A 111,169-nucleotide genomic window follows, 5' to 3' on the forward strand; every position below is an offset into this window, starting at 1 on the left:
GTCCCATAATGGGAGGGCCACACAGGCCGAGCCCGGAGAGAAGCGCGATACTGCGAAGACATCAATCACCATAGCTACGGACAGTCAGAAGGTGCTTGACCTCACCACGCCGAATAGAGAAGACAACCCGCCGAAAATATCGACGGGTTTGTCAGCGGTCTGAGCCGGGCTTCAGCCCGGCTTTTTTGTTTCTGCAATGGGCCGTGTAGCGGCCTATTTGGGGAAGTCGGTCGAGACGGCGAGCTCACGCCATGCGCCCAGTTCCTTCGCGACATGCGCATTCTTTGCCTCGATGACCGCCACGGTGTCGCTCCCGAACGGCATGCGTAGCGGCGGATTTTCTGAATGCGCCAGAGTGACCATCGCCTTCGCAAGGCGGGCAGGGTCGCCAGGCTGCTGGTGGTTATGGCCTGCGGCAAACTCGCGCATCGCGCCGACAGGTGTTTCCCGATAGTCGGCAATCGAACTCGGGCTGACAGCGAGCGAGCTCTCGTCCAGAAAGTCGGTGCGGAAGAAGCCGGGCTCGACGACCGTGACCTTGATACCGAGCGGAGCCACTTCGGCCGCGAGAGCTTCGGAGATGCCTTCGACCGCAAATTTGGTCGAGCAATAGATGCCCCAGCCGGCATGTGACGCGTAGCCGCCGATGGACGAGATATTGAGAACGTGCCCCGATCGCTGGCGGCGCATATGCGGCAGCACAGCACGGGCGACCTTCAGCAGGCCGAAGACGTTTGTTGAATAGAGCTTCTCGATCTCTTCGGTGGTCGCTTCCTCTACGGCGCCGAGCAAACCGAAGCCGGCATTGTTCAGCAGAACGTCGATCCTGCCGAAGCGCTTGACGGCTGCTTCCGCTGCCTTGTGCGCAGAGGCTTCGTCGGTCACGTCAAGCGACACAGCGAGCAGGTTGGGATGATTGCCGAACTTCTCCTCAAGGCCCTTCGGGTTACGTGCGGTCGCGACGACGGCATCGCCGGCATTGAGGGCTTCCTGAGTAATGAGGGCACCGAAACCACGCGAAGCCCCTGTGATGAACCAAACACGCATGACGATCTCCTTTGTCCGTTGCGCTGCGATTTGCTTACGGAGTGAAGGTAGCGTATTGGCATAGCTGAGAGAATTTCCGCTGTGTTTCATAGCTTGCTGAGAAAAATTCATCAATGAAGCGTGTGCGCTCGACCGATCTCGCGATCTTTCTGGCGATCGCCACACACCGAAGCTTCCGGAAGGCGTCGGTCGAACTGGGCGTCACGGCGTCTGCCCTCAGCCACGCACTGCGGGCGCTCGAGGAGCGGCTAGCGGTCCGCCTGGTCAACCGGACGACCCGCGGTGTGGCCTTGACCGAGGCCGGCGAGCGACTCTTCGATCGCATCCGCCCCGCATTTCTCGATATCGATGCAGCACTCGACGATCTCAACAGCTTCCGCGGCCAGCCCCACGGCAAGCTGCGCATCAATGCAGCGCGGGCCTCCACCAAGCTTGTTTTGTTGCCGATCGTCTCTCGTTTCCTGAAAGCCTATCCCTCAGTCGAGGTCGAGCTCGTCGTCGATGATGCGCTGGTCGACATGGTGTCATCCGGCTTCGATGCCGGCGTGCGGTTCGGCGAGAGCATCGCGGCCGACATGATCGCGGTGCCGATCGGCCCGCGCCACCGTTTTGCGGTGGTTGCTGCGCCGAGCTATTTCGAGGGCAGGAGCCGCCCGGTGACGCCGCATGATCTGCGCAACCACGAAAGTGTGCGCTACCGCTTTGCCGGCGGCTCCTTCTATCGATGGGAGTTCGAGCGCGGCGGCATAGAACTGGAGATCGATGTCGGCGGCCCCCTGACCTTGGGCGATCAGGACATCATTCTAGATGCCGTGATGCACGGCTGCGGTCTCGGGTATCTCTTCGAAGAGCAGGTGCAGATGGCGATCGCAGAGGGCAGGCTGGTCCGCGTGCTGGAAGACTGGTGCCCCTTCTATCCGGGCTTCTTCCTCTACTATCCGAGCCGTCGGCAATTGCCGACGGCGCTGCGAGCCTTCATCGATTTCGTCAAGACCGACAAAGTTCAGCCTCAGGCCTGAGGCTTCAATTCGCTATAGGCAGCAAACTTCTTCTCGAATTCACGAGCCCAGCCGATGAGTTCGGAATGGTCGGCTTCCCACTGTCCCTTGAAGCGCAGGTCGAGGTAGCCGAGCGTGGCGGCAAGCGCGAAGTGGCCGCCGTGCAGCCGTTTGCCGATCTTCGGCAGGTGCACACTGAGATGGTTCAAGCCGCTGACGGCCTTCTTCCACTGCCGGTCGATCCACGGCTGGTGGACCTTTTCCTCGTCGCGGAAGCGCCGTTCGTAGACGATCGCCAGCAGGCAATCGCAGATGCCGTCGCATAGCGCTTCGAGAATTTCGGCCTCCGTCCGCTTGCCGTTCTTGGCTGGGTAAAGCTTCTTGCCTTTCAGCCGGTCGAAATAGTGCATGATTGCGACACTGTCGAAAATCGAGTGGCCGTCATCCGTCAGCAAGGTCGGGATTTTGCCAAGCGGATTGTTGTCGACGAGAACAGCCGGGCCGGCATTGGTGTCCACGCGGATCTCGATCGCATCGAGTTCCAGATAGCGTGCGGCCATGCGAACCTTGCTGGAGTAGGGTGATGTCGGCGCGCAAAGGATCTTCATGGTCGCCTTTCAAATAGTCGTGTTGCCGCGCGACTATTTCGCGCCGGCAAGAGTCGGTCAACTGTCCTTCGTCACCTTGTTCTCACCGCGCAACCAAAACGCGCGATGCGACGCATAGCGATCCTGCGCAAGGTGATCCTTGAGTGCGGGCAGCAAAGCGTGCAGCTCGTCCTTCAGCGTGAAGGGCGGGTTGACGATGATCAGACCGGAGCCGGTCAATCCGGTGATTCCCCGGTCGCTACGCACGCTGAGTTCCGCGCAGAGCATCTTCGGAATGTCGAGGTCCTGCAGCGCCTCATGGAATTCCTTGATCGGCGCTCCCTTCTTCAGTGGGTACCACAGACAGTAGGTGCCGCCGGGAAAGCGGCGATAGGCTCTTGCCAAACCGTCCACCAGGCGCTCGTATTCGCCATCCTCTTCGAACGGCGGATCGACGAGCACGATGCCACGCTTCTCCTTCGGCGGCAGGTGTGCGCCGAGCGAAAGCCAGCCGTTGAGTTCGGTGATCCGCACATGATGGTCGCCCTCGAACAGCCGATGGAGCCGCGCAAAATCCTCTGGATGCAATTCCATCGCGGAAAGCCTGTCCTGCGGACGAAACAGCATGCGTGCGAGCTTTGGAGAGCCAGGATAAAAGCGGATGCCGCCCTCCGGGTTCAACTCACGCACAGCGGAAAGGTAGGGCTCCAGCAACTCGGCGACCTGTGGACCGAGCTCCGTGTCCAGAAGTCTACCGATGCCTTCGCTCCATTCACCGGTCTTTTGCGCCTCTTCGGAGGAAAGGTCATAGAGCCCGATGCCGGCATGCGTGTCGAGCACGCGAAAAGCTGCATCCTTCTTCTGCATGTAGCGGATCAGTCGCGCCAGAACGGCGTGCTTGAGCACATCGGCAAAATTGCCCGCGTGGTAGATGTGGCGGTAGTTCATTTTCGCTGATGCCCGTGATGAATTCGGCTGATCGACGTCGTTTGTGACTTTTGGCTGGTTTCCGGTTCGAATATAGAAAAGCCATGAATATTGCGACCCCCATTCACGCCAAATCCGCCAAGTCGAATGTCAGGCTCGGTCATACCGCCTGTCCCCACGACTGCCCCTCCACCTGTGCGCTGGAGGTGGAGATCGGCGACGATGGCCGCATCGGCCGTGTCCGCGGCGCAAACGATCATAGCTACACCTCGGGCGTCATCTGCGCGAAGGTCGCGCGCTACGCCGAGCGGCTCTACCATCCGGACCGGCTGATGCACCCGCTGCGCCGAACAGGCGCGAAGGGGGCAGTGCAGTGGCAACAGATTTCCTGGGAAGAGGCACTGGATGAAATCGCCGAAGCTTTCGTCAAAGCGGAAGCGAGGGACGGCAGCGAAGCGATCTGGCCCTATTTCTACGCCGGCACCATGGGTTGGGTTCAGCGCGACTCGATCGAGCGCCTGCGCCACGCCAAGCGCTATTCCGGCTTCTTCTCGTCGATCTGCACCAATCCGGCCTGGACCGGCTTCACCATGGCGACCGGCACGTTGCGCGGACCCGATCCGCGCGAGATGGGACGCACCGATTGCGTGGTGATCTGGGGCACGAACGCGGTGTCCACGCAAGTCAACGTGATGACCCACGCGATCAAGTCTCGCAAGGAACGCGGCGCCAAGATCGTCGTGGTCGACATCTACGACAATCCGACCATGAAGCAGGCGGATATGGCGCTGATCGTCAAGCCGGGCACAGACGCGGCTCTCGCCTGCGCCGTCATGCACATCGCCTTCCGCGACGGCTATGCCGATCGCGACTATATGGCAAAGTATGCCGACGATCCCGCCGGCCTTGAAGCGCATCTGAAGACGAAGACGCCCGAGTGGGCGTCCGCTATCACCGGCCTTTCTGCCGACGAGATCGAAGCCTTCGCGCGCCTCGTCGGCACGACGAAGAAGACCTACTTCCGCCTCGGCTACGGCTTTACCCGCCAGCGCAACGGCGCGGTTGCCATGCATGCGGCCGCCTCCATCGCGACAGTGCTCGGCTCCTGGCAATACGAAGGCGGCGGTGCCTTCCACTCGAACAGCGATATCTTCCGCATGAACAATGGTGAACTGACCGGCAAGTCGATGAAGGATGCGGATATCCGCATGATCGACCAGTCGCAGATCGGCCGCGCGCTGACTGGCGATGCGGTGGCGCTCCGCCATCGCGGCCCCGTGACGGCCATGCTCATCCAGAACACCAACCCGGTGAACATCGCCCCCGAACAGCGGTTGGTGAAGCGCGGCTTTGCCCGCGACGACCTCTTTGTCGCCGTGCATGAGCAGTTCATGACGGAAACGGCCGAGATGGCCGACATCGTCATTCCGGCGACGATGTTCATTGAGCATGACGACATCTATCGCGCCGGCGGCCAGAACCACATTCTGCTCGGCCCCAAGCTGGTCGAACCGCCGGCGACCGTGCGGACGAACTTGTTCGTCATCGAAGAACTGGCCAAGCGCCTCGGTGTTGCCGATCGTCCTGGCTTCGGCTTCACGGCGCGCGAAATGATCGATCGGGTTCTCGAGGCCAGCGACCTGCCGGGATATGATTATTTCCTCGAACACAAATGGTTCGATCGCCAGCCGGATTTTGATGATGCGCATTTCCTCAAGGGTTTCGCGCATCCTGATGGCAAGTTCCATTTCCGGCCGGACTGGGTTGACGGTCCCGCGCCGAACAAGCCGCCGGCAGCCATCGGGGCTCTCGGCCCACACGAGCAGCTACCCGCGTTCCCGGATCAGGTCGATGTCATCGAGCTTGCCGATACCGAACATCCATTCCGCCTGGCAACGTCGCCGGCCCGCAACTTCCTGAATTCGAGCTTCTCGGAAACGAAGACCTCACGCCAGAAAGAAGGACGGCCGGAGCTGATGATGAACCTGGTCGATGCCGTTGCTGATGGCATCGAACATGGCGACCTCGTGCGGATCGGAAACGACCGTGGCGACCTGCGGATCCATGTCCGAGTCACAGAAGAGGTCAAGCCGGGCGTGTTGATTGCCGAAGGCCTCTGGCCGAACAAGGCGCATGTCGACGGCGAAGGGATCAACGTGCTGACCGGCGCCGATCCGGTCGCGCCCTATGGCGGTGCGGCGGTTCACGACAACAAGGTCTGGCTGCGCAAGGATGTTGAATGACGAAGTTTGACAGGGCAAAAGCCGAGATCGTCGATGAAAAGACGCTGTCGAACGGCTGGACGCGCCTCAGCGGCTTCCAGATCGACTATACGGATTCCGACGGCGAGACGCATCGGCTGCGGCGCGAGGTCTACCATCGCACGCCAGCCGCGACGATCCTGCTTTATGATCCCGAGCGCGACACCGTTGTCCTCGTGCGGCAATTCCGGCTGCCGGTTTTCCTTCATGGCGAGCCGGCCTGGATCATCGAGGCACCGGCAGGACTGCTCGATGGCGATGCCCCGGAAGCGGCCATCCGCCGCGAAGCCGAGGAAGAAACCGGCTTTCGCGTCCGCGACGTTCGCTTCCTCTTCAAGGCGTACAGTTCGCCGGGCTCAAGCATGGAACTGTTGCACTTCTTCGCCGCCTCGATCGACACGACCGACCGCGTCTCTGATGGCGGCGGCCTTGCTCACGAGCATGAGGATATCGAGGTTCTGGAGGTCGCGCTGGACAAGGCGGTGGCGATGATCGAGCACGGCGAGATCATCGACTTGAAGACAATTACGCTTCTGCAATGGGCGGCAATGAACCGCGGCGCGTTGCGCTAGGGCACCGGCCAATTTGCGAGGCCGTCGTTCACACCGATGTCATGAATCAGCGCTATGCGCTCCGCCTTGTCATAAATACCTGTCTGGAGAAGACCGATGTGGCTCAGCAATTTTACGCTTGTCCTTCCAGATGAGGTTGTGAGTCACGGCTCGGTGCGTGTCGAGGACGGCGTCATCGCTGAAATCAGGCCCGAGCCGGTCGCCAACGCTGCGATCGATGGCGGCGGGCGCCTGCTGATGCCGGGCTTCGTGGACCTTCACGGCGACATGGTGGAGCGCGAGATCGCGCCACGCCCGAATGCGCCGATGCCGATCGATTTCAGCATCCACGAACTGGACAAGAAGCTGGCTGCCGCAGGCGTCACGACCGCATTCGCCGCCGTCTCCTTCGCGACGGAAAGCGTCTACGGTCATGTCCGCTCACTCGAGACGACGTCGGCCGTGATCGAAAGCATCAACCGGCTGAAGAATAACCTGCTGATCGATCACCGCGTTCACGCGCGCTACGAGATCACCAATCTCGGTGCTGCGCCGGCACTGGAAAAGCTGCTCGATGCCGGCCATGTCGACATGGTCTCGCTGACGGATCACACACCGGGGCAGGGGCAGTACAACAACATCGAGAGCTACATCCTGAGCATTGCCGAGCGCCGCGCCATTTCCGAGGAGATGGCCGCCGAGATGGTCGCCAAGCGTATCGAGATGCGCAACAATCCGGAGATCGAGATCAAGCTGAAGCAGGTCGTCGATCTTGCCCTGAAGCACAAGCTGTCGCTCGCCTCCCACGATGACGACAGCGCCGAGAAAGTCGCGCAAATGCACGATCTCGGTGTCACGATCAGCGAATTTCCAGTGACGCTTCCGGCAGCGGAAGAAGCGCGGTGTCGCGGTCTCTGGACGCTGATGGGCGCTCCGAACGCGCTGCGCGGCCAGTCGATGTCCGGAAATCTCAGCGCACTGGATGCCGCTGCCGCCGGCCTTCTGACCGTCATCGCTGCCGACTATCATCCCGCGGCCTTCGTGCCCGGCATCTTCAAGATCGCCGACCGGACGAGCCTGCCTTACGCTGTCGCCATGGCGACCCGCAATGCGGCGCGCTCGGCTGGCCTGCTGGATCGTGGTGAAATTGCCGTTGGGCAGCAGGCCGATCTGGTTGTCATCGAAGCCGGCGACGTGCACCGAATCCGAGCCACGTTCCGCAAGGGCCTTTTCGTCTACAGCGACGGCACGCTGCATCAGCCTCGGGCGCTTGCCGCCTGAGGCCAAGAGCATGTCCCCGAAAGCGGGAGCCGGTTTCGGGACAAGGACATGCGTGAAAACAAAGAACTAGAGCAGGGCGGAATCCGAAAGATCGCGCCGTGCTTTAGGCGCCTTCGCCGATCAGCGAGATAACGCTGCTACGTTCGGCCGGCGCCGCTGCAGCGTCCGTGCTGACAGCCTTGCCGCCCTCCATTTTCACCTTGCCTTGGGCAAAGAGCCGCAGCGCTTGCGGGTAAAGCTGATGCTCGACGGTAAGCACACGTGCGGCGAGGCTGTCAGCATTGTCGCTGGAAAGGACCGGAACGGCGGCCTGGCCGATAACCGGTCCCTCGTCCATGCCTTCGGTGACGAAGTGCACGGTGCAGCCGGCGATCCGCATCCCGGCGTCGATCGCGCGCTGATGGGTGTGCAGGCCGGGAAAGAGCGGCAGCAGGGAGGGATGGATGTTGATCATCCTGCCTTCGAAGCGCTGGATGAAGGTGCTGCTCAGCAGCCGCATGTAGCCTGCAAGGCAAAGAATGTCGGGAGAAAGCTCATCGAGTGCGGCAAAGATTGCTTCCTCGTGCGCTTCCTTGCTCGCATAGTCCTTGCGCACGAAGGCAAATGTCGGGATGCCTTCCGCCGCCGCTTTGGCGAGCCCGCCGGCGTCGGCCTTGTCCGAGATGACGCCGACGATCTCCGCCGGATAGTCGCCAGCCTTGGCCGCGGCGACCAACGCCATCATGTTGGAACCGCCGCCGGAGATAAAGACGACGGCGCGTTTGCGCGGCGACGTCATATGGCGAGTGTACCCTTGTAGAGCGTGCCGGCTGCGCCCTCGGTGCGGGCGATCATCCGACCGAGCGTTACGACCGTCTCGCCTTCAGCTTCGAGCGCCGCGATGACGGTCGCGACATTCTCAGCCGAAACGACTGCGATCATGCCGATGCCGCAGTTGAAGGTGCGCAGCATTTCGTTGGCTTCAACGCCGCCCGTCTTGGAAAGCCAGGAGAAGACCGAGGGAACCTTGACGGCTGCAAGATCGATCTCGGCTGCGAGGTGCTTCGGCAGAACACGGGGAATGTTCTCCGGGAAGCCGCCGCCTGTGATGTGCGCCAGTGCCTTGATGGCCTTCGTTTCACGGATGGCCTTGAGGAGCGGCTTTACATAAATGCGCGTCGGCGTCAGCAGGGCTTCGCCGAGGCTCTTGCCTTCCTCGAACGGAGCCGGAGCATCCCAGGCGAAGCCGGAAATGCCGACGATCTTGCGCACCAGCGAAAAGCCGTTGGAGTGAACACCCGAGGAGGCAAGGCCAAGGATCACGTCGCCCTCGGCAATGTCGCCTGACGGCAGCAGTTGGCCGCGCTCGGCAGCGCCGACGGCAAAGCCGGCAAGGTCGTAGTCGCCGGAGGAGTACATGCCAGGCATCTCGGCGGTCTCACCGCCGATCAGTGCGCAGCCCGCGTCGCGGCAGCCGGCGGCAATGCCCTCGACGATCGCCGCGCCCTGGTCGGGATCGAGCTTGCCGGTAGCGAAGTAGTCGAGGAAGAACAGCGGCTCCGCGCCCTGGACGACCAGATCGTTGACGCACATGGCAACGAGATCGATGCCAACCGTGTCGTGATAATCGGCGTCGATGGCGATCTTCAGCTTGGTGCCGACGCCGTCATTGGCGGCAACGAGAACCGGGTCGGTGAAGCCTGCGGCCTTCAGGTCGAACAGGCCGCCGAAGCCACCGATCTCGCCGTCCGCTCCCGGGCGGCGCGTCGAGCGCACAGCGGGCTTGATCTTCTCCACCAGAAGGTTTCCTGCGTCGATGTCGACGCCTGCGTCGCTATAGGTCAGGCCGTTTTTTCCAGACTGGCTCATGCTGCTCTCCGATGGCTGTGCAGGGGCGGGAAATGTCACCGCCTCAATATGCGGGTCGCCATTGCATGACACGGGCCTACATGCAAGGGATTGCATGGAAAAAGCCCCAATTTCCCGCTCTTTTGACGCAGGTCCTCGGGATTTTTAGCGGCGGGGTTGACCATTCTCTCGGCCACATCCTATGTGCTCGAAAGGTTGCATCGCGGCGATGCAGAAAATCAAGACGGTCGATCAGCGGGGAATGTGATGCCGCAGCAGGTTAGCGGGGCAGGTCTGAAGCGCCAGGTCATCTTCTGGCTGATCGTGCTCGCCTTCTTTATTGGCTTCCTTTTCATCTTCAGCTCGATCTTGCTGCCGTTCCTTGCAGGTATGGCGCTGGCCTATTTCCTCGATCCGGTCGCGGACCGGCTGGAGCGTCTTGGGCTGACCCGCCTCATGGCCACGATCGTCATTCTGATCGCCTTCATCGTCGTGATCGTACTGGCCTTGATGATCCTGATACCTGTCTTGGCAAGCCAGTTCAGCGATTTTGCCGGTCGCCTGCCCGGCTACATCGATCAGTTGCAGACGTTCATTACAAAGTCGCAGAATTCCCTCCTGCCAGACTGGGTGAGGAACCAATTCGGGACGATCAAGAACAACTTCTCCGAGATCCTATCACAAGGATTCGGGCTGCTAACCGGGCTTTTCGGTCAGGTCTGGAGTTCCGGTCTTGCCGTCGTCAACCTGATCTCGCTGATGATCGTCACGCCCGTTGTGGCCTTCTACATGCTGCTTGATTGGGATCGCATGATCGCAAAGGTCGATCAGTACATTCCGCGCGACTATGTAGCCAATGTCCACCAGATCATGCGGGAAATCGATCAGGCGATCGCCGGTTTCATCCGCGGGCAGGGCTCGCTCTGCCTCATCCTGGGCATCTGGTATGCCGTTGGCCTGTCGCTGGTTGGCTTGAATTTCGGCCTGCTGATCGGTCTGTTCGCCGGCATGATCAGCTTCATTCCCTATGTGGGTTCGCTGGTGGGGCTCGTCCTCGCCGTCGGCGTTGCCATCGTCCAGTTCTGGCCCGATTACATCTGGGTCGGCGCGGTGCTCGCGGTATTCTTCAGTGGCCAGTTTATGGAAGGCAACATCCTGCAGCCGAAGCTGGTGGGCCATAGTGTCGGGCTGCATCCTGTTTGGTTGATGTTCGCGCTCTTTGCTTTCGGCGCGTTGTTCGGCTTTGTTGGCCTGCTGGTTGCCGTGCCGGCGGCTGCCGCCGTCGGCGTGCTTGTCCGTTTTGCGCTTTCACGCTACCTTCAGAGCGATCTTTATGCTGGCGGGTCGAAGAATGACCGGGTCGGCAAGACAAAAGCTGATCCCAAATGACTGATGTGAAAAACGCTGGTCCAAGGCGCAATGCCGTCGAACAGCTTCCCTTGGCCTTTTCGCATGATGCGGCAACCGGGCGCGATGATCTGTTGATCTCCGAGCGGCTGGCAGCGGCGGTCTCGATCGTCGATGCCTGGCCGCACTGGCCCTCGCCCGTCGTGATCCTCGCCGGTCCGGTAGGCTCGGGAAAATCGCATCTGGCCAATATCTGGAAAGATCACAGCGGCGCCGTCGATATCCATCCGAGGGCCGGCGCCAACGCGGCGGTGGATGCGGCCAACGGTCCGGTGCTGTTTGAGGACGTCGACCGGCTTGGCTTCGACGACAACGAGCTTTTCCATGTCATCAACAGCGTGCGGGAAAACGGTCACAGTCTACTGATGACCAGCCGCCTTTGGCCGATGTCCTGGCCCGTGGAACTGCCGGATTTGCGCTCGCGCCTGAAGGCGGCGACAGTCGTCGAGATCGGCGAACCGGACGAGGAATTGCTGTCACAGGTCATTGTCAAGCTGTTTGCCGACCGCCAGCTTTATATTGATGACAAACTGGTCCTCTATATCGTCAACCGGATGGAGCGGTCGCTCAACGCCGCCCAGACGATTGTGGACAGGCTCGATCGACTTGCCCTCTCTCGGGGAACGAAGATTACTCGAACTCTCGCCGCTGAAGTGTTGAATGAATTGGGCAATTCGGAGCCGGCGGATTGACTGTCACAGTTCTGTCGTGAAACTGATATAATTCGCTGGGCGAATGAAACGGGACAATCAGACCATGGATAGCGCAGTCGCGGAGCATCACGAATCTACTCCGGAAACCAACGAGACTGTGCCATCGCTGGAAGAACTGCTCGCCAGTCCCGAGCGTTTCATCAACCGCGAATTTTCATGGCTGCAGTTCAATCGCCGTGTTCTAGAGGAAACGCTGAACACCGAACATCCGCTGCTTGAGCGCGTTCGCTTCCTGTCGATCTCGGCCGCAAACCTCGACGAATTCTTCATGGTCCGCGTCGCCGGTCTTGAGGGGCAGGTGCGCCAGAATATCGTTGTGCGCGCTCCCGACGGCAAGACGCCTGCCGAACAACTCGACGCAATCCTTCAGGAAATCGACAATCTGCAGATGGAGCAGCAGGCGTCGCTTGCCGTGCTCCAGCAGTATCTCGCCAAGGAAGACATTCTAATTGTGCGCCCGGGCGCGCTCAGCGAGTCCGATCGGGCCTGGCTGGCGACTGAGTTTGAGCAGGCGATCTTCCCGGTTCTGACGCCGCTGTCTATCGATCCGGCGCATCCGTTCCCCTTCATTCCGAACCTCGGATTCTCGATCGGCCTGCAACTCGTCAACAAGAACGGTCGCGAGCCGATGACGGCGCTGCTGCGCCTGCCGCCGGCGCTTGATCGCTTCGTGCGCCTGCCGGACGATCGCAATACGATCCGCTACATCACGCTTGAGGACGTCGCGAATATCTTCATCCACCGGCTCTATCCAGGCTACGAGGTGCAGGGCTCGGGTACGTTCCGGATCATTCGCGACAGCGATATCGAAGTCGAGGAAGAAGCCGAAGACCTCGTGCGCTTTTTTGAAACGGCGCTGAAGCGACGGCGCCGTGGATCGGTGATCCGTATCGAGACCGATTCGGAGATGCCGGCTTCGCTGCGCCAGTTCGTCGTGCAGGCACTGAGCGTGCCGGAGAACCGCGTTGCGATCTTGCCAGGTTTGCTCGCCCTGAACACGCTGTCGGAGATCACGAAAGCGCCGCGCGAAGATCTCCGGTTTCCTCCTTACAATGCGCGATTTCCCGAGCGAGTCCGAGAGCATGCCGGGGACTGCCTTGCGGCAATCCGCGAAAAGGACATGGTGGTCCACCATCCTTACGAATCTTTCGACGTGGTGGTCCAGTTTCTGCTCCAGGCTGCGCGTGATCCTGACGTCTTGGCGATAAAGCAGACGCTCTATCGCACCTCGAACGACAGCCCGATCGTCCGCGCATTGATCGACGCGGCCGAGTCCGGAAAATCCGTCACGGCGCTGGTGGAGCTGAAGGCCCGTTTCGATGAAGAAGCGAATATCCGCTGGGCGCGCGATCTTGAACGCGCTGGCGTGCAGGTGGTCTTCGGTTTCATCGAACTGAAGACGCATTCGAAGATGTCGATGGTCGTGCGCCGCGAGGAAGGCAAGCTGCGCACCTATTGCCATCTCGGCACCGGCAACTACCATCCGATCACCGCCAAGATATACACCGACTTGTCGTTCTTCACCTGCAATCCGGTGATCGCTCACGACATGGCGAACATCTTCAATTTCATCACTGGCTACGGCGAGCCGGAGGAGAGCATGAAGCTCGCCGTGTCGCCCTACACGCTGCGTTCACGCATCCTTCGTCACATCGATGAAGAGATCAGGCATGCCAAGAACGGCGCGCCGGCCGCAATCTGGATGAAGATGAATTCGCTGGTCGATCCAGAGATCATCGACGCGCTCTATACGGCGAGCCACGCTGGTGTTGAGATCGATCTCGTGATCCGGGGTATCTGCTGCCTGCGCCCGCAGGTGCCAGGCCTGTCCGACAATATCCGTGTGAAGTCGATCGTCGGTCGCTTCCTGGAGCACAGCCGCATCTTCTGCTTCGGCAATGGTCACGGGCTGCCATCAGACAAGGCGTTGGTTTATATCGGTTCGGCCGATATGATGCCGCGCAACCTCGATCGCCGTGTGGAAACGTTGGTCCCACTGACCAATCCGACGGTCCACGAGCAGGTCCTCTCGCAGATTATGCTCGGCAATATCATTGACAATCAGCAAAGCTACGAGATATTGCCCGACGGTACGTCCAGGCGCATGGAGGTGCGCAAGGGCGAGGAGCCGTTCAACGCGCAACAGTATTTCATGACCAACCCCAGCCTGTCCGGCCGTGGTGAAGCTCTGAAATCCAGTGCGCCCAAGCTGATCGCCGGCCTGCTTTCCGGCCGAAACAACAAGTAATAATGGACCTGCATGGTTGAATCAGAAGCCCAGGGGCGCCTTCCAGGGATTGCCCCGGTCTCCGTTGTCGATATCGGGTCGAACTCGATCCGTGTGGTCATCTATGAAGGCATGTCCCGTTCGCCGACGATCCTTTTCAACGAAAAGGTGTTGTGCGGGTTGGGCAAGGGCATCGCGCTGACCGGCAAGATGGATGAGGCGAGCGTCGAGCGTGCTCTGGCCGCCTTGCATCGGTTCAAGGCGTTGTCCGATCAGGCGCGCGCCGCCACCATGTATGTTCTGGCGACGGCAGCCGCCCGCGAGGCATCCAACGGCCCCGACTTCATCCACCAGGCGGAGACCATTCTTCAGCGCAAGATTCGCGTTCTCTCCGGTGAGGAAGAGGCGAAGTTCTCCGCCCTCGGCATTGTCAGCGGTTTCTATGAGCCGGACGGTATCGCGGGCGATCTGGGCGGTGGCTCGCTTGAATTGATTGACATCAAGGGCAAGGAAATCGGCAACGGTGTAACCTTGCCGCTGGGGGGGCTTCGCCTGTCCGAATATGCAGGCGGCTCGATGGAGAAGGCCCGAACCTTCGCCCGCAAGCATGTGAAAACAAGTTCCAAGCTTCTGGCGAAGGGCGCGGGGCGTACCTTCTACGCCGTTGGCGGCACCTGGCGAAACATCGCCAAGCTGCACATGGAATTGACGCAGTATCCGCTGCACATGATGCAGGGTTACGAGGTTTCGCTCGAGGCGATGATGCAGTTCCTCGACCAGGTGGAGATCGCCAGGGACTCGAGAGATCCTGCATGGTTGGCCGTCTCGAAGCATCGCCGCGCGTTGCTTCCCTTCGGCGCGGTTGCCATGAAGGAAGTCCTGAGTGCGATGAGCCCCTCTGTAATCTCGTTTTCGGGGCAGGGCGTGCGCGAAGGCTATCTCTATTCATTGCTTTCCGACAGCGAGCGCCGCAGCGATCCGCTTTTGGCCGCGGCGGGCGAGCTTGCCATTCTCCGCGCTCGTTCGCCGGAGCATGCCAGAGAACTTGCGGAGTGGACCGGTCGGATGATGCCTTATTTCGGCGTCGCCGAGACGAAGGAAGAGGCGCGCTATCGTCAGGCTGCATGCCTGCTCGCCGACATCAGTTGGCGCGCGCATCCGGACTATCGTGGCTTGCAGGCGCTGAACATCATTGCTCATTCGTCCTTCGTCGGCATCAGCCATCCCGGCCGCGCATTCATCGCGCTCACCAACTACTACCGGTTCGAAGGGCCTCACGATGACGGCGCGACGGGGCCGTTGGCTACGATCGCTACGCCGCAATATGTCGAGCGCGCCAAACTCCTCGGCGGAATGCTGCGGGTCGTCTACCTCTTCTCGGCGTCCATGCCGGGCGTGGTCCGCAACCTGAGTTTCCAGAAGTCGTCCAATCCCGATCTGGACCTGGAGTTCGTGGTTCCGGCGGAGTATCACGATTTTGCCGGCGAGCGTCTTGAGGGCCGTTTGCAACAGCTGTCCAGGCTAACCAACAAGCGCTTGGCGTTTCGCTTCGAGTAGCGCCTCGCGGTTGATCGAGGCACACCACCGAACAGTCCGACGACTTTGTTGATCGCTTACGGTGAGTTTCCACAGATTTCGGCCCTAAGTTGACGTATTGGCTTGGTATATTTGCCAGCCAACATCACGAGCGAAATTTGGGCGAGAGACATGATCACGGATATTGAAGACTTTTTCACGAAAGGATGCGGACGCTGCGAGCGGTTTGCCACACCGGACTGTTCGACGCGGCGATGGATTGACGGCCTAAACGAACTTCGCCGCATCTGTCGCGATGTGGGCCTCGTCGAGACGGTGAAGTGGGCGCATCCCTGTTACATGCATGGGAGCCGCAATATCGTGATAATCGGCGCCTTCCGCGGCGACTTTCGTCTGAGTTTCTTTAACGCCGCACTGTTGAAGGATCCCGAAGGCGTGCTTGAGAAGCAGGGGGCGAACACCCAACATCCCGACATGCTTCGCTTTGTGGAGAACGCACAGGTCGTAAAGATGGAGCCCGTTATCCGTTCCTACTTGAAGGAAGCGATGGGCTATGCAGAGGCTGGCATCAAGCCGCCGAAGGGGCAAGGCCAAGTAGACTTGCCTGACGAGTTGATCGAAGCCTTGGATTCCGACCCTGAACTCGCCGAGGCTTTTCATGATCTGACACCTGGCCGGCAGAAAAGCTACGTGATCAATCTCAACGGGGTGAAGAAGTCAGAAACGCGAACCACGCGGATCGCTAAATTCCGGGATCACATTCTCGCCGGAAAGGGCGCAACGGAGCGGTAGTTCGCGGTTTCGAACCCGTGGCCGGGCACTTCGACCAATTCTAGCGTGCGCCGCTCGTTTCTGGAAAGCCCCGCTCACTTCGAGCGGGACCTTCCCTGTGGGAGCGTAGCTCATTTCGCGTTCAGGAGTTCGCCGACTTCGAGCAGGCTGAACTCGTTGTTGTCGGCCTTGTCGACGGCACGGCCCGCCGAGAAGGGCAGGTTGTTGTCGTTGCCGACGACGATTTGGGTGGCGTCGACGCGGTCGACGTTCTCAATCGTCACGAACGGCATATCGTAGACGCCGTCCTTGCTGCCGGCCTTCTTCTTGTTGTCCGGGTCCTTGATGTTCAGGAGGTCGATGTAGCCGATCTTGCGGACAGCTTTGCCGACGTTGGCGTCGTTGAACTCGATCTTGTAGATGCGCTTGAGTTCAGCCGGAGCCTCGAAGCAATCGGGCTTCGGCTGCTTGGGATCGGCGCAGGCCTTGCCCTTCGTGCCGGCGCCGTTGTCGCGTTCGATGACGAGCGCGGTCGAGTCGTCGAGCATGTTGAAATCACCGATTGAAACGCCCTTGTCCTCGAAGGGGTAGAACCAGGTCCGACCGGTCCAGCTCTTGGAAGCGGTGTCAAACTCGATGACGCGGATGGCGGTATGACCGTCGACCGATTCCATCTTGCCGTCGTCCTGATAGAGCGCTCCTTCCAGCAGGCCATAGAGCTTACTGCCGTCCTTCGACATCGCGAGACCCTCGAAGCCGCCTGAGCGCTTCAGGTTGAAGACCGGCATCTTGGCGGTTGGATTTGCAGGAACGGAAAGCGTCGGATTGTCGGGTGACATAACCGGCTTGCCGTCGACCTTGGTTGAGATCACGTCGGTCAGGCGACCCTCGGTGTCGAACTTGAGCAGGTAGGGTCCAAATTCCTCGCCGAGCCAGAAGCCATCAGCGACAGGCTGCACGGATTCGATGTCGAAGTCCGCACCCGTCAGATAGCGTTTCTCTGCGCCCTCGAGCACGATCGGGAACGGAGCCTTCTTGTCGGGGTCGGAAAGGAAGAGGTTCTTGATGACCTCGAGCTTGCCCGTCTGCCAGTCGAACTTCACCTGATGCAGGAAGAGCATCGCGTCGCTGGAATTTGCCTTGGAACCAAAGCCGTTATCGGAGAGCGTCCAGAATGTGCCGTCCGGCATGGTCTTGATGCCGGAGAAGCCCTGGACAGCCTGGCCATCGAAGGGAAGCTTCAGGTCGGTGACGCGTGCACCGTCCTTGCCGGGAACACTGCCGAGTGCTTCGGTGCGCTTGCGGTCAGCCGTGGTGAATTTGCCGGAATGCTTGAGGAATTCAGGCGCATCGGCCGGAGCCGCGACCACCGTGTTGGCCGGCAGAATGGCCTGGCCTGCGAGTTTAGCTGGAAATTCCTGCTGGTCGGCGACCGCCGAACCAGCGATCAAAAGAAGAAATGAAACAGAAGCGAGAAGAGTATTTTTCATCGAAACCCCCGAGGATTGGAATGCGGGTCTCGATTAGCAAGGCTTTCATGTCGGCGCGTTGACGCTTGCATGAAGCTTTGGTGACGCCTTGCGGTTGTCCGCCTTGACGAGAGCAATGACGCCAAGGCTCTGACCACGACCCTTAACGGCGTGGTTTCCAAGATCCTCTGCCGAGACCCTCTCGGGCATCTTGATCCGCTGGGCGAGGTCGCTTGAAATGAGCACCGATCGATTCAGCGTCTTGCAGAGCGATTCAAGCCGGGATGCCGTGTTCACGGTGTCGCCGAAGTAGGTGATCTTGTGGTGGTCGACGCCGATTTCGGCCGTGATAACCGTACCCCCGTGCAATGCGGCGCGCAGGCGAGGGACCTGACCGTATGTTTTCAACCAGCTCTCGGCATCTGCCTCAATCCCGCTGATAATGTCGAAGATGCAGTTCACACATCGCGCGAACTTGATCCCGCGCTCCAATGGCCAGCTGATAATCGCGGCGTCGCCCACGTAGTCATCGATGGTACCCTTGTATTTCCTGACGGGCTCGGCGAACGAGGCAAACAAGGAACTCAGCATCTGTTGCGCCCGGAGATCGCCGTGCTTCTCAGCAAAAGCGGTCGAATCCACCAGATCGATGAAGAGGAAGACGCGCTCCTCGCTGATCGGCTTCCGGTAGCGACTGAAAAGCATGCTCGCGAAGATGTCACGACCCAGTAGTTCTCGGATGCGCAGCACGAAGATGATAAGCGCACACACGGCGAGCGCGTAGAGAAAGGCATCGAAGGGCAGGATAACGGCATTGACCCACGATGCCGGACTGAAGAGGCCGAGCCACCACATCGAGAGACCGGCAACTGCAAATCCAACACTCATCAGGATTTCGTAGACGAAGATCTCAGCGAGGAAGAAGGTCACCGTCGGTAGCGCCTGCATGCGTCGGTAGAGACCCCGCAGGATCACCTTGCGTTCGAAAGCGATGATCGGCATGCCGATGAACAATGCAAAGGTTGCGCCAACGAAGGGATGGCCGCCGTAGAAGCGCATGTCATAGAGAACGCCGCTCGCGGCTATGACAAGCGCGATCAACAGCCAGTTCTGGACTGGAGATATTTCCCTCATGTAGTCCTTTTCGCGGTGGCGCGTTGTCCGCATACCTACGGCATATAGGAAGCGTCGAGCGTTTCCGAAAGGCGCGCTAAGTCGGTTTTTCCCTAGATCGAAGCGATCTGGATATGACTTTGCGCGCAAAAAGGTCAGCTTGATGGCGCTTAGAGCGCCACCGTCTCGACCTTCTTGCCGACGAAGCGGAGAGCAACCTGGCCTTGAATGAGCTGCAGTGCCGGCTCGCCGAAGAGTTCCCGCCGCCAGCCATGCAGCGCTGCGACTTCTGCCTTCTCGCCCTCCGACGCGATCTTGTCGAGATCTTCGCTGTTGGCGATCACCTTCGGTGCAACGCCATGCTTTTCCGAGATCAGCTTCAACAAGACCTTCAGCAGCTCGGCGGCAGCGGCAGCACCTTCCGGCGGCTGCGTCTGCCGTGGAGCGTGCGGCATCTCGGCCTTCGGCAAGGCGAGTGCGGCATTGACCGCTTCGACGACGGCGATACCGGCTGCCGATCGCTCCCACCCCTTGGGGATCGTTCTCAGGCGGCCGAGCGCTTCGGCGTCCTTGGGCTGCTGCTGGGCGATCTCATAGATCGCGTCGTCCTTGAGCACGCGCGAGCGCGGCACGTTGCGGGAGCGGGCCTCGCGCTCGCGCCAGGCAGCCACATATTTGAGAATGGCGAGTTCCTGCGGCTTGCGCAGGCGCATTTTCAGCCGCTGCCAGGCATCGTCGGGATGCATATCGTAGGTCTCGCGGGCCTCGAGGATATCCATCTCTTCCCGAAGCCAGGACGAGCGGCCTTCACGCTCGAGTTCGGCCTTGAGGTAGAGGTATACGTCCCGCAGATGCGTCACGTCGGCGAGCGCGTAATCCAGCTGTTTTTCCGAAAGCGGCCGGCGGCTCCAGTCGGTGAAGCGCGAGGACTTGTCGATCTGGACGCCCTTGGTGCGGCTGACGAGCTGATCGTAGGAGACGGAGTCGCCGAAGCCGCAGACCATCGCGGCGACCTGCGTGTCGAAGATCGGATGCGGGATGAGGCCGCCGCGGTTGTAGATGATCTCGATATCCTGGCGCGCGGCATGAAAGACTTTGAGGACGGCAGAATTGGCCATCAGTTCGAAGAATGGCTTGAGGTCGAGACCCTTCGCCAACGGATCGACCAGCACGTCCGTCGTCGGACTTGCCATCTGGATCAAGCAAAGTTCCGGCCAGAAGGTTGTCTCTCGGAGAAACTCGGTGTCGATGGTAATGAATTCTGACTTGGCCAGCTCTTTGCAGGCCGCCTCCAAATCGGCGGTTGTTTCGATCATCTCAATTCATTCGCAGGATAAACATAGTTGAACCTTCCTTCTCCTTTCGGCCGGATATGTCAACTAGAACCCGTAAATAGCCGTCAAACAACTCTGACATAACTGGTCATGCCAGTCTTTTGATGCTCGATGATGTGGCAATGCAGCACCCAGTCGCCGGGATTGTCGGCCACGAAGGCGAGTTGCACCTTTTCGTCGGGTTGGACGAGATAGGTGTCGCTGACGAGTGGCATGACCTCCCGCGTCGATGACGAGATTACAGTGAAGCTCATCCCGTGCAGATGGATAGGGTGCGTGTGCGGTGTCACGTTTTCGAGTTGCAGGATGTAGCTCTTGCCGAGCTTCAACTCGGCCAGCGGCGCGGTCGGGTCCGGCGTGTCGCCCGGCCACGGCACCTTGTTGATGGCCCAAAAGCTATAGCCGAGGGTGCCACAGATACTGTCGACAGACGCGCTTTCGGCCGTCGCGCTGAGAATGAGCGGGATCTTCTGTGCCGAAGAAAGATCGGCCTTGGCGACCGGGTTTTCGCCAAGCGCGGCGAGGTCGCCGACATTGCGCTTCAACGACGCTCCGACCGCTTTGAGCCTGGCGATTGTCTTCGGTGTCGTGCCCCTGATGTCTTCGAGCGTGGCAACAGCGCCTTCGCTGTCCGGCATCCGCACGGCAAGATCGAGGCGCTGACCGGGGCCGATCAGCAGCAGATCGAGCGGAAAGCGTTTCGCTACGGGATTGCCGTCGATCGCAATGACCGTCGCGTCGGCCCCTTCGATCTTCAGCGAGAAGATGCGGGTGACGTCGGTCACCACGATCCGCAGCCGGATGAGACCGCCAGCCGGCGCATCATATTGTGGCTCTTGATGCCAGTTGGCCGTCCTGACGGTTCCATAGGTGCCCGTCTTCGCCGCGTCGCGCGGCCGGAAAGGCGCAATGAACTGGCCGTCGGCGCCGAGGCGCCAGTCGCGCAGATTGAGCACCACCTCGGCGTCGAATGTCGGATCATCAGGATCCTCGACCACGAGTACGCCTGTCATACCATGACCCATCTGCGTCAGCGTGTTGCAATGCGGGTGATACCAGAAGGTGCCGGCGTCCGGTGGCGTGAAGGCATAATCGAAGCTGTCGCCGGTATAGACGTAAGGCTGCGTTATGAACGGCACGCCGTCCATCTTGTTGGCGATTCTCAAGCCGTGCCAGTGGATCGTCGTCGGCTCGTCGAGCGTGTTTGTCAGTCGAGCCGCGTAGGGTTTGCCCTTGGTCATCCGTAGCACTGGCGGCATGCCACCATCGCCCCAAGTCATGATGTCTTTGGTGACGCCGGCATCGGTAAGACTGGCCGTGGTCTTCACCGCTTTCAGCACCTGCGCCTCTGGCGCCGCTTCAGCTAGCCCGAACTTTCCAGCGATCCCGATCCCGACGCCATAAGCGCCTGCTACAGCCGAGGCTTTCAGGAGATTGCGGCGAGTAAAAAGAGGCATGGCGAGACTCCGCGCGAACGATATGGCTTCTCTTTAAAGTTGACCGCAGGCTTCAGCAATACGGTACGAGGTTGCCAAACTGCCGCATGGCTTTTTCCGATGACACGGTTGCATGCTTGCCATAAAGCCTTCTCAACGTGCGTACCCTATGCGCCAACCCTTGACAAATCAGACCGTCCATGCGCTTTTCCGCCCGATTTTCTTGTCGGTACGGGAGAGCCATCAGAGCCCCTTGCTGCCGTCTTAAGCCAAATACCGGGAATTGAGATTATGCATCGCTATCGCAGCCACACATGTGCAGCCCTCCGCAAGTCGGATGTAGGCGCCAATGTCCGGATTTCCGGCTGGGTCCACCGCGTTCGTGACCATGGTGGCGTTCTGTTCATCGACCTGCGCGACCACTACGGCATCACCCAGGTCGTTGCCGATCCGGATTCTCCCGCCTTCAAGCAAGCCGAACTGGTTCGTGGCGAGTGGGTCATCCGCATCGATGGCCTCGTCAAGGCGCGCACGGAAGACACCGTCAACAAGAACATGGCGACCGGCGAGATCGAACTCTACGCGCAGGAGATCGAAGTGCTCTCCGCCGCCAAGGAGCTGCCGTTGCCCGTCTTCGGCGAGCCTGATTATCCGGAAGACGTTCGCCTGAAGTACCGCTTCCTCGATCTGCGCCGCGAAACGCTGCATAAGAATATCGTCAAGCGCACGCAGGTCATCTCCTCGATGCGCCGCGAGATGACGAATGTGGGCTTCACCGAATACACGACGCCGATCCTGACGGCCTCCTCGCCCGAAGGTGCGCGCGACTTCCTCGTGCCGTCACGTATCCATCCCGGCACCTTCTACGCGCTGCCGCAGGCGCCGCAGCAGTACAAGCAATTGCTGATGGTCGCCGGCTTCGATCGCTACTTCCAGATCGCTCCGTGCTTCCGCGACGAAGACCCGCGCGCCGATCGCTTGCCGGGCGAGTTCTACCAGCTCGACCTCGAAATGAGCTTCGTCACCCAGGAAGACATCTGGAACACCACGGGCCCTATGATGACGTCGATCTTCGAGGAATTCGCCGAGGGCAAGCCGGTCACCAAGGAATGGCCGCGTATCCCCTACGACGAGGCGATCCGCAAGTACGGTTCCGACAAGCCCGACCTGCGCAACCCGATCGTCATGGAAGCCGTCACCGATCACTTCGCCGGCTCCGGCTTCAAGGTCTTCGCAGGCATGATCGCCTCGAACCCGAAGGTCGAGATTTGGGCGATCCCGGCCAAGACCGGCGGTTCGCGCGCATTCTGCGACCGCATGAACGCCTGGGCTCAGAGCCAGGGCCAGCCGGGCCTCGGCTACATCTTCTGGAAGGAAGAAGAAGGCAAGATCGGCGGCTCCGGCCCGCTCGCGAAGAACATCGGCGAGGAGCGCACCGAGGCGATCCGCACGCAGCTCGGCCTTGATGTGGGCGATGCCTGCTTCTTCGTCGCCGGCGAGCCGTCCAAGTTCTACAAGTTCGCGGGCGAAGCCCGTAACCGCGCCGCCGACGAACTCAACCTCATCGACCGCGATCGCTTCGAGCTGTGCTGGATCGTCGACTTCCCGTTCTTCGAATACAACGAAGAAGAAAAGAAGATCGACTTCGCCCACAACCCGTTCTCGATGCCGCAGGGCGGCCTCGACGCGCTGACGAACCAGGATCCGCTAACGATCAAGGCTTACCAGTACGACGCGGTCTGCAACGGCTTCGAAATTGCTTCCGGCTCGATCCGTAACCAGTCGCCGGAAACCATGGTTGCTGCCTTCGAAAAGGTCGGCCTCAGCCAGCAGGACGTGGAAGATCGCTTCGGCGGCCTCTACCGCGCCTTTCAGTACGGCGCGCCTCCGCACGGCGGCGCGGCCTTCGGTATTGACCGCATTATCATGCTGCTCGTAGGCGCCAAGAACCTGCGCGAGATCTCGCTGTTCCCGATGAACCAGCAGGCGCAGGATCTGCTCATGGGTGCACCGACCCCGGCAACGCCGACGCAGTTGCGCGAACTGGCGATCCGCCCGATCCCGCCGGTCAAGAAGGACTGAGGCGGAGTACACGATTGAAAAAAAAAGCCCGGCTCCTGCCGGGCTTTTTTGTTTCTGGCTTCAAACCGCCGCATAGATCGTGTCGCGCAGATCCAACGTGAACTGCCCCCACATCCCCTCCAGTGCAGTATTCGTCAGCGCCACGACACTCAGTTTTTTTGTAGGATCGACAAACCAGCTGTGGCCGTAGGCGCCGCCCCAGCGGATCGTCCCCTTCGACCACGGCACCTGTGCGGCGACCGGATCGGTCACCACCGCCCAGCCGAAGCCGAATCCGACGCCGGGATCGAGAGGCTGGCGCACGCCGTTCGCCTGATCCGCCATCATGGTCTTGACCGTCTCGGGCGAGAGAAGCGGTGCGCCGCCCTTGCGGATCGTCTCCAGAACCGCCAGCACCTCGCCTGACGTTCCAGCCATGCCGGCGCCGCCGGAATGATAGGAGTTCGGATCGAAGATGCGTTCCGGCGCGAAACGCACGAAGCCGGTCAGCGCCCGAACGGAGGCTTCCTTGCCCATCCGCTCCGGCTCCGGCGAGGCACTCATATAGGCGGCGGCCAGCCGATCCCGGTCGCGCACCGCAAAGGCGGTGTCAGCCAGGCCGAGCGGCTCGGTCACCAGTCTTGCCACCGCGTCGCCGAGCGAACTGCCAGTCTCCTTTTCGATGACGCCCCCGATGACATCGATGGCGAGCGAATATTGCCAACTCGAACCGGGCGCGAAGAGAAGAGGGGCGCTCGCAAGCCGCTTCAGGTTTTCGGCAATGGGCAAGCCGGGCTGATCGAGGCCGTCGGAAATGCCGGCCCGGGCGTAGGGGCCGTCTTCCTCGGTGAAGCCATAGCCAAGACCGGATGTATGGGTGAGCAGATGCCGGATGGCGATGACCGGTTCCGTGCCGTCTGCAAGACGCGGGCGGAAATCCGGCAGCCATTTCGTCACGGGATCGTCGAGGCCGATGCGGCCTTCCTCGACAAGCCGCATGGCGGCGATCGTGGCGATCGGCTTGGTGATCGAGGCGAGCCGGAAGATCGTGTCCTCGGCCATGGCCTGTCCCTTTTCGCGGTCGGCGAGGCCGGCGGTGCGGCTATAGACGAGATCGCCGTCTTGGGCGATCAGGACGACTGCACCGACGAGGCGCTTTGCGGCGATGGTGCGGTCGATCACCGCATCGAGCGCGTTCGCGAAGCCGGCTGTCTGCTGTGCATCCTGGGGTTCAAGGGGAAGACTCATCGGATCAAACCTCCTATAATCACAATGATCGTTCCTGAATAAACCGGTTCGGGAAATATTTCTAGAGTGACCATTGTGAAAAATAGTGACGACACGCAAGATAGTGGACAAAGAAAGCGCGGCCGCCCGCCGGCCTTCGATCGCGAGACGGTTCTTTCCGCCGCGCGCGACGTCTTCTGGGAGCATGGCTACGACGGCAGCTCTATCGCCGACCTGACCGCTTCGATGGGGATCACGCCGCAAAGCCTCTACGCGGCTTTCCGCTCAAAGGCGGAGCTTTATCGCGAGGCGTTGAACCAGTACCGCCGCATGCCGCGGCCCAATCCCGGCAACCCGTTCGAGGAGAAGATCGATACGGTGTCTGCGTTTACGCGCTTTCTCGAGACGTCGGCTGCCCTATTCACCGCCCAGGAACATCCCAAGGGTTGCATGATCTCCACTGCGGTCCTGAATTGTGCTTCCGAGAACGAGGACATTGCGCACCACGTCTCGTCGCTGCGATTGCAGACGCTTGGGCTGTTTACCGCTCGCATCGAGCGCGGCATGAGAGAAGGAGATATCAGGCAGGATGCGAACGCCGGATCGCTTGCTCGCTTCCTCGGTGCGATCGTCCAGGGCATGTCGGTACAGGCGCGTGACGGTGCCACCACCGCGGAACTGCTTGAGATGGTCGAGCACGCAATGAGCGAGCTGCGCCGCTACGCCGCGTGATCACTTGCTCCAAATACAAAGAAACCCGGCGGGCAACTGCGCGCCGGGTTTCATATACTCAAGCTTGGCACATCAATCGTTGGCCGAAACCTTCACGCCAAGCACCTGCGGCAGCGTGTTCGGTGCACCCATCGCCGCGCCCATGATCATCGGGAACGGAACCGGTTTTGCCGGCGCGGCGGCAAGCGTCAGGCTCTTTGGGTTGTCGAGGAAGGTGTTGACGGCTGCCGATATGGCGTTCTGCAACTCCGGAATGTTGAGCTGAGCCAACATGATCGGTGTCATCGCCTTCAGTGAATCCGCCATCTGCTGGCCGGAAATGTTCTGCTGGCTGCCGGCGTAATCGAGCGCGCGTTTGGTGATGGAAGCGTCGTCGAAGCGGATCTGGGCGCTTTCGAACGACAACTGCTGCATCAGTCCGAGCATCGACAGGCCAAGAGCCTGCTGGGCCTCTTCCTTGTTCTGGTTTGCTTCAGCCTGCTTGGCGGCCTCCTGCAGCGACTTTATGAAGGGCATCGTGTAGCCGGAGATTTTGAAGGCAAGATTGAGCTTACCGATATTATTGAAGTCGAACGCAAATTCGGACACGTCGATCGTGCCCGGCGTCAAGTCCCAGGCGCCCTTCATCGTGATGTCGCCCTGGATGTGCTGGAGTGCGAGCTTGTCGATCGCTTCCTTGCTCTGTGCGTCGGTTGCCTTGCTGAGGTCGGCCTTGAGGCCCTTGAAAGCGCCATCGAAATCGAAGCCGGACTCATCTTCGCGAAGCGTCAGGTTCATGTCGCTTCCAGCGAGCGAGAACAGTTCGGCACCGTTCTGGACGACCCTCACCGGGCCGCTGTGGGCGCTTTCGTAGAGCAGCATGGAGTCGAGGCCCTCACCTTTTGGATCAGCCGGGATCGAGATGCCGCTGAGCGTCAGGTCGGTGGCCGTAAAAGTGGCGCCCTCGTTGGTGGCGCTGATGTTGGGGAAGGATGCCTCCTCGACATAGTAGCCGCCGTCGTCGTCTTCCTCGACGCCCGTCATGGTGATGTCGCCAATCGACACTGCTTCACCGCCGTTGGCCTTAAAGCTCGCTTTCTTCAGCGTTACCGTCGTGCCGTTGACATCGACGCCATCGGCGACGATCGTGCCGCCCTGCTGGCTATAGGCGGCATTGATCTTCTTAAGCAGATCCTGGCCGTCGAGCGCGAAGGCCGAGCCGGCGAGAGAAAGAAAGGTAGCGCCCGAAAGCATCAGCCCTGTCGTCCGGTAAAAAGTCATTTGGGGTCCCCTGGTGGCGGTACTGAGCGGCGAATGAGAATTCGGCGCCGGTCTACTGTGGTTCGATCGCGGTTTATATTTGCGGATTTCTAAATTTGTGTTGAAGGGAAAACGAAAGAACGACCAAATTCAGGCAAAGTGTCTCAGGTCATTCTTTTCGTGTGTTCACAAGACTTCGTCCACAGCCGGAACGCCCGGAATCCTTGCCCAAAAGGGTCATCTCGGCTAGTCAGGACATATGGGACAAGAGATTTTGCCGCCCTCTGGCGGAGACGACGATAGTATCCTTCCGGTCGATCTGAAGGCGGCGCTCGAAGAGCGCTATCTTGCCTACGCGCTATCGACCATCATGCATCGCGCGCTTCCGGATGTGCGCGACGGCCTGAAGCCGGTCCACCGCCGCATTATTCACGCCATGAGCGAAATGGGCATTCGGCCGAATTCGGCCTTCAAGAAATGCGCCCGTATCGTCGGCGATGTCATCGGTAAGTTCCATCCGCATGGCGACCAGTCGGTCTATGACGCGCTCGTGCGTCTCGCCCAGGATTTCTCGCAGCGCTATCCCGTCGTCGACGGGCAGGGCAATTTCGGCAATATCGATGGCGACAGTGCCGCCGCCTACCGATACACAGAAGCGCGCATGACCGAGGTCGCGGGTCTCCTGCTCGATGGCATCGAACAGGATGCGGTCGATTTCCGGCCGACCTACAACGAGGAAGACGAAGAGCCGGTCGTCCTGCCGGGCGCTTTCCCGAACCTGCTTGCAAACGGTTCGTCCGGTATTGCAGTCGGCATGGCGACGTCCATTCCATCGCACAATGTCCACGAACTCTGCGACGCGGCGCTTCACCTCATCAAGCATCCCGATGCCTCCGTCGAAAAGTTGGTTGAATTCATTCCCGGCCCGGATTTCCCGACCGGCGGCATCATCATCGACAGCCGCGAGAGCATCATCGAGGCCTACAAGACCGGCCGCGGCGGCTTCCGGACTCGCGCCAAGTGGGAGACAGAGGATCTCGGCCGCGGCGGCTATCAGATCGTCGTTACCGAAATCCCGTTCCAGGTCCAGAAGTCCCGCCTGATCGAAAAGATCGCCGAGCTCCTGCTGGCACGCAAGCTGCCCTTGCTGGAGGATATTCGCGACGAGTCCGCCGAAGACGTCCGCGTCGTGCTGGTGCCGAAGAACCGGACGGTCGATCCGACGATCCTCATGGAATCCATGTTCAAGCTGACGGAGCTGGAAAGCCGCTTCCCGCTGAACATGAACGTTCTCTCCATGGGCCGCATCCCGCGCGTCATGGCGTTGAACGAGGTTCTGAAGGAGTGGCTCGACCACCGCCGCGAAGTTCTGCAGCGCCGTTCGCGCTTCCGTCTCGCCGCAATCGACCGCCGCTTGGAAATCCTCGGCGGCTTGCTGATCGCCTACCTCAATATCGATGAGGTCATTCGTATCATTCGCGAAGAGGATGAGCCGAAGCCGGTGATGATCGCGCGCTGGTCGCTGACCGACAACCAGGTCGAAGCGATCCTCAACATGCGCCTGCGGTCGTTGCGCAAACTCGAGGAGTTCGAGATCCGCACCGAGTTCGACGAACTCACCAAGGAGAAGGGCGAGATCGAGGCCCTGCTGGCATCCGAAGAAAAGCAGTGGCAGACCGTCGCCTGGGAAATCGGCGAGGTGAAGAAGAAGTTCGCGAAAGCGACCGAGCTCGGCCGCCGCCGCACCCAGTTCGCCGATGCACCCGAGGCCGACGAACAGGCCATCCAACAGGCGATGATCGAAAAGGAACCCATCACCGTCGTCGTCTCAGAAAAGGGCTGGATCCGTGCGCTGAAGGGCCACATCTCCGACACCGCATCCCTGACCTTCAAGGAAGGCGATGCACTGAAGGTGGCCTTCCCGGCGCAGACGACCGACAAGATCCTTATCATAACGACAGGCGGCAAGGCCTTCACCCTCGGGGGCGACAAGCTGCCCGGCGGCCGAGGTCACGGCGAACCGTTGCGCATCATGATTGACATGGAGAATGATCAGGACGTCTTGACCGCCTTCGTGCACGATCCGGCCCGCAAGCAGATGATCGTATCGACAGCTGGAAACGGCTTCGTCGTTGCCGAGGCCGACATGGTGGCCAATACCCGCAAGGGCAAGCAGATCATGAACGTCTCCATGCCTGACGAGACCAAACTGATCGTTCCCGTCAGCGGCGACCATGTGGCTGTCGTCGGCGAGAACCGCAAGCTGCTTGTCTTCCCGTTGATGCAGGTGTCGGAAATGGCGCGCGGCAAAGGTGTCCGCCTGCAGCGCTACAAGGATGGCGGCATTTCCGACGTACGCTGCTTCGCGATTGCCGACGGCCTCGTTTGGGAGGACAGTGCAGGCCGCACCTTTACCAAAAACAAGGATGAGCTTGCCGAATGGCTTGCCGATCGCGCCACGGCCGGTCGCACCGTTCCGAAGGGCTTCCCACGCAGCGGCAAGTTTGCCGGCTAAGCGAAAATAAATCCGGGCCTCGCTCTTGGCGGGCGAGGCAACTCCTCTATCTCTGTCCGGTAATCATAACATGGACAGGCATCATTCCGCGGGCGGACGGAATGACCGTGTATGGCGCTTTTTAAGAGCATCATGTCCGATCACGGAGGAATGTTGATGAGTGCTTGCAATACCATCACCCTGAACGTTGCGCATATATTCAATGCCTCGCCCTGCGCCGTTTATGACGCATGGCTGAACCCTCAGATTGCAAAACGCTTCCTTTTCACAAGCGACGAAGGCCGCGTTGTCCGCGCTGATATCGATCCGAAGGTTGGCGGGCATTTTCTCGTCATCGACCGGCGTCCAACAGGTGATGCAGTGCATTACGGCGTGTTTCTAGAGTTGCGTCGGCCGCGGCGGATGGTCTTCTGCTTCTCCGCCGCTGAGCATGATCACAATGCGGATCGAATCCAGATTGACATCGAATCGCTGGCCGAAGGCACGCGGCTGACGCTCTCGCATGAAATGTGCGCCGAATGGGGCCAGTTCGAAGAACAGACGCGACAGGGCTGGGTTCACGTGATGCAAGGCCTTGAACGCGAGCTTGAGGCGATGCAGGTCGTCAGTGTGCCAGAGATTGTTGCGCAGGCTTCGTCCGAACCATCCAAAGCGAGTGCCCCATAATCGCGCAGACCAGGATCGCGCCGCCGATGAGCGTCATCGTCGGTGGGGCTTCCGCGAAAATCAGCCATATCCAGATCGGAGCCAGGATGGTTTCGAGCAGATAGAACATGCCGACTTCCGGCGCTGACAGGTAGCGTGGCCCAGTTGCCAGGCACCAGAAGGCGATTGGCATCAGGATTGCCCCATTGAGGATGATCCAGGCTGGATGCTCGATAGTCAGTCCGGCGGGAAATGCCTTGGCAAAGCCAAGGATGGCGGGCAGGGTCGCGGCAAACAGCGGCACGAAGCCCATGTCGCGGCGTGATGCCCGCCCAACCGTGATAGCCGATGCGAGGATAAGGGCGCTGAGAAGCGCCATGGCATCGCCGAAGACATGGCCCCCGGCCAATCCATCATGCACGATCAAACCAACGCCGAATACCATCACGGCCATGGTCACGAACGTCGATAGCGAAGGCCGCTCACTGAGGAATATCCACGAGAGAAGCGCGCCGAACATCGGATTGAACGCGACGATGAAAACCACGTTGGCCGTTGCCGTGTTGAAGACGGCAAGCAGGAAGGTCAGCGTCGAGCAGCCGTAGAGCAGTCCTGTCGCAAGGCCATGCCTGCCGGGCACCGGCACCGGCCATTGTCCCCCTTGATGCTTCTGATGAGGCAAATCACCAGCAGTGCGACGGTGACCGTGGTAATGCTGCGCATACCAAGGATCGACCACATGTCTCCGTGCGCAAGGCGAACCAACGGAATGTCCATGGAAAGAGCCAGACCGCCGATCGCCGTCAGCAGCAGGCCTTTCCGATGATCGGAAAGAGAGGGAAGGGGCATTTAGTAGCGCGTGCTTTCGGGCAGTGCGGAGGGATCGAAACGTTCCCAGCCGCGCGAAGTCAGGTGCTCCTGCGGCTGGAAGCGAGTCTTGTAGTCCATTTTCCGCGACCCTTGAACCCAGTAGCCAAGGTAAACGTGCGGAAGGCCCAACGCCTTTGTCCGCCTGATATGGTCGAGGATCATGAATGTCCCAAGGGAGCGCCGATCCATGTCAGGATTGAAGTAAGAATAGACCATGGATAGGCCGTCGCTCATGGTATCGGTGAGAGCGGCTGCCACAAGTTCGCCCGTCGGACGCTCTTCCAGGCCCGCTCCTTCCTCCCGAAGCCGGTACTCGATGATCTTGGTGTTCACATGCGTATCCTCGACCATGATGGCATAGTCGAGCACCGTCATGTCGGACATTCCGCCCTGCTGGTGGCGAAAGTCGAGATACCGTCGGAATAGCGAATATTGCTCGCTGGAAGGTTGAGCGGGGAATTCCGTGGAGATGAGATCGTCGTTCGCCGCCAGCACGCGTTTCATGGATTTCGTGGGCAGGAATTCTTGCGCGAGGATACGCACCGAAATGCAGGCGCGGCAGGCTTCGCATGCCGGCCGATAGGCAATGTTCTGCGATCGGCGAAAGCCGCCTTGCGTCAGAATATCGTTCATCTCCGCTGCGCGCGGCCCGACGAGATGAGTGAAGACTTTCCGTTCCATCTCATGGGCCAGATAAGGGCACGCAGCCGGAGCAGTCAGGTAGAACTGCGGTGATGGCGTCGTCTGCGTATTCATCTGTTGCGGAGATTTCCTTTGGTTCGCTGCCTATATGACAGGATGACTTAAGAATGAAAAACGTCAACAGCGGGGCTGTTTTCGAACCCGATGTCGTGCGTCATACTTTGGGATATGGTGCCGGGAGACTCCCGGCAAAGATCAGAAGCAGCGTTTATTTTGGCTCGCCACGGCTCAAATCAGGCCGTGCGGACTGTGACGGTGCCGACGAGAAAATCGTGGATAAGCCGGCTGCGCTCGGTGAACAGGCCGACCAGCAGAATCAGCGGCGTCAGAACGGAGTTCAGGATCCAGAAAAGCGCGAGGTGAACGATGGCCGTCAAAAAATCCATTCGCTGCCCGTCGACTCGCATGATTGCAATCCCCATTGCCCGCATGCCGAGCGAGGCTTGATTGAAGCCGCCAACGGTGAAGCCAAAATAGAGGCCGGCGACGATCACGAACAATGCCGGATAAAGGAAGAATCCGAGCCCAAGCGTGACGATCGACAGGAAGAAGAGAATGACCGCTGCCGGAATGCAGAGCAGCAGAATGATCACGTAGTCGAGAATGAACGCGAAGACACGACGGCTCAGCGTGCCGCTATAGGCGCGCCAGTCGTCCGGTGCGGCATAAAGCGGGTTGGGAGTGAGCGTCATTGTTACGGTCTCCTTTCGAGAAGCGATGCCGCTGATATGGTATCGCTTCCCGCAAATGCAATATTCGCGCAGGGTCAGCGCTTGGCGAGAATTCTGGCCACTTCGACGGCAAAATAGGTGAGGACGCCATCGCAGCCAGCCCGCTTGAAGGAGAGCAGGGTTTCCAGCATGGCCCGTTCGCCGTCGATCCAGCCGTTCATCGCGGCAGCCTTGATCTGCGTGTATTCGCCTGACACCTGGTAGGCGAAGGTCGGTAGGCCGAAGGCCTCCTTCATGCGCCAGCATATATCGAGGTAGGGGAGCCCCGGCTTGACCATCAGCATGTCCGCGCCTTCCTCGACATCGAGCGCGGCGTCGCGGATCGCCTCGGTGCCGTTTGCTGGGTCGATGTAGTAGGTCTTCTTGTCACCCTTGAGCAGTCCACCCGTTGAGATCGCCTCGCGATAGGGGCCGTAGAAAGCCGAAGCGAACTTCGTCGCGTAGCTCATGATACCGACGTTCTGGTGCCCGGCGGCATCAAGCGCGCGACGGATGGCGCCAATTCGGCCATCCATCATTTCCGAAGGTGAAATGATATCCGAACCGGCGTCTGCCTGCATGACGGCTGCGCGGGCAACCTGATCAACGGTCTCGTCGTTGACGATCTCGCCTTGTCGCAGGATTCCATCGTGCCCGTGGCTCGTGAACGGATCCAGCGCGACATCGGTGATAACGCCGATATTCGGCACTGCCTTCTTGATTGCGATCGTCGCCTGATTGATCAGGTTGTTGGCCTCGAGACTGTTCGAGCCGGTTTCGTCGCGCAGTTCCATTTCGATGTTCGGAAAGGTCGCGATCGCAGGGATGCCAAGATCAGCCGCTTCTTTGGTGGCTTCGACGAGCTTATCCACACTCATGCGGTTGACGCCGGGCATTGCCGGTATCGGTTCGACGATGCCGGATCCGGGCACGACGAAAACCGGCCAGATGAGATCGTCGACCGTCAGGCGGTTTTCCTGGACGAGGCGCCGTGTCCAGTCGGCCTTCCGATTGCGGCGCATGCGCCGATGGCCAGTTATTTCGTCGACGAGATGGGTCTTATCCTGCATGGTCGTTCCAGCTTTCTGCCATTCCAATTATCGAAGCGCTCATTATCATGGCACGGACCAAATCCAAACCGGACGATTGGCCGCAATTGATGAGGCGCTGGCGAAGTCGCAACCGCAACCCTATTGTTCGAGACATGGACGCTGATTCCCCGACGATACCAAAACGGACGCTAACCAGCGTTCTCTTCATTCTGTTCCTGCGGCTTGTCGCCATTTCCTGCTTCTGGTTCGGATTGCAGTATTGGGCGATGCTCGTCGGCTATTCGCTGGTGGGGGCAGGGCGCTTCGATTTGCTCAGCCTTCCCTGGAAGGTCGCAAGCACCAGCCTTGCCGTTCTCTTCCCTGTCGCGTCTCTAGGCCTTTGGCTCGCCGTCTCCTGGGGGCCGGTTATCTGGGTGCTCGCGGCAGGCGGACAGATTATCATGCACGGCTTCGTGCCAGAGGTCTTTGGGGCCAATCGACTGATCGTTTTGCTGCATGTTGCGGTGGCCCTGGTCTATATGGGATTCCGCGCAGCCCTCTGGTACGAGAAGCGCAAGCGGCGCCAGCAGGTAAGCGTTGATTTACCCTGATACAACGCGGGGTTTCCGGTAAGGCACTGTTAAGCCTGCGGTTTAAGTAGAATTTTATTTGTATTCGATAGGGTCTGTCTCAAGGCGGGAAGAAAACCAACACCGCCAAACAAACAGTGAGGCAGTCATCATGAACACGAAAATCAAGCCGCAGACGGTATCGAACTTCCGTGACCAGCAGGAACAGGGCATCCGTGATCTTTACATGGAATCCCTTCATCTTGTTGAACGTCTTCACCGCCGTCTCCTCGACGTCATCAAGGATGAGTTCGACCGTCAGGGTCGCAGCGACGTCAACGCCGTCCAGGCGCTTCTTCTCTTCAACATCGGCAACTCCGAGCTGACCGCCGGCGAACTTCGCTCCCGCGGCTACTATCTCGGCTCCAACGTTTCCTACAACGTCAAGAAGCTAGTCGATCTCGGCTTCATCAACCATCAGCGCTCGCGCATCGACCGTCGCTCGGTCCGCATCAGCCTGACGGAAACCGGCCAGGACATCGCCGAAACCGTCGCCAAGCTCTATGAGCGCCACATTGGCTCGATCGACAAGGTTGGCGGCATCGGCACCGACGAATTCACGCAGATGAACAAGCTGCTGACCCGTCTGGACCGCTTCTGGAACGACAGCATCATGTATCGCCTGTAATCTCTTAAGCCAACTTCCCTGCTGGCTTATCGGACCTCCAAGGCATGAAAGGGCGCAACGGTATCCGTAGCGCCCTTTTCGCCGTTTGCTGCACTATGCGGGGGCTACATATTCGGCTGCCAACTTGATAATGACATTCGCACGGACCTTGGGGTTCTCGCGTGAAGTGAATCAGGAGTTGCAGGTTATGACGTCAGCTGTGTTGGCTGCGAGCGGTGGGGTGAAGCAGGTCATCTGCATCAGCTGGGGAACGAAGTACGGGGCTCCCTTCATCAACCGGCTGTACGCGATGGTGAAACGCAACATCACGCCGCCCTTCACCTTCACGTGCTTCACCGACAGCCGCGCCAACCTGAATCCGGAAATTCTCTGCGAGGACCTGCCGCCGCTGGATGTCGAAAACATGCCAGTCCGGACGAAGGGCATCTGGCCCAAAGCACGGCTTTGGGGGCCGAAGCTTGGCAATTTGAGTGGTCCGGTTCTGTTTCTCGACCTCGATCTGGTTATTGTCGGTTCACTCGATGCCTTCTTCGAGGTCGGCGGGCCTGATGATGTTGTCCTCTCGCGCAACCAGACGACGCCCTTCGAGCGCCTCGGGCAGACCTCGCTCTTTCGGTTCCCTGTCGGCAAGCTCGTTCCGTTGCAGGAGAAGTTTCGCGCCGACCCGCAAGGCGTTGCCGACAAGTACGAGTTCGAACAGCGGTTCGTGACGCGAAATGCGCCCGGTGGCGCGAATTTCTTTCCACGCCGATGGGTGCTGCATTTCAAGCAAGACTGCTGTTGGCCTTTCCCTCTGCATTATTTCCTGACGCCGCGCCTCCCTGCTGACGCGCGGGTGATCCTTTTTCCTCGCGATTTCCATCCTCAGTTCGCGGTTGAAGGGCGGTTCGGGCTGAAAGGCCGTGCCGCGCCGCCGCTCGATCACATCCGTCATATGTTCGATCCGGAGTGGAGACGAAACAAATCGCTGTTTCGTTATCTGCGCCATTACATCCGCCCGACGCCGTGGGTGGCAGACCACTGGCGCGAGTAATCCGCACCCCCCCGGCGATTTCGTGACATCTTTGCAACGCATGGCAGGCAAGCATAATCGCCTGTATTCAAGCCGTTTTTTAGCCGCTATTAACCGCCACATTCTGTGGATTGGTATGGTTTTTGCGTATCATCCCGCCACCGACGGTTGAGCGCGGTGCAGGACGACACGAATTGGCCATATTAGCATGTCAGCGGAAATGCACGGCAAATGGCGCTTCTCAATTGAGGTCCGGTAACCTCGCCCTCCCTGCTCGCAATCATGTGATCGCCGGCAGGGACATTGTGTGATGCGCCTTAGGGACGGGTTGGTAGAGATTTGCGTTTTCGCAGGGATAGCGAAGGTCGCCGGTCTCGCAAGCAGCGGCAATTTAGTGGTTGGGATGAATGTCGAAGAAAATCGGAACTGAAGCTTTTTCTCGCCGGGCGTTTCTGACGTCTGCGGCAATGGTTGGTGCGGGCGCCTTGGCTGCCCCCGCATTCGCGCAGTCGGCGATCGATTCGCTCATCAATGCCCCGCAGCGCGGCGATTGGGATGACCAGTTCGATGCAAAGGCGGCATCCCGTACAGCGACGGCCGTCGTTTCCAACACGCCGATTCTCGGACCACAGTCAGTGCCGAGCATCCAGCAGGCAATCGCCCAGTATCAGCAGATCGCGTCCGCTGGCGGTTGGCCGGAAGTGAGCCCAAGCCAGCAGCGTCTGCAGATCGGCGTAACTGATCCCGCCGTCCAGAGCCTTCGTCAGCGCCTGATCATCACCGGCGACCTTCCGCGCGAAGCAGGCATTTCCAGTGCTTTCGACTCCTACGTCGACGGCGCGGTCAAGCGCTTCCAGGCACGGCATGGTCTCCCGGCTGACGGTGTTATCGGCGAGTTCACCCTGAAGGCGATGAACATTCCGGCTGATGTTCGTCTGCAGCAGCTGAACACCAACCTCATCCGCATTCAGACCTTCCCGGAAGAACTGGGGCGCCGCCATGTGATGGTGAACATTCCGGCCGCTTATGTTGAGGCGGTAGAGGATGGCAGCGTTGCCACGCGCCATGCAGCCGTTGTCGGTCGCCTCAGCCGTCCGACGCATCTCGTCAACTCGAAGATTTACGAGGTCATCCTCAATCCGTATTGGACCGCACCGCGCTCGATCGTCGAAAAGGACATCGTGCCGCTGATGCGCAAGGATCCGACCTACCTGGAGAAGAATGCCATTCGCCTGATCGACGGCAAGGGCAACGAGGTGGCTCCTGAGACGGTCGATTGGAATGCCGAGAAGGCACCGAACCTGATGTTCCGTCAGGACCCAGGCAAGATCAATGCTATGGCCTCCACGAAGATCAATTTCTACAACAAGAACGGCGAGTACATGCACGACACGCCGCAGCAGGGCCTTTTCAACAAGCTGATGCGCTTTGAATCTTCCGGCTGTGTTCGCGTTCAGAACGTTCGCGACCTGACGACGTGGCTGCTGCGCGAGACCCCGCCGTGGTCGCGTCAGCAAATGGAGCAGGTCATCACGACCCGCGTCAACACGCCGATCAAGCTTGCTGAAGAAGTGCCGGTTTACTTCGTTTACATTTCCGCGTGGGGTATGCCCGATGGCGTCGTACAGTTCCGCGACGATATCTACCAGCTCGACGGCAATGCAGAACTCGCGCTCGACACGACGGCGGGCACGGAGCAGCCGGTTCAGTGAGGCTTCAGCCTCTTGTTCACTTTCAAGACCGCGTCTTTCGAGGCGCGGTTTTTTGTTGCGCGTAGATTGCCTAGCAAATGTCGTTCTCCGTATTGCCCTTGGCAGGGCGGGGCGCTAATACCTTCGCGCATTCCAGTTGAGGAGCCCGCCCATGACAAATGCTTCCACCCAGACCTTCTTCAATCGTTCGCTTGCCGATACCGATCCGGAAATCTTCAGCGCGATTGGCAAGGAACTCGGCCGTCAGCGGCATGAGATCGAACTCATCGCTTCGGAAAACATCGTTTCCCGTGCGGTGCTGGAAGCCCAAGGCTCCATCATGACGAACAAGTATGCCGAAGGCTACCCGGGCAAGCGCTACTACGGCGGCTGCCAGTTCGTCGATATCGCTGAAGAACTCGCGATCGAACGCGCCAAGAAGCTCTTCGGCGTCAACTTCGCCAACGTTCAGCCGAACTCCGGTTCGCAGATGAACCAGGCAGTCTTCCTGGCGCTGCTGCAGCCAGGCGATACCTTCATGGGCCTCGACCTCAACTCGGGCGGTCACCTGACGCACGGCTCGCCGGTCAACATGTCTGGCAAGTGGTTCAACGTCGTGTCTTACGGCGTGCGCGAAGGCGACAACCTCCTCGACATGGATGACGTCGCTGAGAAGGCACGTACCCACAAGCCGAAGCTGATCATTGCCGGTGGCACGGCCTATTCCCGCATCTGGGATTGGAAGCGCTTCCGAGAGATCGCCGATGAAGTCGGCGCATACCTGATGGTTGACATGGCTCACATCGCTGGTCTCGTCGCCGGTGGCCAGCATCCGTCGCCGTTCCCGTATTGCCACGTCGCAACCACCACGACCCACAAGTCGCTGCGTGGCCCGCGCGGTGGCGTGATCCTGACGAACGACGAGGATCTGGCAAAGAAGTTCAACTCGGCCGTCTTCCCGGGTCTGCAGGGTGGTCCGCTGATGCACATCATCGCCGCCAAGGCCGTCGCCTTCGGTGAAGCGCTGCAGCCGGAGTTCAAGGACTACGCCGCGCAGATCGTCAAGAACGCCAAGGCACTTGCCGAAACACTGATCGCCGGCGGCCTCGATGTCGTCTCCGGCGGCACCGACAACCACCTGATGCTCGTCGATCTTCGCAAAAAGAACGCGACCGGCAAGCGCGCGGAAGCGGCGCTCGGCCGCGCCTACATCACCTGCAACAAGAACGGCATCCCGTTCGACCCCGAGAAGCCTTTCGTCACCTCGGGCGTCCGCCTCGGCGCGCCGGCCGGCACGACGCGCGGCTTCAAGGAAGCGGAATTCAAGGAAATCGGCAACCTCATCGTTGAGGTTCTCGACGGCCTGAAGGTCGCCAATTCCGACGAGGGGAATGCAGCCGTGGAAGCCGCCGTCCGCGGCAAGGTGGTCGAGCTGACCAACCGCTTCCCAATGTACGACTACATCGGCTAAGAGTAGCGCATGCGCTGCCCATTCTGCGGATCGGAAGACACACAGGTCAAGGATTCACGCCCGGCGGAGGACAACACGTCCATCCGCCGCAGGCGTATTTGTCCTGATTGCGGCGGTCGCTTCACCACCTTCGAGCGCGTGCAGCTGCGCGAGCTGATGGTGTCGAAGAAGACTGGCCGCAAGGTGCCGTTCGATCGCGACAAGCTGGTGCGCTCCTTCGAGATCGCATTGCGCAAGCGTCCCGTCGACCGCGACCGCATCGAGCGTGCGGTCTCCGGCATCGTCCGGCGCCTGGAAAGCTCCGGCGAAGTCGAGATTAGCTCCGAGCAGATCGGGCTTCAGGTGTTGGAAGCTTTAAAGAGCCTAGATGATGTGGGCTTTGTTCGCTACGCCTCGGTCTATCGGGATTTCTCGCACGCCGAGGATTTCGAGAAGGTCATTTCCGAGATCAACGCCAAGATCGCCCGCGATCCTCTGGACAACTAACTCATGAGCGCTTCGGAAGACGACGCGCGTTTTATGCAAGAGGCGATCCGCCTGGGTCTCCTGCATCTCGGCCAGACATCCACCAATCCTTCGGTCGGCTGCGTCATCGTGCGTGACGGGCAGATCGTCGGTCGTGGTGTGACGGCAGTCGGCGGGCGCCCGCATGCCGAGCCGCAAGCTCTGGCGGAGGCCGGCGAACTGGCACGAGGCGCCACGGCCTATGTGACGCTCGAACCCTGCTCGCACCACGGCAAGACGCCGCCCTGCGCGGAGGCATTGATTGCCTATGGCGTCGGTCGCGTCGTCATAAGCGTCATGGACCCGGACCCGCGTGTCTCGGGCAGGGGCATTGCCATGCTGCGCGATGCCGGAATCGAGGTCGAGGCCGGTGTTCTCGAAGACGAAGGCAAGCGTTCGCTCGCGGCCTACCTCACCCGGCAGACGAAGAACCGGCCGTATGTGACTCTCAAGCTTGCGGTTTCCGCCGACGGCATGATCGGGAAAAAGGGCGAGGGGCAGATTGCGATTACTGGGCCTGCCGCACGCGCCGACGTGCAGAAACTGCGGGCGGAAACTGATGCGATTCTGGTTGGGATTGGTACTGCGATTGCCGACGATCCCTTGCTGACGGTTCGCACCCCTGGACTAGAGACCCGCTCGCCGATCCGTATCGTGCTCGATGAAGAACTCTCCTTGCCGTTGGGCAGCAAGCTGGTTGCGACTGCCAAGCAGGTGCCGCTAATCGTCGTTGCGACCGAGCCGCCCCGCTTTGATGAAAGCGAGGACAAAGCCTTTCTCGCGCGCCGTGACGCTCTGGATCAGGCGGGCGTCGAGGTGGTCCAATGCAATCCCAACCGCCCGGACGAGCTGCTGCCTGCGCTCGCTTCGCGCGGCATTTCCTCGCTTGTCGTCGAAGGCGGTGCGCGGACGGCGAGACTCTTCCTTGATGCCGGGTACGTCGATCGCATCCTGCTTTATCAAGGCCCGGCGGTGATCGGTCAGGACGGTATTGAATCGCCGGTGACGAAGACCGATATGCCATCGGGTTTCCTGCATAGGGGCACCTTCACGCTTGGCGACGACCGCCTGGACGAATACGAAAGAGAGCTTTGATGTTTACCGGAATTGTCACCGACGTCGGCACGATCGAATCCGTTTCCTCGCTCAAGGAAGGCATCAAGCTGCGTGTCGCCACTGCCTACGATCCGGCGACCATCGACATGGGCGCTTCGATCTCACACTCCGGCATCTGCCTGACCGTGACTGGTCTGCCGAGCGACGGCAGCAATGGTCGCTGGTTCGAGGTCGAAGCCTGGGAAGAGGCCCTGCGTCTGACGACGATCGGGACGTGGAAGGAAGGCAGCCGCATCAATCTCGAGCGCTCGCTGAAGATCGGTGACGAACTTGGCGGTCACATCGTTTCCGGTCATGTCGACGGCAAGGCCGAGGTTCTCTCCGTCACCGAAGAGGGCGACGCGACACGCTTCCGCCTGCGTGCGCCCGAGCATCTGGCCAAGTTCGTCGCTCCCAAGGGCTCGATCGCCCTGGACGGCACGTCGCTTACCGTCAATGCGGTCAACGGCACGGACTTCGACGTCCTGCTGATCCGTCACACGCTTGAAGTTACGACCTGGGGTGATCGCAAGGCAGGCGACTTCGTCAATTTCGAAGTCGATACAATGGCCCGCTATGCCGCTAGGCTGGCAGAGTTCCCGACCGCGAAAGCAGAATAACGTCTCCGTTATAGTTGCATCGCTGCACCTCGCGGAAGCCGAGCTTGCGCGCAAGCCGCAGCGAGGGGCCATTCTCTGGGTCGATGATGCAGGTCATTGGCTTGGAGGGGAACCGTTCTTCCGCCCAGGCGATCAGCGCCGTGAGTGCTTCGCTGGCGTAGCCGTGCCCCTGCGCGAAGGGCATCAGTCCCCAACCGGTTTCCAAAGTGCCTTCCGTGGAGACGGGATGCATGTCCCGCTTCATGTCGAGGAAGCCGGCTTCCCCGATAATGCGCCCTGACTGCTTTTCTTCGATCGCCAGGAAGCCGAAGCCCATGTGATGCCACATGCCTGCGACGCGCAGCATGCGTGCCCAGGCTTGCTCGCGGGTTGAGGGCACACCCCCGATGAAGCGCACCACCTCTTCGTCGCTCCACATCGTCACGTAGTCTGAAAAATCGTCGACAGTGTGCGGGCGCAGCAGTAGCCGCGCTGTCTCGATGGTCGGAATGTTGGTCATTTCGAAGTGTTCTCTCGGATGGAAGTCATGCGCCGGGCTCGCCATCCCAGTAGTCTAACTTGTCACGCTCGCAGCCGATAAAGCGAAAGCGGTTCGCTTGTTCCCCGTCGCGATTGGTCTTGGCGAGAAACTTGCCGGAATCGGGGTATTCGACGATTTCGGTTTTCGCCTTGGTGGAGATGCCGAGATAGATCAGCGGAGTCGAACCCGTGTTCATGATCTGATGGGCGGTCTCTTGTCCTCCTGCTGGAGCGCCAAGGGCGTCGCCCTTCCGGATGGGGTAGCGGTCCGGGCCGAAGCGATATTCACCCGTGCCTTCAATAACGAAAAACAGCTCGTCCTCCACGTGATGGTTGTGGAATGGGCAACTGGATTTGCCGGGTGGAACTTCGTTGTAGCTTATGCCGAGACCGGCGAGGCCGAGGAGCGAGCCGAACGAGGCGTCCGCGCCTTCGTACAGGTCTCCTTGCTTCCAATGCTCAAGCTTCAAATCGGCGATGTTAATGACGGGCTTCGATACGCCGGACATTTTTCTCTCTCCTGTTTCGGGAGAGGAGGCACCATCCCGCGAGAAAATACAACCACAAAGCATCATGCTGGCGACATCCTTTCGCTGTCGCCCTTGCTTTCATCGATAGTAGACGGTGATGCCGCCATCCGCGGCCTGGTCAGCGTTGACGATGTTTCCCAGCAGTACGCCTCTGGCGTTGCGTTGATGCACGAGAGGCTTGTTCACCGCAATGGCAGCGCGGATCATTTGGATATCGCTCACGCTGCGTGCGGTATGGGACTTCGGTTCTCTTATATTTCCCGAACCGCCGTGATCGTACACCTGCCGAACGTCGAGATTTCCGCCGCTGAAGCTTCGGAGCGTTCGTTCGATTCCCCAGGGGGCGTTCGTGTCTAAGCTCTCCGCACGACTGGCATCTGCGAAGGCAAGGGTAGCGACTGCGGAGGCGATGGCGGCAACGCGATTCATGGGAATATCCTTTCATCTGCTCTAGCGATCGGCCGTTGGTGGTGGATCGCCAGCGTTACACAGCTCAAATAGGTGTCCGGATCATCCGCCTTCAACCAACAAGTATCTGGAATTTAGTCACAAATTGTTCATGACAATCGCCCTTCATTTGCCATCTTCGAGGCGCGGGGCCGTCGCCGGCACAAGGTGATGCGAGGATCGTCCACCATGTCCTTGCCGTGATTCCGGATTTGCATCCAAAACAAGTTCGGAATTTGCTTGCCATTCCGGTCGCGGCATGTTTTGACCGCGGCCTGCCGAATGGCGAAGTCCTCTAGCTGCGAAGGTGAAGCATGGCGCGAGAAACCGCTCCCCACATTTTGATCGTCGAAGCACGCTTCTACGACGACATGGCCGATGCCTTGCTTGAAGGCGCGACCTTCGCCTTGAAGGAGGCCGGCGCCACCTATGAGGTCGTCACCGTTCCCGGCGCTCTCGAAATTCCGGCGGCGATTGCCATGGCGCTCGACGGAGCAGATAATGATGGTACGCAGTATGACGGATATGTCGCCCTTGGCATGGTTATCCGCGGCGAGACCTACCATTTCGATATTGTGTCGAATGAATCCTCGCGCGCTCTGATGGATCTCGCTGTGAGCGAATCCCTTGCCATTGGCAACGGCATTCTGACTGTTGAGAATGACGATCAGGCATGGGCTCGCGCCCGCCGTTCGGACAAGGACAAGGGCGGATTTGCCGCCCGTGCAGCTCTCACAATGATCGAGCTGAAGAAGAAGTTGGGTGCATAACGAATGAACAACGAGAACTCGGAGCGTCCGGTCAAGACTGCAAATCAGCGAGGTGCTGCGCGCTTGGCTGCTGTTCAGGCGCTCTACCAGATGGATATTGGTGGCACCGGCGTGCTGGAGATCGTGGCCGAATACGAGGCGCATCGCCTCGGCCAGGAACTCGATGGCGAGACCTATCTCAAGGCCGACCCCTCCTGGTTCCGCTCCATCGTCTCCGGCGTCGTGCGAGAGCAGCGTCGCCTCGATCCGATGATTGCGTCCGCTCTACAGGACGACTGGGCATTGTCGCGCCTCGATAGCACCGTCCGCGCGATCCTGCGTGCCGGTGTCTTTGAAATCCTGGATCGCAAGGATGTTCCCGTCGCGGTCATCGTGACGGAATACGTCGAAATCGCTCAGGCCTTCTTCAGCGACGATGAGCCCAAGCTCGTCAACGCCGTGCTTGACCGCATCGCAAAGCAGGTCCGCGGCGAAGCCAAGAAGTAGCGTTCTGCCGGGCCGGCAGGCTCGACCTCCCCAAATTCTCCGTTCCCATTGTGCTGCAAGGGCTTTTGGCCCTTGCGGGCTTGACGCGCCGTTTTCCTCCACGCAATCTCCGGCCGACGTTGCAGCATTTCTGTGGGAGGAAATCGAGTCGGCGTGTTCGCAGCCGGAGAGGGAGTGAGCTCCGGCTCTTTTGGAGGAAAGAGCGAAATGAGCATTCTTTTATGGGTAATAGCGTGCGGTCTGCTCTCGGTGGTCTATGCCATCTGGGCAACCCGGTCGGTGCTTGCCGCCGATCAGGGCAACAAACGCATGCAGGAAATTGCAGGCTATATTCGTGAAGGTGCGCAGGCCTACCTGACGCGCCAATACAAGACAATCGCAATCGTCGGCATCGTTGTTTTCATTGCAGCCTGGCTGCTGCTCTCCGGCACGGCTGCAATCGGTTTCCTCATCGGCGCGGTTCTGTCCGGCGCCGCAGGCTTCATCGGCATGCACGTCTCGGTGCGCGCCAACGTTCGCACGGCTCAGGCCGCGTCCCAGAGCCTGTCTGCTGGACTTGAGATCGCATTCAAGTCGGGTGCCATCACCGGGCTTCTGGTAGCCGGCCTCGCCCTTCTGGGCGTGTCCATCTACTACTATGTTCTGACTGTCGTGCTTGGGCACGAAGGCAGCTCTCGCGAAGTCATCGATTCATTGGTCGCGCTTGGTTTCGGTGCGTCGCTGATTTCGATCTTTGCCCGTCTCGGCGGTGGTATCTTCACCAAGGGCGCAGACGTCGGCGGTGACCTTGTCGGCAAGGTGGAAGCAGGCATTCCCGAAGATGATCCGCGCAACCCCGCTACGATTGCCGATAACGTCGGTGACAACGTCGGCGATTGCGCCGGCATGGCGGCCGACCTTTTCGAAACCTATGCCGTATCCGTCGTCGCGACGATGGTTCTCGCTGCGATCTTTTTCGCCGGCGCGCCCCTTCTTCAATCGGCGATGCTGTATCCGCTCGCAATCTGCGGCGCGTGCATCATCACCTCGATCATCGGCACCTTCTTCGTCAAGCTCGGCAGCAATGGCTCGATCATGGGCGCTCTCTACAAGGGCCTCATCGTCACCGGCCTGCTGTCGATCATCGGTCTCGGTGCTGCAACGTCGCTGACGATCGGCTGGGGCCCTGTCGGCACCGTCGGCGGCGCAGAGATCACGGGGACCAATCTGTTCGCGTGCGGACTGGTTGGTCTTGTCGTCACGGCTTTGATCGTCGTCATCACCGAGTACTACACCGGCACCAACAAGCGTCCGGTCAATTCGATTGCTCAGGCATCGGTGACGGGCCACGGCACGAACGTCATCCAGGGCCTTGCGGTCTCGCTGGAATCGACGGCGCTGCCCGCGATCGTCATTGTGGGCGGTATTCTGGCGACCTATCAGCTCGGCGGTCTCTTCGGAACCGGCATCGCGGTAACCGCAATGCTCGGTCTCGCAGGCATGATCGTCGCCCTCGACGCCTTTGGACCGGTCACGGACAACGCCGGCGGTATCGCCGAGATGTCGCATCTGCCGCCTGAGGTGCGCAAGTCGACCGACGCGCTTGATGCGGTCGGCAACACGACGAAGGCAGTAACCAAGGGCTATGCGATCGGTTCCGCCGGTCTCGGCGCGCTGGTGCTGTTTGCCGCCTATTCGAATGACCTGCAGTACTTTGCAGCGCATGGCGACCAGTATCCGTACTTCGCCAATATCGGCACGATCTCGTTCGAGCTGTCGAATCCGTACGTCGTCGCCGGCCTGCTGTTCGGTGGATTGATCCCGTATCTCTTCGGCGGTATCGCGATGACCGCTGTAGGGCGCGCGGCCGGATCGATCGTCGAGGAAGTGCGCCGGCAGTTCCGCGAAAAGCCGGGCATCATGGCTGGGACGGAGCGTCCTGACTACGGCCGGGCCGTAGACCTGCTGACGAAGGCTGCCATCCGCGAGATGGTCATTCCATCGCTCCTGCCGGTGCTGGCGCCGATCGTCGTCTACTTCGGCGTTTTGATCATATCCGGCTCGAAAGCCTCTGCCTTTGCGGCATTGGGCGCATCGCTGCTCGGCGTAATCATCAACGGCCTGTTCGTTGCGATCTCGATGACCTCGGGCGGTGGTGCGTGGGATAACGCCAAGAAATCCTTTGAGGACGGCTTCGTCGACAAGGACGGTGTTCGCCACATGAAGGGATCCGACGCTCACAAGGCCTCGGTCACCGGCGACACGGTCGGCGACCCCTACAAGGATACAGCCGGTCCGGCCGTCAACCCGGCGATCAAGATCACCAATATCGTGGCACTTCTGCTTCTTGCGGTTCTGGCCTGAGGCTAACCACGAACACTAAAAAACCCGCCGGAGCGATCCGGCGGGTTTTTCTTTGAGAGTTCTGACGCCGCTAGCGCAAGCTGGCCGGGTTCTGCGGCGAGGCCGGCTGCGAGGTGCCGCCACCGAAGAGGCCCTTGGCAGCGTTCGCGGCACTGCCGCCCGACAGGAGTTGCTGCAGGAAGGTGAAGTCCTTGCCGCCCGTCGGGGTAACGCGGTTAATCGTATCGAATACCTTGCCATCCTTGAGCGTGTAGTTCGCGCGGCGTGTAACGATGCCGTCCTTGTCGAAATAGATCGCCAGAACGCTCTGGTCGACGACTTTCAGCTTCTGGAAGGCCATGGATCGTTCGCGACGCTGCGAAATGTAGTAGAAGACCTCGGTGTCGAACGTCGCCGTTGTGGACGGTGTGCCGAGGGATAGGAGAACCTGCTCGCGGCTCGATCCTTCCGGTACGAGATTGAGGGACTGCTCGTCGGCAACATATCCACCGTTCAGGACGGTCTGCGTCTGGCAGCCTGAGAGTCCGGCGGAGGCGATCATGATGGCAATGGCGGCATTGCTGAGGAATTTTTTGTCAGACTTGAAATACCGTTTCGTCAACGACATCTACTCCCTAAAATTATGAATGGCAGCCACCGGCCTCAGATCGCTGATGCAAAACCATTGTGGCCATTCCGGGGTGAGATGTCCCGTTGGCTCATGCGGACAGATGGGGTGCTGTCCCGAAAGTGGCCACCTTCGGCATTGCAATTCGCGCCTGCTTCGGTAAACCAGCTTTCGAAATCATGCAACAAGGCCGGACGCCGCTTGGCGCCAAGAATGAGGCCTTTCCGGAAAAAACGATGATCTTCGGGCTCTTTGGCAAGAAAAACAACAACCAGGCAATCGTAGATCGGCAATATCAAGCATTGACGTCGGCCGCGCGGATGCCGGCACTCTATGAGCGCTTGAACGTCCCGGATACGGTCATGGGGCGTTTCGAAATGCTCTCGGCGGTGATGATCCTCTTCTTCCGGCGCACGCGAACGTCCGGGACCAGTGGTCAGGAGATCGCGCAGGAAATCGTCGACGCTTTCTTCGAGGATATCGATTACTCCATCCGTGAGCTCGGGATTGGTGACAACAGCGTGCCGAAACGCATGAAGAAGCTGGCCGGCATGTTCTATGGCCGCCTGGAGGCCTACTCCAAGGCGATGGACATCAGGGACACCGAAGGGCTTGCTGCAGCACTTGTCCGGAACATTCACCCCCAGGCGGATGAGCCAGTTGATATGCGCGGCCTCGCAGACTGGATGTTTGCTGCCGAGGACAATCTTTCGTCTCAGTCGGAAGACGTCATCGCGACAGGCTCCGCGACGCTCCCGAAGGTTGCCTGAGGAAAAGACGATGAAGAACAAGAGAGATGATGTGCCGTTCTCCTATCTGGTAAACGTCGGTCATATATCGGCCAATCCTGTCGAGGTGCGCCTGGAGGCAGACAAACGGGAGTTGGAGGATCTTGCCAAGAGCTGGAATGTCCTTTCCGTGGACAGCCTCAAGGCAGAGCTCCAGATCGCGCGGTGGAAGCGCGACGGTATCCGCATGAAAGGCAGGGTTCAGGCGAATATTGTTCAATCCTGCATCGTCACCCTTGATCCTGTCCCTTCTGCAATCGACGAGACTTTCGAGCAGATCTTCGTGCCCGAGAATTCGAAGCTCGCGCGTCGACCGGCCAACGATGCAGGTGAAATGGTACTCGACCCTGATGGTCCGGACCTTCCCGAGAGTTTTACCGGCGATACGATCGATGTAGGTGAGGTGGTGACGGAATTTGCGGCTCTTGCGATCGATCCTTATCCGCGCAAGCCAGGCGTTGAGTTCGCTGGTCACACAGAAGACACCGGAGAAAGCGATAAAAAGCCGTCCGCCTTCGCCGTGCTGAAGGATTGGAAAAAGGACTGAACCCCGTTGGGGATTTGACACAATTCAGTTGTAAGCGACGGGAAAACCGGTATTTTGGCCGAAATTTCGCCCGCCGGAGGCGAAAAATAAGGATCAGGGACGCGTGATCAGAATTTCTATCGACCTCATGGGTGGCGACTATGGTCCCCAGGTTGTCATCCCCGGCGCCGCTAAGGCACTGGAAAGACATCCCGATATTTCATTCGTGATGTATGGTTTGAAGGAACAATGCGAGCCGGTTCTCGACAGGTTTCCGAAGCTTAAGGAAAAGACCGTTTTCCACGATTGCGAACTGGCCGTCCGAATGGACGAGAAGCCGAGCCAGGCGCTTCGCCGTGGTCGCTATGTTTCCACCATGTGGCGGACGATCGAGGCGGTGAAGACGAAGGAAGCCGACGTTGCCGTGTCTGCCGGTAATACCGGCGCCTTGATGGCGATGGCCAAGTTCTGTTTGCGTACGATGGCCAACATCGAGCGCCCGGCGATCGCTGCGATCTGGCCGACGCTGAAGGGCGAGAGCATCGTGCTTGATGTCGGCGCGACGATCGGCGCGGATTCACAGCAGCTGTTGGATTTTGCCCTCATGGGTGGGGCAATGGCCCGTGCGCTGTTCGAGATCGAACGTCCGACGATCGGCTTGCTGAACGTCGGTGTCGAAGAGATCAAGGGCCAGGAAGAAGTGAAGGAAGCAGGTCGCCTGCTCCGCGAGGCAAACGTCGACTCGCTCGAGTACTATGGCTTCGTTGAAGGAAACGATCTTGGCAAGGGGACCGTCGACGTTGTCGTTACCGAAGGCTTCTCCGGCAATATCGCTTTGAAGGCGGCCGAAGGCACGGCGCGCCAGATCGGCGAATATCTGCGCGCCGCAATGTCGCGCACGCTGCTTGCCAAGATCGGCTACTTCTTCGCCAAGGGCGCATTCGACATGTTGCGCGAAAAGATGGATCCGAGCCGTGTGAACGGCGGCGTCTTCCTTGGCCTCAACGGTGTCGTCATCAAGAGCCATGGTGGCGCCAACGCCGAAGGCATCGCTGCTGCCATCGAGGTCGGCTACGACATGGCCAAGAATGGCCTCAATCAGAAAATAGAAAACGATCTTCAAAAGTATCATGCCAAGCGGCTGCCCCCGATCGGGCCGGAAGCCGCATGAGCGACGGGGTTTAAGCAATATGATCCGTTCAGTTGTTCGCGGGTTCGGAGCCGCACTTCCGAGACGCGTTATGACCAATCGCGACATGGAAGATGTCGTGGACACATCAGACGAATGGATTGTCCAGCGTACGGGCATCCGCCAGCGCTACATCGCCGGCGAGGGGGAGACGACGTCGTCGCTCGGTGAGGCTGCGGCGCGCGCGGCGCTCGACAGAGCCGGTCTGACGGCAGCCGACATCGATGTCATCATCTGTGCCACCTCGACGCCGGATAACACGTTCCCGGCGACCGCCGTCAACATTCAGAACCGCCTGGACATGCACCATGGCTTTGCGTTCGACGTCCAGGCCGTTTGCACGGGTTTCGTCTATGCCGTGACGACGGCCGATGCCTATATCCGCGGTGGCCTCGCCAAGCGCGTGCTGGTGATCGGTGCCGAGACCTTCTCGCGCATTCTCGACTGGAACGATCGGACGACCTGCGTCCTCTTTGGTGACGGCGCCGGCGCGATCGTGCTCGAGGCAGCGGAAGGCGAGGGCACGACTGCGGATCGTGGAGTGCTGACGGCGCATCTCCGCTCCGACGGCTCCCACAAGGAAAAGCTCTACGTGGATGGCGGGCCCTCGACGACAGGTACTGTGGGCAAGCTGCGCATGGAAGGCCGCGAAGTCTTCAAATATGCGGTCGGCATGATCACCGACGTCATTCAGGCCGCCTTCGATGCGACCGGGACGACGGCTGACGATCTCGACTGGCTCGTACCGCACCAGGCCAATCGCCGTATCATCGACGGCTCCGCCAAGAAGTTGCATATCGCGCCCGAGAAAGTAGTCATTACGGTTGATCTTCACGGCAACACGTCTGCGGCCTCGATTCCGCTCGCGCTGGCCACGGCCGCCGGCGATGGCCGGATCAAGGAAGGCGATCTGGTGATGCTTGAAGCGATGGGCGGCGGCTTCACCTGGGGCGCAGCGCTCCTGCGCTGGTAACGCGAAAATCCAAAAAACTACCGACGAACAAGAGCTTGACCGTGAGGCGCAAGACAAATACTCTTTGTTCGCTTTCATAATATAATTGGCAAATGGGCGGGGAAACCATGACCGGAAAGACAGTGACGCGAGCAGACCTGGCGGAATCGGTTTTTCGCAAGGTCGGTCTTTCGAGAACCGAATCTGCCGAGCTCGTAGAAACTGTCATCGACGAGATTTGTAACGCGATTGTTCGCGGCGAAACCGTCAAGCTCTCGTCTTTTGCGACCTTCCAGGTGCGCGACAAGAATGAGCGGATTGGTCGCAATCCTAAGACCGGCGAGGAAGTGCCGATTTCTCCCCGCCGCGTCATGACTTTCAAGGCGTCCAATGTCTTGAAGACGCGGATTCTCAAGGCGCATACTCTGCGCAAAACCAAGCAGAAGGCCGCGAATCCGGCTTCCTGATCGGGCTGAAGAGAGGGAATCTCCTCTCGCTCGGCGACAACAATCTGCAATCCTCCCTGAACGATCTGTGCGGTATTCAAGACGTGACTTGAATTCGCGGCGTCAAACCGTTGAAATATGATGAGTCGCGGCTCGGTTCTGACGTTCGTGAGACACAGCTGCGCCTCACCAGCCGAACAGACGCGCGGCGCACCCCGAGACCGCGTAGGGAGTAAGGATGTTGGATAAGAGCCCCGATGCGTTCCGCACCATCAGTGAGGTGGCGGACGACCTAGACCTTCCACAGCATGTCTTGCGCTTCTGGGAAACGCGGTTTCCTCAGATCAAACCGATGAAGCGCGGCGGCGGTCGCCGCTATTACAGGCCCGAGGATATCGATCTCCTGAAGGGCATTCGCCACCTGCTCTATGACCACGGCTACACGATCAAGGGCGTGCAGAAGCTTCTGAAGACCAATGGCAACAAGTTCGTCATCTCGATCGGACATGGCGATCTCGCCAGCGTGCAGGCGCTGACAGGCGGTCAGCAGGATGGCGCCGATTCTGCCGAACCGCGGGTCGGAATATCCGACGAGGACCAGGTCGTCGGCCGCGCCAAGCCGCCGATCACACGGCGCTTTTTCAATTTCGGGGGTAGTGATGAAGAGTCCCCCGAGATCTCGATCGGCAAGTCGAGCGTCGGCAAGGAGGATCGGGCTCTGCTACAGGAAGCGCTCTACGATCTCCTCGAATGCAAGCGCTTATTGGATCAGGTTCGTTGACCCTGTTTGCCGGCGCGGCGCAGCAACGGCTCAGTGAGTGAAGCGTCGCCAGCTCGGCGGATGCGCACGCGCCGTAGGGTGTCTATACGTTGGCACCGAGTTCGATTTCAGTCAGTACCAAGGAAACCTTCGTGATCGCGTCTCATTTCGTTCCGGGCAAATTCTACGACGCCTTCCTGTTCGACATGGACGGTACGCTGTTGAACTCGATTGCGGTGGTCGAACGCGTCTGGAGCGAATGGGCAATACGGCATGGATTCGAACCGGAGGTTTTTCTCAAGACGATCCACGGCATTCGCGCATCCGACGTCATTCGCCAGCTGGCGCTGCCGGGCGTCGATCCGGAGTACGAGGCAAGGCAATTGCTGAAGGAGGAGATGGAGGACGTTGGAGGCATCATCGAGATTCCCGGCGCGATCGATTTCCTGAACAGCATTCCGCTGGAAAAATGGGCGATCGTCACCTCGGCTCCGATCGAACTCGCCCGACGCCGCATGGCGGTGGCGGGCATTCCGATGCCGGTGGCGATGGTGAGCGGTGAAGAAGTGGCGGCCGGCAAACCGAGCCCGGAGTGCTACCTGCTGGGCGCAACGCGCCTCGGCGTCGATCCGACGAAATGTCTGGTATTCGAGGATGCCGTTGCCGGAATTCTCGCTGGCGAAGCGGCGGGCGCCGATGTGACGGTGATTACCGAAACGCATACGACGCCGTTCGTAACGCCGCATTTTTCAATCCCCGACTACCGGGGCTGGCGTGTCGACACCGGCCCCGACGGCCGCGTTGCGTTGGTCAAATAGCGGCTGCTAGTGCTTGCGCTGTTGCCGCGCCTGCTTCTTCATGCGCTCAAAAGCGGCAAGCATCTTTGCCTTGACCGAACCCAGTGTCCCGAGTTCATGCCCGCAGGTGAAGCAGACAAGGATATCGGTGTCGACGGGCTCCGGCCGCTCGAATTTCATTCGGGTGTTCCTGCATTTCGGGCAGGGGATCTCGATCTGCATGCTCTTATCCCTCGTGTTTCGCAGGTTTCTTATTCGGGGAGGGCTGGGCGAGCAAGCGTTTTCGATCCGGATGCCGGCGGCTGCAGGTTCCCGCGGTCCGCAGGTTCAGTCAAAATCTATGGGACACTATCTGCAAGCGAAGAAAGTCGAGTAGCCTCCGACTACGGATACTCCTGCATACCGCAGGTTGGGTCGAAGCAGGTTCGTGTTGTGACCTGGGGAGTTCCTCCATCCGGAAAAGAGCTGCTGCGGCGTCATATATCCAACACCGACGTTTTCCGAGCACACCACACTGAGGCCTGCAGCCCTTGCCTGAGCCGATCTTTGGCGGAAGCCATCGTGGCTGATGGCTCTTCGGACTGCTTGATATTGGCTATGTTGTCGGGCCAATGCTTTCAAAGTGCCATTTGCGGCCAGCGGAGACAGGCCGCGGCTCGCCCTGTAAGCATTGATGAGCGCCAACGTCTGGGCGCCAAAATCGCCGGTCGTCGTTGGCGGCTGCGCTGCACCTATACATGCCGAACTCAGAACCATAATTGCTATTGCTTGCAGGGTTTTCATGGTCAGCTTTCCCCATCTTGGCAACGATTCGCCTTTGATTGGTCTGCAATGAGCAGACACAAAGCAAGCGGCCTTGGCAACTGACGCGCGCCACGGGACTGCTATATCGCACAGAATACGTCGGCTCGGTCATCCTAGGTTTGCCCGAAAAGCCGAGCCCACATTGTGCTGCTGACGGCCTGTTCGCCATGGCGCTCTTAGAAGATGCCGAGGTCGTTCGCAACAATCCCCGGGGAGGCTGGGGCGGGACGGGCTTCGGCGCATGGATCAGTTTCGCATGCCCTGTGGACTGCTGCGTCGATCCCCTCCAAATTGCCGGATACCCACTTGAGGCGCGCGTAGATCGCGAAGTGTCCACATTTTTTGTCGTTTAAGGTGAGTTTTGTTGTTTACATTTGTTATTCACATTTGCTCAAATTGGACTTGAGCTCAGAGGAGCGTTTCTCACGCTCGACCGTAAAAAGCAGTAGGGGCATTCAATGCGCCCAAGGGCATCATCGTTTCGATGCGCGGCTAGCAGCAATCGGCGCTGACAAGAACAGCGCCGAGTGTTCCATCGGCCGCTGATTACTGAAGAAAAGGGGAGTGCGCATGGCAGAACTTTCGGTCTATATCGGTTGGGATTCACGCGAAGATATCGCCTATGAAGTCGCGAAGAAATCGCTGCTTGAACATGCCTCGATCGAGGTTGATGTGCATCCGATCAAGCTACAAGACTTGATCGATCGTGGCGTCTACACTCGCGCGGTCGATCCATTGGCGTCGACGGAATTCACCTATTCCCGGTTCTTTACGCCATGGCTTGCCGATTACAAAGGCTGGGCCTTGTTTTGCGATTGCGACTTCCTGTTCTTTGGCGACGTCGCTGACCTACTGCAGTATCGCAATGAAGACCATGCCGTTGCCTGCGTCCATCATGATTACACGCCGAAGGAAAGCGTGAAGATGGATGGAAAGGTCCAGACAACCTATCCGCGGAAGAACTGGTCCTCGTTCATGCTCTTCAATTGCGGCCATCCCTCCACCCGCAAATTGACGCCGGAACGCGTCAATGCGGAAACCGGTGCGTTTCTTCACCGCCTTCAATGGGCAGATGACAGCGAGATCGGGGAGATTCCGGAAGAGTGGAACTGGCTGGAAGGCTGGAGCTCGAAGCCGTCCGCCGGCTATCCCAAGGGTGTTCACTACACCAACGGCGGCCCTTGGTTCAAGAACTGGCAGGATGTCGAGTATGCCCAGAAGTGGCTCGACAAGGCGCTCGCGATCGATCCTCAGTTCGCGCCGGTGTGATGCTTGAATGTCGGCGTTTTCGTCAAGCTAAGTTCGTTGGATCGGCACGAGTAGCCTGCTTGTGGGCTTCCGTATCGCCCGAGGCACCGTTATAGGGACGAGCGGTGTAGAGAAACGGTGCCTTTTGGCGTCTTTGTTGGATGCCGGTGCGGCTGGTGAAAACCAGGACAGGCGAAGAAGTGGGAACGGCGATCGCGCAACTGTCGTGCACGCATTCCTTTAGTGCGACAACATAAACACGGTTTGGACGATGAGCAGATCTGATACCAGCGATCTAGAAGCGATGAACGCCACTCCTGCAGCGGCAATCAACTCGGAGGACTGGAGATCATTTTTTCTCGGCTACAGCGATATCGTCTTGGTCGCAAACAGCGACGAGGTCGATATTGATGAGCTGACGTCGCGCTTTCCTGAGACCACGCTCTTTGTCTTCTTCAACAAGGTCTACAAGGTCCTGAGCGAACCCTTTACGCGCGCTGCCGTTCTGGTGTCGCGAAGCGGAGCACAGGGAGCCAACCTTGTCAAAAGCGGCAAGGTGTCCAAGGTTCTCCCGTATTTTGATAAAGGCAGCTTCCTTGGGATCATCAATCTGACTATCGGTGGCAGCGAAAGGCCTAGCCCAGCTTCCGCATTTGGTGATGTGAAGGTCAGGCATCTGGATCTGACGGATGTGTTCGCTCCGTTTTATCCACCCACAAGTCTGCCAACCAGCGGATTTGCGTTGTGCTTTTGGCTCGCCAACCTCCAATTGGGAGTAAGGGTCACCCTGGCGGGCTTCTCGTCCAAGCGAAGCGAGCGCTATCAGGTTTTTGACGTTCATGACTGGACGTTCGAACAAGTGGTCCTGCGACTAATGTATCGCCGCGGGAAGATCGACATTCTTGGCCGCGAGCGGACCAATCCTTATGCCGAGCTTTCCGCACACTTTCCGGAATACTCTCCGACCGAGATTGCTTTCACGGCAAACGAGGTGTTGGGGGAGCGTCTCGTGAATTTGAGCTCAATCGTTGACAGGCTGATGCATGTGACGAGGTTCCTTCGTTTTGTCGATAGGACCTACAAGAAGCTGAAGCCAAAGACGCGGAAGGAAAAACGATGGGAGGCGATGGAGGGCAAGTAGGATCCATCGCACAGCGATAGCGAGCCGTTCACGCTGAAACGAATTCATCAGGCGATCCCAAGCCGGGTGCACTAGAACCTCTGCGTCCGTCGGCGCGTAGAGTTTCGCTTGACCGGGCGGCTCAGTGCCTGCCACGTTACGACCGGCCCAGTCGGCCCTGTTGACTTTCGATGAGAACGCAAGCGAACCGCCCGTCGTGGTCCCCTAGGACTTTCTATGTCGCAGCACGCTTCTCCTCGCGCTTCATTCCTTTTTATTCACCGCCGGCGATTTTCCTCTTGCGTGTGGAATCCCAAAAGACTAACAGGATCAGGCCGTTTCGGCAGGTCGGGGCGTAGCGCAGCCCGGTAGCGCACTTGACTGGGGGTCAAGGGGTCGCTGGTTCGAGTCCAGTCGCCCCGACCATTTACAAATCAACCTTCGGCACCCCCAGAAGCCCGGAGGTCATCATCGTGACATTGTCGAAAACCAATGTGTTGCGGTGCGAGCGCGCGCTCGTTCTCGAGTATTTCCGCTGCTCGTGGTGGAGCTCTTCAAAGCTTGCCTCGATAACTCGAATAATTATTAGAAGTGTGTAATATACGCCATGCAATTGTTGGTGGACGACGCATGGCGGACGGGAAGACCAGTGAAACATGTCGGGAATCTTTATCTGAGCCCTTTGGAGCTCTGATCGAGAAGGCGATATCATTGGGGTGGCCCGAGCACGAAGTTGCGCTGGCGCTGACCGAGCTGGCCGAGGCCTACGTTGTGAAGGTTAGTGCAAGGATCATCATTGAGGGCTCGCTCCAATCGCAGCGCGTCTCCGAGCGCTTGAAAAACTGAGGCCGGATTTGCGCGTCAAGCGGGCTCGGCAGGTGCGTTCACATAAATGTTTCTGCGGGAAATGTTGAGTTGATAAATGGCCGGCTCGGGAGCATAGTGACCGCGATCCCGGCTCTGGATGGGCGGCCGGCGATGATGTCTTCCGGTGTTTGTAGCCCCGATGGGTCCTTTGACATCATGCTCAAATCCCCAGTTCTTCCACGTGACCTACCGCTTTTCTCCGACGATCTCGATCTTCTGTCGGAGGTACTTGATGATGTCTGCACGGACCGTGGTCTTGCACGAAACACCTCGGCCGCCGAAACCATAGGCGCGCTCCTGATACAGCTCTACCGACAGGGCGTCAGAGATCAGGGCAAGCTCGCGGCACTCGCAAAGGCCTATTTGTAATCTCGAGTCTCTAAGAGGGGCCGGATCAATCGTCGTTCGCTGCATTGAGGTTTTCCGGGCGGATGCCTTCATCGACCCCTGTGCGGGCCCGCAATCTCACCCCTGGCCCGCCCTCATCGTGATTGCCGCTTGCGATGAAGATGATGCCCGCCGCTTCAAGCGCTTGCTTGACCGCGAGCAACGCGTGCGGCTCGCCGTCCTGCTCGTCGCGCTCCATTGTTTCGATGGTGGCAGCGGGCAGCCCGGATGCGGCTGCCAGTTGCTCTATGCTCATTCCGGTCATGGCGCGGGCGCCGCGCATTTGTGTGGCTGTGATCATGAATCAAAGACTAGCGCGCCGGCGCTCGTTCGCAAGTCCGACACGCCGTAAGGCCGCGTCTATAGCGCTGTTCGAGCGCAGCGCAGCCCCAGACGACCCCGAAAAGCAGGTAGACATGCCGCCAGTGGTCGATGTCGATGACGTTGCCGATCGCGGCATGCCCTAGCACCCCGATCCATGCAATCATCAGATAGGGCTGCCACGGGCGATCCTTGAGGAGATTCCTGAACCCGAGATAGATCGTCCAGCAAAGCATTGTGACATAGCTCAGAAAGCCGAGCCAACCGTAGCTCGTCAGCGATTTCAGCCAGACATTGTGCTCGTCCTCGGGGAACATCGTGCCAAAGACCAGCGGACCGATTCCAAGCGGTCGCTCCATCATCATCGTGAAGCCAATGCGGTGCCGATCGAAGCGACCGAGGTGTTCGCCATCATACTGCTGCACAAGCTGGGCGCGGGCCGAAAAGAGCGCACTGACCTTCGGGAACTGCAATGCAACGACGAGTGACCCGACCAACAGCATGATCGCGGCAAGCGACAGGATAAGGATCCGCAGGCGAAACGCGCCGGTGCGTTCCTTGAGCAACATGCAGAAGACCAGAAGGACAATGCCGAGAAGAAAGAGACCCCAGGCCGCACGCGAGAAAGACAGGAATACGCCAAGTGCCAGGATCAACAACGCAAAGGCTTTGATCGGAGACGTCCTCAAATTGCCGACAAGAATGCCATGGACGAGGTAGAGGGATGGAGGGACCAGGAATGGGCCGAATACGTTGGGATCCTGGAACGCACCCTTGGCGCGATCGTAGAGCGTGAAGACCTCAGCGCCGGGGAAGGCCTGAAAGTAGCCGAGGATTCCGAGCAGAGACGTTATAACGGCGGCGAACGCCCAGGCATTGAAAATGAGCGGGAGGCGCCGATGGCTGTCCTCGATAATCGCTGCGTAGAAGATCGCCGTGAGCGTGAGGAAGGTCGAGACCGCGACATACATCGGCCCAGTCCCGAGATCCTTCATTTGCGTCAGCGAAAGCATCCCGCCAACGTTAAAGGCAAGCAGCAATACGAGAAGCGGCGCCGTGAAGCGCGAAATCCTAAGACCCAGGATGAACCAGATGGCGAGAAGGGCGGCCATCCACAACTCGTAGGGTGCGGGTTCGTCGATGACGAAGCCGGAGAGGAAGACGCCAAAGGCGACCATCGCCGAACCAAGGAGCCGCAACGTTGCTCGTTGCGGCTGGGCAACGCGCAGAGGTGTTGCCTCGATCGCGCTCAATAGGCGTTTTCCGTATTGAACAACCGGAAGGGCGTGAGGAACAAGATTTTCAGATCGAACCAGAGCGACCAGTTCTCGATGTAATAGAGGTCGTAGGCCGTCCGGAACTTGATCTTGTCGTCGTGATCGACCTCTCCGCGCCAGCCATTGATCTGTGCCCAGCCGGTCACTCCGGGCTTCACGCGATGGCGCGCGAAATAGCCTTCAACGACATCGCCGAAGAGGCGGTCTCGCGCCTGGGCGAGAATGGCGTGCGGGCGTGGCCCAACCAAGGAGATGTCGCCCTTCAGCACGTTGAACAACTGCGGCAACTCGTCGATCGAACTCTTGCGAATGAAGCGTCCGACAGGTGTGACGCGCGGATCACCCTTAGTGACGGCGGCACGACCGGTGGGATCGCCCTTGTCGGCATACATCGAACGGAACTTGAAGATCCGGATGATCTCGTTGTTGAAGCCATGCCGGTTCTGCATGAAGAAGATCGGACCCTTCGAGGTCAGCTTGATGGCGATCGCTGTTGCCAGCATGATCGGCCACAAAAGCGCGAGTGCAAGAAGCGTAAAGAAGATGTCAAAGCAGCGCTTGGCGACCGAGTCCCAATCCCGGATCGGCTTGTTGAAGATATCGAGCATCGGGACCGCCCCAATGCGCGAATAGGCGCGCGGACGAAAGCGCAGGCGATTTGCGTGAGCGGCAAGGCGAATGTCGACCGGCAGGACCCAGAGCTTCTTCAGCAGCTGCAAAATGCGCGCCTCGGCGCTGAGCGGAAGCGATATGATCAGCATGTCGATGCGCGTGATGCGGACAAACTCGACCAGTTCGGCGACCGTTCCGAGCTTCGGATAGCCCGCGACCATGATCGGCGAGCGCTTCTCGCCGCGATCGTCGAAGATGCCGCAGATCCGGATATCGTTGTCGGGTTGCTGTTCGAGGACTCGGATCAGCTCCTTGGCCGGAGCTCCGCCGCCCACGATCACTGCGCGGCGCTCCATGATACCGTTACGCGACCAGTTGCGGATGCCATAAGCCATCAGGAAGCGAGAGGCGAGGAGGAAGATCGCGCCGATAACGAACCAGATAAAGTAGGCCGGCACCTCTGGCGAACTGACATTGCCGGCGAGTACGTTTGCACCAGTGACGATCACGAAGACCGAACCCCACACGGCAAAGACGCGTGGCAGCAGGCGTAGACGCGTGCGCAAGGCGGGGATCGAGTAGGTGTCGGCGATCTGGAGTCCACATACGAGGAGAGCTGCAACAATCGCGGCCGCGATAGAGCGGCCTAAAAGTGTCTCCGCCTCATTGCCCTGCCAGAGAAGGAATACAAGCAGCCCGATCAGAAACTGCGAAGCAAATTCGAACAGGCGGAATTGACCGATGATGATGGCAGGCGAACGGTTTCCAGCGCTGAATTGCTCGGCGATCTGACGGGCATAGCTATTGATCGGCTCCGACTGGGCCTCTTCATTCGCGTCTTCGCTGGGTCGGTTGATGTCTGAAATCTGCTTGCGCAGCGCTTCCAGGTCAAATTGATCGCTTTTCTCTGCCTTATTCATGAGGCTACCGCCGCTGGTTATCGGAACGGCAATAGCAGAAAGCCCCTAAGAAACTTTTACGAAGCAACCACAAGAGCTTGCCTGGACTTGGGCTCCAGGAGGTCGTGGTACAATTTCAAGACATCATTGGCCATCACGGACGCCGAGAAAACCGACTTCACTTGCTCCATCGACGGCATCGCGGCCTCATGCCAATCGGGGATGCGGATCGCATCCGCCATTGCGCGCGCGAGATCGTCGGAATCGTCAGGGTTTACGAGGGCAGGACTATTTCTGCCCAATGCCTCGGGAATGCCGCCGACGCGGGTCGCTATGATGGTCTTGCCGGCGCCGAGACCCTCGAGCACGATGTAAGGCATGGCTTCGGCGCGCGACGGCACGACGAGATTCTGTGACATTGCGAAGGCCTGCTGAACACGCATTGCCGGCAGCATGCTGATCCGCTTGGCCAAACCACGCTCGATCATCATGTCCCGGTATTTCTCGCGTTCTGGCCCGTCGCCGATCATTACAGCCGAAAGTGGTCGTCCAAGAATGCGCTCGGCTTTCGCGAAGGCCTCTACAAAGAGATCGGGACCCTTAAGGTCCCGAAGCATGCCGACGTAGATGTAGTGGACAGCATCCGAACGGGTCGGGATCAGCTCGAAGTCACGTTCGGCAATCCCGTTGTAGATTAGGCGCGTTTCCGTCCGTGGGCGCCCAACCTTCTCCGTATAGGCATCGCGCTCGTATTCGCAGATGAAGACGAGGGCGTCGGTGAAGTACTCCTGCAGACGCTCCATGCGGAGCACAAATTGCCCCATGAGCGATCTGCGGGAATAATGCAGGCTTCCGCCGTGCGCTGTATAGAGGCGGGCTACGCGATACCTGTTCACCCGCAGGGCTGAGCCGGCAAGCCGCGCGAGCACACCGCCTTTGGCGCCGTGACCGTGCAGCACATCCGGCCGCAAACTTTTGATGTTCTTGTACGTGTCCCAGAGCATTCCTAGGTCGGAGAGGCTGACGTGCCGTCGCATCGGCATACGCGTCAATCCCATCGCCAGGAAGGGTCGAATATCGTCGAATAGGCGGTCCTCATGCTCGCCGCCCGTGGAGCTGTCGCAAAGGATGCCGACCTCGTGTCCCGCCTTGCTGTGCTCCAGCACCAGATCGCGGACATGGCGGAAGATCCCGCCGACCGGTGACCTGAAACAATGGAGGATGCGGAGCGGGCGCTGTTCAGTCATCGAGGGTTAGAACAGTCGTTCGCGAACGTAGATGGTGTCTCCGGCTATGATCGCCGAAGAAATGTTGACGCGGCCCGTCATCACTTGCCCGTTGACCTTGCGGGTCACATCGACCGCGCCCTGATTGGCGCGCGAGGTGAAGCCGCCGGCAACGGCAACGGCGTTCTGCACCGTCATTCCGGGGACGTATGCATACTGGCCGGACTGGCCGACTTCGCCCATAACGAAGATCGAGCGGTAGCGGTCGACATCGATCGTGACATCAGGGTCCCGCAGGTAACCCTGCTTCAGCTTCTGCGCGATCTGGCCCGACAACTGCTGCAGCGTCCGTCCGCGAGCTGGCACCTGTCCGATGAGCGGGAAAGCGATGTAGCCAGCCTGGTCGATCGTATACGTGTTGGTCATGCTTGGCTGGTCAAACACGGTAATGCGCAGTCGATCGCCACTGTCCAGCGAATAGGGCTGGATTGTTGCCTGATTAAAGGCCTGAGGGGCAGGCTGGTAGCTATTGCAGCCACTCACGACCGCGGTGATAGCGGCGAGGCTCAGAGCCATCAGGAACTTGGGCTGTGCGAGAGGCATCGCGTCTGCTCGTAGGAAAACGAATTGGGTCTCAGCCGTTATCAATCCGTTAGGGTTAATGCTCGGTAAAAACCGTCGATTTTTTTGGCTTCGACCGGCCGACATGCGGTCGAAAGGCACGAGCAAGCATTAACCGTTGGGTTACTATAGTCATTTACCCTCGCGGCCACGTTTGTTCTTGGAGTACCAGCATGTCCGGCGTATCGGGTAATCAGGATGTGGACATCGACCTCGGGCAATTGGTCCGCGCTGTCTGGGCACGCCGGCTGAAGGTCCTGGCGATCACGGCCCTTGGGGCAGGGGTCGCCTTCACGGGCGCCAAGATGATCTCCCCCAAATACCGAAGCGAGACGCGTATCCTGATCGAGCCGCGCGCTCCTGCCTTCGCCAACGCGCAGGTGAACGACACCAATGCGGGCCCGCTCCTTGACGAGCTCAATATTGCGAGCCAGGTGCAGCTTCTGCAGTCCGCGGATCTTATCAAGCAGATCATCAACAGCCAGACGCTCTACGATTTGCCGGAATTTGATGCGGCCGCGAATGGCTCCGCGCTGACCGATATCCTGGTAGCGCTTCATCTGAAGAAGAATCCGTATGAGAATCCCCCCGAGGAGCGCGTAATCGACGCCTTCACGGAGAGGCTTCAGGTCTATCAGGTGCCGGGATCGCGCGTGATCGGGATAACGTTCACCTCGAAGGATCCTAAGCTCGCGGCGACAATCCCCAATGCGATGGCAGCAGTTTATCTTGCCACACAGAGTGGGGCCAAGTTGGACTCGAATTCCGAGGCGACGCGGTGGCTGGAGCCGGAGATCGAAAATCTCCGGCAGAAGGTGAATGACGCCGAGCAGAAGGTGGCGGAGTACCGCGCCGCGCACGGATTGCTGCCGACCAACGGCGGCTCGAATTTCGCCACACAGCAATTGAACGACATTTCGGCGGAGCTTACCCGCGTCCGGGGAGACCGCGCAAACGCCGAGGCGCGTGCCCAGTCCGTACGCGATGCTCTCTCCTCCGGTGAACCATCAGATACGTTGCAGGACATCATGTCGTCTCAGTCGCTTCAGCGGCTGAAGGGCACGGAATCAGCGCTGCAGTCGCAGATATCCGACCTGCAGACGTCCTTGCTAAACAACCATCCTCGCCTGAAAAGCCTTCGCGCGCAGTTGTCGGACATCAAGGTTCAGATTCGCCAAGAGACCCAAAAGATCCTGGCAAGCATCGAAAACGAAGCGAAGGTCGCCGCCGTTCGCCAAAAGGAGCTGGAGCAGCAGGCCGACAAGTTGAAGGCGAACAGCGCCCAAGCTGGCGAAGACGAGGTGGGCCTTAACGCCCTGACGCGTGAGGCGACGGCGCAGCGCCAACTTTTGGAGACCTATCTCTCCCGTTACCGCGAGGCGGCGTCGCGCGCCGACAAGAATTCAAGCCCGGCCGACGCCCGCATCGTGTCGAAGGCTATACAGCCGGTCGATCCCTATTTCCCGAAAGTTCTGCCGATCGTCATCGTCGCTACCTTGGCAACTTTCATCATGACATCGATTGTAATCATGCTCGTCGAACTCTTCAGCGGTCGGGCTCTTCGCCCCGTCGAGCCTCCCGAAGAGGAAGCGCGGGACGACGAGGAGCCTCAATCGGTGACAGCCGCCTCCGCTAAGCGAGTGGCTACGCCGAGTCTCCTCGCTACACCCGTCGATGAGGAGCCGGTTGCAGAGCCGGTCGAGGAAGAGAACGTCTTGGAAACGAATGAGTTCTCGATAGCATCTGTTTCGGAGTATCTTCGTGGCAGCAGGGCGCCTCTTGCGATTGCTATTTCACCGACCGGAGATGACGGCTCTGCAGCAACCGTATCCCTCGTGCGCAAGTTGGCAAATGACGGCTCACGGGTCATTCTGGTCGATATGACGGGCTCCGGCCTGCCGACGGACCTCATGGCCGACAATCGCAGCATGCTTGGGATAACCGACCTGCTCTGTGGCGATGCCGCTTTCGGCGATACGATTCATGGTGATAGCCGCTCCGATGCGCACCTCATTCCGCAGGGCATCAGTGATCCGCGCCGGGCGATGCGCGGTGCCGATCGCCTATCCCTGCTGCTGGATGCTCTAGTCTCGGCCTATGATCTGGTGGTCGTGGAGTGTGGCGCGGCCGATGTGGCCGGCGTTTCGCGGCTGACGCAGAGCAAGGACGTCGAGATCATCCTCTCGATGCCTGAAATCGTCGAGCAGGAGTTCGTGACTGCCATGAGCGAGTTCGAAGCGGCTGGTTACGAACGCGTCGTGCTGATGTCAGACCGTGACGAGCCTCTTGAAAACCCGATCTCTCGGCATGCCGCGTGATCAAACACCAATCAGTCGACGTAGACGCTGTACAACGCGGTAGCTCTTCTGGTGAGACTTGATGAAGGCTTTGCCTCGGGTGATTGCCCGGTGAACAAAGCCAGCCACTGTGCCGCGCAGGGAAAGCGGCAGGACAACGTCATAGTGCTCGATCTCTACAGGGGCCCATGAACGCTTGTATCGCTGATCGCCAAGACCGAAGTCGAAGAGGCTGACACCCCTGCCATGCTGACCGGCGATCATCTGCCAGAACAGAAATTCGCCTGGGCTCGCCTCCACCACGAGGCTTTCGTCGATCGCACTGAGCTGGCAAATGATGTGGTCCCCTTTACGAGAAAGACCAGCGAGCGCAGCAATATCGCCGTCGCGATCGCCTTTCAGGCGGATAGCGTGCATCTCCAGCCCGACCGTTTCGCCATCACGCTCGCCGACGTCGATTGCGCCATGCAGGAAAGCCCTGGTTCGCGGATCTTCAAACGCATCTGGCAGTCCGAGCGCCTTGAATCGTTCGCGCTTCTGCTTGAAGAAGCGATCGAGCAGAAGGTGCTGCTCCTCCGCGGTTCCCGAAGAAACGTAATCGAACCCGCCCAGCGCCTCCAGACGTCTCAGCTGCGTGCGGAACTTCTTACGCCGTCCCTTTGCGTTCACTTGCTGGAGCGTCGACTCCATGCCAGCCAAGAGCGGAAGGTGGTAGGCGTGATTCTGGTTCTGAACCATCGGCAGCAGTGCCAAAGGGTTGCGGCGACCGCGCCAATCCAACGGGATGTTCTGCAGCAGAAGCAGGTCGGCGCGTCCGACCAAGGCGCGACGCATGGACTCGGCGAATTTTTGCGGCTCGATATTGGTGGCCAGCTCGACGAAGCGAGTTGTGAAGAGACCCGTGTTAATGTTGCTGTGATCGGCGCCGACAAATCTGGCGGTGCGGAAGCCGTGAAACCTGTTTATCTCCACCGGCAGAATGAAGGCGGTCTCTTCGCCGAGCCTGCCCCAGACGATCGACAACTGGTGCCCGAAGGCTTTGGTCCAGGATAGGCACCAGTCGTAGCTTTGATGCAGGGAGTTCAGATTGTCACGATCGAGCTCACGCCAGACCGCTTCCAGCGGCTCCATGCTATCCAAGATGACGATATTAAGTTCGCTTACCGCAAACTGCGCGTTCACCACGCGCAGTTTGGAAACGCCAGCGTCGGATCTTATGAGATGTTGCGCTCTATCTGAAACAGGAAGCGTCTGCGCCTGCACGGGTCTTCTCCGGTCTGACTTACCGGCGCGAAGAATAGGCCAACGGAGGATCCATTTCGTTTATCAGCAGAGATCGTCGGTGCTTTCTGTCGATCACGGTTATCGCGTCGTTAACGGATCACCGCTGCTTCGGCCCGGCCATCCATTTGATGAGGACCATGGCCGGGAGTACCCACAGCAAGCCGGTCAGGAGAAAGTAGAGAAGCTGTCCCCACCATGGCGCGTCACCGAGCGTGGCAACGGCGATCGTGTTTGCTAGCACCGCATAGGCGAGCACGAGCACGACGAGCACAATCGTACCGATAAATTTGCGGAGGCGGACGGGCATCAACTATCTTTCACACTGGTGTTCGAACCGCCGCGACTGCATGCCGCAAAGGTTCGGGGCTTGTTTTGCATGAGCCGCTCAGGCAAATCAACTGCCGGAAGTAAGGAGCAGTCATGGCGATCGCGAACTTGAGCACCGAACAGCAGATATTGCACCAGATACGTCGACAGGACGGCAACCGCCGGGCGGTTCGTATTTGGCTAGGCTTTGTGCTTTTGGCACTCTTCTGTCTTGTGATTGTCGGCGGGGCGACCAGGCTCACGAATTCGGGGCTTTCGATTACCGAATGGAAGCCGATTCACGGGGTGATTCCGCCTCTGAATGCTGCGGAATGGGAGGAGGAGTTCAAGCTCTACCAGCGCATTCCCGAGTATCAGCAGATAAATGACGGAATGACCGTCGAGGAGTTCAAGGGCATCTTTTGGTGGGAGTGGGCGCACCGCCTGATCGCACGCGGCATTGGTGTCATCTTCGCGCTGCCATTGCTCTATTTCTGGATCGCGGGAAAGGTGGAGCGGCGGCTGAGATGGCCACTCTTCGGGATTCTGATACTGGGCGGACTGCAGGGGGCGATCGGCTGGTGGATGGTGTCGTCGGGGCTTGCCGTCCGAACCGACGTCAGCCAGTATCGGTTGGCAACGCACTTGATCATGGCCTGTCTAATCTTCGCGTCCTGCATGTGGATCATGCGGGGGCTCTCACCCCACTCGGACGATCCGGCGCCCGCGAAAAGCTCCAATCGATGGGCGGCTGCGATAGCCATATTTGCGCTTTTCCAGATCTACCTCGGTGCGCTTGTGGCGGGCCTCGACGCCGGCTTCACCTACAATACCTGGCCGTTGATGGATGGTGCCGTCGTGCCATCTGATCTGCTGATCCAGCAGCCCGCCTGGATCAATTTCTTCGAGAACCCCAAGACGGTGCAGTTCATCCATCGGCTGGGTGCCTACACGCTTTTTGCGCTGACGCTGGTCAACATGATCATCGCTCTCGCGGCAGCACCGTCGACAACGCATGCACGGCGCGCGGTCGTCCTGTTCGGGCTGGTGATGGTTCAGGCATCGATCGGAATTGCTACCTTGCTGCTGCACGTCCCGCTTCATTGGGGGCTGCTGCATCAGGCGGGTGCCCTCGTGGTCTTTGGTTTCGCTATCGCCAACTGGCGGGGCTACTACGGAGAGTATCCGCGCGAGACCATGATTGCCGAGCAGGTTTGAACCCGACGACGGTTGAAATCGCCATCTCGCTGTCAAAACAGCAGCCTCCTGTTGGCCGACAGTGAATGCCCGGGGAAGGCGAGCCGATCGGGGCGGACGGAATGCCGAAGATCGTATTGCCGCGAACGATGACTGAGGCCGAGGGAGCGATACGCGGCTGATTCGCGAGACACTATCGCAGCCGTACTCGCGCTCAAACGAGCAGAGGGCAGGGACATGCTGTCGTTGGCAGCGGCATGTTTGTACAGTTCGCGGAAGCCGGCGTGGTCGCCTATTCCTAATAGCGTAGCCGGGGCCTCTCACGAGAGCATAAAAAAATCCGGCTGCGTCGCCGCAGCCGGATCGGATTAGTTATCGCCGAAGATCAGTCTTAGAAAAAACCGCGGCGCTGCCACCAGCCAGCTTTCTTCGGCTTGCCGTCACCTTCGCTCTCCGCGGCGTCGCTGCGCGTCGACTTAACCGTCGGCTCCGACGAAGAGATGTTCGACTCCCGGTTGGCGCGGACGGGCTTCGCGTCCTCCACGGCCGGCGCTGCGAGGTCTGCGGCTGCCGCCTCGGCTTCAGCTTCAGCGGCCGGTGCCGTTTCCGCTGGCGCCTCTTCCACGACGGGCTCCTCGACCGGCGATGCCTTGCGGCTTCGGCGTGCGCGCTTCGGCTTCACGTCCTCCGCAACCGAGGCGCCGGTTTCAACAGCAGCCATTGCCGGCTGAGCTTCGACGGCTTCTTCGGCGACAGCTTCGATTACCTCTACGGCGGTCACTTCTGTCTCGCCATCGTCAGCACCGTCACTTGCGCCTTCCCCGGCAGAAGCCTCCTGCTCGCTGCCTTCGTCGCGGTTGCGGCGACCGCCACGCTTGCCACGACGGCGGCGCTTGCGACGCTGGGTTTCATCGCCTTCGTCACGCGTTTCAACGGACGCAGCAATGCTTTCGTCGCCCTGGTCCTCATCATCACTGTCGGCTTGGTCGCCTTCCGCAGAGTCAACCGAGTCAGCGGCTACTGCCTCACCATTGCCATTGCGTCCGCGACGGCGGCGGCGGCGCTTGCGCTTGCGGCCCTCTCCATCGCCTTCCGAGCGCTGTGCAGGACGTTCGGCGGCAGCCGGCTTGGCTTCGAGTTCCTCTTCTTCCTCCTCGTCGACTTCGACCACGATATCGTCGTCTTCGTCATCCGGGATGGCGGCAAAGTTGAACAGGCTTTCGATCTTGACCGGGTTCTCGACTGGCTCGCCGCGGTCGATCGCGAAGTGCTGGGAACCGACGGAGCCGTCTGCGTCGATAATAATCGCGACTCCGAAGCGGGCCTCATAGTCGACGATCGTCTGGCGCTTGTGGTTGAGCAGGTACAGCGCAATATCAGGCGTCGTGCGAACCGTGATGTCGTGGGTGGTATTCTTGAGCAGGTATTCTTCGATGCCTCGCAGCACGTGCAGGGCAACGGAAGACTGCGAACGAACGTGGCCAGTGCCGCCGCAATGCGAGCAGACCTGCGTCGTCGATTCGAGAACGGAAGCGCGGATGCGCTGACGCGACATTTCCAAAAGGCCGAAATGCGAAATGCGGCCGACCTGAATGCGAGCGCGGTCGTTCTTCAGGCATTCCTTCAGCTTCTTCTCGACGGCGCGATTGTTGCGCTTCTCTTCCATGTCGATGAAGTCGATGACGATCAGGCCGGCAAGGTCGCGCAGGCGAAGCTGACGAGCGATTTCTTCCGCTGCTTCAAGGTTCGTCTGGAGCGCAGTATCTTCGATCGAGTGCTCGCGCGTCGAACGGCCGGAGTTGACGTCGATCGAAACCAGCGCTTCCGTCTGGTTCATGATCAGATAGCCGCCGGACCTCAGCGTCACTTGCGGCTGCAGCATGCGGTCGAGCTGCGCCTCGATGCCAGAACGCGAGAAGATCGGGTGGATGTCGCGATAGGGTTGAACCACCTTGGCGTGGCTCGGCATCAGCATCTTCATGAAGTCTTTTGCTTCACGATAGCCTTCCTCGCCGGCAACGATGATCTCGCCGATATCCTTGTTGTAGAGGTCGCGGATCGAGCGTTTGATGAGCGAACCTTCCTCGTACACGAGGCAGGGAGCGGTCGATTGCAGCGTCAGCGTGCGGACGTTCTCCCACAGACGCATCAGATATTCGAAGTCGCGCTTGACCTCGACCTTGGTGCGGTTTGCACCCGCAGTACGCAGGATGACGCCCATGCCCTGCGGCACTTCGAGCATGCGCGCGATTTCCTTCAGGCGCTTGCGGTCCTGCGGATTGGTGATCTTGCGGGAGATGCCACCGCCACGCGCCGTGTTCGGCATGAGGACGGAGTAGCGACCGGCCAGCGAAAGATAGGTCGTCAGGGCGGCACCCTTGTTGCCGCGCTCTTCCTTTGCCACCTGCACCAGCAGGATCTGGCGGCGCTTGATGACTTCCTGGATGCGATACTGCTTGCGTGGCTTGCGCTGGACGCGATCGGGAACTTCCTCCATGGCGTCTTCGGCGCCGACGGATTCGATCACTTCCTCTTCATGGTCGTGGTCGTCGTCATCGTCGTCATCGCTGCGGCGGCGGGCGTCGACCTCTTCGGAGATCGAGTCCGTTTCGACCATCGCTGCCATCTCGTTGCCCGACGAACCTTCGTCGTCGTTGTCGACCGTGGCTTCGCTGGCAGCTTCGTCGCTTGCCGGCGCTTCAGCAGCCGGCGCTGCCTTCTTGCGGCTGCGGCGGGGCTTTGCCTTCTTGGCCGGTGCTTCCTCGGCAACTTCGGCAATGGCCTCGACCGTTTCGGTTGCCGCAGCAGCGGCTTCCGCCGCCGGTGCTTCGGTAGTTGCAGCTACGCCAACGTCGGGCTGTTCCTGGGTGGAGAGATCGACCGGTGCCGTCTCGACGTGTTCGACGTCGTCGTCGCGGCGATGCTCTTCGGCTTCGGCGCGCAACAGTGCCTGACGATCGGCAAGCGGGATCTGGTAGTAGTCGGGGTGAATTTCGGCGAAGGCCAGGAAGCCGTGCCGGTTGCCGCCGTAATCAACGAAGGCGGCCTGCAGCGAGGGTTCGACCCTCGTTACCTTTGCGAGATAGATATTGCCGCGGATCTGCTTCTTGTGCTGCGACTCGAAGTCAAATTCTTCTATGCGGTTTCCGCGTACGACAACAACGCGCGTCTCTTCCTCGTGAGACGCGTCGATAAGCATCTTGTCTGCCATGTAAGCTGTGCTCCTCGGCGCGGCCGAACGTCGGCATCCCCTTGCGTCGATGAGACAGAAGAGGTGCGGCTCGTCATTGCAGCGCCGGATAATGAAAGTCGCGATTGGTGCGGTGTGGAAGGCAGCAGCCAGACAGCAGCGGGGGAGATGTTCTCCCGGGGCCTGTAGACTTCAGATAAAACCTGCTGCGACACCATCAAAGACCAAGCGAGATCGACAAAACTAAGACCTTGTTCAGGTCCGATGAGTTTGCTCTCTCTGTAAAGAGCGGTTGGTGGCTATCCACCGATGAAGTTCCCGCATACGCCGGAAAATTCAGGATCCAATTTCGAGTGGAAACACATATGACGGCGGACGATTGCCGGTTGTGGCGCCAGTTCCTTAGCGGTTTGGCTGCCGTGCAGGCGACTCTATCCCGTCAGCACTTCTACCCTAAAAATCCTTGTATGTTTTCTCTGTCACAATAGCAAGGGAAAAGCCAAATGTGCCATAATATTGATGGATTTCGGAAGGCATACAAAATTGGGGATCAAGGGCGCCGATTTGGCTCCCCGGTCGCGAACGGTGCCGACACCGGCAATCTCGCGTTTACCGGGAGAACTTGATCGGAATGTTATTTAAGGTGTGGCGGTCGATTGTTTAAGAGGGTATGGCCCGCGACGGTGATATCCGGGTGGCGGTGGACAAGAGTTGCGGGTGCGTTCGCCGCTGTGGCGGCGATGGCTTTTGTGTGTCTTCCGGACGGGAGAGCAAATGATGCGACCAAGGTCGAGCCTTTGCTCGCCTATGGTGCCCGCATCATCGGCGACGACGCACGCACCCGCATCGTCATCGATTTCGATCGGGCCCCGGACTTTTCGATCCATTACATTGCCAATCCCGAACGCGTCGTGATTGATCTGCCCGCGACGGCTTTCGGGTTCCCAACCGGCGACCTCGAGGCGAGGGGGCTTTTCAAGGACATCCGTTACGGCAAGATGGACGAGGACAGCGCGCGCATCGTGCTGACGGCCAAAAAGCCAGTGAAAATGGAAGTCGCCAAGGTTCAGGCGGACGAGGACGGTAAGGGGCAGCGTCTCGTCCTTGATGCCGCGATGACGGACAAGGACAAGTTCGCAGAACTGGTCAAGGCTCAATCGTGGAGTGATCCCTCGTCTCAACAGACGACCAGCGTCATTCCTGCCCCGGAGAAGCCGGCCGACGGGGATTTCATCATTGCTGTCGACGCTGGTCACGGCGGGATCGACACAGGCGCGATTGGCGTCGATACCAAGACGCAAGAGAAGGACGTAACGCTCGCCTTTGCCAAGGCGCTGACCGACCGTCTCAACCGCGAGTCGGGCATCAAGGCGTTTCTGACGCGAAGCGACGACTCGTTCCTGTCGCTTTCCGAGCGTGTGGAGATCGCCCGTCAGAACCATGCCGGCCTCTTCATTTCGATGCACGCCGACACCTTGAAGCAGAAGGATATTCGCGGCGCGACGGTGTACACGATTTCCGACCGGGCCTCGGACAAGCTCGCGGCCGATCTTGCCGATCGCGAAAACCTCTCGGACCAGATTGCCGGCAAGGAGACCGTAGCCGAGCCTCCCGAAGTCGCCGACATTCTGCTCGACCTGACGCGCCGCGAAACGCAGGCTTTTTCGATTTCGCTCGCAGAGAGCGTCCTCGCGTCTTTCAAGGATCAGGTGGGAACGATCAACAATCCGCATCGCCATGCCGGCTTCCGCGTCCTTCAGGCGCCGGATGTGCCGTCTATCCTGTTGGAATTGGGCTTTCTTTCGAACAAGGACGACGAAAAACTCCTGCTCGACGACGCCTGGCGGGGGAGGATGGCGGACCTTTTGACGGAGGCGGTAAAACACTATCGCACGGCGATGGTTGCAAATGGTGGCTGATGTCGGTCGTGGCGCAGATGTGACACTCGCTTGGGTAACACAATTGCAATCTGGGAATAGTGCTCCAAGGCCCTATTTTACTCACATTCACGCCGTTACTCAGCCTTATGTTTCCAAAGGTGAAACGGAATCGGCTTGTGGCGAAAACGCTCATGGAGTAAGTCGCCCATCGTGCAAGATGCCCCGATCCATGCGATTGTTATGCTCGCGCCGATCGATGATTGAGATACCGGTAGCTTAAATATGATTAGACTTCTTGGATATTTCTTCGGAGTGGCTTGCGTCCTGTTCCTGGGCGTGGCGGCTGTTGTTGCCATCTACTTGGCAACTGTCACGAAGGATCTTCCTGATTACGCAGTGCTGAGCAGCTATGAGCCGCCGGTGACGACCCGCGTACATGCAGGCAACGGCGCGCTGATGGCGGAGTACGCAAAGGAGCGCAGACTTTTCCTGCCGATCCAGGCTGTTCCCGATCGCGTTAAGGCTGCATTCCTGTCTGCTGAAGATAAGAATTTCTACCAGCATCCCGGAATCGACGTTACCGGTTTCGCGCGTGCCGTGGTCGCTTATCTGACGGGCGGCCCGACGCAGGGTGGTTCGACAATTACTCAGCAGGTTGCCAAGAACTTCCTGCTTTCCAGCGAACAGACGATGGAGCGCAAGGCGAAGGAAGCGATCCTCTCCTTCCGCATCGAACAGGCCTACAGCAAGGACAAGATCCTTGAGTTGTATCTGAATGAGATCTTCTTCGGCCTGAATTCCTACGGCATTGCGAGCGCCTCGCTCACCTATTTCAATAAATCGGTGAACGAGCTGACGATCGCCGACGCGGCCTACCTTGCCTCCCTGCCGAAGGGCCCGGCCAATTATCATCCCTTCCGCCATCCCGAAGCAGCGGTCACCCGCCGCAACTGGGTTATCGATCGCATGGTCGAGAATGGCTATGTCAGCCAGTCCGATGGCGCTGAGGCCAAGAAGCAGCCGCTCGGTGTCACCGGTCGCAGCAGCGGGCCCTCGCTCTTTGCATCCAGCTATTTCGCCGAGGCGGTCCGGCGCCAGCTGATCGACCAGTACGGTGAAAAGATGCTGTACGAGGGCGGCCTGTCTGTTCGCACCTCCTTTGATCCGGCGCTGCAGGTCTTTGCGCGCAAGGCCCTTCAGGATGGCCTCACGAACTATGACGAGCGCCGTGGCTTCCACGGCCCGATCAAGCAGATCGATACGACGGCTGATTGGGGCAAGGCGCTGGCCGATATTCCGGCGCTGACCGACGTGCCCGAGTGGCGATTGGCTGTTGTACTGGCGGTATCCGACGACAGCGTCGACATCGGGCTGCAGCCGCCGAAGGATGGTGCCGGGAAGATTCCCGCAGAGCGCGAGCGCGGTGTTATCCAGGCCAAGGACATGCAGTGGGCATACCGCTCGGCTGTTGGCCGTAAGACCGCGAAGTCGCCAGCGGGTGTCCTGTCCGCGGGCGATGTGGTCTACGTCGAGCGGCTGGGTGACGAGGGGTCGAATTCCTATCGACTTCACCAGCCGCCGAAAGTCGAGGGTGGCTTGGTGGCCATGGATCCGAAAACCGGCCGCGTGCTTGCTATGGTCGGCGGGTTCTCCTATGCGCAGTCGGAATTCAACCGTGCAACCCAAGCGATGCGCCAGCCGGGATCATCCTTCAAGCCGTTTGTCTACGCCGCGGCCATGGATAATGGCTATACGCCGGCTTCGGTCGTCAGCGACGATCCGCTCTCGATCCAGACCGGCAATGGCCAAGTATGGGCGCCAGACAACTATGAAGGCGAGGGCGGTGGCGCCAATACGCTTCGCTTCGCTATCGAGCATTCGCGGAACCGCATGACGGTCCGCCTTGCCAACGACCTCGGCATGAATACCGTTGCCGAATACGCCGAGCGCTTTGGTATCTATGATCACATGATGCCGGTTCTCGCGATGTCGCTGGGTTCTGGCGAGACGACGGTTATGCGCATGGTGTCGGCCTATTCGGTCATCGCCAATGGCGGCAAGCAGATCAAGCCGACGCTGATTGACCGGATTCAGGACCGTTACGGCAAGACGATCTTCAAGCACGAGGAGCGCGTCTGCGAGGGCTGCAATGCCAGCGATTGGCAGAACCAGGACGAGCCCAATGTCGTCGATAATCGTGAAACGGTTCTCGATCCGATGACCTCCTATCAGATCACCTCGATGTTGCAGGGCGTCATCCAGCGCGGCACCGCAGCCGGCAAGATCGATCTCGGTGGGCGTGATGTTGCGGGCAAAACCGGTACTACCAACGATGAAAAGGATGCATGGTTCGTTGGCTTCACGCCGGACCTCGTTGCCGGCCTGTACATCGGCTTCGATTCGCCTTCGACACTCGGCCGCGGCGGTACTGGTGGCTCGCTGTCGGCGCCGATTTTCAACGAATTCATGCAGGCAGCCGTCAAGGATATGCCCGAGTCGAAGTTCGTCATTCCTGCCGGCATGAACCTTATTCCGATCGATCGTAAGACCGGCATGGCTGCCGCGCAGGGTGATCCGAATACGATCATTGAAGCTTTCAAGCCGGGCACCGGTCCCGCTGACAGCCTCTCGGTTATCGGCATGGACAGCACGATGGCGCCAGAGGAAATTCTTAGAACCTCTCCACAGGCCAACCAGGCCGTGCAGTCCGGCGCCGGCGGGCTCTACTAACCTTCCTCCGAACAGTTGTGGCGGCTGCGGCTCTTTACATCCGCAGCCGCCACAATTATTTGACGGGCAACTTTCGAAGCAACGCAAAGAAGCAGGAAAATGCGAGCGGAAATCCAGAATATGGTCGATGAAACCAAGCAGGCTATCACCCTGCTGAGGAGGCATCTTTGACTGGGACCAGGCGATAAGACGACTGGACTGGTTGAATAACAAGGCAGAGGATCCGAACCTCTGGAACGATGCGCAGGAAGCGCAAAAGCTGATGCGCGAGCGCCAGCAGCTGGATGACGGCATCAATGGCGTCCGTGGTCTCGAGCAGGAGCTCAACGACAATATCGAGCTCATCGAGATGGGCGAGGAAGAGGGCGACGAAAGCGTCGTCAAGGAGGCTGAGGACGCGCTGAAGGGTTTGAAGGCCGAAGCCGCGCGCCGCCAGGTCGAAGCGATGCTTTCCGGCGAGGCCGACAGTAACGACACCTATCTCGAAGTCCACTCCGGCGCAGGCGGCACGGAAAGCCAGGACTGGGCCAACATGCTGCTGCGCATGTACACCCGCTGGGCTGAACGTCAGCGCTTCAAGGTCGAGCTTCTCGAAGTTCACGATGGCGAAGAAGCGGGCATCAAGTCGGCGACCCTGCTGGTCAAGGGCCACAATGCCTATGGCTGGCTGAAGACGGAATCGGGCGTTCACCGCCTCGTTCGTATCTCGCCTTACGACAGCAACGCGCGCCGCCACACGTCCTTCTCGTCGATCTGGGTCTATCCCGTCGTCGATGACTCGATCAACATCGACATCAACGAAAGCGATTGCCGTATCGACACCTACCGCTCGTCTGGCGCCGGCGGTCAGCACGTCAACACGACCGACTCGGCGGTGCGCATCACGCACATCCCGACCGGCATCGTTGTCGCTTGCCAGCAGGAGCGCTCACAGCACAAGAACCGCGCCAAGGCGTGGGATATGCTGCGCGCCCGCATGTATGAAGCGGAACTGAAGAAGCGCGAAGAAGCGGCGAACGCCGAAGCGGCCTCAAAAACCGACATCGGCTGGGGCCACCAGATCCGTTCCTACGTGCTGCAGCCCTATCAGTTGGTCAAGGACCTGCGCACCGGTGTGGCAAGCACGGCGCCGGGCGATGTTCTCGATGGAGAACTCAACGAGTTCATGGAGGCAGCTCTCGCCCACCGCATCAGCGGCAAGCCGGACGCGGTCGTCGACGACGTCGAGTAAACGCATTTTTGCCCTCTCGGAATCCAAGGTTATTCCGAGGGGCGCCTCCGCTGCGTGCTACCTTTTTATCAGTAGAGACCGCGCAGGCTAGTTGCTTGCTTTGCCGACGGTAACCTCACCGAACTCATCGATGACGACGGTCCAAGTCTCCGATTCCACGTCCGGATCGGTCTTCAGATAGACCATTGCAAAAAGCCCCGGCTCCTTGAGCATGCCGGAGGAGTTTTCGGGACGGATGTCGGTGACATAGGGCTTGAGCTCGTTGAGTTCGCGCAATTCCACGGTAGAGGCGATGGAGGGTTCAGCGTCGCCCTGCTCGATCTGTTGCAGATAGATCTTGGCCGTGCGATCCACTTGCCTGACGGCAAACAGCTTGTAATAGCCGTGGCGCGGTTTTGCCGGAGCGGCAGCTGCCGGCGCGGCCTGAGGCGCCGATGGTGCCCGTTGGACGGCGGGTGCCGTACCATCGTCTTCCCAGTAACCCGTGCTGGTCGCGAATATGATCGAAGCCGGCAGGATTGCGTCTTCTGCCGCAGCGCCTCGAGCGCAGAACGTGGATGCGGCGAGAAGCAAGGCACAAAGCGTCGTTCGTCGCAGGCTCATGTTAGTCCTCAAACTGCTCGGCAAGAATACGATCGGACCAGGTTCGATCGGGATCGGAGAGAATGCGGGCCGTCGTATGTTCCGATTGCGCGATACGAATATGAAGCACCGATTTCACTTCCATGTTGTCTGCAACCGCATTGACCGGGCGTTTCTCCGCCTCGAGGATATGAATATCGACCGTCACCTTGTTTGGCAGAAGCGCGCCGCGCCAGCGTCGCGGACGGAACGCGCTGACGGGGGTCATCGCCAGCAGGGGGGCGTCAAGCGGCAGGATCGGGCCATGGGCGGAGAGATTATACGCCGTCGAACCCGCCGGCGTCGCCACCATCAGACCATCGCAGATGAGTTCGTCGAGCCGGACAACGCCGTCCACCTCGACCCGTAGCTTGGCGGCCTGATAGGATTGCCGGAACAACGATACTTCGTTGATGGCAAGCGCCGTCGAATTCGTGCCGTCTGAATTCGCTGTCGTCATCTGCAAGGGGTGAAAGGCGTTTTCCACGGCCGCGCAGATACGATCCTGCAGTTTCTCCGTTCGGTAGTCGTTCATGAGGAAGCCGATGGAGCCGCGATTCATACCGTAGACAAGTTTGCCCGAGTTCATCGTGTTGTGCAGCGTCTGCAGCATGAAGCCGTCACCGCCGAGGGCGACGATCACGTCGGCATCATCAGGGGGCACGTCGCCATAAATGGCAATCAATTCTTCCCGAGCCGCCAGCGCCTCGGTTGCCGAGGAGGCAAGGAAGGAAAGCGTCTGAAATGAACGGCCCATGTAATTCCTTTGTCGTATTCAACGAACGATAACATAGTCTTGGCGTCTAGGCGCCAACAAAAGCCGATTTTGTCAAGTGCATCTGCGGCACTGGCTGGAGCCAAGGTCGGATTGAACGGTCGCGTTCAGGCGAAAAGGCATTGAAGGCAGGCCCTCAATCAGCGATTCTCTGTCGGTACCGTGCGTATTCCGATGAAGCCGGCCAGCGTTCCGATTTGAAGCCGGCCATTTCTCGGACTGATCCTGGGTCTCGTTGATGTTTGGATCGGGTTTTGTTTCAGGTCAAGCGTGCGGTGTTCCAGACGCTATTGGCGAACGCTGTTTTCGCATGCTCTCGCCAGTGAGATCGATGCGATAGGCATTGTGAACAAGGCGGTCCAGGATGGCATCGGCGAGCGTTGGATTTGCTATGATTTCCCACCAGCGATCCAGGGGCACCTGACTGGTGACGATCGTTGATCGACGCTCGTAGCGGTCTTCGATGATCTCGAGAAGATCACGCCGCTGATCATCGTTGAGCTTTTCTGGTCCCCAGTCATCGAGGATCAGCAGGTCGATCTTGGCGAGAGATTTGAGGATCCTGCCGTAGCGCCCGTCACCTCTTGCAAGTGCGAGCGTGGCGAACAGCCGCGGAACCCGGTGGTATGCGACGGAGAAATCTTCGCGGCATGCCTTGTGGCCGAGGGCGCAGGCAAGCCAACTTTTACCGACGCCGGCTGGCCCGGTGACGAGGAGACTGTGGTGCTTACGGATCCAGTCGCAGCCAGCAAGCGCCATGAATAGATTGCGATCGAGACCGCGGGCCGCACGAAAGTCGGCATTCTCGATCTGTGCATCATGGCGAAGCTTGGCAGCCCTGGCGCGGGCTTCGAAGCTTCTGGCGGCGCATGGTAGCCTCACGCTCGAGCAGTAGGGCAAGCCATTCTCCATGCTCGAGGCCGCGCGCCTCGGATTGTGCGTCGAGTTCCTGGAAGGCTGTGGCCATGCCGTGAAGGCCGAGTTCGTGCAGCATGTTGATGGTCGGATGGATCAGCATAGGTTTGTCTCCTCAATGAAAGTAATCAGGGCCACGCAGATTGGCGTGATCGACAATGGCAGTCGGTTCGGTGGAATGGCGTGCGGCTTTGTGGTTGGCCAAGAGCGACGCAATGCTCTTGCAGTTCAGCCCACCGATCTCGACAGCGCGTGCTGATACAGCTTCGGCCCGATTGCGTTCGATATCGCGAAACAGGCGAAGCACACCCAGGCATGTTCGAAAGCCCTGTTCGGGATGTGGGCGACTGGCAAGGATTGCGATCACCAGACCTTCTGTCTGTGGCCCGATGGATGCGCCCCAGCGCCGGAAACGATCCGGTGTCCACTCTGCATATCGCCGGTGAGAGCTGGGCATGTGATCCGGATCTGTTCCATGGCGAGGACCGCCATAGCGGCGCTGATGGGCGGCGACGCGCTTGCCGCGGTGGAAGATCTCGATGGTGCGTGCTGTTGCCCTCAGATCGACCTGCTGGCGAATGAGACTGTGCGGCACGGAATAGAGGAAGGTTTTGAACTCGACGTGGTAATCCGTCGAGACGCGGGCCAAACGCCATTCGGCGAACTCGTAGTCTTCACTCGGAAGGCTGGCGAGCGCGGCACGTTCGACACTCTCAAACAGTTGCCGGCGACTGACGCCCAGGCGAGGCGCTGGCGCAGGAGATTGCGCGTCGCGTCGGCAAGGACCGGAGCTTCCGCGTCCGCCTTCCGAGCGGCAGCAAGGACGCAAACGAATGCGGTCCTGCTTGGGGCGACCAGGCGAGCCTAAGACTCGGTCCCTGATCCATGCTCTTCCAGCCACTGCTCTTCAGTGACGGGCCGCGCGCCAACGACAAAGCCAACTTGGCGTTCACGTCGAGATCGAGCCGGTCGCCATAGACTTTCGGACGCATCTTCGCAGCCATCCACTGCCGCCTCTTGATCCGAATGTCGGAGCGGCGCATTGCTTCACCGTTCTCAACCCACCGGGTGTCTTCGCCGAAGTTCTTTTCCATCCAGTCGTTGGAGCCATCATCAGCGATATCAAGCATCTCGTCGAAGAGGGTGTCGGCCTGCGCTTCTCGCGCGAGCGCGTACTTGGTCCGGAAAGACGAATAGCGCTCGTCAGCAAGCCAACTGAAAACAGTCGACTTCGATGGCATGTCCTCGTCGCGGCAGATGCTTCGGAGGCTCTTTCCGTCTGCGATCATCTCGCAAATCTTGGATGCCAACTCTTCTGTGTAATCGCTGGGTCTGCTCATGTTCTCTCGCCCTCTGATCGGCTGGAGTTGGTGCACCCTGTGGATAGTGCGGATTGCATTGCGAGAGCCTTGCGATTCACAGTTTCGTCTCGTCTTATTTCGTCGGCACCTAACGGAGACCGCCGCAAATGTTCCTTCGACTCTCTGACGAAGAACGGTCCTTCTTCGTAAACATGAATAAGGTGGTTCAAATCCTGCGATATTCAGATGATCCGAGGGATTTCACAAACCTGATCACCAACGCCCCGAACAAGAGCGGCGGATATGTGACTATCCTGGTAAAGGAGACGCTTTTGCAGATCGCAGACCTAATGGATATCGAGCGGCAGCGTCTTGCCCACATGAAAAAGGCCTCCATCTAGGAACGCTACGCCAAACTCTTCGTCCGCCGGATAAAGGTCTCGCCCCGCCACCCCGCAATACCTGAACACCTGCGGTTCCGGCTTTACCTGCTCCTGCTTGAGAGGAAGCAAGCGAGGACTGTGGCGCCGAGGGTGAGAGTGATGAGGATGGCGAGGGCGAGGGTCATGCGTCTGCCGGACGGATTCCGATGGCCAGAAGAAGACGTCCCCAGAATGAGAGAAAACGCGCGCGTCCACTGTCGGAGATCATCAGAATGTCATCCGCCTTTTTGTGGAATCTCGTCATCTCACTCTCCTTCCTCAGCCAGCTTCTCAATCGCGCCGCCGACTTCCTTGCCGATGCGCTTGGCCTTGCTGACGGTGTAGGGCTCCGGACGATCGACGAGAGCGCCGCCGAGCGTCACCACATCAACGGCCACCGAGACCGGAAGCGTGACGGTATCAACCGCGAGGCTAATGAGCTTGCCGAACATATCCATATCCTGAAATGAAAGCGCCCGCCTCAGGGCGAAATGTAGCCTGCGGAACGGAATCCCCGATTTCTCTTGCTATTCAGCGGCCAATGATAGCTAGGTCTGTTCTCACGAGGAGACTACGCTATGGCCAAGGGTCAGGTACGAAGCAACAAGGAAGCCAAGAAGCCCAAAAAGGACAAGGTCGCTCAAAAAAGCGCCGCGCCCACTCTAGGTTCTCAGGTCAAGGATAGCCAAAGCTCCCTGAAGAAGAAGTAAGGTACATACAACCAGGAGACCGTAGTGTCATACCAAAGACCGCGACGCGGCAAAGCCGATCCGGGGTTCTCGGGGCGCGAACCATACCACGTTGCAACGTTTGCAAAGAAACACGGCATCGACGCGTCCGATGCAAAGCGCATCATAAACACTCATGGCTCTGACCGTGATGCCTGTGACAAGGCCGCCAACCGACTGAAGTAGCTCGGAAGCCGAGGAACTATGCATTCCCCAGGCATATTTCTCCCGTCGTGCGGCTTAGCCTTTAGGGGGCCGCGTGGACCGGCGTCTCTGCGGTTGGCTTGTTGTTTCGTTACGCGGCCTGTCGCCGCTTTGCCCACCACCCGATCGCCCCCGCTACCTCGGATCTTAAAAGTCACATGAACCGCCGCCTTTGGGTGTGAAGCCATCTGCGCAGGCGGGGTTCGCAGGTTCATTTAGCGAGCGGGCCCCTGGCCCACCGGTGGTACATGACGAACTGATTGCGGCGAGCAAGAGTAATGCGAAAGCTGCGATTGGCTTGTGCAAGCGGATCACTTCGTTAGGAATTCCGTCGGAATAGTTCTGCATATGAAACATCCCCCTTAAGAATCCGCGCGCTCCGGCGCGCGAGTATCCATGACCAGTCGGTGAGTATTATGCATTAGAGCTTACGAAAGCCTGCGTGCGGTTGAGTACGCAAGGCGAATATTCTACCACTGGTCGGGACATGCGTCGATCCTTAACCTCAAATACTTGGCTGAGAAAGCGACGTTACCGTGTGGAATCCCGGCACTACATCCGCACCAAGGCGGGCTCAGGGCACACCCATTTAAAGGCGCATTTCTCCCCAAGCGGCGGCTGTGCGCCAAATTAAGGGACCGGCAGAAGCACAGCGCTTAGCATGTGGATCGCAACGGCGTCCCGAATGGGTATAGAATATCTATACTGCTTCGCGATATTCATCAAGAGATCCGTCGTCTTCGAGGCCGTCAAGCAACTCGATTATCCCCATAACATGCGCCTTGAGGCGTTCGTCCAGTTCTCCGATGCAGGCTTCCGCATAGTACCGAAGCGAAACGGTCCTGCTTCGACCCTTCGGCAATAATCTTCCAAGCTGGGTGTGGAGGTGCTTCCGCCGTTTGTGTCGCGCGTCTTCCACCAAAGTCGCCTTATTGAACCTGTAGGCTTGGTGGCTATCGAACCCAGCGAGCATCAGTCGCTGCAGATCCTCCTCGGAGAAGGCGACGGGGCCGCCGTCCCGGCTTAGAGAAACTATACCCCCACCCCGTCAACTTCCCTGACCGGATCGAAGCCGTCGCGCGGGTCGCGACGTACGAAGACATACCCGACGAGCAAAGGCATACGCCGCTCCACGAGCTTGCGGCTCCGATGCTTGCGCAACTCCTTCCAGAACGCCGGCATGTAGACGTCGATGTTCGCGTTCCGCAGGTTGCGCTCGATAATGCTCTCGCCGCGGCGGTCCTCTGGGCAACCTTCGATCGCCTTGGCCATGCGCTGATAACCGGGCTTGACGCGGATAGCTTCGTACGTGCCAGAGCAGGCCGCATGTTGCAATCCATGTTGCATGGATTCGCCGACAGCGCAGGGGAATGGCTGGAAATCAAGGGGACTGGCTGCAGCATCGCGCGACATGAAAAACCCGCCAACTAAGGGCGGGTTTAGCATCAAATCACTGATTTCGTTCACAAATCTGTGGTGCCCCCGGCAGGGTTCGAACCCGCGACCCCCTGATTACAAATCAGGTGCTCTACCAACTGAGCTACAAGGGCGATGCGTGCCAAGTACCAGATTCTGACGTTCTGTAAAGCAGAAATCGGAACGACGTTGATTTCATTCGCGTGACTTTGGCCTTTGAGTCTGCGTCGCAAGGCCCCCAGGCCAATTTCGCTGCCGTTAGCTCGGAGCAGCCTGCCGCATGCTTGCCTGCAGCGCGTCGCCAGGGCGGCGTCCCTTCGGCTTCTGACCGCGACATGCTTGTGATGCTCAGCGGGGGCGACCGTTGGTTCCCTCAATGACAGCAAGAGATCTACTGGTTGGGCGCCGGAATGGGGCGTTCCGGGGCGGGTGCCAGCGGAGCCGGTTCGTGCGTTGGCTGCGACTTGTCGATCCAGGCAATGCTGAGAATGATGGCTACGAATACACCGATGAAGACAGTGCCGACAATGAGGGAGCGGATAGCCATATGGGATACGTTCCTCCTGTTCCAGTTCGGGCAATATAAAGAACCGTAGGGTCAAAACCGTGGCGAGCCCAGTCTTTCTAACGGACGGCCGTGGTGTGACAGTGGGTTGCTATCTGTTTTGTCCGCCTGCGAGCAAGCTGACGAAAAGCGCCACGGATCGAAGGATCGAACGGATCATGGCATTTCGTATGGCCGTGATCCATCCTACTCCTATCAGACTTTCAGATGCAGCCTCGCCGCATAGAGTGCGATCGCCGCAGCGTTGGAGACATTGAGCGACTTGATCGCGCCCGGCATGTCCAGTCTCGCAAGTGCGCCGACGGTTTCGCGCGTCTTCTGCCGCAGCCCCTTGCCCTCGGAGCCTAGCACCAGTGCTACCTTATCACCTGACAACGTGCCCTCGAGCGGAGCCGGGCCTTCCGAATCAAGGCCGATCGTGAAGAAGCCGAGCTTGTGCAGTTCTCCGAGCGCGTCGGCAAGGTTGGTGATCTGGATATAGGGGATCAGCTCCAGTGCGCCGGAAGCCGCTTTCGCCAGGACGCCTGATTCGGTCGGGCTGTGACGTTGCGTGGTAATGACCGCGCCTGCATTGAAGGCCACGGCGGAACGCATGATGGCGCCGACATTGTGCGGATCGGTCACCTGGTCGAGCACGAGAAGCAACTGGCTGTTCTTCAGCGCTTCCAGCCGGCGAACGGGCAGGGGCCGTGTTTCCAGCATGACGCCTTGGTGGATCGCATCGGGGCCGAGGATCTTGTCGATATCGTGCGGAGCGACGACTTCGACCGGAATGCGAAGTGAATCGGCATCGATCTCGAGGCGGGCGAGCGCGTTCTGTGTCACCGACAACTTGACGTTTCGGCGATCCTTGTTGTCGAGCGCGGCGCGAACCGTATGCAGGCCGTAGAGATAGACCTGTTCGGGCGCGAGTGTCGGAGGCTTCCAGTCCTCGGCGCCGCGCCGGCGCTTCTGCGGTGGCGGTGTCGGAATCTCGCCGCGTTCCCGCTTGCTGTCGCGATGCGCGCGGCGCAGGGTTGCGTAATGTGTGTCCTTGGCGGACTTGTCGTTGGTGGGCTTGCCACCGCTTTTGTTGTCTTTGCTCATGCGGCTTTATAGCGAGGGCACTTCTTTCCGCATAGGATTTCTTTCAGGAGCCCGGCTTTCCGCGGTCGATGAAATTTTTCACATTTTTTCCATCGTCATCGTGTTGACATGCGGAAATCGTCCGGTCATATACGCGGCGCAGACCGAGGGGCGGCAACGCTTCGAAAGTCTGACGAGCTTGGTCTCACGATCCGGACGAAAAGACTGGAGAGATGCCCGAGTGGTTAAAGGGGACGGACTGTAAATCCGTTGGCTCAGCCTACGTTGGTTCAAATCCAACTCTCTCCACCATTCGTCATTGGATCGGATACCACCCCGCGGGTATAGCTCAATGGTAGAGCAGCAGCCTTCCAAGCTGAATACGCGGGTTCGATTCCCGCTACCCGCTCCAAATCCTCCATAATTTAATTTTCCGTGCGCACGCGCGCCTGCACTTCTATCCCCACAAAAGCACGAAAGGCGATGCCAGCGCGATGATGCCGGCGATCGTCCATCGCCTCTGTCCCTGGGCGCTGAGGTCTTCCCTTGAAAGCCACATACGAACGGCGATGAACCCGATCGCAATCAATGCGCTGTAGATCACGGCGCGCAGCAGGATCGACCAGCCGCCGCCGAAGAGACCGATGGCGATCCCGAAACCGGTGAGCGCGCCGAGAATGCCGTATCCGACGTCGAACATCAGCATTGTCGTGGTCGAAAGCGGCGTCAGCATCTTCGGAAAGGCGATCGCGAAGGCCGCCGTAAGCAGCCATATCGCGACGATCGCCTGCAGCGTCGAGGAACTGACAATCGAGGTCGCCAGAGCCGGAAGCCGCTCAGGCGAGGAGAGGCGTACAATCTGCGCGACCCAGTCGATCGCCGCGGCAAGAATCCACAATATGAAAGCGCAGGCGGCAAAGATGAGAAAGTTGCCTGCTGATCGTTTTGCAATTTCCTTTGGTTCCATTGCGTTGTCTCCAGACGGTACTTCCCATTGAGAGCAGCAAATGAAGTAGTATCATATCCTTGACTTGGGCGCGCGCGTTCTTCGGGTTATATCTTCGCTGCCATCTGCAGTGGATATTGCTGATCGGGCGCTTCCTTCCCATATGCGTCCGCAGGCTAGGAATACGGTCCGCAATTAGGTCTTGCGCAATCTCCTCGAAAGCCTTAAACGGCGGCACTAAACCGGTTCGCCGGGGTCATCCATTTCGTTCACAGGAAGCATTCAAATGGCAAAGAGTAAGTTTGAGCGCAACAAGCCGCACGTTAACATCGGCACGATCGGCCACGTTGACCACGGCAAGACGTCTCTGACGGCAGCGATCACGAAGTATTTCGGCGAGTTCAAGGCGTACGACCAGATCGACGCGGCTCCGGAAGAAAAGGCTCGCGGCATCACCATCTCGACGGCGCACGTCGAGTATGAGACCCCGAACCGCCACTATGCCCACGTTGACTGCCCCGGCCACGCCGACTACGTCAAGAACATGATCACCGGTGCTGCCCAGATGGACGGCGCGATCCTGGTTTGCTCAGCTGCTGACGGCCCGATGCCGCAGACCCGCGAGCACATCCTGCTCGCTCGTCAGGTTGGCGTTCCGGCAATCGTCGTGTTCCTCAACAAGGTCGACCAGGTTGACGACGCCGAGCTTCTCGAGCTCGTCGAGCTCGAAGTGCGCGAACTTCTGTCGTCCTACGACTTCCCGGGCGACGACATTCCGGTCATCAAGGGCTCGGCTCTGGCTGCTCTCGAAGACAGCGACAAGAAGATCGGCGAAGACGCGATCCGCGAGCTGATGGCTGCTGTTGACGCCTACATCCCGACGCCTGAGCGTCCGATCGACCAGCCGTTCCTGATGCCGATCGAAGACGTGTTCTCGATCTCGGGCCGTGGTACGGTTGTGACCGGTCGCGTCGAGCGCGGTATCGTCAAGGTTGGCGAAGAAGTTGAAATCGTCGGCATCCGCCCGACCTCGAAGACGACGGTGACCGGCGTTGAAATGTTCCGCAAGCTGCTCGACCAGGGCCAGGCTGGCGACAACATCGGCGCTCTCGTTCGCGGTGTGAACCGTGACGGCGTCGAGCGTGGTCAGATCCTGTGCAAGCCGGGCTCCGTCAAGCCGCACAAGAAGTTCAAGGCCGAAGCCTACATCCTGACGAAGGAAGAAGGCGGCCGTCATACGCCGTTCTTCACGAACTACCGTCCGCAGTTCTACTTCCGCACGACGGACGTCACGGGCATCGTCACGCTGCCGGAAGGCACGGAAATGGTTATGCCTGGCGACAACGTCACGGTTGACGTCGAGCTGATCGTTCCGATCGCGATGGAAGAAAAGCTGCGCTTCGCGATCCGCGAAGGCGGCCGTACCGTCGGCGCAGGCATCGTCGCCTCCATCGTCGAGTAAGCTTCGGATTATCCGGATTTAAGAGGCCCCGCTGGAAACAGCGGGGCTTTTTCTCTTTGCGCTCTCCGGAAATGATGTCGCCACTGGTGGCCGTTCTACTTCAGCGATGGCCTTGCGCTGGATTGCAAAGGCTTTATCTATCCCTCCGATTTCGTATGGGAGGACATGATGAAAAAGCGCATTCTCTTCACGGGTGGTTCGGGCAAGGCGGGGCGTCATGCAGTGCCATGGCTGGTCAATGCCGGCTATGAGGTTCACAACGTCGATCTGGTCCCTTTTGATAGTCCCGGCGTAACCAATCTAATCGCCGATATCACGGACAGCGGCCAGATATTCAATGCGCTTTCAATGCATCGGGACTTTCCTGATCTCGATGCGGGGAGGGGCGTTCAGCCCTTCGACGCCGTGGTGCATTTCGCGGCGATCCCGCGCATCCTCATCAAGCCCGACAACGAGACCTTCCGCATCAACACGATGGGCACCTACAATGTCATCGAGGCGGCGGTGAAGCTCGGCATCCGCAAGATCATCGTCGCTTCCAGCGAGACGACCTACGGCGTCTGCTTTGCCGAAGGCCATCGCGACTTCCACCAGTTTCCCTTGGAGGAGGATTACGACGTCAACCCAATGGATTCCTACGGTCTCTCCAAGGTGGTGAATGAGAAGACGGCCCGCGCCTTCGCCGAGCGCTCCGGCTTCGACATCTACGCGCTGCGCATAGGCAACGTTATCGAGCCGCACGAGTACGAACGGTTCCCGACCTACTTCGCCAATCCGGAAATGCGCAAGCGAATCGCCTGGAGCTATATCGACGCCCGCGACCTGGGGCAGATCTGCCATCTCTGCATCGAGAAGGATGGGCTTGGCTATCAGGTGTTCAATGCGGCGAACGACACCGTCTCGGCCAATACGCCTTCGAAGGAACTCGCCAAGCGATTCTATCCGAACGTGCCGTTCACGCGCGAGATCGGCGAATATGAAGGCCTGCTCTCCAACCGGAAGATCCGCGAAGTGCTGGGCTTCAAGGAAGAGCACGACTGGCGCAAATACGTGAAGGTCTGATCGCAAGCCTTGCCGGTGATACAGGATTGGAAAAATCAAAAAACGCACTTGCCAATCCCGCGCTCCCGCCTTAAAGGGAGCGCCATGCTTGCAGTTGCGCTTCGCGGCCGGTCGGCCAAGAAGCTGAATGTAAAGCGTAAAGGGGTATAGCTCAGCTGGTAGAGCGGCGGTCTCCAAAACCGCAGGTCGGGGGTTCGAGCCCCTCTGCCCCTGCCATCTTTCTTGACCGAGTAGCGCGGATATCTCGCGGCGGTTCGGACGGAAAGGCGACGTATGGCTAAGTTCGTTAAACTTCGGTTTCCCTCTTGTGTAATTGGGAATCGGTGTTTATGTAGGGTTCAACAGACACGCGGTGCGTGGGGCTGATATGTTCGGCTTTACGCGCCGTAATTGCGTGGGCAGTCGATGGCATCCAAATCCAATCCGATTACGTTTCTGCAGCAGGTTCGCTCCGAGACGTCGAAAGTTACCTGGCCGTCGCGCCGCGAGACGATGATCTCGACGGTCATGGTGCTTGTAATGGTGATCTTTGCCGCGCTGTTCTTTTTTGCCGCTGACCAGCTGATTGGCTGGCTGTTGAGCTTCGTGCTTAACGTCGGCAACTGATCGGGTGGAGTAGTAACATGGCGGCACGTTGGTACATCGTCCACGCGTATTCGAATTTTGAGAAGAAGGTCGCGGAAGACATCGAGAACAAGGCTCGACAGAAGGGTCTCGAGCATCTGTTCGAAAAAATTCTCGTTCCGACTGAAAAGGTGGTCGAGGTGCGTCGCGGCCGCAAGGTCGATTCCGAGCGCAAGTTCTTCCCAGGTTACGTTCTCGTTCGGGCCAACCTCACGGATGAGGCCTACCACCTGATCAAGAACACGCCGAAGGTCACTGGTTTCCTCGGCTCTGACAACAAGCCCGTTCCGATTCCGGACTATGAGGCCGAGCGTATTCTCGGTCAGGTTCAGGAAGGTGTCGAGCGGCCGAAGGCGTCCGTTACCTTCGAGATCGGCGAGCAGGTCCGCGTTTCCGATGGTCCGTTCGCTTCCTTCAACGGCACGGTTCAGGATGTGGACGAAGAGCGTTCGCGCCTGAAGGTGGAGGTGTCGATCTTCGGCCGCGCTACGCCGGTCGAGCTGGAATACGCTCAGGTCGAGAAGGTCTGAGTTCGGAAGTCGGTCGATTACAGACTTGCTTCCTTGCGGCGCAAGCCGCAAAGCGCGTGGAAGGTGAGGGCACCTTAGCCGGGTCCTAAAATCCGAACCACGCAACCGCAGCCGCCGGAGCGATCCGGCATTTATTGGCCGGGCAACCGGTCGTCAGTGAAAGGCAGAGAGATATGGCTAAGAAGGTTGCAGGCCAGCTCAAGCTTCAGGTCAAGGCAGGATCGGCAAACCCGTCCCCGCCAATCGGCCCGGCGCTTGGTCAGCGTGGCATTAACATCATGGAATTCTGCAAGGCGTTCAACGCCGCTACGCAGGAAATGGAAAAGGGTATGCCGATCCCGGTCGTCATCACCTATTATCAGGACAAGTCCTTCACCTTCGCGATGAAGCAGCCGCCGGTAAGCTACTGGCTGAAGAAGGAAGCGAAGATCACGTCCGGTTCGAAGACGCCTGGCAAGGGCGCCGTCGCCGGCAAGCTCACCAAGGCTCAGATCAAGTCGATCGCAGAAGCCAAGATGAAGGATCTGAACGCAGCGGATATCGAAGGTGCAATGGCGATGATCGAGGGCTCTGCCCGCGCCATGGGCCTGGAAGTGGTAGGATAAGACCATGGCTGGCAAGCGCACCAAGAAGATCAACGAAGGTGTTGATCCCACAAAGCTCTACGCTCTGAACCTTGCTATCGGCATGGTCAAGGAACGTGCCGTCGCGAAGTTCGATGAAACCATCGAAGTCGCCATGAACCTCGGCGTCGATCCGCGTCACGCAGACCAGATGGTCCGCGGCGTTGTCAACCTGCCGAACGGCACCGGCCGCGACGTTCGCGTTGCTGTCTTCGCTCGTGGCGCCAAGGCTGATGAAGCCAAGGCAGCTGGCGCAGATATCGTCGGCGCTGAAGAGCTCGTCGAAATCGTCCAGGGCGGCAAGATCGATTTCGATCGTTGCATCGCGACCCCGGACATGATGCCGCTCGTCGGCCGCCTCGGTAAGGTTCTCGGCCCGCGTGGCATGATGCCGAACCCGAAGGTTGGTACGGTTACGATGGACGTTGCTGGTGCCGTCAAGGCATCCAAGGGCGGCGCTGTCGAGTTCCGCGTCGAAAAGGCTGGTATCGTTCACGCTGGCGTTGGCAAGGCATCCTTCGATGCAAAGGCTCTGGAAGAAAATATCCGTGCCTTCGCTGATGCCGTCATCAAGGCGAAGCCGGCTGGCGCGAAGGGCAACTACGTCAAGCGCGTAGCGATCTCTTCGACCATGGGTCCGGGCGTCAAGATTGACCCGTCGTCCGTTACGGCTCCGGCCGCTTAACGAATTCGCCGGGCTTCGGCCCGGTTTAAAGAATTCCGGCCTCGAAAGGGGCCGGAATATTCCGGAGAAATCCGGAATCCTGTCCGAGATTGCAGGTGGTTTTCCCTTAATCACTTGGCCTGCATGAGACGGGTAAGACCCGAATTGCATGAAGTTCTACTTCTAGGAATTTGGTTCGAGCCTTGGATGCCTTGTGCCTTCGGCCTTTCTGGCGCGAAGCGCGAGGGGACAGGATCCTCAAGCGTCGCTTGGGATCTCTTTTGATCCCAGGAGGCAAAAGGCAACCCGGTGGGGCCCGTCAAAAAGGTCCTGCCAACTGGAGATAGGCAGTGGAAAGAGCGGAAAAACGCGAATTCGTCACGGAACTGAACGAAGTCTTCAAGGCTTCGGGCTCGGTTGTCGTGGCCCACTATGCTGGTGCTACAGTCGCGCAGATGAACGACTTCCGTTCAAAGATGCGTGCAGCTGGCGGTACCGTCAAAGTCGCGAAGAACCGCCTGGCCAAGATCGCCCTTCAGGGTACGGAAGCGGAAGGGATTTCCAATCTCTTCACCGGTCAGACGCTCATTGCGTACAGCAATGACCCGATCACCGCTCCGAAAGTCGTCGTGGATTTCGCCAAGACCAACGATAAGATCGTTGTTCTCGGTGGTGCCATGGGAACAACGACGCTCAACGCCGATGCAGTCAAGTCGCTTGCGACCCTGCCGTCGTTGGACGAACTGCGCGCGAAGCTGCTGGGCATGATCCAGACTCCGGCCACCCGCATCGCAGGCGTTGTTGCAGCACCGGCAAGCCAGCTTGCTCGCGTGTTTTCGGCTTACGCCAAGAAGGACGAAGCCGCATAAGGCGGTTTTTTGCTGTTTATAAAACACCGGTTCGAACCGAACAAAAGGAACTGATAACATGGCTGATCTCGCAAAGATCGTTGAAGACCTCTCCTCGCTGACCGTTCTGGAAGCTGCAGAACTGTCCAAGCTTCTCGAAGAAAAGTGGGGCGTTTCCGCTGCTGCTCCGGTAGCTGTTGCTGCTGTTGCTGGCGGTGCAGGCGCTGCTGCTGCTGCTGAAGAAGAAAAGACCGAGTTCGACGTTATCCTCACGGATGCCGGCGCTAACAAGATCAACGTCATCAAGGAAGTTCGTGGCATCACCGGCCTCGGCCTCAAGGAAGCCAAGGACCTCGTCGAAGGCGCTCCGAAGGCTGTCAAGGAAGCCGTTTCCAAGGCTGAAGCTGCTGACATCAAGAAGAAGCTTGAAGACGCCGGCGCTAAGGTCGACGTTAAGTAATCTTGAACTGCATCTGGGAGGCTGGATTTCCGGCCTCCCATTTGCCGTTTTCTGGAACGAATTACCCAAAAGCCGCGTGAAAACGGCTTTTGGGTAATGGGTTCTTCAAGAGGATGGTCTCGAACCGAGACGTGAAGGCAATCCGGCCTCACATTTCGGGAAGTGAGACGAGATTGAACTACCCATTGATTGACGGGGTCGACTGGCCATCGGTTCCCGTCCGTTGCAGGCCCGGATGCAATTTTTGAAGGAGCGACGATGGCTCAGACCCTTTCGTTCAATGGTCGTAGGCGCGTACGCAAGTTTTTCGGTAAGATCCCAGAAGTCGCAGAAATGCCGAACCTCATCGAGGTTCAGAAGGCATCGTATGATCAATTCCTGATGGTTGAAGAGCCCAAGGGCGGTCGCCCTGATGAGGGCCTTCAGGCTGTCTTCAAGTCTGTTTTCCCGATCACGGATTTCTCCGGCGCTTCCATGCTGGAATTCGTGTCCTACGAATTCGAACCGCCAAAGTTTGACGTTGATGAATGCCGCCAGCGCGACCTGACCTACGCCGCGCCGCTGAAGGTTACTCTTCGTCTGATCGTGTTCGATATCGATGAAGATACGGGCGCGAAGTCCATCAAGGACATCAAGGAACAGTCGGTTTACATGGGCGACATGCCGCTCATGACCAACAACGGTACGTTCATCGTCAACGGTACCGAGCGCGTTATCGTGTCTCAGATGCACCGTTCGCCGGGCGTCTTCTTCGACCACGACAAGGGCAAGAGCCATTCTTCCGGCAAGCTGCTCTTTGCTGCCCGCGTGATCCCGTATCGCGGTTCCTGGCTCGATATCGAGTTCGACGCCAAGGACATCGTCTATGCCCGTATCGACCGTCGTCGCAAGATCCCCGTGACCTCGCTGCTGATGGCACTCGGTATGGATGGCGAAGAAATCCTGTCGACCTTCTACACGAAGTCGGATTACCAGCGTGACGGCAAGGGCTGGCGTATTCCGTTCAAGCCCGAGACCCTCAAGGGTGCCAAGGCAATCACCGAAATGGTTGACGCCGACACCGGCGAAGTCGTTGTCGAAGCCGGCAAGAAGCTGACGCCACGTCTGCTCCGCCAGCTCGCTGACAAGGGCCTCAAGGCTCTGAAGGCAACCGACGAAGACCTGTACGGCAACTACCTCGCCGAAGACATCGTCAACTACTCGACGGGTGAGATTTACCTCGAAGCGGGCGACGAGATCGACGAGAAGACGCTGCCGATCATTCTGCAAAACGGCTTCGACGAGATCCCGGTTCTCGGTATCGACCACATCAACGTTGGCGCCTACATCCGCAACACGCTGACCGCGGACAAGAACGAAAACCGTCAGGACGCTCTGTTCGATATCTACCGTGTCATGCGTCCGGGCGAACCGCCGACAATGGACTCGGCCGAAGCCATGTTCAACTCGCTGTTCTTCGATGCGGAGCGTTACGATCTCTCCGCTGTTGGCCGCGTGAAGATGAACATGCGTCTCGACCTCGACGTCGAAGACACCGTCCGCATCCTGCGCAAGGACGACATCCTGGCCGTGGTCAAGATGCTGGTCGAACTGCGCGACGGTAAGGGCGAAATCGACGACATCGACAACCTCGGTAACCGTCGCGTTCGCTCTGTCGGCGAACTGATGGAAAACCAGTACCGTCTTGGCCTGCTCCGCATGGAGCGTGCGATCAAGGAACGTATGTCCTCGATCGAAATCGACACGGTCATGCCGCAGGACCTGATCAACGCGAAGCCGGCAGCTGCTGCCGTTCGCGAATTCTTCGGCTCCTCGCAGCTGTCGCAGTTCATGGACCAGGTGAACCCGCTTTCGGAAATCACCCACAAGCGCCGTCTCTCGGCACTTGGCCCGGGTGGTCTGACCCGCGAGCGCGCAGGCTTCGAAGTCCGCGACGTGCATCCGACCCACTACGGCCGTATTTGCCCGATCGAAACGCCGGAAGGCCCGAACATCGGTCTGATCAACAGCCTTGCGACCTTCGCTCGCGTCAACAAGTATGGCTTCATCGAAAGCCCGTACCGCCGTATCGTTGATGGCAAGGTGACGAACGACGTTCTTTACCTCTCCGCTATGGAAGAAGCGAAGTACTACGTCGCACAGGCGAACGCCGAGCTCGGCGCCGACGGTTCCTTCACCGACGAATTCGTTGTTTGCCGTCACGCAGGCGAAGTTATGCTCGCTCCGCGCGACAGCATGAACCTGATGGACGTTTCGCCGAAGCAGGTCGTTTCGGTTGCTGCGGCTCTCATCCCGTTCCTGGAAAACGACGACGCCAACCGCGCTCTCATGGGCTCGAACATGCAGCGTCAGGCCGTTCCGCTGCTGCGCGCTGAAGCTCCGTTCGTCGGCACCGGCATGGAGCCGGTCGTTGCCCGCGACTCTGGTGCTGCTATCGGCGCCCGTCGTGGCGGCGTGGTCGACCAGGTCGACGCGACGCGTATCGTTATCCGTGCGACGGAAGACCTTGAAGCTGGCAAGTCTGGCGTCGATATCTACCGCCTGCAGAAGTTCCAGCGTTCGAACCAGAACACCTGCGTTAACCAGCGGCCGCTGGTCACCGTTGGTGACGTTGTCAACCGTGGCGACATCCTCGCCGACGGCCCGTCGACGGATCTGGGCGATCTCGCTCTCGGCCGCAACGCACTCGTCGCGTTCATGCCCTGGAACGGTTACAACTACGAAGACTCGATCCTGCTCTCTGAGCGTATCGTTGCTGACGACGTGTTCACCTCCATCCACATCGAAGAATTCGAAGTGATGGCCCGTGACACCAAGCTTGGTCCGGAAGAAATCACGCGCGACATTCCGAACGTGTCGGAAGAAGCGCTGAAGAACCTCGACGAAGCTGGTATCGTCTACATCGGCGCCGAAGTTCAGCCGGGCGATATCCTCGTCGGCAAGATCACGCCGAAGGGCGAAAGCCCGATGACGCCGGAAGAAAAGCTCCTGCGCGCCATCTTCGGTGAAAAGGCTTCGGACGTCCGCGACACCTCGATGCGTATGCCGCCCGGCACCTACGGCACGATCGTCGAAGTGCGCGTCTTCAATCGCCACGGCGTTGAGAAGGACGAGCGCGCGATGGCTATCGAGCGAGAAGAGATCGAGCGTCTTGCAAAGGACCGCGACGACGAGCAGGCGATCCTCGACCGTAACGTCTACGGTCGTCTGGTGGACATGCTGCGTGGCCAGGTCGCGATTGCCGGCCCGAAGGGCTTCAAGAAGGGCACGGAACTGGCGAACAACGTCGTTTCCGAATATCCCCGCTCGCAGTGGTGGATGTTTGCCGTCGAAGACGAAAAGGTCCAGGGTGAACTCGAAGCGCTGCGTGGCCAGTACGACGAATCCAAGTCGCGCCTTGAACAGCGCTTCATGGACAAGGTCGAGAAGGTCCAGCGCGGCGACGAAATGCCTCCGGGCGTCATGAAGATGGTCAAGGTCTTCGTTGCTGTTAAGCGCAAGATCCAGCCAGGCGACAAGATGGCCGGCCGTCACGGCAACAAGGGTGTTGTGTCGCGTATCGTTCCGGTCGAAGACATGCCGTTCCTGGAAGACGGTACGCATGTTGACGTCGTTCTGAACCCGCTCGGCGTGCCTTCACGCATGAACGTCGGTCAGATCCTCGAGACGCACCTCGGCTGGGCTTGCGCCGGCATGGGCCGTCAGATCGGCGATATGCTGGAAGCCTACAAGGCGAGCGGCAACATCGAGCCTCTGCGCAAGACGATCGGCGACGTTGTCGGCGACGGTCCGAAGGCCGAACAGGTCAAGGACTTCGACGATGACTCGGTTCTGCGTCTGGCTGACCAGTGGAAGCGCGGCGTTTCGATTGCAACGCCGGTCTTCGACGGTGCTCATGAAGGTGACGTCAATGCGATGCTGGCTCTGGCTGGTCTCAAGGAAAGCGGCCAGTCGACGCTGTACGACGGCCGTACCGGCGAGCAGTTCGACCGCCAGGTCACGGTTGGCTACATCTACATGCTGAAGCTGAACCACCTGGTCGACGACAAGATCCACGCCCGTTCGATCGGTCCTTACTCGCTTGTTACCCAGCAGCCGCTGGGCGGCAAGGCGCAGTTCGGCGGTCAGCGCTTCGGCGAAATGGAGGTCTGGGCTCTGGAAGCATACGGTGCAGCTTACACGCTGCAGGAAATGCTTACGGTCAAGTCGGACGACGTTGCCGGCCGTACCAAGGTCTACGAAGCCATCGTCCGTGGCGACGATACGTTCGAGGCCGGTATTCCGGAAAGCTTCAACGTTCTCGTCAAGGAAATGCGCTCGCTCGGTCTCTCCGTCGAACTCGAGAATTCGAAGCTCGAGGAGCAGCAGGCCAGCCAGTTGCCGGACGCTGCCGAGTAAGCACTGATCGGGTGTGCGCTGTCATGCAGCGCACACCGTTCCTGCTCTGGCCCCGTACAGGTGTCGGCCGGGCAGGGACGATTTCGCCGCATTCTGCGGTTATTGTCGTTTTGAGCGTTGGCGCGGCTCCCGGGATTTGCCGCCGTCCATGCAAGATAAGGGCGCATCGCCCATGAAGGAGACAGGCATGAACCAAGAGGTCATGAATCTTTTCAATCCGCAGGTGCCTGCACAGAACTTCGATTCCATCCGGATTTCGATTGCTTCTCCGGAGAAGATTCTTTCCTGGTCTTACGGTGAGATCAAGAAGCCGGAAACCATCAACTACCGTACGTTCAAGCCGGAACGCGACGGTCTCTTCTGCGCGCGTATTTTCGGACCGATCAAGGACTACGAGTGCCTGTGCGGCAAGTATAAGCGCATGAAGTACAAGGGCATCATCTGCGAAAAGTGCGGCGTCGAAGTCACGCTGTCGCGCGTTCGCCGTGAGCGCATGGGCCATATCGAGCTCGCAGCTCCCGTTGCCCACATCTGGTTCCTGAAGTCGCTGCCATCTCGCATCTCGACGCTGCTCGACATGACGCTGAAAGATGTAGAGCGCGTTCTCTACTTCGAAAACTACATCGTCACCGAGCCGGGCCTCACCGCCCTCAAGGAGCACCAGCTCCTCTCGGAAGAAGAGTACATGCTGGCCGTCGACGAATACGGGGAGGACCAGTTCACGGCCATGATCGGTGCTGAAGCCATCTACGAGATGCTGGCATCGATGAACCTCGAGAAGATCGCTGGCGATCTGCGCTCCGAGCTTGCCGACACCACGTCGGACCTCAAGCAGAAGAAGCTGATGAAGCGCCTGAAGATCGTTGAGAACTTCATGGAATCCGGTAACCGTCCGGAATGGATGATCATGAAGGTCGTCCCGGTCATCCCGCCGGACCTGCGTCCGCTGGTTCCGCTGGATGGCGGCCGTTTCGCGACGTCGGATCTCAACGATCTGTACCGCCGCGTTATCAACCGTAATAACCGTCTGAAGCGCCTGATCGAACTGCGCGCTCCGGGCATCATCATCCGTAACGAAAAGCGCATGCTGCAGGAATCTGTGGACGCGCTGTTCGACAACGGCCGTCGTGGCCGCGTCATCACCGGCGCCAACAAGCGTCCGCTGAAGTCGCTGTCCGACATGCTCAAGGGCAAGCAGGGCCGCTTCCGTCAGAACCTGCTCGGCAAGCGCGTCGACTATTCCGGCCGTTCGGTCATCGTGACCGGTCCGGAACTCAAGCTGCACCAGTGCGGTCTTCCGAAGAAGATGGCGCTCGAGCTCTTCAAGCCGTTCATCTATGCCCGCCTCGACGCCAAGGGTTACTCCTCGACCGTCAAGCAGGCCAAGAAGCTGGTTGAAAAGGAAAAGCCTGAGGTTTGGGATATCCTCGACGAGGTCATCCGCGAGCATCCGGTTCTCCTGAACCGCGCACCGACGCTGCACCGTCTGGGCATCCAGGCCTTCGAACCGACCCTGGTCGAAGGCAAGGCCATCCAGCTGCATCCGCTCGTCTGCACGGCCTTCAACGCCGACTTCGATGGTGACCAGATGGCCGTTCACGTGCCGCTGTCGCTCGAAGCGCAGCTCGAAGCCCGCGTTCTGATGATGTCGACGAACAACATCCTGCACCCTGCAAACGGCGCACCGATCATCGTTCCGTCGCAGGACATGGTTCTCGGCCTGTACTATCTCGCGATCATGAACCAGAACGAGCCGGGCGAAGGTATGGCCTTCTCCGACCTCGGCGAACTGCACCATGCGCTCGAGACCAAGGTCGTTACGCTGCACACCAAAATCCGCGGCCGCTTCAAGTCGATCGGCGAGGACGGCAAGCCGTACTCGAAGATCTATGAAACGACTCCGGGCCGCCTGCTCATCGGCGAACTCCTGCCGAAGAACGGCAAGGTGACCTTCGACGTTTGCAACCAGGAAATGACCAAGAAGAACATCTCCAAGATGATCGACACGGTCTACCGTCATTGCGGCCAGAAGGACACGGTCATCTTCTGCGATCGTATCATGCAGCTCGGCTTTGCCCATGCCTGCCGCGCCGGCATTTCGTTCGGCAAGGACGACATGGTCATTCCGGAAACCAAGGCAAAGATCGTCGGTGACACCGAAAATCTGGTCAAGGAATACGAGCAGCAGTACAACGACGGCCTGATCACTCAGGGCGAGAAGTACAACAAGGTCGTTGACGCCTGGGGCAAGGCAACCGAGAAGGTCGCTGAGGACATGATGGCACGCATTAAGGCCGTCGAGTTCGATCCGAACACCGGTCGCCAGAAGCCGATGAACGCCATCTACATGATGTCGCACTCCGGTGCCCGTGGTTCTCCGAACCAGATGCGTCAGCTGGGCGGCATGCGTGGCCTCATGGCCAAGCCGTCGGGTGAAATCATCGAGACGCCGATCACGTCGAACTTCAAGGAAGGTCTGACCGTCAACGAGTACTTCAACTCGACCCACGGTGCCCGTAAGGGTCTCGCAGACACCGCTCTGAAGACGGCCAACTCCGGTTACCTGACCCGTCGTCTCGTCGACGTCGCGCAGGATTGCATCGTCAACCTCGTGGATTGCGGCACCGACAAGGGCCTCACCATGACCGCCATCGTCGATGCCGGTCAGGTCGTTGCCTCGCTCGGCGCGCGTATCCTCGGTCGTACGGCCCTTGATGATATCGATCATCCGGTCACCGGCGAGCGTCTCGTCGATGCTGGCAAAATGATCCTTGAGCCCGATGTCATCGAGATCGAAAAGGCTGGTATCCAGTCGATCCGCATTCGTTCGGCTCTGACCTGCGAAGTTCAGACCGGCGTTTGCTCGGTTTGCTACGGTCGCGACCTTGCACGCGGCACGCCCGTCAACATGGGCGAAGCAGTCGGCGTTATCGCGGCTCAGTCGATCGGCGAGCCTGGTACGCAGCTCACCATGCGTACGTTCCACCTTGGTGGCACTGCAAACGTGGTCGACCAGTCGTTCCTGGAAGCCTCGTATGAAGGTACGATCCAGATCAAGAACCGCAACGTTCTACGCAACTCGGAGAACGTTCTGGTCGCGATGGGCCGTAACATGACCGTCCAGATCCTGGACGAGCGTGGTGTCGAGCGCTCCTCGCAGCGCGTTGCTTACGGTTCGAAGCTGCACGTCGACGAAGGCGACAGGGTCAAGCGCGGCCAGCGTCTGGCAGAGTGGGACCCCTACACCCGTCCGATGATGACGGAAGTGGCTGGTACTGTTCAGTTCGAAGACGTGATCGACGGTCTCTCGGTTCTCGAAGCGACCGACGAATCCACCGGTATCACCAAGCGTCAGGTTATCGACTGGCGTTCGACGCCGCGCGGTTCGGACCTCAAGCCGGCAATCGTCATCAAGGACGCCAGCGGCAATGTCATGAAGCTGTCCCGTGGCGGTGACGCTCGCTTCCTGCTCTCGGTCGACGCCATTCTGTCGGTCGAGCCGGGCACGAAGGTCTCCCAGGGTGACGTTCTTGCGCGTTCGCCGCTGGAAAGCGCCAAGACCAAGGACATCACCGGTGGTCTGCCGCGTGTTGCCGAACTGTTCGAAGCTCGTCGTCCGAAGGACCACGCCATCATCGCTGAGATCGATGGTACGATCCGCCTTGGCCGTGACTACAAGAACAAGCGTCGCGTCATCATCGAACCGGCGGAAGACGGTGTCGAGCCTGTCGAATACCTGATCCCGAAGGGCAAGCCCTTCCACCTTCAGGAAGGCGACTACATCGAAAAGGGTGACTACATCCTCGACGGTAACCCGGCTCCGCACGACATCCTGGCGATCAAGGGCGTCGAAGCTCTGGCTTCGTACCTGGTCAACGAAATCCAGGAAGTCTATCGCTTGCAGGGCGTTGTCATCAACGACAAGCACATCGAGGTGATTGTCCGTCAGATGCTGCAGAAGGTGGAAATCACCGATGCCGGCGACTCGACCTATATCGTCGGCGACAACGTCGATCGTATCGAGCTCGAAGACGTCAACGACGCGCTGATCGAACAGGGCAAGAAGCCCGCCTATGGCGATCCGGTTCTGCTGGGTATCACCAAGGCGTCTCTGCAGACCCCGTCCTTCATCTCCGCGGCTTCCTTCCAGGAAACCACGAAGGTGTTGACGGAAGCAGCGATCGCCGGCAAGACCGACGGGCTGCAGGGGCTGAAGGAAAACGTCATCGTCGGCCGCCTGATCCCGGCCGGTACCGGTGGCACGATGACCCAGATCCGCCGTATCGCTACGTCGCGTGACGAGCTGATCCTCGAAGAACGCCGCAAGGGCACGGGCGCCGATGTCGCCACGCCGATGCTGCAGGATCTCGCAGGCGAGAGCGCACCGGCTGCCGAATAGTCGGCAGCTTGGTTCTGAGAATTGAAAAGCCGCCCGGAGCGATCCGGGCGGCTTTTGTTTTAGGTTCGTTATCGCTGCGAGCAGGCTTAGCCAAGCAGCGGTAATCCATGCTCCATGCCATAGCCGAGCCGACTCTGGGCGTCGTCGAAGCCGAGCCAGAAGAAACGGAACAGAATCGGACCGCCGCCGAAAGGCGTCATTTCTCGATGCTGCCAGGTGACGGGGTGGTCGCCTTCAAGGTGAATGTGGAAGTAGTGCCGCCGATGGCGGACTTCCGCACCGTCCTTGGAAAAGCGATAGTCGTGGACGGTGAGCGGAGTGAGGGGAGTTGCGGGTCGGATCCCGGTCTCTTCAGAGAATTCCCGAAATGCGGCGGCGTCGATATCTTCGCCGATCTCTACCGTGCCGCCCGGAACCTGAAGCTCGACCTCGGGAAAGTCGGGCTCATCGAAAACCAGGAGCCGGTCGCGCCAGGTCGCATAGATCAGCACCTTGAGCGCATCCGGCTTCATCGCTGCTTCAGCTGAAGCGGATGATCGCGACTTCGCCATCGACGGCGCGCTGATAGGCGGAGGCATGCGGCTCCTCTTCCGGGACCTCGGTCAGCATGCCGATCTGATCGAGATCGGCCTCGATGAAGCCTTCCTCGGCGAGGGCGTTCAGAGCTTCCCGCACTGCACTATCGTCGTCGGCGGCCTTGAGCATGATGTGGAGGTCGACACCCTCGCTGTTGTCGGACTCATAGCCCTTGCCGATGATGATGAAGACCATCGGGCCTTCGGAATTGTTGTCGTTGTCGGGGGCAGTAATCATCGGATGTCCTTCGATTCGAGATTTGAATCTGATTTCATGCGCTTAGCGTCTGCAATCGGTGATTCCATAGCGGCTTTTTGTTGCAATGCCCAAGTTTATCTTGCCGTGCTGCGGTGAATTCGCCTAGAAGCCCCAAAAGAGGGTGTAATGGCCCGGTTTCAAGGCGTTCAGCCGAAGTTTATTTCTTAACGGCCTTGACGAGACGACGGGAAACCAGTAGTACCCGCGCCATCCGGACCCATGTGAGGCATGGCCATTCGGGGCGACGCGCCCCGGAGATCACCTCAAACAAGGTTCGAAACGCACGTTGAAGATATGATGCCTGCACGCATGACGCATGTCTTTTGCGTCCTCTGCTCTCAGTGGTCCATCTGCGAAAGCGGATCGGGCCACGTTTTGCGCATTGAGACAAGCGTGTGGTCTTGCCGGAGACGGCGCGAGTTACGCCCGCAAGGGATTGAGATATAAACGTAAGGGATGGTTGAATGCCTACCGTAAACCAGCTTATCCGCAAGCCGCGTCAGGCGAACGTAAAGCGTAATAAGGTTCCTGCTCTGCAGGAAAACCCACAGAAGCGCGGCGTTTGCACCCGCGTTTACACGACGACCCCGAAGAAGCCGAACTCGGCTCTCCGTAAGGTCGCAAAGATCCGTCTGACCAATGGCTTCGAAGTCATCGGCTACATCCCGGGCGAAGGTCACAACCTTCAGGAACACTCTGTCGTCATGATCCGTGGCGGCCGCGTTAAGGACCTTCCGGGTGTTCGTTATCACATCATCCGCGGCGTTCTCGATACCCAGGGTGTCAAGAACCGCAAGCAGCGCCGTTCGAAGTACGGTGCGAAGCGTCCGAAGTAATTCGGTTTTGAAATCCCGGCGCTGCGCGAGGTCCTCCGCGTGGTAGAGCGCCTTTAACAGTTGAAGAGACGAGAAGTATGTCCAGACGTCACAGAGCAGAAAAGCGCGAGATCAACCCGGACCCGAAGTTCGGCGATCTGGTTGTAACCAAGTTCATGAATGCAATCATGCTTGACGGCAAGAAGTCTGTCGCAGAGAGCATTGTATACGGCGCATTCGACGCCGTGCAGGGCAAGTCCAAGCAGGAGCCGCTCGGCGTGTTCCATCAGGCTCTGGATAACGTTGCTCCGCACGTTGAAGTCCGTTCGCGCCGCGTTGGTGGTGCAACCTATCAGGTTCCGGTTGATGTTCGTCCAGAGCGCCGTCAGGCTCTGGCCATCCGCTGGCTGATCGCTGCCGCGCGCAAGCGCAACGAAACGACCATGGTCGATCGACTGTCGGGCGAGCTTCTCGATGCATCCAACAACCGTGGTTCCGCGGTCAAGAAGCGCGAAGACACGCACAAGATGGCTGACGCCAACCGTGCGTTCTCGCATTATCGCTGGTAATCCCGAACGGGTTCGAAAGGCAGTCCACAATGGCTCGCGAATATAAAATCGAAGACTACCGAAATTTCGGTATTATGGCGCACATCGACGCCGGCAAGACGACGACGACGGAGCGTATCCTTTACTATACCGGCAAGTCGCACAAGATCGGCGAAGTGCACGATGGCGCGGCCACGATGGACTGGATGGAGCAGGAGCAGGAGCGTGGTATCACGATCACCTCCGCTGCCACCACGACCTTCTGGAAGGGCCGTGACGGCAAGATGCGCCGCTTCAACATCATCGACACCCCCGGCCACGTTGACTTCACCATCGAAGTCGAGCGTTCGCTGCGCGTTCTCGACGGTGCTATTGCTCTTCTCGACGCCAACGCCGGGGTTGAGCCGCAGACGGAAACCGTCTGGCGTCAGGCTGAGAAGTACAATGTTCCGCGCATGATCTTCTGCAACAAGATGGACAAGACCGGCGCAGACTTCTACCGCTCGGTTGAGATGATCAAGACCCGTCTCGGTGCAACGGCTGTCGTCATGCAGCTTCCGATCGGCGCAGAAACTGAGTTCAAAGGCGTCGTCGACCTGATCGAGATGAATGCTCTCGTCTGGCGCGATGAATCGCTCGGCGCCCAGTGGGACGTCGTCGAAATCCCTGAGGACATGAAGGCGAAGGCTGAAGAATATCGCGAAAAGCTGATCGAGACCGTTGTCGAGATCGACGAAGCCGCGATGGAAGCCTACCTCGAAGGCAACATGCCCGACAACGATCAGATCCGCGCGCTCGTTCGCCGCGGCACGATTGACGTCAAGTTCCACCCGATGTTCTGCGGTACCGCCTTCAAGAACAAGGGCGTTCAGCCTCTGCTCGATGCCGTCGTCGACTACCTGCCGTCGCCGCTCGACATTCCGGCGATCAAGGGCATCGACTTCAAGACCGAAGCTGAAATCGAGCGTCATGCTGACGATTCCGAGCCGCTTTCGATGCTCGCGTTCAAGATCATGAACGACCCCTTCGTCGGTTCGCTCACCTTCGCACGCATCTACTCCGGCAAGCTCGAAAAGGGCTCGTCGGTTATGAACACGGTCAAGGACAAGCGCGAGCGTGTCGGCCGTATGCTGCAGATGCACTCGAACTCGCGTGAAGACATCGAAGAAGCCTTTGCAGGCGATATCGTCGCTCTCGCTGGCTTGAAGGAAACCACCACGGGTGACACGCTCTGCGATCCGCTGAAGCCTGTTATTCTCGAGCGCATGGAATTCCCCGAGCCGGTCATTCAGATCGCGATCGAGCCGAAGTCCAAGGGCGACCAGGAAAAGATGGGCCTCGCGCTCAACCGCCTGGCTGCTGAAGACCCGTCCTTCCGCGTCAAGACCGACCAGGAATCCGGCCAGACGATCATCGCCGGCATGGGCGAACTTCACCTCGACATCATCGTTGACCGTATGCGTCGCGAGTTCAAGGTTGAAGCAAACGTCGGTGCTCCGCAGGTCGCTTACCGCGAAACCATCACACGTCAGCACGAAGAAGACTACACGCACAAGAAGCAGTCCGGTGGTACCGGTCAGTTCGCGCGCGTCAAGATCGTCTTCGAACCGAACCCGGATGGCGAAGACTTCAAGTTCGAATCCAAGATCGTCGGCGGTGCTGTTCCGAAGGAATACATCCCGGGCGTTCAGAAGGGTATCGAAAGCGTTCTGTCCTCCGGTCCGCTGGCTGGCTTCCCGATGCTCGGCGTCAAGGCGACGCTCATCGACGGCGCCTTCCACGACGTCGACTCGTCGGTTCTGGCGTTCGAAATCGCTTCGCGTGCCTGCTTCCGTGAAGCAGCCAAGAAGGCCGGCGCTCAGCTCCTCGAGCCGATGATGAAGGTAGAAGTCGTAACGCCGGAAGACTACGTCGGCGACGTTATCGGCGACCTGAACTCTCGCCGTGGTCAGATCCAGGGCCAGGAAAGCCGTGGTATCGCCGTCGTTATCAGCGCCAACGTTCCGCTGGCGAACATGTTCAAGTACGTCGATAACCTGCGCTCCATGTCGCAGGGCCGTGCTCAGTACACGATGACCTTTGATCACTACGCGCCGGTCCCGTCGAACGTCGCAACGGAAATCCAGGCAAAGTATTCCGGTCAGAAGTGACCGGAATACCAATTGACCGATAACAAGAATTAGATCCCTCAGGGGACCTTAAAAGAGTGGAGAGCCCACATGGCAAAGAGTAAGTTTGAGCGCAACAAGCCGCACGTTAACATCGGCACGATCGGCCACGTTGACCACGGCAAGACGTCTCTGACGGCAGCGATCACGAAGTATTTCGGCGAGTTCAAGGCGTACGACCAGATCGACGCGGCTCCGGAAGAAAAGGCTCGCGGCATCACCATCTCGACGGCGCACGTCGAGTATGAGACCCCGAACCGCCACTATGCCCACGTTGACTGCCCCGGCCACGCCGACTACGTCAAGAACATGATCACCGGTGCTGCCCAGATGGACGGCGCGATCCTGGTTTGCTCAGCTGCTGACGGCCCGATGCCGCAGACCCGCGAGCACATCCTGCTCGCTCGTCAGGTTGGCGTTCCGGCAATCGTCGTGTTCCTCAACAAGGTCGACCAGGTTGACGACGCCGAGCTTCTCGAGCTCGTCGAGCTCGAAGTGCGCGAACTTCTGTCGTCCTACGACTTCCCGGGCGACGACATTCCGGTCATCAAGGGCTCGGCTCTGGCTGCTCTCGAAGACAGCGACAAGAAGATCGGCGAAGACGCGATCCGCGAGCTGATGGCTGCTGTTGACGCCTACATCCCGACGCCTGAGCGTCCGATCGACCAGCCGTTCCTGATGCCGATCGAAGACGTGTTCTCGATCTCGGGCCGTGGTACGGTTGTGACCGGTCGCGTCGAGCGCGGTATCGTCAAGGTTGGCGAAGAAGTTGAAATCGTCGGCATCCGCCCGACCTCGAAGACGACGGTGACCGGCGTTGAAATGTTCCGCAAGCTGCTCGACCAGGGCCAGGCTGGCGACAACATCGGCGCTCTCGTTCGCGGTGTGAACCGTGACGGCGTCGAGCGTGGTCAGATCCTGTGCAAGCCGGGCTCCGTCAAGCCGCACAAGAAGTTCAAGGCCGAAGCCTACATCCTGACGAAGGAAGAAGGCGGCCGTCATACGCCGTTCTTCACGAACTACCGTCCGCAGTTCTACTTCCGCACGACGGACGTCACGGGCATCGTCACGCTGCCGGAAGGCACGGAAATGGTTATGCCTGGCGACAACGTCACGGTTGACGTCGAGCTGATCGTTCCGATCGCGATGGAAGAAAAGCTGCGCTTCGCGATCCGCGAAGGCGGCCGTACCGTCGGCGCAGGCATCGTCGCCTCCATCGTCGAGTAAGCTTCGACCGGCCGCTTCATTCGGAGCGGCCGATTCGATGACATTATTATGATGCAAGCGGCTCTAGCCGCTTGCTTATTACAGAGAAATGTTGCAAATGGCGCGCGAGCGCGATTTGCGCCCTGCTTCGTTCATTGGAGCGGGTGACTACAGCAAACAATAAGGTGGGCCGTCAGGCCTGAAGACTAGATAGGGATGCTGCATTCCGGTGTCCCTCTCGATCTTTGAAACCGGTGGTCCGCCTTAGGAAAAAGAACAACCCGTGTCTGCCCAACAGGCACGTGGGAAACAAACACAAGGATAACGTCGAATGAACGGCCAAAATATCCGCATTCGCCTGAAGGCGTTCGATCACCGGATTCTCGATGCTTCTACGCGCGAGATCGTGTCGACGGCGAAGCGCACCGGTGCTAGCGTCCGGGGCCCCGTTCCGCTTCCGACTCGCATCGAGAAGTTTACGGTCAACCGGTCCCCACACATCGACAAGAAGAGCCGCGAGCAGTTCGAGATGCGCACACATAAGCGCCTTCTCGACATCGTTGACCCGACACCGCAGACGGTAGACGCGCTGATGAAGCTCGATCTCGCCGCTGGTGTCGATGTTGAGATCAAGCTCTGAGCCCCGCTCGAGCTGAGTTGGAAGGATTGAACCGATGCGTTCAGGTGTGATTGCACAGAAGGTGGGCATGACCCGCGTCTACAACGACGCTGGCGAACATGTTCCGGTAACAGTACTGCGCATGGAAGGCTGCCAGGTTGTGGCCCAGCGCACAGTAGAAAAGAACGGCTACGCCGCAGTTCAGCTCGGTGCTGGCACGGCGAAGGTCAAGAATACGTCAAAGGCGATGCGCGGCAATTTTGCTGTCGCCAACGTCGAGCCGAAGGCTAAGCTCGCTGAATTCCGCGTGTCGGAAGACAACCTCCTCGAGGTTGGTACCGAGCTCAAGGCGGGTCACTTCGCAGCTGGTCAGCTCGTCGATGTGACGGGTACGACGATCGGTAAGGGCTTTGCGGGTGCTATGAAGCGCCACGGTTTCGGCGGTCTTCGCGCCACGCACGGTGTGTCTGTGTCGCACCGCTCGCATGGTTCGACGGGTTCGCGCCAGGATCCGGGCAAGGTTTTCAAGAACAAGAAGATGGCTGGTCACATGGGCCAGACGCGCGTAACGACTCAGAACCTTGAAGTGGTTTCGACCGACGAAGATCGTGGTCTGATCCTGATCAAGGGTGCAGTGCCCGGTTCCAAGGGTGCCTGGATCATCGTGCGCGACGCCGTCAAGTCGGCCGCGAAGTAAGGGAGCCAGACCAATGGAATTCAACGTCAAAACCCTCGAGGGAAAAGACGCAGGGAAGGTTTCTCTTTCTGACGCGATTTTCGGCCTTGAGCCCCGCGAAGACATTCTTGCCCGCGTGATCCGCTGGCAGCTTGCCAAGAAGCAGCAGGGCACGCACCAGGCAAAGGGCCGCGCGGACGTTTCGCGCACCGGCGCCAAGATGTACAAGCAGAAGGGTACGGGCCGCGCTCGTCACCATTCGGCTCGCGCTCCGCAGTTCCGCGGCGGTGGTAAGGCACACGGCCCGGTCGCTCGCAGCCACGAACACGACCTTCCCAAGAAGGTTCGTGCTCTCGGCCTGCGTCACGCCCTCTCGGCCAAGCTGAAGTCCGACGATGTCATCATCATCGACAGCCTGGTTGCTGCAGAAGCAAAGACCAAGGCACTGGCATCTGCTTTCGAGACGCTCGGCCTGACCAATGCGCTCTTCATCGGTGGCGCTGAACTTGATGGCAACTTCAAGCTCGCAGCTCAGAACATCCCGAACATCGATGTTCTGCCGATCCAGGGCATCAACGTTTACGACATCGTGCGCCGCGGCAAGCTCGTGCTTTCCAAGGCTGCCGTCGAAGCTCTAGAGGAGCGTTTCAAGTGACCGACCTTCGCCACTATGATGTGATCGTCTCGCCGGCGATTACCGAAAAGTCCACGCTGGTATCGGAAAACAACCAGGTTGTTTTCAATGTCGCCAAGAAGGCGTCGAAGCCGGAAATCAAGGCTGCAGTCGAGGCGCTGTTCGGCGTCAAGGTCACGGCCGTCAACACTCTGCTCCGCAAGGGCAAGACCAAGCGTTTCCGCGGTTTTGTCGGCAAGCAGCAGGACGTGAAGAAGGCAGTCGTAACGCTGGCTGAAGGCCAGACGATCGACGTCTCCACCGGTCTCTGAGGAATAAAAAGATGGCATTGAAAACATTCAATCCTACGACCCCGAGCCAGCGGCAGCTGGTCATCGTCGACCGCTCCGGCCTCTACAAGGGCAAGCCGGTCAAGGCGCTGACGGAAGGTCTGACCAAGAGCGGCGGTCGTAACAACCTCGGCCGCATCACAGCCCGCTTCATCGGCGGCGGTCACAAGCGCACGTACCGTCTGGTCGACTTCAAGCGTCGCAAGTTCGACGTTGAAGGCACTGTCGAGCGTATCGAATACGATCCGAACCGTACGGCTTTCATCGCGCTGGTGACCTATGCTGACGGCGAGAAGGCCTACATCCTCGCTCCGCAGCGTCTCGCTGCCGGCGACAAGGTCATCTCTTCGGAGAAGGCTGTCGACGTGAAGCCAGGCAACACCATGCCGCTGCAGTTCATCCCGGTCGGCTCCATCATCCACAACGTGGAAATGAAGCCGGGCAAGGGTGGCCAGATCGCACGTTCGGCTGGCGGTTACGCACAGCTCGTCGGCCGCGACCAGGGCATGGCGATCCTTCGCCTGAACTCCGGTGAACAGCGCCTTGTACACGGCACTTGCCTTGCTTCGATCGGTGCGGTTTCGAACCCGGATCACGCCAACATCAACGACGGCAAGGCCGGTCGTACCGTTTGGCGCGGCAAGCGTCCGCACAACCGCGGTGTTGTCATGAACCCAGTCGACCACCCGCACGGCGGTGGTGAAGGCCGTACCTCTGGTGGCCGTCACCCGGTTACTCCGTGGGGTAAACCGACCAAGGGCAAGCGCACCCGGTCGAACAAGTCGACCGACAAGATGATCATGCGCTCGCGTCATCAGCGTAAGAAGTAAGAGAGGAAGTCTCCAATGGCTCGTTCAGTATGGAAAGGTCCGTTCGTTGACGGCTATCTTCTCAAGAAGGCTGAGAAGGTTCGTGAAGGCGGACGTGCAGAAGTAATCAAGATCTGGAGCCGTCGCTCCACGATCCTGCCGCAGTTCGTCGGTCTCACCTTCGGCGTCTACAACGGCAGCAAGCATGTTCCGGTCAGCGTCAATGAAGACATGGTCGGTCATAAATTCGGTGAATTCTCTCCGACCCGGACCTACTACGGTCACGGTGCGGACAAGAAGGCAAAGAGGAAGTAACAATGGGCAAGGCAAAAGCCGAACGCCGGCTGAAGGACAACGAGGCGCAAGCAGTCGCCCGCACGCTCCGCGTCAGCCCACAGAAGCTCAACCTCGTTGCTGCGGCTATCCGCGGCAAGAAGGTCGATCGTGCACTCGCTGAGCTGGAATTCTCCCGCAAGCGCATCGCAGGCGCCGTCAAGAAGACGCTCGAATCTGCGATTGCAAACGCTGAGAACAACCACGATCTCGACGTTGACACGCTGGTCGTCGCAGAAGCCTACGTCGGCAAGTCGATCGTCATGAAGCGTTTCCACGCTCGTGGCCGTGGCCGTGCATCTCGCATTGAGAAGCCGTTCGCGCACCTCACGATCGTTGTCCGCGAAGTGCAGGCACAAGAGGAGGCCGCATAATGGGTCAGAAAATTAATCCAATCGGTTTCCGTCTTGGCATCAACCGTACCTGGGATAGCCGCTGGTTCGCGGACAATGCCGAGTACGGCCAGCTGCTGCACGAAGACCTGAAGATGCGCAAGTTCGTCATGAGCGAACTGAAGCAGGCCGGTATCGCCAAGGTGGTCATCGAGCGTCCGCACAAGAAGTGCCGCGTCACGATCCACTCGGCTCGTCCGGGCCTGATCATCGGCAAGAAGGGCGCAGACATCGACAAGCTCCGCAAGAAGCTGTCGGAGATGACGAATTCCGAAACGCACCTCAACATCGTTGAAGTTCGCAAGCCGGAAGTCGACGCTACGCTCGTTGCACAGTCGATCGCTCAGCAGCTCGAGCGTCGTGTTGCTTTCCGTCGCGCCATGAAGCGTGCCGTTCAGTCTGCAATGCGTCTTGGCGCCGAAGGCATCAAGATCACCTGCGCAGGCCGTCTCGGCGGTGCTGAAATCGCTCGTACGGAGTGGTACCGCGAAGGTCGCGTTCCGCTGCACACGCTGCGCGCTGACATCGACTACGGTACGGCTGAAGCGGAAACCGCTTTCGGCATCTGCGGCATCAAGGTTTGGATCTTCAAGGGCGAAATCCTTGAGCACGATCCGATGGCCTCCGAGCGCCGCGCACTCGAGGGTGACGCTCAGGGTCCGGCAAGCCGCGACCGCGATCGTCGCCGCGACAACGCTTAATAGCGTTGGTGGCAGATAAGTTCGGAGAATAAGAAAATGTTGCAGCCAAAGCGTACCAAGTACCGCAAGCAATTTAAGGGCCGCATCAAGGGCGTCGCCAAGGGTGGTTCTGACCTGGCCTTCGGCGAATTCGGCCTTAAGGCTCAAGAGCCGAACCGCGTCAATGCACGCGAGATCGAAGCGGCCCGCCGCGCGATCACGCGTTACATGAAGCGCGCCGGCCGTGTATGGATCCGCGTGTTCCCGGATGTTCCGGTAACAGCAAAGCCGACCGAAGTCCGTATGGGTAAGGGCAAGGGCTCTGTCGAATACTGGGCATGCAAGGTCAAGCCAGGCCGTATGATGTTCGAAATCGACGGCGTCAGCGAAGAAATCGCTCGTGAAGCGCTTCGCCTCGGCTCTGCCAAGCTCTCGGTCAAGACGCGCTTCGTTCAGCGCATTGCAGAGTAAGGAGCAAGGCACATGAAAGCCGAAGAAGTACGCGGCCTCACGGCCGACCAGCTCAAGGACAAGCTCGCCGACCTGAAGAAGGAGCAGTTCAACCTGCGCTTCCAGAAGGCTACCGGTCAGCTGGAAAAGTCCTCGCGCATCAACGAAGTCCGCAAGGACATTGCCCGCGTGAAAACCATTGCCCGCCAGAAGGCGGCAGAAGCAAAGGCGTAAAGGAAGAATAACATGCCGAAGCGCATTCTGCAGGGCGTTGTCGTTGGCGACAAGAACGAGAAGACTGTCGTAGTTCGCGTTGAGCGTCGTTTCGCTCACCCGCTGCTTCAGAAGACTGTTCGTCGGTCCAAGAAGTACAAGGCCCACGACGAAAACAACCAGTACAAGATCGGCGATGTCGTATCCATCGAGGAATGCGCGCCGATCTCGAAGGACAAGCGCTGGACGGTCGTTTCCGCCCAGGCAAAGTAAGAATTTCTCGCGAGGCCTTGCGTCTCGCGAAAATTTCTGTATGAAGCAGCGTCAGAACGCTCGAAAGACGGGCGTTCTTTTGCTTTGAGCGCACGGAAGGTCCCCTTGGGGAAACCACCCTGGCACGATTTTCCCGCGCTATTCAAGCTATTGCCGTATCTGTGCCTGTCTTCGAGATGGGTTCGGTCGGCTGACAGATTTTCATATGCCGGGAAAGGGGGCTCAAAGCCCAACCATTCCGGTAAAACAAAAAGGCGACCTGATATGATTCAGATGCAAACAAACCTCGATGTGGCGGATAATTCCGGCGCACGTCGTGTCATGTGCATCAAGGTGCTGGGCGGCTCGAAGCGCAAGTATGCCGGGATCGGCGACGTTATCGTCGTTTCGATCAAGGAAGCGATCCCGCGCGGCCGCGTGAAGAAGGGTGACGTGATGAAGGCGGTGGTTGTTCGCACCGCCAAGGAAATCCGTCGCGTTGATGGTTCCATCATCCGCTTCGACACCAATGCAGCAGTCCTCATCGACAACAAGAAAGAGCCGATCGGCACCCGTATCTTCGGACCGGTTCCGCGCGAACTTCGCGCCAAGAACCACATGAAGATCATCTCGCTGGCTCCCGAAGTACTGTAAGGAGC

The 111,169-nt window shown here is 59.2% G+C and carries 108 protein-coding genes, 5 tRNA genes and 3 pseudogenes; 73 read left to right on the top strand and 43 right to left on the bottom strand.

Annotation, left to right across the window (positions count from 1 at the left end; translation table 11 throughout):
- Positions 1-213: 213 nt before the first annotated feature.
- Complete coding sequence (locus tag ATY79_RS06330) at positions 214-1,047, bottom strand: oxidoreductase (protein ID WP_088703366.1); 834 nt, start codon at positions 1,045-1,047, stop codon at positions 214-216.
- 113 nt (positions 1,048-1,160) lie between these two features.
- Here ATY79_RS06330 and ATY79_RS06335 point away from each other — a divergent pair, with 113 nt between their 5' ends.
- Positions 1,161-2,066 carry a LysR family transcriptional regulator gene (locus ATY79_RS06335; protein WP_088703367.1) on the top strand — a complete coding sequence of 302 codons (906 nt, stop codon included), beginning with the start codon at positions 1,161-1,163 and terminating at the stop codon, positions 2,064-2,066.
- Here ATY79_RS06335 and ATY79_RS06340 read toward each other — a convergent pair.
- Both ATY79_RS06340 and ATY79_RS06345 read right to left on the bottom strand, forming a co-directional pair.
- Complete coding sequence (locus tag ATY79_RS06340) at positions 2,057-2,653, bottom strand: glutathione S-transferase (RefSeq protein ID WP_088691712.1); 597 nt, start codon at positions 2,651-2,653, stop codon at positions 2,057-2,059. The two genes, ATY79_RS06335 and ATY79_RS06340, sit on opposite strands and share 10 nt — an antisense overlap.
- A gap of 57 nt (positions 2,654-2,710) precedes the next feature.
- Positions 2,711-3,580: a 23S rRNA (adenine(2030)-N(6))-methyltransferase RlmJ gene (locus ATY79_RS06345; protein ID WP_088703368.1), complete on the bottom strand. Its 870-nt coding sequence runs from the start codon at positions 3,578-3,580 to the stop codon at positions 2,711-2,713.
- Between the two features lie 83 nt (positions 3,581-3,663).
- Here ATY79_RS06345 and ATY79_RS06350 point away from each other — a divergent pair, with 83 nt between their 5' ends.
- From ATY79_RS06350 to ATY79_RS06360, 3 genes are all read left to right on the top strand, one after another.
- Complete coding sequence (locus ATY79_RS06350) at positions 3,664-5,802, top strand: molybdopterin oxidoreductase family protein (RefSeq protein WP_088703369.1); 2,139 nt, start codon at positions 3,664-3,666, stop codon at positions 5,800-5,802.
- Positions 5,799-6,392, top strand: a complete 594-nt coding sequence (locus ATY79_RS06355; RefSeq protein WP_088703370.1) for an NUDIX domain-containing protein — start codon at positions 5,799-5,801, stop codon at positions 6,390-6,392. Before ATY79_RS06350 ends, ATY79_RS06355 begins: the two co-directional genes overlap by 4 nt.
- Before the next feature lie 96 nt (positions 6,393-6,488).
- Positions 6,489-7,652, top strand: coding sequence for an alpha-D-ribose 1-methylphosphonate 5-triphosphate diphosphatase (locus ATY79_RS06360; protein ID WP_088691716.1), 1,164 nt, complete (start codon positions 6,489-6,491; stop codon positions 7,650-7,652).
- 103 nt (positions 7,653-7,755) lie between these two features.
- Here ATY79_RS06360 and purN read toward each other — a convergent pair whose 3' ends face one another.
- Both purN and purM read right to left on the bottom strand, forming a co-directional pair.
- Entirely contained in the window at positions 7,756-8,430 is a 675-nt protein-coding gene (purN, locus tag ATY79_RS06365; protein WP_088703371.1) for a phosphoribosylglycinamide formyltransferase, read from the bottom strand.
- Positions 8,427-9,500, bottom strand: a complete 1,074-nt coding sequence (purM, locus tag ATY79_RS06370; RefSeq protein WP_088691718.1) for a phosphoribosylformylglycinamidine cyclo-ligase — start codon at positions 9,498-9,500, stop codon at positions 8,427-8,429. The genes purN and purM overlap by 4 nt, the downstream gene beginning before the upstream one ends.
- A 246-nt stretch (positions 9,501-9,746) precedes the next feature.
- Here purM and ATY79_RS06375 point away from each other — a divergent pair, with 246 nt between their 5' ends.
- The 5 genes from ATY79_RS06375 to ATY79_RS06395 all read left to right on the top strand — a co-directional run bounded on the left by ATY79_RS06375 (position 9,747) and on the right by ATY79_RS06395 (position 16,154).
- Complete coding sequence (locus tag ATY79_RS06375; RefSeq protein ID WP_088691719.1) at positions 9,747-10,868, top strand: AI-2E family transporter; 1,122 nt, start codon at positions 9,747-9,749, stop codon at positions 10,866-10,868.
- On the top strand, positions 10,865-11,578 hold the full coding sequence (gene hdaA / locus ATY79_RS06380) for a DnaA regulatory inactivator HdaA (RefSeq protein WP_088691720.1): 714 nt from the start codon (positions 10,865-10,867) through the stop codon (positions 11,576-11,578). The genes ATY79_RS06375 and hdaA overlap by 4 nt, the downstream gene beginning before the upstream one ends.
- Before the next feature lie 64 nt (positions 11,579-11,642).
- Entirely contained in the window at positions 11,643-13,847 is a 2,205-nt protein-coding gene (locus ATY79_RS06385; protein ID WP_088703388.1) for an RNA degradosome polyphosphate kinase, read from the top strand.
- A 12-nt stretch (positions 13,848-13,859) separates the two neighbouring features.
- The gene (gene ppx, locus ATY79_RS06390) at positions 13,860-15,383 is read left to right on the top strand and encodes an exopolyphosphatase (RefSeq protein WP_088691721.1); all 1,524 of its coding nucleotides are present in this window, start codon (positions 13,860-13,862) and stop codon (positions 15,381-15,383) included.
- A gap of 150 nt (positions 15,384-15,533) precedes the next feature.
- Entirely contained in the window at positions 15,534-16,154 is a 621-nt protein-coding gene (locus tag ATY79_RS06395; protein ID WP_088691722.1) for a YdeI/OmpD-associated family protein, read from the top strand.
- Positions 16,155-16,264: 110 nt separating this feature from the next.
- Here the strand turns inward: ATY79_RS06395 and ATY79_RS06400 are convergent, their stop codons facing one another.
- The 4 genes from ATY79_RS06400 to ATY79_RS06415 form a co-directional block, all read right to left on the bottom strand.
- Positions 16,265-17,623 carry an esterase-like activity of phytase family protein gene (locus tag ATY79_RS06400; protein ID WP_088703372.1) on the bottom strand — a complete coding sequence of 453 codons (1,359 nt, stop codon included), beginning with the start codon at positions 17,621-17,623 and terminating at the stop codon, positions 16,265-16,267.
- A gap of 45 nt (positions 17,624-17,668) precedes the next feature.
- Complete coding sequence (locus tag ATY79_RS06405) at positions 17,669-18,736, bottom strand: adenylate/guanylate cyclase domain-containing protein (RefSeq protein WP_088691865.1); 1,068 nt, start codon at positions 18,734-18,736, stop codon at positions 17,669-17,671.
- A gap of 149 nt (positions 18,737-18,885) precedes the next feature.
- Positions 18,886-20,031 (bottom strand): ribonuclease D, encoded by a 1,146-nt coding sequence (rnd, locus tag ATY79_RS06410; protein WP_088691724.1) that lies wholly within the window; start codon positions 20,029-20,031, stop codon positions 18,886-18,888.
- An 83-nt stretch (positions 20,032-20,114) separates the two neighbouring features.
- Positions 20,115-21,506: a multicopper oxidase family protein gene (locus ATY79_RS06415; protein WP_088691725.1), complete on the bottom strand. Its 1,392-nt coding sequence runs from the start codon at positions 21,504-21,506 to the stop codon at positions 20,115-20,117.
- 270 nt (positions 21,507-21,776) lie between these two features.
- On the opposite strand from ATY79_RS06415, the gene aspS reads away from it, so the two are divergent.
- Positions 21,777-23,567 (top strand): aspartate--tRNA ligase, encoded by a 1,791-nt coding sequence (gene aspS / locus ATY79_RS06420; protein WP_088691726.1) that lies wholly within the window; start codon positions 21,777-21,779, stop codon positions 23,565-23,567.
- Positions 23,568-23,627: 60 nt separating this feature from the next.
- On the opposite strand, the gene ATY79_RS06425 is transcribed toward aspS, so the two are convergent.
- Entirely contained in the window at positions 23,628-24,794 is a 1,167-nt protein-coding gene (locus ATY79_RS06425; protein ID WP_088691727.1) for a serine hydrolase domain-containing protein, read from the bottom strand.
- 66 nt (positions 24,795-24,860) lie between these two features.
- Between ATY79_RS06425 and ATY79_RS06430 the strand changes: the two genes are divergently transcribed.
- Positions 24,861-25,505: a TetR/AcrR family transcriptional regulator gene (locus ATY79_RS06430; protein ID WP_088691728.1), complete on the top strand. Its 645-nt coding sequence runs from the start codon at positions 24,861-24,863 to the stop codon at positions 25,503-25,505.
- Positions 25,506-25,577: 72 nt separating this feature from the next.
- On the opposite strand, the gene ATY79_RS06435 is transcribed toward ATY79_RS06430, so the two are convergent.
- On the bottom strand, positions 25,578-26,765 hold the full coding sequence (locus tag ATY79_RS06435) for a hypothetical protein (RefSeq protein ID WP_088691729.1): 1,188 nt from the start codon (positions 26,763-26,765) through the stop codon (positions 25,578-25,580).
- Positions 26,766-27,003: 238 nt separating this feature from the next.
- Between ATY79_RS06435 and parC the strand changes: the two genes are divergently transcribed.
- Complete coding sequence (gene parC, locus ATY79_RS06440; RefSeq protein ID WP_088691730.1) at positions 27,004-29,259, top strand: DNA topoisomerase IV subunit A; 2,256 nt, start codon at positions 27,004-27,006, stop codon at positions 29,257-29,259.
- 156 nt (positions 29,260-29,415) lie between these two features.
- Positions 29,416-29,925 carry an SRPBCC domain-containing protein gene (locus ATY79_RS06445; RefSeq protein ID WP_245306776.1) on the top strand — a complete coding sequence of 170 codons (510 nt, stop codon included), beginning with the start codon at positions 29,416-29,418 and terminating at the stop codon, positions 29,923-29,925.
- Here the strand turns inward: ATY79_RS06445 and ATY79_RS06450 are convergent.
- From ATY79_RS06450 to hemB, 4 genes and pseudogenes are all read right to left on the bottom strand, one after another.
- A pseudogene (locus ATY79_RS06450) lies at positions 29,864-30,753 on the bottom strand (DMT family transporter). The gene ATY79_RS06445 and the pseudogene ATY79_RS06450 overlap by 62 nt on opposite strands.
- Positions 30,754-31,530: an arginyltransferase gene (locus tag ATY79_RS06455; RefSeq protein ID WP_088691732.1), complete on the bottom strand. Its 777-nt coding sequence runs from the start codon at positions 31,528-31,530 to the stop codon at positions 30,754-30,756. It abuts the pseudogene before it with no gap.
- Positions 31,531-31,709: 179 nt separating this feature from the next.
- Positions 31,710-32,168, bottom strand: coding sequence for an RDD family protein (locus ATY79_RS06460; protein WP_088691733.1), 459 nt, complete (start codon positions 32,166-32,168; stop codon positions 31,710-31,712).
- Between the two features lie 74 nt (positions 32,169-32,242).
- On the bottom strand, positions 32,243-33,256 hold the full coding sequence (gene hemB, locus ATY79_RS06465; RefSeq protein ID WP_088691734.1) for a porphobilinogen synthase: 1,014 nt from the start codon (positions 33,254-33,256) through the stop codon (positions 32,243-32,245).
- 134 nt (positions 33,257-33,390) lie between these two features.
- On the opposite strand from hemB, the gene ATY79_RS06470 reads away from it, so the two are divergent.
- The 8 genes from ATY79_RS06470 (at position 33,391) to ATY79_RS06505 (ending at position 40,867) form a co-directional block, all read left to right on the top strand.
- The gene (locus ATY79_RS06470) at positions 33,391-33,828 is read left to right on the top strand and encodes a DUF6163 family protein (protein WP_088691735.1); all 438 of its coding nucleotides are present in this window, start codon (positions 33,391-33,393) and stop codon (positions 33,826-33,828) included.
- A gap of 130 nt (positions 33,829-33,958) precedes the next feature.
- The gene (locus ATY79_RS06475) at positions 33,959-34,474 is read left to right on the top strand and encodes a MarR family winged helix-turn-helix transcriptional regulator (RefSeq protein ID WP_088691736.1); all 516 of its coding nucleotides are present in this window, start codon (positions 33,959-33,961) and stop codon (positions 34,472-34,474) included.
- Positions 34,475-34,661: 187 nt separating this feature from the next.
- Positions 34,662-35,507: a glycosyl transferase gene (locus ATY79_RS06480; protein ID WP_088691737.1), complete on the top strand. Its 846-nt coding sequence runs from the start codon at positions 34,662-34,664 to the stop codon at positions 35,505-35,507.
- Positions 35,508-35,893: 386 nt separating this feature from the next.
- Positions 35,894-37,198 (top strand): L,D-transpeptidase family protein, encoded by a 1,305-nt coding sequence (locus ATY79_RS06485; protein ID WP_088691738.1) that lies wholly within the window; start codon positions 35,894-35,896, stop codon positions 37,196-37,198.
- 151 nt (positions 37,199-37,349) lie between these two features.
- Positions 37,350-38,648 (top strand): serine hydroxymethyltransferase, encoded by a 1,299-nt coding sequence (glyA, locus tag ATY79_RS06490; RefSeq protein ID WP_088691739.1) that lies wholly within the window; start codon positions 37,350-37,352, stop codon positions 38,646-38,648.
- A 9-nt stretch (positions 38,649-38,657) separates the two neighbouring features.
- The gene (nrdR, locus tag ATY79_RS06495) at positions 38,658-39,134 is read left to right on the top strand and encodes a transcriptional regulator NrdR (RefSeq protein WP_007531462.1); all 477 of its coding nucleotides are present in this window, start codon (positions 38,658-38,660) and stop codon (positions 39,132-39,134) included.
- 3 nt (positions 39,135-39,137) lie between these two features.
- A complete protein-coding gene (gene ribD / locus ATY79_RS06500; RefSeq protein WP_088691740.1) occupies positions 39,138-40,247 on the top strand; it encodes a bifunctional diaminohydroxyphosphoribosylaminopyrimidine deaminase/5-amino-6-(5-phosphoribosylamino)uracil reductase RibD in 1,110 nt (369 codons plus the stop codon).
- Positions 40,247-40,867 (top strand): riboflavin synthase, encoded by a 621-nt coding sequence (locus ATY79_RS06505; RefSeq protein WP_088691741.1) that lies wholly within the window; start codon positions 40,247-40,249, stop codon positions 40,865-40,867. Before ribD ends, ATY79_RS06505 begins: the two co-directional genes overlap by 1 nt.
- Here ATY79_RS06505 and ATY79_RS06510 read toward each other — a convergent pair.
- The 3 genes from ATY79_RS06510 to ATY79_RS06520 form a co-directional block, all read right to left on the bottom strand.
- Complete coding sequence (locus ATY79_RS06510) at positions 40,830-41,366, bottom strand: GNAT family N-acetyltransferase (RefSeq protein WP_088691867.1); 537 nt, start codon at positions 41,364-41,366, stop codon at positions 40,830-40,832. The two genes, ATY79_RS06505 and ATY79_RS06510, sit on opposite strands and share 38 nt — an antisense overlap.
- A gap of 25 nt (positions 41,367-41,391) precedes the next feature.
- Positions 41,392-41,895, bottom strand: a complete 504-nt coding sequence (locus tag ATY79_RS06515) for a cupin domain-containing protein (RefSeq protein WP_088691742.1) — start codon at positions 41,893-41,895, stop codon at positions 41,392-41,394.
- Between the two features lie 99 nt (positions 41,896-41,994).
- The gene (locus ATY79_RS06520; RefSeq protein ID WP_088691743.1) at positions 41,995-42,345 is read right to left on the bottom strand and encodes a hypothetical protein; all 351 of its coding nucleotides are present in this window, start codon (positions 42,343-42,345) and stop codon (positions 41,995-41,997) included.
- Positions 42,346-42,677: 332 nt separating this feature from the next.
- Here ATY79_RS06520 and ATY79_RS06525 point away from each other — a divergent pair, with 332 nt between their 5' ends.
- The 3 genes from ATY79_RS06525 (at position 42,678) to ATY79_RS06535 (ending at position 45,962) form a co-directional block, all read left to right on the top strand.
- Positions 42,678-43,133: a 6,7-dimethyl-8-ribityllumazine synthase gene (locus ATY79_RS06525; RefSeq protein ID WP_007801069.1), complete on the top strand. Its 456-nt coding sequence runs from the start codon at positions 42,678-42,680 to the stop codon at positions 43,131-43,133.
- Between the two features lie 3 nt (positions 43,134-43,136).
- A complete protein-coding gene (nusB, locus tag ATY79_RS06530; RefSeq protein ID WP_088691744.1) occupies positions 43,137-43,619 on the top strand; it encodes a transcription antitermination factor NusB in 483 nt (160 codons plus the stop codon).
- A gap of 207 nt (positions 43,620-43,826) precedes the next feature.
- Positions 43,827-45,962 carry a sodium-translocating pyrophosphatase gene (locus ATY79_RS06535; protein ID WP_088691745.1) on the top strand — a complete coding sequence of 712 codons (2,136 nt, stop codon included), beginning with the start codon at positions 43,827-43,829 and terminating at the stop codon, positions 45,960-45,962.
- Positions 45,963-46,032: 70 nt separating this feature from the next.
- On the opposite strand, the gene ATY79_RS06540 is transcribed toward ATY79_RS06535, so the two are convergent.
- Positions 46,033-46,569, bottom strand: coding sequence for an outer membrane protein assembly factor BamE (locus tag ATY79_RS06540; RefSeq protein WP_088691746.1), 537 nt, complete (start codon positions 46,567-46,569; stop codon positions 46,033-46,035).
- Positions 46,570-46,748: 179 nt separating this feature from the next.
- Here ATY79_RS06540 and ATY79_RS06545 point away from each other — a divergent pair, with 179 nt between their 5' ends.
- The 7 genes from ATY79_RS06545 (at position 46,749) to ATY79_RS06575 (ending at position 52,048) form a co-directional block, all read left to right on the top strand.
- Entirely contained in the window at positions 46,749-47,339 is a 591-nt protein-coding gene (locus tag ATY79_RS06545) for a ubiquinol-cytochrome C chaperone family protein (RefSeq protein WP_189637103.1), read from the top strand.
- Positions 47,340-47,349: 10 nt separating this feature from the next.
- A complete protein-coding gene (locus ATY79_RS06550) occupies positions 47,350-47,904 on the top strand; it encodes a DUF177 domain-containing protein (RefSeq protein ID WP_088691747.1) in 555 nt (184 codons plus the stop codon).
- A 103-nt stretch (positions 47,905-48,007) separates the two neighbouring features.
- Positions 48,008-49,054, top strand: coding sequence for a phosphate acyltransferase PlsX (gene plsX / locus ATY79_RS06555; RefSeq protein WP_088691748.1), 1,047 nt, complete (start codon positions 48,008-48,010; stop codon positions 49,052-49,054).
- Positions 49,055-49,073: 19 nt separating this feature from the next.
- The gene (locus ATY79_RS06560) at positions 49,074-50,045 is read left to right on the top strand and encodes a beta-ketoacyl-ACP synthase III (protein ID WP_088691749.1); all 972 of its coding nucleotides are present in this window, start codon (positions 49,074-49,076) and stop codon (positions 50,043-50,045) included.
- Between the two features lie 107 nt (positions 50,046-50,152).
- Positions 50,153-50,491 carry an integration host factor subunit alpha gene (locus ATY79_RS06565; RefSeq protein WP_007531489.1) on the top strand — a complete coding sequence of 113 codons (339 nt, stop codon included), beginning with the start codon at positions 50,153-50,155 and terminating at the stop codon, positions 50,489-50,491.
- 217 nt (positions 50,492-50,708) lie between these two features.
- Positions 50,709-51,251 carry a MerR family transcriptional regulator gene (locus ATY79_RS06570; protein ID WP_088691750.1) on the top strand — a complete coding sequence of 181 codons (543 nt, stop codon included), beginning with the start codon at positions 50,709-50,711 and terminating at the stop codon, positions 51,249-51,251.
- A gap of 131 nt (positions 51,252-51,382) precedes the next feature.
- A complete protein-coding gene (locus ATY79_RS06575) occupies positions 51,383-52,048 on the top strand; it encodes an HAD family hydrolase (protein WP_088691751.1) in 666 nt (221 codons plus the stop codon).
- 6 nt (positions 52,049-52,054) lie between these two features.
- Here the strand turns inward: ATY79_RS06575 and ATY79_RS30765 are convergent, their stop codons facing one another.
- Both ATY79_RS30765 and ATY79_RS06580 read right to left on the bottom strand, forming a co-directional pair.
- The gene (locus ATY79_RS30765; protein ID WP_189637096.1) at positions 52,055-52,207 is read right to left on the bottom strand and encodes a hypothetical protein; all 153 of its coding nucleotides are present in this window, start codon (positions 52,205-52,207) and stop codon (positions 52,055-52,057) included.
- Positions 52,208-52,375: 168 nt separating this feature from the next.
- Complete coding sequence (locus ATY79_RS06580; protein ID WP_088691752.1) at positions 52,376-52,810, bottom strand: CAP domain-containing protein; 435 nt, start codon at positions 52,808-52,810, stop codon at positions 52,376-52,378.
- A 591-nt stretch (positions 52,811-53,401) separates the two neighbouring features.
- Between ATY79_RS06580 and ATY79_RS06585 the strand changes: the two genes are divergently transcribed.
- The 5 genes from ATY79_RS06585 (at position 53,402) to ATY79_RS06605 (ending at position 56,435) form a co-directional block, all read left to right on the top strand.
- Positions 53,402-54,100, top strand: coding sequence for a glycosyltransferase (locus ATY79_RS06585; RefSeq protein WP_088691753.1), 699 nt, complete (start codon positions 53,402-53,404; stop codon positions 54,098-54,100).
- Positions 54,101-54,350: 250 nt separating this feature from the next.
- Positions 54,351-55,220 carry a 3-deoxy-manno-octulosonate cytidylyltransferase gene (locus ATY79_RS06590; RefSeq protein ID WP_088691754.1) on the top strand — a complete coding sequence of 290 codons (870 nt, stop codon included), beginning with the start codon at positions 54,351-54,353 and terminating at the stop codon, positions 55,218-55,220.
- Between the two features lie 328 nt (positions 55,221-55,548).
- Positions 55,549-55,625: transfer RNA gene (locus ATY79_RS06595), tRNA-Pro, on the top strand.
- A gap of 204 nt (positions 55,626-55,829) precedes the next feature.
- Positions 55,830-56,045, top strand: coding sequence for a hypothetical protein (locus ATY79_RS06600; protein ID WP_088691755.1), 216 nt, complete (start codon positions 55,830-55,832; stop codon positions 56,043-56,045).
- Positions 56,046-56,222: 177 nt separating this feature from the next.
- Entirely contained in the window at positions 56,223-56,435 is a 213-nt protein-coding gene (locus ATY79_RS06605) for a hypothetical protein (RefSeq protein WP_088691869.1), read from the top strand.
- 25 nt (positions 56,436-56,460) lie between these two features.
- On the opposite strand, the gene ATY79_RS06610 is transcribed toward ATY79_RS06605, so the two are convergent.
- The 5 genes from ATY79_RS06610 to ATY79_RS06630 are packed head-to-tail and all read right to left on the bottom strand — an operon-like array spanning position 56,461 to position 61,391.
- Complete coding sequence (locus ATY79_RS06610; RefSeq protein WP_088691756.1) at positions 56,461-56,754, bottom strand: helix-turn-helix domain-containing protein; 294 nt, start codon at positions 56,752-56,754, stop codon at positions 56,461-56,463.
- 10 nt (positions 56,755-56,764) lie between these two features.
- Positions 56,765-58,027 (bottom strand): O-antigen ligase family protein, encoded by a 1,263-nt coding sequence (locus ATY79_RS06615; protein ID WP_088691757.1) that lies wholly within the window; start codon positions 58,025-58,027, stop codon positions 56,765-56,767.
- Positions 58,024-59,583, bottom strand: a complete 1,560-nt coding sequence (locus ATY79_RS06620) for an undecaprenyl-phosphate glucose phosphotransferase (RefSeq protein WP_088691758.1) — start codon at positions 59,581-59,583, stop codon at positions 58,024-58,026. Before ATY79_RS06620 ends, ATY79_RS06615 begins: the two co-directional genes overlap by 4 nt.
- Before the next feature lie 56 nt (positions 59,584-59,639).
- Positions 59,640-60,809, bottom strand: coding sequence for a glycosyltransferase family 4 protein (locus ATY79_RS06625; protein ID WP_088691759.1), 1,170 nt, complete (start codon positions 60,807-60,809; stop codon positions 59,640-59,642).
- Between the two features lie 6 nt (positions 60,810-60,815).
- Complete coding sequence (locus ATY79_RS06630) at positions 60,816-61,391, bottom strand: polysaccharide biosynthesis/export family protein (RefSeq protein WP_088691760.1); 576 nt, start codon at positions 61,389-61,391, stop codon at positions 60,816-60,818.
- Positions 61,392-61,582: 191 nt separating this feature from the next.
- Here ATY79_RS06630 and ATY79_RS06635 point away from each other — a divergent pair, with 191 nt between their 5' ends.
- Complete coding sequence (locus ATY79_RS06635) at positions 61,583-63,727, top strand: Wzz/FepE/Etk N-terminal domain-containing protein (protein ID WP_088691761.1); 2,145 nt, start codon at positions 61,583-61,585, stop codon at positions 63,725-63,727.
- Here ATY79_RS06635 and ATY79_RS06640 read toward each other — a convergent pair whose 3' ends face one another.
- Positions 63,728-64,969 (bottom strand): GNAT family N-acetyltransferase, encoded by a 1,242-nt coding sequence (locus ATY79_RS06640; protein WP_088691762.1) that lies wholly within the window; start codon positions 64,967-64,969, stop codon positions 63,728-63,730.
- 118 nt (positions 64,970-65,087) lie between these two features.
- Positions 65,088-65,297, bottom strand: a complete 210-nt coding sequence (locus tag ATY79_RS06645) for a DUF2842 domain-containing protein (protein ID WP_088691763.1) — start codon at positions 65,295-65,297, stop codon at positions 65,088-65,090.
- A gap of 113 nt (positions 65,298-65,410) precedes the next feature.
- Here ATY79_RS06645 and ATY79_RS06650 point away from each other — a divergent pair, with 113 nt between their 5' ends.
- Positions 65,411-66,514 (top strand): COX15/CtaA family protein, encoded by a 1,104-nt coding sequence (locus ATY79_RS06650; RefSeq protein WP_088691764.1) that lies wholly within the window; start codon positions 65,411-65,413, stop codon positions 66,512-66,514.
- 370 nt (positions 66,515-66,884) lie between these two features.
- On the opposite strand, the gene ATY79_RS06655 is transcribed toward ATY79_RS06650, so the two are convergent.
- Positions 66,885-69,704, bottom strand: coding sequence for a ribonuclease E/G (locus ATY79_RS06655; RefSeq protein ID WP_088691766.1), 2,820 nt, complete (start codon positions 69,702-69,704; stop codon positions 66,885-66,887).
- Between the two features lie 719 nt (positions 69,705-70,423).
- Between ATY79_RS06655 and ATY79_RS06660 the strand changes: the two genes are divergently transcribed.
- The 3 genes from ATY79_RS06660 (at position 70,424) to prfB (ending at position 75,524) form a co-directional block, all read left to right on the top strand.
- The gene (locus tag ATY79_RS06660) at positions 70,424-71,602 is read left to right on the top strand and encodes an N-acetylmuramoyl-L-alanine amidase (RefSeq protein ID WP_088691767.1); all 1,179 of its coding nucleotides are present in this window, start codon (positions 70,424-70,426) and stop codon (positions 71,600-71,602) included.
- 243 nt (positions 71,603-71,845) lie between these two features.
- A complete protein-coding gene (locus ATY79_RS06665; protein ID WP_088691768.1) occupies positions 71,846-74,293 on the top strand; it encodes a penicillin-binding protein 1A in 2,448 nt (815 codons plus the stop codon).
- A gap of 99 nt (positions 74,294-74,392) precedes the next feature.
- Positions 74,393-75,524, top strand: a protein-coding gene (prfB, locus tag ATY79_RS06670; RefSeq protein ID WP_141105541.1) for a peptide chain release factor 2 whose coding sequence is annotated in 2 segments (ribosomal slippage) — positions 74,393-74,461 and positions 74,463-75,524 — 1,131 coding nt in all. Because the reading frame shifts where the segments join, the coding sequence is not laid out codon by codon here.
- 87 nt (positions 75,525-75,611) lie between these two features.
- Here prfB and ATY79_RS06675 read toward each other — a convergent pair.
- The 5 genes and pseudogenes from ATY79_RS06675 to ATY79_RS31325 form a co-directional block, all read right to left on the bottom strand.
- Positions 75,612-76,127, bottom strand: coding sequence for a hypothetical protein (locus ATY79_RS06675; RefSeq protein WP_088691770.1), 516 nt, complete (start codon positions 76,125-76,127; stop codon positions 75,612-75,614).
- Between the two features lies 1 nt (position 76,128).
- A complete protein-coding gene (locus ATY79_RS06680) occupies positions 76,129-76,902 on the bottom strand; it encodes an NAD kinase (RefSeq protein WP_088691771.1) in 774 nt (257 codons plus the stop codon).
- A 282-nt stretch (positions 76,903-77,184) separates the two neighbouring features.
- Positions 77,185-77,938: pseudogene (gene istB, locus ATY79_RS06685) on the bottom strand (IS21-like element helper ATPase IstB).
- Positions 77,939-77,950: 12 nt separating this feature from the next.
- Positions 77,951-78,484 (bottom strand): transposase, encoded by a 534-nt coding sequence (locus tag ATY79_RS06690; protein ID WP_210190812.1) that lies wholly within the window; start codon positions 78,482-78,484, stop codon positions 77,951-77,953.
- 307 nt (positions 78,485-78,791) lie between these two features.
- A pseudogene (locus ATY79_RS31325) lies at positions 78,792-79,175 on the bottom strand (terminase small subunit protein); the annotation flags it as partial.
- A gap of 128 nt (positions 79,176-79,303) precedes the next feature.
- Between ATY79_RS31325 and ATY79_RS06700 the strand changes: the two are divergent.
- Complete coding sequence (locus tag ATY79_RS06700) at positions 79,304-79,537, top strand: hypothetical protein (protein WP_088691772.1); 234 nt, start codon at positions 79,304-79,306, stop codon at positions 79,535-79,537.
- Between the two features lie 163 nt (positions 79,538-79,700).
- Here the strand turns inward: ATY79_RS06700 and ATY79_RS31855 are convergent, their stop codons facing one another.
- Together ATY79_RS31855 and ATY79_RS06705 are read right to left on the bottom strand one after the other, a co-directional pair.
- On the bottom strand, positions 79,701-79,823 hold the full coding sequence (locus tag ATY79_RS31855) for a hypothetical protein (protein ID WP_280950670.1): 123 nt from the start codon (positions 79,821-79,823) through the stop codon (positions 79,701-79,703).
- Position 79,824: 1 nt separating this feature from the next.
- Entirely contained in the window at positions 79,825-80,010 is a 186-nt protein-coding gene (locus tag ATY79_RS06705) for a hypothetical protein (protein WP_088703373.1), read from the bottom strand.
- Positions 80,011-80,136: 126 nt separating this feature from the next.
- On the opposite strand from ATY79_RS06705, the gene ATY79_RS31860 reads away from it, so the two are divergent.
- A complete protein-coding gene (locus ATY79_RS31860) occupies positions 80,137-80,268 on the top strand; it encodes a hypothetical protein (protein ID WP_280950671.1) in 132 nt (43 codons plus the stop codon).
- Between the two features lie 24 nt (positions 80,269-80,292).
- Positions 80,293-80,472 (top strand): DUF3606 domain-containing protein, encoded by a 180-nt coding sequence (locus tag ATY79_RS31330; protein WP_088691774.1) that lies wholly within the window; start codon positions 80,293-80,295, stop codon positions 80,470-80,472.
- A 1,050-nt stretch (positions 80,473-81,522) separates the two neighbouring features.
- Here ATY79_RS31330 and ATY79_RS06725 read toward each other — a convergent pair.
- The 4 genes from ATY79_RS06725 to rlmB all read right to left on the bottom strand — a co-directional run bounded on the left by ATY79_RS06725 (position 81,523) and on the right by rlmB (position 83,557).
- Positions 81,523-81,903 (bottom strand): transcription termination/antitermination NusG family protein, encoded by a 381-nt coding sequence (locus ATY79_RS06725; protein ID WP_088691777.1) that lies wholly within the window; start codon positions 81,901-81,903, stop codon positions 81,523-81,525.
- Positions 81,904-81,964: 61 nt separating this feature from the next.
- Positions 81,965-82,040: transfer RNA gene (locus ATY79_RS06730), tRNA-Thr, on the bottom strand.
- Positions 82,041-82,297: 257 nt separating this feature from the next.
- Positions 82,298-82,453, bottom strand: a complete 156-nt coding sequence (locus ATY79_RS30775; protein ID WP_189637098.1) for a hypothetical protein — start codon at positions 82,451-82,453, stop codon at positions 82,298-82,300.
- Positions 82,454-82,666: 213 nt separating this feature from the next.
- Positions 82,667-83,557 carry a 23S rRNA (guanosine(2251)-2'-O)-methyltransferase RlmB gene (gene rlmB / locus ATY79_RS06735; protein WP_088691778.1) on the bottom strand — a complete coding sequence of 297 codons (891 nt, stop codon included), beginning with the start codon at positions 83,555-83,557 and terminating at the stop codon, positions 82,667-82,669.
- A gap of 206 nt (positions 83,558-83,763) precedes the next feature.
- Between rlmB and ATY79_RS06740 the strand changes: the two genes are divergently transcribed.
- A tRNA-Tyr gene (locus tag ATY79_RS06740) sits at positions 83,764-83,848 on the top strand.
- A gap of 26 nt (positions 83,849-83,874) precedes the next feature.
- Positions 83,875-83,948, top strand: a tRNA-Gly gene (locus tag ATY79_RS06745).
- Between the two features lie 45 nt (positions 83,949-83,993).
- On the opposite strand, the gene ATY79_RS06750 is transcribed toward ATY79_RS06745, so the two are convergent.
- Positions 83,994-84,503: a hypothetical protein gene (locus ATY79_RS06750; RefSeq protein WP_088691779.1), complete on the bottom strand. Its 510-nt coding sequence runs from the start codon at positions 84,501-84,503 to the stop codon at positions 83,994-83,996.
- 265 nt (positions 84,504-84,768) lie between these two features.
- Between ATY79_RS06750 and tuf (ATY79_RS06755) the strand changes: the two genes are divergently transcribed.
- From tuf (ATY79_RS06755) to rpoC, 11 genes are all read left to right on the top strand, one after another.
- Positions 84,769-85,944, top strand: a complete 1,176-nt coding sequence (tuf, locus tag ATY79_RS06755) for an elongation factor Tu (protein WP_018857113.1) — start codon at positions 84,769-84,771, stop codon at positions 85,942-85,944.
- Between the two features lie 168 nt (positions 85,945-86,112).
- Entirely contained in the window at positions 86,113-87,006 is an 894-nt protein-coding gene (locus ATY79_RS06760) for an NAD(P)-dependent oxidoreductase (RefSeq protein ID WP_088691780.1), read from the top strand.
- A 140-nt stretch (positions 87,007-87,146) separates the two neighbouring features.
- A tRNA-Trp gene (locus tag ATY79_RS06765) sits at positions 87,147-87,222 on the top strand.
- Between the two features lie 189 nt (positions 87,223-87,411).
- Complete coding sequence (gene secE / locus ATY79_RS06770) at positions 87,412-87,612, top strand: preprotein translocase subunit SecE (protein WP_088691781.1); 201 nt, start codon at positions 87,412-87,414, stop codon at positions 87,610-87,612.
- A gap of 17 nt (positions 87,613-87,629) precedes the next feature.
- Entirely contained in the window at positions 87,630-88,160 is a 531-nt protein-coding gene (nusG, locus tag ATY79_RS06775; protein WP_007791989.1) for a transcription termination/antitermination protein NusG, read from the top strand.
- 173 nt (positions 88,161-88,333) lie between these two features.
- A complete protein-coding gene (gene rplK, locus ATY79_RS06780; protein ID WP_007791992.1) occupies positions 88,334-88,765 on the top strand; it encodes a 50S ribosomal protein L11 in 432 nt (143 codons plus the stop codon).
- A gap of 4 nt (positions 88,766-88,769) precedes the next feature.
- Complete coding sequence (rplA, locus tag ATY79_RS06785) at positions 88,770-89,468, top strand: 50S ribosomal protein L1 (RefSeq protein WP_007791995.1); 699 nt, start codon at positions 88,770-88,772, stop codon at positions 89,466-89,468.
- 329 nt (positions 89,469-89,797) lie between these two features.
- Positions 89,798-90,316 (top strand): 50S ribosomal protein L10, encoded by a 519-nt coding sequence (gene rplJ / locus ATY79_RS06790; protein WP_037138714.1) that lies wholly within the window; start codon positions 89,798-89,800, stop codon positions 90,314-90,316.
- A 58-nt stretch (positions 90,317-90,374) separates the two neighbouring features.
- The gene (gene rplL / locus ATY79_RS06795; RefSeq protein WP_037138717.1) at positions 90,375-90,755 is read left to right on the top strand and encodes a 50S ribosomal protein L7/L12; all 381 of its coding nucleotides are present in this window, start codon (positions 90,375-90,377) and stop codon (positions 90,753-90,755) included.
- A 258-nt stretch (positions 90,756-91,013) separates the two neighbouring features.
- On the top strand, positions 91,014-95,153 hold the full coding sequence (rpoB, locus tag ATY79_RS06800; RefSeq protein WP_088691783.1) for a DNA-directed RNA polymerase subunit beta: 4,140 nt from the start codon (positions 91,014-91,016) through the stop codon (positions 95,151-95,153).
- A 187-nt stretch (positions 95,154-95,340) separates the two neighbouring features.
- Positions 95,341-99,552, top strand: a complete 4,212-nt coding sequence (rpoC, locus tag ATY79_RS06805; protein ID WP_088691784.1) for a DNA-directed RNA polymerase subunit beta' — start codon at positions 95,341-95,343, stop codon at positions 99,550-99,552.
- A gap of 86 nt (positions 99,553-99,638) precedes the next feature.
- Here rpoC and ATY79_RS06810 read toward each other — a convergent pair whose 3' ends face one another.
- Together ATY79_RS06810 and ATY79_RS06815 are read right to left on the bottom strand one after the other, a co-directional pair.
- Complete coding sequence (locus ATY79_RS06810) at positions 99,639-100,064, bottom strand: NUDIX domain-containing protein (protein WP_088691785.1); 426 nt, start codon at positions 100,062-100,064, stop codon at positions 99,639-99,641.
- A gap of 7 nt (positions 100,065-100,071) precedes the next feature.
- The gene (locus ATY79_RS06815; RefSeq protein ID WP_088703374.1) at positions 100,072-100,365 is read right to left on the bottom strand and encodes a transcriptional regulator; all 294 of its coding nucleotides are present in this window, start codon (positions 100,363-100,365) and stop codon (positions 100,072-100,074) included.
- Between the two features lie 485 nt (positions 100,366-100,850).
- On the opposite strand from ATY79_RS06815, the gene rpsL reads away from it, so the two are divergent.
- From rpsL to rplN, 16 genes are all read left to right on the top strand, one after another.
- Entirely contained in the window at positions 100,851-101,222 is a 372-nt protein-coding gene (rpsL, locus tag ATY79_RS06820; protein WP_003547537.1) for a 30S ribosomal protein S12, read from the top strand.
- 77 nt (positions 101,223-101,299) lie between these two features.
- The gene (gene rpsG, locus ATY79_RS06825) at positions 101,300-101,770 is read left to right on the top strand and encodes a 30S ribosomal protein S7 (protein ID WP_007531641.1); all 471 of its coding nucleotides are present in this window, start codon (positions 101,300-101,302) and stop codon (positions 101,768-101,770) included.
- A gap of 29 nt (positions 101,771-101,799) precedes the next feature.
- Positions 101,800-103,899, top strand: coding sequence for an elongation factor G (fusA, locus tag ATY79_RS06830; RefSeq protein WP_088691787.1), 2,100 nt, complete (start codon positions 101,800-101,802; stop codon positions 103,897-103,899).
- 69 nt (positions 103,900-103,968) lie between these two features.
- The gene (gene tuf, locus ATY79_RS06835; RefSeq protein ID WP_018857113.1) at positions 103,969-105,144 is read left to right on the top strand and encodes an elongation factor Tu; all 1,176 of its coding nucleotides are present in this window, start codon (positions 103,969-103,971) and stop codon (positions 105,142-105,144) included.
- Positions 105,145-105,454: 310 nt separating this feature from the next.
- Positions 105,455-105,763 carry a 30S ribosomal protein S10 gene (gene rpsJ / locus ATY79_RS06840; protein WP_003547547.1) on the top strand — a complete coding sequence of 103 codons (309 nt, stop codon included), beginning with the start codon at positions 105,455-105,457 and terminating at the stop codon, positions 105,761-105,763.
- 34 nt (positions 105,764-105,797) lie between these two features.
- Positions 105,798-106,439, top strand: coding sequence for a 50S ribosomal protein L3 (rplC, locus tag ATY79_RS06845; RefSeq protein WP_007531659.1), 642 nt, complete (start codon positions 105,798-105,800; stop codon positions 106,437-106,439).
- 13 nt (positions 106,440-106,452) lie between these two features.
- On the top strand, positions 106,453-107,073 hold the full coding sequence (gene rplD, locus ATY79_RS06850) for a 50S ribosomal protein L4 (protein WP_007531661.1): 621 nt from the start codon (positions 106,453-106,455) through the stop codon (positions 107,071-107,073).
- A complete protein-coding gene (locus tag ATY79_RS06855; protein ID WP_007531663.1) occupies positions 107,070-107,363 on the top strand; it encodes a 50S ribosomal protein L23 in 294 nt (97 codons plus the stop codon). Before rplD ends, ATY79_RS06855 begins: the two co-directional genes overlap by 4 nt.
- Positions 107,364-107,374: 11 nt before the next feature.
- The gene (gene rplB / locus ATY79_RS06860) at positions 107,375-108,211 is read left to right on the top strand and encodes a 50S ribosomal protein L2 (RefSeq protein WP_088691788.1); all 837 of its coding nucleotides are present in this window, start codon (positions 107,375-107,377) and stop codon (positions 108,209-108,211) included.
- Positions 108,212-108,226: 15 nt separating this feature from the next.
- Positions 108,227-108,505, top strand: a complete 279-nt coding sequence (gene rpsS / locus ATY79_RS06865) for a 30S ribosomal protein S19 (protein WP_007531666.1) — start codon at positions 108,227-108,229, stop codon at positions 108,503-108,505.
- A 2-nt stretch (positions 108,506-108,507) separates the two neighbouring features.
- Positions 108,508-108,897, top strand: a complete 390-nt coding sequence (gene rplV, locus ATY79_RS06870; RefSeq protein WP_007531667.1) for a 50S ribosomal protein L22 — start codon at positions 108,508-108,510, stop codon at positions 108,895-108,897.
- Positions 108,897-109,616: a 30S ribosomal protein S3 gene (gene rpsC, locus ATY79_RS06875; protein ID WP_007531669.1), complete on the top strand. Its 720-nt coding sequence runs from the start codon at positions 108,897-108,899 to the stop codon at positions 109,614-109,616. The genes rplV and rpsC overlap by 1 nt, the downstream gene beginning before the upstream one ends.
- Before the next feature lie 36 nt (positions 109,617-109,652).
- Entirely contained in the window at positions 109,653-110,066 is a 414-nt protein-coding gene (gene rplP, locus ATY79_RS06880) for a 50S ribosomal protein L16 (RefSeq protein ID WP_003573792.1), read from the top strand.
- Positions 110,067-110,078: 12 nt separating this feature from the next.
- Entirely contained in the window at positions 110,079-110,279 is a 201-nt protein-coding gene (gene rpmC / locus ATY79_RS06885; RefSeq protein ID WP_007531673.1) for a 50S ribosomal protein L29, read from the top strand.
- A 12-nt stretch (positions 110,280-110,291) separates the two neighbouring features.
- Positions 110,292-110,531 (top strand): 30S ribosomal protein S17, encoded by a 240-nt coding sequence (gene rpsQ / locus ATY79_RS06890; RefSeq protein WP_007531674.1) that lies wholly within the window; start codon positions 110,292-110,294, stop codon positions 110,529-110,531.
- 264 nt (positions 110,532-110,795) lie between these two features.
- Positions 110,796-111,164 (top strand): 50S ribosomal protein L14, encoded by a 369-nt coding sequence (gene rplN, locus ATY79_RS06895; RefSeq protein ID WP_007787738.1) that lies wholly within the window; start codon positions 110,796-110,798, stop codon positions 111,162-111,164.
- The last annotated feature ends 5 nt before the right edge of the window (positions 111,165-111,169 follow it).

The organism is Rhizobium sp. R693 (assembly GCF_002211315.1).
In the GTDB taxonomy this organism is placed as follows: Bacteria; Pseudomonadota; Alphaproteobacteria; order Rhizobiales; family Rhizobiaceae; genus Rhizobium.

Bases quoted from the DNA above. Each gene is read 5' to 3' on its own strand.
- ATY79_RS06330 (WP_088703366.1), bottom strand. From the start codon at position 1,047: ATGCGTGTTTGGTTCATCACAGGGGCTTCGCGTGGTTTCGGTGCCCTC.
- ATY79_RS06335 (WP_088703367.1), top strand. From the start codon at position 1,161: ATGAAGCGTGTGCGCTCGACCGATCTCGCGATCTTTCTGGCGATCGCC.
- ATY79_RS06340 (WP_088691712.1), bottom strand. From the start codon at position 2,653: ATGAAGATCCTTTGCGCGCCGACATCACCCTACTCCAGCAAGGTTCGC.
- ATY79_RS06345 (WP_088703368.1), bottom strand. From the start codon at position 3,580: ATGAACTACCGCCACATCTACCACGCGGGCAATTTTGCCGATGTGCTC.
- ATY79_RS06350 (WP_088703369.1), top strand. From the start codon at position 3,664: ATGAATATTGCGACCCCCATTCACGCCAAATCCGCCAAGTCGAATGTC.
- ATY79_RS06355 (WP_088703370.1), top strand. From the start codon at position 5,799: ATGACGAAGTTTGACAGGGCAAAAGCCGAGATCGTCGATGAAAAGACG.
- ATY79_RS06360 (WP_088691716.1), top strand. From the start codon at position 6,489: ATGTGGCTCAGCAATTTTACGCTTGTCCTTCCAGATGAGGTTGTGAGT.
- purN (WP_088703371.1), bottom strand. From the start codon at position 8,430: ATGACGTCGCCGCGCAAACGCGCCGTCGTCTTTATCTCCGGCGGCGGT.
- purM (WP_088691718.1), bottom strand. From the start codon at position 9,500: ATGAGCCAGTCTGGAAAAAACGGCCTGACCTATAGCGACGCAGGCGTC.
- ATY79_RS06375 (WP_088691719.1), top strand. From the start codon at position 9,747: ATGCCGCAGCAGGTTAGCGGGGCAGGTCTGAAGCGCCAGGTCATCTTC.
- hdaA (WP_088691720.1), top strand. From the start codon at position 10,865: ATGACTGATGTGAAAAACGCTGGTCCAAGGCGCAATGCCGTCGAACAG.
- ATY79_RS06385 (WP_088703388.1), top strand. From the start codon at position 11,643: ATGGATAGCGCAGTCGCGGAGCATCACGAATCTACTCCGGAAACCAAC.
- ppx (WP_088691721.1), top strand. From the start codon at position 13,860: ATGGTTGAATCAGAAGCCCAGGGGCGCCTTCCAGGGATTGCCCCGGTC.
- ATY79_RS06395 (WP_088691722.1), top strand. From the start codon at position 15,534: ATGATCACGGATATTGAAGACTTTTTCACGAAAGGATGCGGACGCTGC.
- ATY79_RS06400 (WP_088703372.1), bottom strand. From the start codon at position 17,623: ATGAAAAATACTCTTCTCGCTTCTGTTTCATTTCTTCTTTTGATCGCT.
- ATY79_RS06405 (WP_088691865.1), bottom strand. From the start codon at position 18,736: ATGAGGGAAATATCTCCAGTCCAGAACTGGCTGTTGATCGCGCTTGTC.
- rnd (WP_088691724.1), bottom strand. From the start codon at position 20,031: ATGATCGAAACAACCGCCGATTTGGAGGCGGCCTGCAAAGAGCTGGCC.
- ATY79_RS06415 (WP_088691725.1), bottom strand. From the start codon at position 21,506: ATGCCTCTTTTTACTCGCCGCAATCTCCTGAAAGCCTCGGCTGTAGCA.
- aspS (WP_088691726.1), top strand. From the start codon at position 21,777: ATGCATCGCTATCGCAGCCACACATGTGCAGCCCTCCGCAAGTCGGAT.
- ATY79_RS06425 (WP_088691727.1), bottom strand. From the start codon at position 24,794: ATGAGTCTTCCCCTTGAACCCCAGGATGCACAGCAGACAGCCGGCTTC.
- ATY79_RS06435 (WP_088691729.1), bottom strand. From the start codon at position 26,765: ATGACTTTTTACCGGACGACAGGGCTGATGCTTTCGGGCGCTACCTTT.
- parC (WP_088691730.1), top strand. From the start codon at position 27,004: ATGGGACAAGAGATTTTGCCGCCCTCTGGCGGAGACGACGATAGTATC.
- ATY79_RS06445 (WP_245306776.1), top strand. From the start codon at position 29,416: ATGAGTGCTTGCAATACCATCACCCTGAACGTTGCGCATATATTCAAT.
- ATY79_RS06455 (WP_088691732.1), bottom strand. From the start codon at position 31,530: ATGAATACGCAGACGACGCCATCACCGCAGTTCTACCTGACTGCTCCG.
- ATY79_RS06460 (WP_088691733.1), bottom strand. From the start codon at position 32,168: ATGACGCTCACTCCCAACCCGCTTTATGCCGCACCGGACGACTGGCGC.
- hemB (WP_088691734.1), bottom strand. From the start codon at position 33,256: ATGCAGGATAAGACCCATCTCGTCGACGAAATAACTGGCCATCGGCGC.
- ATY79_RS06470 (WP_088691735.1), top strand. From the start codon at position 33,391: ATGGACGCTGATTCCCCGACGATACCAAAACGGACGCTAACCAGCGTT.
- ATY79_RS06475 (WP_088691736.1), top strand. From the start codon at position 33,959: ATGAACACGAAAATCAAGCCGCAGACGGTATCGAACTTCCGTGACCAG.
- ATY79_RS06480 (WP_088691737.1), top strand. From the start codon at position 34,662: ATGACGTCAGCTGTGTTGGCTGCGAGCGGTGGGGTGAAGCAGGTCATC.
- ATY79_RS06485 (WP_088691738.1), top strand. From the start codon at position 35,894: ATGTCGAAGAAAATCGGAACTGAAGCTTTTTCTCGCCGGGCGTTTCTG.
- glyA (WP_088691739.1), top strand. From the start codon at position 37,350: ATGACAAATGCTTCCACCCAGACCTTCTTCAATCGTTCGCTTGCCGAT.
- nrdR (WP_007531462.1), top strand. From the start codon at position 38,658: ATGCGCTGCCCATTCTGCGGATCGGAAGACACACAGGTCAAGGATTCA.
- ribD (WP_088691740.1), top strand. From the start codon at position 39,138: ATGAGCGCTTCGGAAGACGACGCGCGTTTTATGCAAGAGGCGATCCGC.
- ATY79_RS06505 (WP_088691741.1), top strand. From the start codon at position 40,247: ATGTTTACCGGAATTGTCACCGACGTCGGCACGATCGAATCCGTTTCC.
- ATY79_RS06510 (WP_088691867.1), bottom strand. From the start codon at position 41,366: ATGACCAACATTCCGACCATCGAGACAGCGCGGCTACTGCTGCGCCCG.
- ATY79_RS06515 (WP_088691742.1), bottom strand. From the start codon at position 41,895: ATGTCCGGCGTATCGAAGCCCGTCATTAACATCGCCGATTTGAAGCTT.
- ATY79_RS06520 (WP_088691743.1), bottom strand. From the start codon at position 42,345: ATGAATCGCGTTGCCGCCATCGCCTCCGCAGTCGCTACCCTTGCCTTC.
- ATY79_RS06525 (WP_007801069.1), top strand. From the start codon at position 42,678: ATGGCGCGAGAAACCGCTCCCCACATTTTGATCGTCGAAGCACGCTTC.
- nusB (WP_088691744.1), top strand. From the start codon at position 43,137: ATGAACAACGAGAACTCGGAGCGTCCGGTCAAGACTGCAAATCAGCGA.
- ATY79_RS06535 (WP_088691745.1), top strand. From the start codon at position 43,827: ATGAGCATTCTTTTATGGGTAATAGCGTGCGGTCTGCTCTCGGTGGTC.
- ATY79_RS06540 (WP_088691746.1), bottom strand. From the start codon at position 46,569: ATGTCGTTGACGAAACGGTATTTCAAGTCTGACAAAAAATTCCTCAGC.
- ATY79_RS06545 (WP_189637103.1), top strand. From the start codon at position 46,749: ATGCAACAAGGCCGGACGCCGCTTGGCGCCAAGAATGAGGCCTTTCCG.
- ATY79_RS06550 (WP_088691747.1), top strand. From the start codon at position 47,350: ATGAAGAACAAGAGAGATGATGTGCCGTTCTCCTATCTGGTAAACGTC.
- ATY79_RS06560 (WP_088691749.1), top strand. From the start codon at position 49,074: ATGATCCGTTCAGTTGTTCGCGGGTTCGGAGCCGCACTTCCGAGACGC.
- ATY79_RS06565 (WP_007531489.1), top strand. From the start codon at position 50,153: ATGACCGGAAAGACAGTGACGCGAGCAGACCTGGCGGAATCGGTTTTT.
- ATY79_RS06570 (WP_088691750.1), top strand. From the start codon at position 50,709: ATGTTGGATAAGAGCCCCGATGCGTTCCGCACCATCAGTGAGGTGGCG.
- ATY79_RS30765 (WP_189637096.1), bottom strand. From the start codon at position 52,207: ATGAAATTCGAGCGGCCGGAGCCCGTCGACACCGATATCCTTGTCTGC.
- ATY79_RS06580 (WP_088691752.1), bottom strand. From the start codon at position 52,810: ATGAAAACCCTGCAAGCAATAGCAATTATGGTTCTGAGTTCGGCATGT.
- ATY79_RS06585 (WP_088691753.1), top strand. From the start codon at position 53,402: ATGGCAGAACTTTCGGTCTATATCGGTTGGGATTCACGCGAAGATATC.
- ATY79_RS06590 (WP_088691754.1), top strand. From the start codon at position 54,351: ATGAGCAGATCTGATACCAGCGATCTAGAAGCGATGAACGCCACTCCT.
- ATY79_RS06600 (WP_088691755.1), top strand. From the start codon at position 55,830: ATGGCGGACGGGAAGACCAGTGAAACATGTCGGGAATCTTTATCTGAG.
- ATY79_RS06605 (WP_088691869.1), top strand. From the start codon at position 56,223: ATGCTCAAATCCCCAGTTCTTCCACGTGACCTACCGCTTTTCTCCGAC.
- ATY79_RS06610 (WP_088691756.1), bottom strand. From the start codon at position 56,754: ATGATCACAGCCACACAAATGCGCGGCGCCCGCGCCATGACCGGAATG.
- ATY79_RS06620 (WP_088691758.1), bottom strand. From the start codon at position 59,583: ATGAATAAGGCAGAGAAAAGCGATCAATTTGACCTGGAAGCGCTGCGC.
- ATY79_RS06625 (WP_088691759.1), bottom strand. From the start codon at position 60,809: ATGACTGAACAGCGCCCGCTCCGCATCCTCCATTGTTTCAGGTCACCG.
- ATY79_RS06630 (WP_088691760.1), bottom strand. From the start codon at position 61,391: ATGCCTCTCGCACAGCCCAAGTTCCTGATGGCTCTGAGCCTCGCCGCT.
- ATY79_RS06635 (WP_088691761.1), top strand. From the start codon at position 61,583: ATGTCCGGCGTATCGGGTAATCAGGATGTGGACATCGACCTCGGGCAA.
- ATY79_RS06645 (WP_088691763.1), bottom strand. From the start codon at position 65,297: ATGCCCGTCCGCCTCCGCAAATTTATCGGTACGATTGTGCTCGTCGTG.
- ATY79_RS06650 (WP_088691764.1), top strand. From the start codon at position 65,411: ATGGCGATCGCGAACTTGAGCACCGAACAGCAGATATTGCACCAGATA.
- ATY79_RS06655 (WP_088691766.1), bottom strand. From the start codon at position 69,704: ATGGCAGACAAGATGCTTATCGACGCGTCTCACGAGGAAGAGACGCGC.
- ATY79_RS06660 (WP_088691767.1), top strand. From the start codon at position 70,424: ATGGCTTTTGTGTGTCTTCCGGACGGGAGAGCAAATGATGCGACCAAG.
- ATY79_RS06665 (WP_088691768.1), top strand. From the start codon at position 71,846: ATGATTAGACTTCTTGGATATTTCTTCGGAGTGGCTTGCGTCCTGTTC.
- ATY79_RS06675 (WP_088691770.1), bottom strand. From the start codon at position 76,127: ATGAGCCTGCGACGAACGACGCTTTGTGCCTTGCTTCTCGCCGCATCC.
- ATY79_RS06680 (WP_088691771.1), bottom strand. From the start codon at position 76,902: ATGGGCCGTTCATTTCAGACGCTTTCCTTCCTTGCCTCCTCGGCAACC.
- ATY79_RS06700 (WP_088691772.1), top strand. From the start codon at position 79,304: ATGTTCCTTCGACTCTCTGACGAAGAACGGTCCTTCTTCGTAAACATG.
- ATY79_RS31855 (WP_280950670.1), bottom strand. From the start codon at position 79,823: ATGACGAGATTCCACAAAAAGGCGGATGACATTCTGATGATCTCCGAC.
- ATY79_RS06705 (WP_088703373.1), bottom strand. From the start codon at position 80,010: ATGTTCGGCAAGCTCATTAGCCTCGCGGTTGATACCGTCACGCTTCCG.
- ATY79_RS31860 (WP_280950671.1), top strand. From the start codon at position 80,137: ATGGCCAAGGGTCAGGTACGAAGCAACAAGGAAGCCAAGAAGCCCAAA.
- ATY79_RS06725 (WP_088691777.1), bottom strand. From the start codon at position 81,903: ATGTCGCGCGATGCTGCAGCCAGTCCCCTTGATTTCCAGCCATTCCCC.
- ATY79_RS30775 (WP_189637098.1), bottom strand. From the start codon at position 82,453: ATGGCTATCCGCTCCCTCATTGTCGGCACTGTCTTCATCGGTGTATTC.
- rlmB (WP_088691778.1), bottom strand. From the start codon at position 83,557: ATGAGCAAAGACAACAAAAGCGGTGGCAAGCCCACCAACGACAAGTCC.
- ATY79_RS06750 (WP_088691779.1), bottom strand. From the start codon at position 84,503: ATGGAACCAAAGGAAATTGCAAAACGATCAGCAGGCAACTTTCTCATC.
- tuf (WP_018857113.1), top strand. From the start codon at position 84,769: ATGGCAAAGAGTAAGTTTGAGCGCAACAAGCCGCACGTTAACATCGGC.
- ATY79_RS06760 (WP_088691780.1), top strand. From the start codon at position 86,113: ATGAAAAAGCGCATTCTCTTCACGGGTGGTTCGGGCAAGGCGGGGCGT.
- secE (WP_088691781.1), top strand. From the start codon at position 87,412: ATGGCATCCAAATCCAATCCGATTACGTTTCTGCAGCAGGTTCGCTCC.
- nusG (WP_007791989.1), top strand. From the start codon at position 87,630: ATGGCGGCACGTTGGTACATCGTCCACGCGTATTCGAATTTTGAGAAG.
- rplK (WP_007791992.1), top strand. From the start codon at position 88,334: ATGGCTAAGAAGGTTGCAGGCCAGCTCAAGCTTCAGGTCAAGGCAGGA.
- rplA (WP_007791995.1), top strand. From the start codon at position 88,770: ATGGCTGGCAAGCGCACCAAGAAGATCAACGAAGGTGTTGATCCCACA.
- rplL (WP_037138717.1), top strand. From the start codon at position 90,375: ATGGCTGATCTCGCAAAGATCGTTGAAGACCTCTCCTCGCTGACCGTT.
- rpoB (WP_088691783.1), top strand. From the start codon at position 91,014: ATGGCTCAGACCCTTTCGTTCAATGGTCGTAGGCGCGTACGCAAGTTT.
- rpoC (WP_088691784.1), top strand. From the start codon at position 95,341: ATGAACCAAGAGGTCATGAATCTTTTCAATCCGCAGGTGCCTGCACAG.
- ATY79_RS06810 (WP_088691785.1), bottom strand. From the start codon at position 100,064: ATGAAGCCGGATGCGCTCAAGGTGCTGATCTATGCGACCTGGCGCGAC.
- ATY79_RS06815 (WP_088703374.1), bottom strand. From the start codon at position 100,365: ATGATTACTGCCCCCGACAACGACAACAATTCCGAAGGCCCGATGGTC.
- rpsL (WP_003547537.1), top strand. From the start codon at position 100,851: ATGCCTACCGTAAACCAGCTTATCCGCAAGCCGCGTCAGGCGAACGTA.
- rpsG (WP_007531641.1), top strand. From the start codon at position 101,300: ATGTCCAGACGTCACAGAGCAGAAAAGCGCGAGATCAACCCGGACCCG.
- fusA (WP_088691787.1), top strand. From the start codon at position 101,800: ATGGCTCGCGAATATAAAATCGAAGACTACCGAAATTTCGGTATTATG.
- tuf (WP_018857113.1), top strand. From the start codon at position 103,969: ATGGCAAAGAGTAAGTTTGAGCGCAACAAGCCGCACGTTAACATCGGC.
- rpsJ (WP_003547547.1), top strand. From the start codon at position 105,455: ATGAACGGCCAAAATATCCGCATTCGCCTGAAGGCGTTCGATCACCGG.
- rplC (WP_007531659.1), top strand. From the start codon at position 105,798: ATGCGTTCAGGTGTGATTGCACAGAAGGTGGGCATGACCCGCGTCTAC.
- rplD (WP_007531661.1), top strand. From the start codon at position 106,453: ATGGAATTCAACGTCAAAACCCTCGAGGGAAAAGACGCAGGGAAGGTT.
- rplB (WP_088691788.1), top strand. From the start codon at position 107,375: ATGGCATTGAAAACATTCAATCCTACGACCCCGAGCCAGCGGCAGCTG.
- rpsS (WP_007531666.1), top strand. From the start codon at position 108,227: ATGGCTCGTTCAGTATGGAAAGGTCCGTTCGTTGACGGCTATCTTCTC.
- rplV (WP_007531667.1), top strand. From the start codon at position 108,508: ATGGGCAAGGCAAAAGCCGAACGCCGGCTGAAGGACAACGAGGCGCAA.
- rpsC (WP_007531669.1), top strand. From the start codon at position 108,897: ATGGGTCAGAAAATTAATCCAATCGGTTTCCGTCTTGGCATCAACCGT.
- rplP (WP_003573792.1), top strand. From the start codon at position 109,653: ATGTTGCAGCCAAAGCGTACCAAGTACCGCAAGCAATTTAAGGGCCGC.
- rpmC (WP_007531673.1), top strand. From the start codon at position 110,079: ATGAAAGCCGAAGAAGTACGCGGCCTCACGGCCGACCAGCTCAAGGAC.
- rpsQ (WP_007531674.1), top strand. From the start codon at position 110,292: ATGCCGAAGCGCATTCTGCAGGGCGTTGTCGTTGGCGACAAGAACGAG.
- rplN (WP_007787738.1), top strand. From the start codon at position 110,796: ATGATTCAGATGCAAACAAACCTCGATGTGGCGGATAATTCCGGCGCA.